At 70.6% G+C, this 114381-nt stretch carries 107 protein-coding genes and 1 tRNA gene (2 of these 108 running past the window's edge); 57 read left to right on the plus strand and 51 right to left on the minus strand.

From position 1 onward, the window contains the following. Positions 1-665: the 5' portion of an MFS transporter gene (locus MTES_RS06775; RefSeq protein WP_043361135.1), read on the minus strand. Its footprint begins 520 nt before the window's first position; the window shows 665 of its 1185 coding nt (coding positions 1-665); it begins with the start codon at positions 663-665; the stop codon falls past the left edge of the window. 137 nt (positions 666-802) lie between these two features. On the opposite strand from MTES_RS06775, the gene MTES_RS06780 reads away from it, so the two are divergent. Next, positions 803-1174 (plus strand): hypothetical protein, encoded by a 372-nt coding sequence (locus MTES_RS06780; protein WP_013584479.1) that lies wholly within the window; start codon positions 803-805, stop codon positions 1172-1174. 21 nt (positions 1175-1195) lie between these two features. Here the strand turns inward: MTES_RS06780 and MTES_RS06785 are convergent, their stop codons facing one another. After that, the gene (locus MTES_RS06785; RefSeq protein WP_013584480.1) at positions 1196-1693 is read right to left on the minus strand and encodes a hypothetical protein; all 498 of its coding nucleotides are present in this window, start codon (positions 1691-1693) and stop codon (positions 1196-1198) included. Positions 1694-1796: 103 nt separating this feature from the next. On the opposite strand from MTES_RS06785, the gene MTES_RS06790 reads away from it, so the two are divergent. Beyond that, positions 1797-2360, plus strand: a complete 564-nt coding sequence (locus MTES_RS06790) for a GNAT family N-acetyltransferase (protein ID WP_013584481.1) — start codon at positions 1797-1799, stop codon at positions 2358-2360. Between the two features lie 230 nt (positions 2361-2590). Here the strand turns inward: MTES_RS06790 and MTES_RS06795 are convergent, their stop codons facing one another. From MTES_RS06795 to MTES_RS06805, 3 genes are all read right to left on the minus strand, one after another. Then, entirely contained in the window at positions 2591-3247 is a 657-nt protein-coding gene (locus MTES_RS06795) for a class F sortase (protein ID WP_013584482.1), read from the minus strand. After that, complete coding sequence (locus MTES_RS06800) at positions 3248-4753, minus strand: tyrosine-protein phosphatase (RefSeq protein WP_013584483.1); 1506 nt, start codon at positions 4751-4753, stop codon at positions 3248-3250. A 154-nt stretch (positions 4754-4907) separates the two neighbouring features. Beyond that, a complete protein-coding gene (locus MTES_RS06805) occupies positions 4908-6005 on the minus strand; it encodes a citrate/2-methylcitrate synthase (protein WP_013584484.1) in 1098 nt (365 codons plus the stop codon). Between the two features lie 52 nt (positions 6006-6057). On the opposite strand from MTES_RS06805, the gene MTES_RS06810 reads away from it, so the two are divergent. From MTES_RS06810 to MTES_RS06820, 3 genes are all read left to right on the plus strand, one after another. Then, positions 6058-7236: a citrate synthase gene (locus MTES_RS06810; protein ID WP_013584485.1), complete on the plus strand. Its 1179-nt coding sequence runs from the start codon at positions 6058-6060 to the stop codon at positions 7234-7236. A 92-nt stretch (positions 7237-7328) separates the two neighbouring features. Beyond that, positions 7329-7580, plus strand: coding sequence for a type II toxin-antitoxin system Phd/YefM family antitoxin (locus tag MTES_RS06815; protein ID WP_013584486.1), 252 nt, complete (start codon positions 7329-7331; stop codon positions 7578-7580). After that, positions 7577-7972, plus strand: a complete 396-nt coding sequence (locus tag MTES_RS06820) for a type II toxin-antitoxin system VapC family toxin (protein ID WP_013584487.1) — start codon at positions 7577-7579, stop codon at positions 7970-7972. The genes MTES_RS06815 and MTES_RS06820 overlap by 4 nt, the downstream gene beginning before the upstream one ends. Positions 7973-7976: 4 nt before the next feature. Here the strand turns inward: MTES_RS06820 and MTES_RS19845 are convergent, their stop codons facing one another. The 3 genes from MTES_RS19845 to MTES_RS06835 form a co-directional block, all read right to left on the minus strand. Continuing rightward, the gene (locus MTES_RS19845) at positions 7977-8843 is read right to left on the minus strand and encodes a DUF6457 domain-containing protein (RefSeq protein ID WP_231848154.1); all 867 of its coding nucleotides are present in this window, start codon (positions 8841-8843) and stop codon (positions 7977-7979) included. A 129-nt stretch (positions 8844-8972) separates the two neighbouring features. Further along, entirely contained in the window at positions 8973-10163 is a 1191-nt protein-coding gene (gene glp / locus MTES_RS06830; RefSeq protein ID WP_013584489.1) for a gephyrin-like molybdotransferase Glp, read from the minus strand. Positions 10164-10212: 49 nt separating this feature from the next. Further along, positions 10213-10671 carry a GNAT family N-acetyltransferase gene (locus tag MTES_RS06835; RefSeq protein WP_043361138.1) on the minus strand — a complete coding sequence of 153 codons (459 nt, stop codon included), beginning with the start codon at positions 10669-10671 and terminating at the stop codon, positions 10213-10215. A 337-nt stretch (positions 10672-11008) separates the two neighbouring features. Here MTES_RS06835 and MTES_RS06840 point away from each other — a divergent pair, with 337 nt between their 5' ends. Next, a complete protein-coding gene (locus MTES_RS06840; RefSeq protein WP_043361140.1) occupies positions 11009-11494 on the plus strand; it encodes a DUF1990 family protein in 486 nt (161 codons plus the stop codon). 62 nt (positions 11495-11556) lie between these two features. On the opposite strand, the gene MTES_RS18430 is transcribed toward MTES_RS06840, so the two are convergent. Genes MTES_RS18430 through MTES_RS06870 form a run of 6 tightly spaced genes read right to left on the minus strand, consistent with a single transcriptional unit; the run spans position 11557 to position 14770 of the window. Then, positions 11557-12531, minus strand: a complete 975-nt coding sequence (locus MTES_RS18430; RefSeq protein ID WP_013584492.1) for an Asp23/Gls24 family envelope stress response protein — start codon at positions 12529-12531, stop codon at positions 11557-11559. Positions 12532-12548: 17 nt separating this feature from the next. Further along, positions 12549-13136 (minus strand): hypothetical protein, encoded by a 588-nt coding sequence (locus MTES_RS06850; RefSeq protein ID WP_013584493.1) that lies wholly within the window; start codon positions 13134-13136, stop codon positions 12549-12551. Next, the gene (locus MTES_RS06855; protein WP_013584494.1) at positions 13136-13714 is read right to left on the minus strand and encodes a DUF6286 domain-containing protein; all 579 of its coding nucleotides are present in this window, start codon (positions 13712-13714) and stop codon (positions 13136-13138) included. Before MTES_RS06855 ends, MTES_RS06850 begins: the two co-directional genes overlap by 1 nt. Beyond that, positions 13714-14106 carry a hypothetical protein gene (locus tag MTES_RS06860; RefSeq protein WP_013584495.1) on the minus strand — a complete coding sequence of 131 codons (393 nt, stop codon included), beginning with the start codon at positions 14104-14106 and terminating at the stop codon, positions 13714-13716. Before MTES_RS06860 ends, MTES_RS06855 begins: the two co-directional genes overlap by 1 nt. Further along, on the minus strand, positions 14103-14291 hold the full coding sequence (locus MTES_RS06865) for a DUF2273 domain-containing protein (RefSeq protein WP_013584496.1): 189 nt from the start codon (positions 14289-14291) through the stop codon (positions 14103-14105). Before MTES_RS06865 ends, MTES_RS06860 begins: the two co-directional genes overlap by 4 nt. Beyond that, entirely contained in the window at positions 14288-14770 is a 483-nt protein-coding gene (locus MTES_RS06870) for an Asp23/Gls24 family envelope stress response protein (RefSeq protein WP_013584497.1), read from the minus strand. The genes MTES_RS06865 and MTES_RS06870 overlap by 4 nt, the downstream gene beginning before the upstream one ends. A 385-nt stretch (positions 14771-15155) precedes the next feature. On the opposite strand from MTES_RS06870, the gene fdhD reads away from it, so the two are divergent. From fdhD to MTES_RS06885, 3 genes are all read left to right on the plus strand, one after another. Beyond that, positions 15156-16046, plus strand: a complete 891-nt coding sequence (gene fdhD / locus MTES_RS06875) for a formate dehydrogenase accessory sulfurtransferase FdhD (protein ID WP_013584498.1) — start codon at positions 15156-15158, stop codon at positions 16044-16046. 60 nt (positions 16047-16106) lie between these two features. Next, on the plus strand, positions 16107-18428 hold the full coding sequence (locus MTES_RS06880) for an FdhF/YdeP family oxidoreductase (RefSeq protein WP_013584499.1): 2322 nt from the start codon (positions 16107-16109) through the stop codon (positions 18426-18428). 69 nt (positions 18429-18497) lie between these two features. After that, complete coding sequence (locus MTES_RS06885; RefSeq protein ID WP_013584500.1) at positions 18498-19343, plus strand: hypothetical protein; 846 nt, start codon at positions 18498-18500, stop codon at positions 19341-19343. Between the two features lie 114 nt (positions 19344-19457). On the opposite strand, the gene MTES_RS06890 is transcribed toward MTES_RS06885, so the two are convergent. The 3 genes from MTES_RS06890 to MTES_RS06900 all read right to left on the minus strand — a co-directional run bounded on the left by MTES_RS06890 (position 19458) and on the right by MTES_RS06900 (position 22142). Next, a complete protein-coding gene (locus MTES_RS06890; protein WP_013584501.1) occupies positions 19458-20720 on the minus strand; it encodes an FAD-dependent oxidoreductase in 1263 nt (420 codons plus the stop codon). A gap of 8 nt (positions 20721-20728) precedes the next feature. Continuing rightward, complete coding sequence (locus tag MTES_RS18435) at positions 20729-21622, minus strand: hypothetical protein (RefSeq protein ID WP_013584502.1); 894 nt, start codon at positions 21620-21622, stop codon at positions 20729-20731. 139 nt (positions 21623-21761) lie between these two features. Then, complete coding sequence (locus tag MTES_RS06900; protein WP_013584503.1) at positions 21762-22142, minus strand: hypothetical protein; 381 nt, start codon at positions 22140-22142, stop codon at positions 21762-21764. Positions 22143-22447: 305 nt separating this feature from the next. Here MTES_RS06900 and purL point away from each other — a divergent pair, with 305 nt between their 5' ends. Both purL and MTES_RS19985 read left to right on the plus strand, forming a co-directional pair. Then, positions 22448-24820, plus strand: coding sequence for a phosphoribosylformylglycinamidine synthase subunit PurL (purL, locus tag MTES_RS06905; RefSeq protein WP_013584504.1), 2373 nt, complete (start codon positions 22448-22450; stop codon positions 24818-24820). Positions 24821-24855: 35 nt separating this feature from the next. Beyond that, positions 24856-24990, plus strand: a complete 135-nt coding sequence (locus MTES_RS19985) for a hypothetical protein (protein WP_013584505.1) — start codon at positions 24856-24858, stop codon at positions 24988-24990. A 54-nt stretch (positions 24991-25044) separates the two neighbouring features. On the opposite strand, the gene MTES_RS06910 is transcribed toward MTES_RS19985, so the two are convergent. Then, positions 25045-26118: an epoxide hydrolase family protein gene (locus tag MTES_RS06910; RefSeq protein WP_013584506.1), complete on the minus strand. Its 1074-nt coding sequence runs from the start codon at positions 26116-26118 to the stop codon at positions 25045-25047. 149 nt (positions 26119-26267) lie between these two features. Between MTES_RS06910 and MTES_RS06915 the strand changes: the two genes are divergently transcribed. Both MTES_RS06915 and MTES_RS06920 read left to right on the plus strand, forming a co-directional pair. Continuing rightward, positions 26268-27194 carry a hypothetical protein gene (locus tag MTES_RS06915; RefSeq protein WP_013584507.1) on the plus strand — a complete coding sequence of 309 codons (927 nt, stop codon included), beginning with the start codon at positions 26268-26270 and terminating at the stop codon, positions 27192-27194. A 41-nt stretch (positions 27195-27235) separates the two neighbouring features. Next, on the plus strand, positions 27236-27952 hold the full coding sequence (locus MTES_RS06920) for a hypothetical protein (protein ID WP_013584508.1): 717 nt from the start codon (positions 27236-27238) through the stop codon (positions 27950-27952). A 251-nt stretch (positions 27953-28203) separates the two neighbouring features. Here MTES_RS06920 and MTES_RS06925 read toward each other — a convergent pair whose 3' ends face one another. Continuing rightward, positions 28204-28464 carry a DUF3253 domain-containing protein gene (locus MTES_RS06925; protein ID WP_013584509.1) on the minus strand — a complete coding sequence of 87 codons (261 nt, stop codon included), beginning with the start codon at positions 28462-28464 and terminating at the stop codon, positions 28204-28206. Between the two features lie 47 nt (positions 28465-28511). Between MTES_RS06925 and MTES_RS06930 the strand changes: the two genes are divergently transcribed. Beyond that, positions 28512-29243 carry a YqjF family protein gene (locus tag MTES_RS06930; protein ID WP_013584510.1) on the plus strand — a complete coding sequence of 244 codons (732 nt, stop codon included), beginning with the start codon at positions 28512-28514 and terminating at the stop codon, positions 29241-29243. Positions 29244-29374: 131 nt separating this feature from the next. Next, positions 29375-29665 carry a hypothetical protein gene (locus MTES_RS06935; RefSeq protein ID WP_013584511.1) on the plus strand — a complete coding sequence of 97 codons (291 nt, stop codon included), beginning with the start codon at positions 29375-29377 and terminating at the stop codon, positions 29663-29665. A 174-nt stretch (positions 29666-29839) separates the two neighbouring features. On the opposite strand, the gene MTES_RS06940 is transcribed toward MTES_RS06935, so the two are convergent. The 4 genes from MTES_RS06940 to MTES_RS06955 all read right to left on the minus strand — a co-directional run bounded on the left by MTES_RS06940 (position 29840) and on the right by MTES_RS06955 (position 33875). Next, positions 29840-30739 carry a glycine betaine ABC transporter substrate-binding protein gene (locus tag MTES_RS06940; protein WP_013584512.1) on the minus strand — a complete coding sequence of 300 codons (900 nt, stop codon included), beginning with the start codon at positions 30737-30739 and terminating at the stop codon, positions 29840-29842. A gap of 102 nt (positions 30740-30841) precedes the next feature. After that, complete coding sequence (locus tag MTES_RS06945) at positions 30842-31822, minus strand: ABC transporter permease (RefSeq protein WP_013584513.1); 981 nt, start codon at positions 31820-31822, stop codon at positions 30842-30844. Then, positions 31822-33141: a quaternary amine ABC transporter ATP-binding protein gene (locus tag MTES_RS06950; RefSeq protein ID WP_013584514.1), complete on the minus strand. Its 1320-nt coding sequence runs from the start codon at positions 33139-33141 to the stop codon at positions 31822-31824. The genes MTES_RS06945 and MTES_RS06950 overlap by 1 nt, the downstream gene beginning before the upstream one ends. Positions 33142-33572: 431 nt before the next feature. After that, positions 33573-33875, minus strand: a complete 303-nt coding sequence (locus tag MTES_RS06955; protein WP_013584515.1) for a chorismate mutase — start codon at positions 33873-33875, stop codon at positions 33573-33575. A gap of 82 nt (positions 33876-33957) precedes the next feature. Here MTES_RS06955 and MTES_RS06960 point away from each other — a divergent pair, with 82 nt between their 5' ends. Then, entirely contained in the window at positions 33958-35082 is a 1125-nt protein-coding gene (locus MTES_RS06960) for an AI-2E family transporter (protein WP_148272829.1), read from the plus strand. A 3-nt stretch (positions 35083-35085) separates the two neighbouring features. Here MTES_RS06960 and MTES_RS06965 read toward each other — a convergent pair whose 3' ends face one another. Next, complete coding sequence (locus MTES_RS06965) at positions 35086-36009, minus strand: N-acetylglucosamine-6-phosphate deacetylase (protein ID WP_013584517.1); 924 nt, start codon at positions 36007-36009, stop codon at positions 35086-35088. Positions 36010-36130: 121 nt separating this feature from the next. On the opposite strand from MTES_RS06965, the gene MTES_RS06970 reads away from it, so the two are divergent. The 9 genes from MTES_RS06970 to MTES_RS07010 all read left to right on the plus strand — a co-directional run bounded on the left by MTES_RS06970 (position 36131) and on the right by MTES_RS07010 (position 45839). Further along, positions 36131-37303, plus strand: a complete 1173-nt coding sequence (locus MTES_RS06970; RefSeq protein WP_013584518.1) for an ROK family protein — start codon at positions 36131-36133, stop codon at positions 37301-37303. Positions 37304-37482: 179 nt separating this feature from the next. Next, the gene (locus tag MTES_RS06975) at positions 37483-38742 is read left to right on the plus strand and encodes an ABC transporter substrate-binding protein (RefSeq protein WP_013584519.1); all 1260 of its coding nucleotides are present in this window, start codon (positions 37483-37485) and stop codon (positions 38740-38742) included. Positions 38743-38805: 63 nt separating this feature from the next. Continuing rightward, positions 38806-40083, plus strand: coding sequence for an alpha-L-fucosidase (locus tag MTES_RS06980; RefSeq protein ID WP_013584520.1), 1278 nt, complete (start codon positions 38806-38808; stop codon positions 40081-40083). 14 nt (positions 40084-40097) lie between these two features. Beyond that, entirely contained in the window at positions 40098-41015 is a 918-nt protein-coding gene (locus MTES_RS06985) for a carbohydrate ABC transporter permease (RefSeq protein WP_013584521.1), read from the plus strand. Then, complete coding sequence (locus MTES_RS06990; RefSeq protein ID WP_013584522.1) at positions 41005-41946, plus strand: carbohydrate ABC transporter permease; 942 nt, start codon at positions 41005-41007, stop codon at positions 41944-41946. Before MTES_RS06985 ends, MTES_RS06990 begins: the two co-directional genes overlap by 11 nt. Further along, positions 41943-43427, plus strand: a complete 1485-nt coding sequence (locus MTES_RS06995) for a M81 family metallopeptidase (RefSeq protein ID WP_013584523.1) — start codon at positions 41943-41945, stop codon at positions 43425-43427. The genes MTES_RS06990 and MTES_RS06995 overlap by 4 nt, the downstream gene beginning before the upstream one ends. Next, positions 43424-44152 (plus strand): copper homeostasis protein CutC, encoded by a 729-nt coding sequence (locus MTES_RS07000; RefSeq protein ID WP_013584524.1) that lies wholly within the window; start codon positions 43424-43426, stop codon positions 44150-44152. The genes MTES_RS06995 and MTES_RS07000 overlap by 4 nt, the downstream gene beginning before the upstream one ends. After that, positions 44149-45054 (plus strand): ROK family protein, encoded by a 906-nt coding sequence (locus tag MTES_RS07005; RefSeq protein ID WP_013584525.1) that lies wholly within the window; start codon positions 44149-44151, stop codon positions 45052-45054. The genes MTES_RS07000 and MTES_RS07005 overlap by 4 nt, the downstream gene beginning before the upstream one ends. Next, positions 45054-45839 (plus strand): glucosamine-6-phosphate deaminase, encoded by a 786-nt coding sequence (locus tag MTES_RS07010; RefSeq protein ID WP_013584526.1) that lies wholly within the window; start codon positions 45054-45056, stop codon positions 45837-45839. Before MTES_RS07005 ends, MTES_RS07010 begins: the two co-directional genes overlap by 1 nt. Positions 45840-45899: 60 nt before the next feature. On the opposite strand, the gene MTES_RS07015 is transcribed toward MTES_RS07010, so the two are convergent. From MTES_RS07015 to MTES_RS07025, 3 genes are all read right to left on the minus strand, one after another. Beyond that, entirely contained in the window at positions 45900-52076 is a 6177-nt protein-coding gene (locus MTES_RS07015) for an OmpL47-type beta-barrel domain-containing protein (RefSeq protein ID WP_013584527.1), read from the minus strand. Positions 52077-52209: 133 nt separating this feature from the next. After that, a complete protein-coding gene (locus MTES_RS07020; protein WP_013584528.1) occupies positions 52210-53229 on the minus strand; it encodes a LacI family DNA-binding transcriptional regulator in 1020 nt (339 codons plus the stop codon). 147 nt (positions 53230-53376) lie between these two features. Then, positions 53377-54441: an IS481 family transposase gene (locus tag MTES_RS07025; RefSeq protein ID WP_043362360.1), complete on the minus strand. Its 1065-nt coding sequence runs from the start codon at positions 54439-54441 to the stop codon at positions 53377-53379. A gap of 125 nt (positions 54442-54566) precedes the next feature. On the opposite strand from MTES_RS07025, the gene MTES_RS07030 reads away from it, so the two are divergent. The 4 genes from MTES_RS07030 to MTES_RS07045 are packed head-to-tail and all read left to right on the plus strand — an operon-like array spanning position 54567 to position 59686. Further along, positions 54567-55862 (plus strand): ABC transporter substrate-binding protein, encoded by a 1296-nt coding sequence (locus tag MTES_RS07030; protein ID WP_013584531.1) that lies wholly within the window; start codon positions 54567-54569, stop codon positions 55860-55862. Between the two features lie 56 nt (positions 55863-55918). Then, positions 55919-56824 carry a carbohydrate ABC transporter permease gene (locus tag MTES_RS07035; protein ID WP_043361151.1) on the plus strand — a complete coding sequence of 302 codons (906 nt, stop codon included), beginning with the start codon at positions 55919-55921 and terminating at the stop codon, positions 56822-56824. Between the two features lies 1 nt (position 56825). Then, complete coding sequence (locus tag MTES_RS07040) at positions 56826-57731, plus strand: carbohydrate ABC transporter permease (protein WP_013584533.1); 906 nt, start codon at positions 56826-56828, stop codon at positions 57729-57731. A 2-nt stretch (positions 57732-57733) separates the two neighbouring features. Continuing rightward, the gene (locus MTES_RS07045; RefSeq protein ID WP_013584534.1) at positions 57734-59686 is read left to right on the plus strand and encodes a glycoside hydrolase family 127 protein; all 1953 of its coding nucleotides are present in this window, start codon (positions 57734-57736) and stop codon (positions 59684-59686) included. Between the two features lie 56 nt (positions 59687-59742). Here the strand turns inward: MTES_RS07045 and MTES_RS07050 are convergent, their stop codons facing one another. Both MTES_RS07050 and MTES_RS07055 read right to left on the minus strand, forming a co-directional pair. Continuing rightward, the gene (locus tag MTES_RS07050) at positions 59743-60972 is read right to left on the minus strand and encodes a lactonase family protein (RefSeq protein WP_013584535.1); all 1230 of its coding nucleotides are present in this window, start codon (positions 60970-60972) and stop codon (positions 59743-59745) included. A gap of 1 nt (position 60973) precedes the next feature. Then, positions 60974-62260, minus strand: coding sequence for an adenylosuccinate synthase (locus tag MTES_RS07055; protein WP_013584536.1), 1287 nt, complete (start codon positions 62258-62260; stop codon positions 60974-60976). Between the two features lie 108 nt (positions 62261-62368). Here MTES_RS07055 and MTES_RS07060 point away from each other — a divergent pair, with 108 nt between their 5' ends. From MTES_RS07060 to argG, 3 genes are all read left to right on the plus strand, one after another. Further along, positions 62369-63097 carry a Pr6Pr family membrane protein gene (locus MTES_RS07060; protein WP_231848156.1) on the plus strand — a complete coding sequence of 243 codons (729 nt, stop codon included), beginning with the start codon at positions 62369-62371 and terminating at the stop codon, positions 63095-63097. A 117-nt stretch (positions 63098-63214) separates the two neighbouring features. Further along, complete coding sequence (locus tag MTES_RS07065) at positions 63215-63880, plus strand: peptidylprolyl isomerase (RefSeq protein ID WP_043361154.1); 666 nt, start codon at positions 63215-63217, stop codon at positions 63878-63880. An 84-nt stretch (positions 63881-63964) separates the two neighbouring features. Then, positions 63965-65407 carry an argininosuccinate synthase gene (gene argG / locus MTES_RS07070; protein WP_013584540.1) on the plus strand — a complete coding sequence of 481 codons (1443 nt, stop codon included), beginning with the start codon at positions 63965-63967 and terminating at the stop codon, positions 65405-65407. Positions 65408-65607: 200 nt separating this feature from the next. Here argG and MTES_RS07075 read toward each other — a convergent pair whose 3' ends face one another. Beyond that, the gene (locus MTES_RS07075; protein ID WP_013584541.1) at positions 65608-66108 is read right to left on the minus strand and encodes a hypothetical protein; all 501 of its coding nucleotides are present in this window, start codon (positions 66106-66108) and stop codon (positions 65608-65610) included. A 73-nt stretch (positions 66109-66181) separates the two neighbouring features. On the opposite strand from MTES_RS07075, the gene MTES_RS07080 reads away from it, so the two are divergent. From MTES_RS07080 to MTES_RS07090, 3 genes are read left to right on the plus strand one after another with little or no spacing between them, the layout of a single operon-like run. Further along, entirely contained in the window at positions 66182-66787 is a 606-nt protein-coding gene (locus tag MTES_RS07080) for a TetR/AcrR family transcriptional regulator (RefSeq protein ID WP_013584542.1), read from the plus strand. Then, a complete protein-coding gene (locus MTES_RS07085; protein ID WP_013584543.1) occupies positions 66784-67413 on the plus strand; it encodes a hypothetical protein in 630 nt (209 codons plus the stop codon). The genes MTES_RS07080 and MTES_RS07085 overlap by 4 nt, the downstream gene beginning before the upstream one ends. Next, the gene (locus MTES_RS07090; RefSeq protein ID WP_013584544.1) at positions 67410-69347 is read left to right on the plus strand and encodes a YhgE/Pip domain-containing protein; all 1938 of its coding nucleotides are present in this window, start codon (positions 67410-67412) and stop codon (positions 69345-69347) included. The genes MTES_RS07085 and MTES_RS07090 overlap by 4 nt, the downstream gene beginning before the upstream one ends. Positions 69348-69525: 178 nt before the next feature. Here the strand turns inward: MTES_RS07090 and MTES_RS07095 are convergent, their stop codons facing one another. The 4 genes from MTES_RS07095 to MTES_RS07110 form a co-directional block, all read right to left on the minus strand. After that, positions 69526-69885, minus strand: coding sequence for a hypothetical protein (locus tag MTES_RS07095; RefSeq protein WP_013584545.1), 360 nt, complete (start codon positions 69883-69885; stop codon positions 69526-69528). Continuing rightward, positions 69882-70964, minus strand: a complete 1083-nt coding sequence (locus tag MTES_RS07100) for a serine hydrolase domain-containing protein (protein ID WP_043362365.1) — start codon at positions 70962-70964, stop codon at positions 69882-69884. The genes MTES_RS07095 and MTES_RS07100 overlap by 4 nt, the downstream gene beginning before the upstream one ends. Positions 70965-71141: 177 nt before the next feature. Then, a complete protein-coding gene (locus MTES_RS07105) occupies positions 71142-72596 on the minus strand; it encodes a sensor histidine kinase (RefSeq protein WP_013584547.1) in 1455 nt (484 codons plus the stop codon). Further along, on the minus strand, positions 72593-73327 hold the full coding sequence (locus MTES_RS07110) for a response regulator transcription factor (RefSeq protein ID WP_013584548.1): 735 nt from the start codon (positions 73325-73327) through the stop codon (positions 72593-72595). The genes MTES_RS07105 and MTES_RS07110 overlap by 4 nt, the downstream gene beginning before the upstream one ends. A 120-nt stretch (positions 73328-73447) precedes the next feature. Between MTES_RS07110 and MTES_RS07115 the strand changes: the two genes are divergently transcribed. The 4 genes from MTES_RS07115 to MTES_RS07130 all read left to right on the plus strand — a co-directional run bounded on the left by MTES_RS07115 (position 73448) and on the right by MTES_RS07130 (position 78088). Next, entirely contained in the window at positions 73448-74908 is a 1461-nt protein-coding gene (locus tag MTES_RS07115) for an ABC transporter permease (protein WP_013584549.1), read from the plus strand. A gap of 25 nt (positions 74909-74933) precedes the next feature. Then, positions 74934-75632, plus strand: coding sequence for an ABC transporter ATP-binding protein (locus MTES_RS07120; RefSeq protein WP_013584550.1), 699 nt, complete (start codon positions 74934-74936; stop codon positions 75630-75632). A gap of 166 nt (positions 75633-75798) precedes the next feature. Further along, entirely contained in the window at positions 75799-76341 is a 543-nt protein-coding gene (locus MTES_RS07125; protein WP_013584551.1) for an SRPBCC family protein, read from the plus strand. A 70-nt stretch (positions 76342-76411) separates the two neighbouring features. Further along, the gene (locus MTES_RS07130) at positions 76412-78088 is read left to right on the plus strand and encodes an FAD-binding dehydrogenase (RefSeq protein WP_013584552.1); all 1677 of its coding nucleotides are present in this window, start codon (positions 76412-76414) and stop codon (positions 78086-78088) included. A gap of 13 nt (positions 78089-78101) precedes the next feature. Here the strand turns inward: MTES_RS07130 and mnhG are convergent, their stop codons facing one another. From mnhG to MTES_RS07165, 7 genes are all read right to left on the minus strand, one after another. Then, on the minus strand, positions 78102-78482 hold the full coding sequence (mnhG, locus tag MTES_RS07135) for a monovalent cation/H(+) antiporter subunit G (RefSeq protein WP_013584553.1): 381 nt from the start codon (positions 78480-78482) through the stop codon (positions 78102-78104). Continuing rightward, a complete protein-coding gene (locus tag MTES_RS07140) occupies positions 78479-78757 on the minus strand; it encodes a monovalent cation/H+ antiporter complex subunit F (protein ID WP_013584554.1) in 279 nt (92 codons plus the stop codon). The genes mnhG and MTES_RS07140 overlap by 4 nt, the downstream gene beginning before the upstream one ends. Beyond that, positions 78754-79362: a Na+/H+ antiporter subunit E gene (locus MTES_RS07145; RefSeq protein ID WP_013584555.1), complete on the minus strand. Its 609-nt coding sequence runs from the start codon at positions 79360-79362 to the stop codon at positions 78754-78756. The genes MTES_RS07140 and MTES_RS07145 overlap by 4 nt, the downstream gene beginning before the upstream one ends. After that, entirely contained in the window at positions 79359-80915 is a 1557-nt protein-coding gene (locus tag MTES_RS07150) for a Na+/H+ antiporter subunit D (protein WP_013584556.1), read from the minus strand. Before MTES_RS07150 ends, MTES_RS07145 begins: the two co-directional genes overlap by 4 nt. Beyond that, the gene (locus tag MTES_RS07155) at positions 80912-81487 is read right to left on the minus strand and encodes a Na(+)/H(+) antiporter subunit C (protein WP_013584557.1); all 576 of its coding nucleotides are present in this window, start codon (positions 81485-81487) and stop codon (positions 80912-80914) included. Before MTES_RS07155 ends, MTES_RS07150 begins: the two co-directional genes overlap by 4 nt. Then, the gene (locus MTES_RS07160) at positions 81484-84411 is read right to left on the minus strand and encodes a Na+/H+ antiporter subunit A (protein WP_013584558.1); all 2928 of its coding nucleotides are present in this window, start codon (positions 84409-84411) and stop codon (positions 81484-81486) included. The genes MTES_RS07155 and MTES_RS07160 overlap by 4 nt, the downstream gene beginning before the upstream one ends. A gap of 98 nt (positions 84412-84509) precedes the next feature. Then, positions 84510-85559, minus strand: coding sequence for a LacI family DNA-binding transcriptional regulator (locus MTES_RS07165; protein ID WP_013584559.1), 1050 nt, complete (start codon positions 85557-85559; stop codon positions 84510-84512). Positions 85560-85637: 78 nt separating this feature from the next. Here MTES_RS07165 and MTES_RS07170 point away from each other — a divergent pair, with 78 nt between their 5' ends. Further along, complete coding sequence (locus MTES_RS07170) at positions 85638-86876, plus strand: MFS transporter (RefSeq protein WP_043362376.1); 1239 nt, start codon at positions 85638-85640, stop codon at positions 86874-86876. Here the strand turns inward: MTES_RS07170 and MTES_RS18440 are convergent. Next, entirely contained in the window at positions 86873-88291 is a 1419-nt protein-coding gene (locus tag MTES_RS18440) for a biotin carboxyl carrier protein (protein WP_013584561.1), read from the minus strand. The two genes, MTES_RS07170 and MTES_RS18440, sit on opposite strands and share 4 nt — an antisense overlap. A gap of 148 nt (positions 88292-88439) precedes the next feature. On the opposite strand from MTES_RS18440, the gene nucS reads away from it, so the two are divergent. From nucS to MTES_RS07205, 5 genes are all read left to right on the plus strand, one after another. Beyond that, positions 88440-89135 (plus strand): endonuclease NucS, encoded by a 696-nt coding sequence (gene nucS, locus MTES_RS07180; RefSeq protein ID WP_013584562.1) that lies wholly within the window; start codon positions 88440-88442, stop codon positions 89133-89135. A gap of 637 nt (positions 89136-89772) precedes the next feature. Continuing rightward, positions 89773-93546, plus strand: a complete 3774-nt coding sequence (locus tag MTES_RS07190) for a carboxypeptidase regulatory-like domain-containing protein (RefSeq protein ID WP_013584564.1) — start codon at positions 89773-89775, stop codon at positions 93544-93546. Positions 93547-93594: 48 nt separating this feature from the next. Further along, positions 93595-94296: an HAD hydrolase-like protein gene (locus MTES_RS07195; protein WP_013584565.1), complete on the plus strand. Its 702-nt coding sequence runs from the start codon at positions 93595-93597 to the stop codon at positions 94294-94296. Further along, positions 94289-95488, plus strand: coding sequence for a hypothetical protein (locus MTES_RS07200; RefSeq protein ID WP_013584566.1), 1200 nt, complete (start codon positions 94289-94291; stop codon positions 95486-95488). Before MTES_RS07195 ends, MTES_RS07200 begins: the two co-directional genes overlap by 8 nt. Before the next feature lie 34 nt (positions 95489-95522). Beyond that, complete coding sequence (locus MTES_RS07205; protein WP_013584567.1) at positions 95523-97586, plus strand: bifunctional lysylphosphatidylglycerol flippase/synthetase MprF; 2064 nt, start codon at positions 95523-95525, stop codon at positions 97584-97586. Between the two features lie 66 nt (positions 97587-97652). On the opposite strand, the gene MTES_RS07210 is transcribed toward MTES_RS07205, so the two are convergent. Continuing rightward, the gene (locus MTES_RS07210) at positions 97653-97859 is read right to left on the minus strand and encodes a cold-shock protein (protein ID WP_043362388.1); all 207 of its coding nucleotides are present in this window, start codon (positions 97857-97859) and stop codon (positions 97653-97655) included. A gap of 309 nt (positions 97860-98168) precedes the next feature. Between MTES_RS07210 and MTES_RS19515 the strand changes: the two genes are divergently transcribed. From MTES_RS19515 to MTES_RS07225, 3 genes are read left to right on the plus strand one after another with little or no spacing between them, the layout of a single operon-like run. Beyond that, positions 98169-98777 carry a GntR family transcriptional regulator gene (locus MTES_RS19515; RefSeq protein ID WP_013584569.1) on the plus strand — a complete coding sequence of 203 codons (609 nt, stop codon included), beginning with the start codon at positions 98169-98171 and terminating at the stop codon, positions 98775-98777. Positions 98778-98826: 49 nt separating this feature from the next. Next, positions 98827-99255 carry a GNAT family N-acetyltransferase gene (locus MTES_RS18445; RefSeq protein WP_013584570.1) on the plus strand — a complete coding sequence of 143 codons (429 nt, stop codon included), beginning with the start codon at positions 98827-98829 and terminating at the stop codon, positions 99253-99255. Between the two features lie 7 nt (positions 99256-99262). Beyond that, complete coding sequence (locus MTES_RS07225) at positions 99263-99601, plus strand: hypothetical protein (protein ID WP_013584571.1); 339 nt, start codon at positions 99263-99265, stop codon at positions 99599-99601. Here MTES_RS07225 and MTES_RS19650 read toward each other — a convergent pair. Then, positions 99598-99735, minus strand: a complete 138-nt coding sequence (locus MTES_RS19650) for a hypothetical protein (protein WP_013584572.1) — start codon at positions 99733-99735, stop codon at positions 99598-99600. The genes MTES_RS07225 and MTES_RS19650 overlap by 4 nt on opposite strands. A gap of 39 nt (positions 99736-99774) precedes the next feature. Then, positions 99775-100773, minus strand: a complete 999-nt coding sequence (locus MTES_RS07230) for an endonuclease/exonuclease/phosphatase family protein (RefSeq protein WP_013584573.1) — start codon at positions 100771-100773, stop codon at positions 99775-99777. A 93-nt stretch (positions 100774-100866) separates the two neighbouring features. On the opposite strand from MTES_RS07230, the gene MTES_RS07235 reads away from it, so the two are divergent. Further along, complete coding sequence (locus MTES_RS07235) at positions 100867-101784, plus strand: DUF368 domain-containing protein (protein ID WP_013584574.1); 918 nt, start codon at positions 100867-100869, stop codon at positions 101782-101784. Positions 101785-101962: 178 nt separating this feature from the next. Here the strand turns inward: MTES_RS07235 and MTES_RS07240 are convergent. Next, a tRNA-Leu gene (locus MTES_RS07240) sits at positions 101963-102046 on the minus strand. Positions 102047-102199: 153 nt separating this feature from the next. Here MTES_RS07240 and MTES_RS07245 point away from each other — a divergent pair. The 7 genes from MTES_RS07245 to pknB all read left to right on the plus strand — a co-directional run bounded on the left by MTES_RS07245 (position 102200) and on the right by pknB (position 111144). Continuing rightward, positions 102200-102937 carry an FhaA domain-containing protein gene (locus MTES_RS07245; protein ID WP_013584575.1) on the plus strand — a complete coding sequence of 246 codons (738 nt, stop codon included), beginning with the start codon at positions 102200-102202 and terminating at the stop codon, positions 102935-102937. After that, entirely contained in the window at positions 102934-103470 is a 537-nt protein-coding gene (locus MTES_RS07250) for an FHA domain-containing protein FhaB/FipA (RefSeq protein WP_013584576.1), read from the plus strand. Before MTES_RS07245 ends, MTES_RS07250 begins: the two co-directional genes overlap by 4 nt. A 9-nt stretch (positions 103471-103479) precedes the next feature. Continuing rightward, the gene (locus MTES_RS07255) at positions 103480-104718 is read left to right on the plus strand and encodes a PP2C family protein-serine/threonine phosphatase (RefSeq protein ID WP_013584577.1); all 1239 of its coding nucleotides are present in this window, start codon (positions 103480-103482) and stop codon (positions 104716-104718) included. After that, positions 104715-106115, plus strand: coding sequence for an FtsW/RodA/SpoVE family cell cycle protein (locus tag MTES_RS07260; RefSeq protein ID WP_013584578.1), 1401 nt, complete (start codon positions 104715-104717; stop codon positions 106113-106115). The genes MTES_RS07255 and MTES_RS07260 overlap by 4 nt, the downstream gene beginning before the upstream one ends. A gap of 61 nt (positions 106116-106176) precedes the next feature. After that, on the plus strand, positions 106177-107634 hold the full coding sequence (locus MTES_RS07265) for a peptidoglycan D,D-transpeptidase FtsI family protein (RefSeq protein ID WP_013584579.1): 1458 nt from the start codon (positions 106177-106179) through the stop codon (positions 107632-107634). Continuing rightward, positions 107631-109376 carry a serine/threonine-protein kinase gene (locus tag MTES_RS07270; protein ID WP_043361159.1) on the plus strand — a complete coding sequence of 582 codons (1746 nt, stop codon included), beginning with the start codon at positions 107631-107633 and terminating at the stop codon, positions 109374-109376. The genes MTES_RS07265 and MTES_RS07270 overlap by 4 nt, the downstream gene beginning before the upstream one ends. Positions 109377-109413: 37 nt before the next feature. Then, positions 109414-111144 (plus strand): Stk1 family PASTA domain-containing Ser/Thr kinase, encoded by a 1731-nt coding sequence (gene pknB, locus MTES_RS07275; protein ID WP_013584581.1) that lies wholly within the window; start codon positions 109414-109416, stop codon positions 111142-111144. Here pknB and MTES_RS07280 read toward each other — a convergent pair. The 3 genes from MTES_RS07280 to MTES_RS07290 are packed head-to-tail and all read right to left on the minus strand — an operon-like array spanning position 111116 to position 112721. Continuing rightward, complete coding sequence (locus MTES_RS07280) at positions 111116-111772, minus strand: anthranilate synthase component II (protein WP_013584582.1); 657 nt, start codon at positions 111770-111772, stop codon at positions 111116-111118. The genes pknB and MTES_RS07280 overlap by 29 nt on opposite strands. Further along, positions 111769-111924 carry a hypothetical protein gene (locus tag MTES_RS19655; RefSeq protein WP_013584583.1) on the minus strand — a complete coding sequence of 52 codons (156 nt, stop codon included), beginning with the start codon at positions 111922-111924 and terminating at the stop codon, positions 111769-111771. Before MTES_RS19655 ends, MTES_RS07280 begins: the two co-directional genes overlap by 4 nt. Further along, entirely contained in the window at positions 111924-112721 is a 798-nt protein-coding gene (locus tag MTES_RS07290; protein WP_013584584.1) for a class E sortase, read from the minus strand. The genes MTES_RS19655 and MTES_RS07290 overlap by 1 nt, the downstream gene beginning before the upstream one ends. Positions 112722-112775: 54 nt before the next feature. Between MTES_RS07290 and MTES_RS07295 the strand changes: the two genes are divergently transcribed. Next, positions 112776-113015 (plus strand): cell division protein CrgA, encoded by a 240-nt coding sequence (locus MTES_RS07295; RefSeq protein WP_013584585.1) that lies wholly within the window; start codon positions 112776-112778, stop codon positions 113013-113015. Positions 113016-113077: 62 nt separating this feature from the next. Here MTES_RS07295 and MTES_RS07300 read toward each other — a convergent pair whose 3' ends face one another. Next, on the minus strand, positions 113078-113854 hold the full coding sequence (locus MTES_RS07300; protein WP_013584586.1) for a rhomboid family intramembrane serine protease: 777 nt from the start codon (positions 113852-113854) through the stop codon (positions 113078-113080). Positions 113855-114025: 171 nt separating this feature from the next. Next, positions 114026-114381 carry the 3' portion of a peptidylprolyl isomerase gene (locus MTES_RS07305; RefSeq protein ID WP_013584587.1) on the minus strand. It continues 202 nt past the right edge of the window, so only the last 356 of its 558 coding nucleotides appear in the window; the start codon falls outside the window, past its right edge; the stop codon is at positions 114026-114028.

A 114381-nucleotide genomic window follows, 5' to 3' on the forward strand; every position in this document is an offset into this window, starting at 1 on the left:
CCGATGAGTCCGAGCGACGCGCCGGGCCGACGGAACGTGTCGACGAGGAGTCGGATGCTGGATGCCGCGGCCGCCGGCACCGGAGGGAGCACGAGGCGGACGGCGACCCCGACGAGGGCCGAAGCGAGACCGACGATGAGGAACGCCAGGCGCCAGTCGAGCGCCTCGCTCAGCAGGACGCCGAGAGGGACACCGGCGACCGTCGCCAGCGAGAGCCCGGCCGAGGTGAACATGACGGCGCGACCGATGCGGTCGGGTGCGGACAGCGACGCGGCCACCGTGATCGACATCGACCAGAACGTGGAGATCGCCGCACCGAGCAGGAAGCGCGCGACGAGGATCGTGAGGAAGTGGGGAGCGACCGCCACCGCGACGCTCGACACCGCGGCCGCCGCCGCGGCGAGCACCAGGAGCGTGCGGCGGTCCAGGCGCGGGAAGATCAGCCCGACCGTGGGCGCCATGAGCAGCCCGGCGAGAGCCGTGACCGTCACGGTCTGACCGGCCTGGCCGGGGGTGATGCCGAGTCCCGCGGCCATCTCGGTGAGCACGCCGTTGGGCAGGAACTCGGCGGTCACGAGCAGGAAGCTCATCAGCATCAGGACGATGAGACCGCCGTATCGCATGCGGGAGACGGGGGCGACGGGAACGGGGGCGGTCATGGTCATGTCTCGATGCTCGCAACGGGGAACCGCGCCCGCCCGACCGATCGTCCGCGGCATCCGACCGTTCGTCCGCGACCGCGGGACGCAACCCCGGACGCAACCGTTCGCCCTCACCCGCTCGGACCTGCGAGGATCACCCCATGGCAGACGACGACCTCCCCGACTCCTTCGAGCCGGGCCTTCGCGTGCCTCCGCGACCGCATCCGCCCGCCCCGCCCGTTCCGAAGGGCGACCTCCGGGTGGCCTCGATCATCGCGATCGCCACGGGGAGCATCGTCATCGCGTGGCACATCTTCCTGGTCTCGGTCAGCGCGATCGCGGACTTCGATCAGTTCGTCTGGATCCAGCTCGGCATCTGGGCGCTCGCGCTCGTGTCGTTGGTCACCGGCATCCTGAGCCTGAACGCCCGCATGGCGCGCGAACTCGCCGCGGCCGGGTTCATCGCGGGCGTCGCGGCGGCGCTGCTGTCGCTGGGCATCGGCGTCTTCAGCGGTGCCGACTTCCTGCCCTGACGGGCGTCCTGCCCCGGGGCGTCAGCCCGCGCACTCCTCGCTGAGCTCGGTCAGAGACCACGCGGTGGCCGTGCGTTCGAGGTGGACCGTTCCGCAGTCGCCGTTCGCGTAGGTGACCTGCAGCGTCGCGTCGGTGGCGGTCTCGGACTCGAGGGCGATCGAGACGTCTGCGGGCAGGCCAGCCGCGGTGTAGAGAGCCGAACTCTGACGGATGAGGGTCGCGCAATCGCCGACCTCGGTGCCGGTCGCGGCGGCGTACTCGGCCATCATGCGCTGTTGCAGGGGCTCGGTCAGGGCTCCGCACGCGGCGACGGTGTCGGCGGAGCGCACCGCCGTCCACCATGCCTGGAAGGCCGCGACCGGACCGTCCGCGGGCACCGGGGTGGCGGTGGCGACGGGGCTTCCCGAGGCCGACGGCGCGGCATCCGACGTCTCGTCGGGAGGCGTGGAACCGGTGCACCCGGTGAGGGCGAGACCGGCGGCGAGCAGAGTGACGACCAGTGCGTGGGGGGATCGCATCACTCCATTGTCGCCGAGGTGGGCGCCGGCTTCACACCCCACGCAGATCACCGCTCTGGCATCCTGCTGGGACCTCCCGCACCCAGACGAAAGGTGACCGACCATGACGTCGCCCGCCCCTGCCCCGCGCATCGACCTCGTTCCGCTCGCGAGCGCCGACCGCGCCGCCTGGCTCGCCCGCATGGAGGCCGCCTTCGCCGCGGGCGTGCGCGATGCCGGACTGCAACCCGGCGAGCAGCCGATCCCGAAGGCCGCCGAGATGCAGGAGGAACTCGACGCGCCCGGCACCGAGGTGCTGCAGATCGTCCGCGACGGGGAGGTCATCGGCGGCGCGGCGATCGGCGCGCTGGATCAGGGACGCCGCAGCCTGGAGCTGCTCTTCATCGACGCGGGCCACCACGGGGGCGGCGCCGGCTCGCGCGCGTGGGAGGCCATCGAGGCCCGCTATCCCGACACGGAGGTGTGGGAGACCGACACCCCGTACTTCGACCAGCGCAACATCCACTTCTACATCAACCGCTGCGGTTTCCACGCCGTCGAGTTCTTCCACCCGGGGCACCGCCGGGAGCACGGCGACGACCGCGGCGGGAAGCCCGGTGGCGAGCACGACGGCGGTCCCGACCGGATGTTCCGCTTCGAGAAGAGGATGCCGAGCGCTCGACACTGAGCAGCGCGTGGGCATACGAGGCCCGGCGCGATCATGGCCGAGCCGTCTCGCGGATTCCGGCCCCGACACGCCGCCCGCGGCCCGCCCGAACCGGCGAGGCATCCGCCGACTCCGCGCGACGGCGCGCACCGACTCCGCAGGACGGCTCGGCCCGCTCCGCCCACCCCGGCCGGACGCCGCGCGTCGCAGCACGGCACCCGCCTGCCGACCTGCACCAGGATCCCCGCGCCTCACACCACCCGCGACGCCTCGATCACCATGTTCTCCGTTGACGGCTTCCCGTCCGGTCGCTGCAGGCACGTGATGACGACGAGACGGCCCGGGGTGTCGGCCCACACGTCGGCGTCGCCCCCGATGGCGGACTTGTCGAGGGCCTCGGTCCGGTCGACGCGGTAGTCGACGCCCGCGACGGTGATGTCGGCGCCGACCGCGATGCGCGCACGACCCCGGTCCACGTCGATGAGCGCGTTCCCCGGACCGACACCTCCTCCCCGCAGGGAGTGCATCACGACGAACACGGTTCCGGATGCCGCGTCGGCGGGCGCGACGCCGAGATTGCGCACCCAGTACGCCGAGGTGAACCCCGGCGGTTCCAGCACGTCATCCACCACGTTCACCGCCCCGAGGGGGACGTCGAGTCCCACCGACGGAGCCGAGACACGGCCGACGCCGTCGGGCGTCGCGGATGCGCTCGGCGCCGGCGTCGAACCGTCGACCTGCACGGGGCGCCCCGCCAGGTCGAGCGGCGCGAACGAGGCCTCAGCCTCGACGGACGGCATCCCGGGCGTCTGCGACAGGATGACGCCGCCGGTGATCAGGCCGAGCGCCACGACCACCGCGGTGGCGGCGAGGATGTCCCCTCGCCGCCACCGCCGCAGAATCCGCATTCAGCGAGCCCGACGTGCCCGGGCCACACGCAGGACGACCACCGCCGCCAGCAGCATGACCCCGAGAGCGCCGAGGGCGATTCCCGGCCAGGGCGCGGGCTGCGCGGGCTGCGCGAGCAGCGTTCCGCCCGTCGCGACCGAGGGGCCGGCCGCCGCGGTCGTGCCGACGGTCGCGGCGCTCACGGTGATCGGCAGCGCCGCGCTGACGGCGTTCCCCTGCGCGTCCGCCAGGAACAGCGTGTGCGCGCCGGTCGCGAGAGAAGCCGGCAGGGTGAGGTCGGCCGCGACCGATCCGTCGGCCGCGGCGGTCACCCGACCGATGACCGTCGGGGTGGAGTGCACAACGACGTCGTACGACGCCCCGGCGGCGAAGCCCGCCCCGCTGAGGTGCACGCTCGAGCCGACCACGAGGTCGGTCCCCCCGGCGAGGGTGAGCGCGGGGGCGGACACGGCGACCGTGTAGACCTTCGTCGTGGTGCCGTCCTGCGCCGTGATGGTGATCGTGGCGGTCTGTCCCGAGACGGTGACCGCCGAGGTGGCGGCGGCGCTCGAGGTCGTCACCTGGACATCGGATGCCGCGAGCGCGGCGATCGGCACCGTCACGGTCGCACCCCCGGCGGTGGCCGCCGTATCGAGGGGAACGTCGACTCCGCCGACGCGGATCGCGGAGGCGGTGGCGTCGTTCGAGACGAGGAACCGGGTGCGGAGAGCGGCCGCTTCGTCGGCGGACACCCCGATGGTCTTCGCGATGTAGGCGTCGAGGCCGCCGTACTTCTTCGCGACGTCCCCCTCGAAGGTGCCCTGCAGCAGGTCGGGCGTCGCCCAGGTGACCCCGAGCTGCGTGTTCGACAGCAGGTAGTCGTGCAGGATGTCGGGGCTGCTTACGCCGAGGATGCGGTACAGCAGGTCCAGCACGGTGCCCGTGCGGTCCATGCCGTGCGAGCAATGGATGAGGACGGTGCCCGAGGTGTGCGTCGAGAGCAGCTCGAGGATCTGCGCGTAGGCGCTGACCATGACACCGGGCGACGACGGGCTCTCGTACCCCTTGTCGACGAGGTCGTGGTACATCGCCGTGTCGTCGTTGTAGTTGCCGTCGCTGCCGAACATCGAGATGTTCACCGTCTGCGCTCCGGGGATCGCGACGTCGGGCTTGGCGGCGACCTGGGCGGGAGTGCGTAGGTCGATGACGAGGTCGACGTGGTATTCGCTGGCGAGGGTCTGGGCCCCGGCGGAGGTGATCTTGTCGAGCGACTCGGTGCGCAGCAGTCGCGACGCGTTCACGGTCTGCCCCGCGGCTCCGGTGAACGAGCCGAGCTCGCGGCCGTTGACGAGCCCGGGCACGTCGGTGATCGCGTGGTCCTGCGCGGTGAGCGCGGGCTGCAGCGCGGGATCGGCGGCGGCGTTCGCGGCGCTGGCGCCGAAACCGAGGGTGCCGAGGGTCGCGGTGGCGACGAGAGCGGCGGAGAGCAAGCGCGCGGATGGCGCGCGGCGGGGGCGGGAGTTCACGGTCGTCCTCAGGGGTGGGGGTTCGGATGTGCGGCGACGCCCGGAGGCGCTCCGAACGTGACGGTCCCACCCCGAGGTGAAGGGTCCGAGAACGGTTCGACCCCGGGACGGAACCGACGCTGAGGAGTTCGATCAGAGAACGCGATGAGTCGGCTCAGAGGCCCGTCCGCGGAGCCGGCGCAGGCCCGACGTACCGCGCCGACGGGCGGATGATCTTCGGGTCGCGCGCCTGCTCCAGCACGTGGGCCGTCCAGCCGATCGTGCGCGCGAGCGCGAAGGTGGGCGTGAACAGGTGACGCGGGATTCCGCACTGCTCCATGACGACGGCCGCGTAGAACTCGACGTTCGCGTGCAGGGGGCGGTCGGGGCGGTACTCCGCCAGTTGCCGCTCGGCCTCCTCCTGGAAGGCCAGCGCCTGCGCGACGCGGTCTCCGCCCAGGCCGCGCGCAACCTCGCGCAGGAGCTCTGAACGCGGATCGGCCGTCCGATACACCGCGTGTCCGAACCCCATCAGCCGGCGTCCCGCCGCGAGTTCCCCGGCGATCCAGCTCTCCGGGTCGGCCCCGGCGCGATCGAGGCTGTCGAGCGCCCGCGCGGGAGCTCCCCCGTGCAGAGGTCCGGACAGAGCGCCGACGGCGCCGGTGAGACAGGATGCCATGTCGGCCCCCGTCGACGCGATGACCCGGGCCGTGAACGTCGAGGCGTTGAAGCCGTGGTCCATCGCCGCGATGAGGTAGGCCGACAGCGCGCGCTCGTGCGCGGCGTCGGGCGCGACCCCGGTGACCCGTTCGAGGTAGTCGGCGACGACGCCACCCCCGGCCCCGGATCCTCCGCCGGCGAGAGCGGCCGGCGCCATCGCGGCGAAGGCGATCGCCTCGCCGAGCCGCTCCTCCTCGCCGAGGTCGTAGAGCGGCGACGACCGGCGGACGGATGCCGCGAGCGTCCACACCGCGCGGAGGCGCGCGAGCGGCTGCGCGGTGTGGTCCGCGACCGCGGCGAGGAGGTCCGGCATCCGGGGGTCCGTCCGAACGTTCGCGAGGCGTTCGGCGAAGGCGGCCGATGCGGCGGCGTCGGGGAGCTCGCGCACGACGAGCAGGTGCCAGACGTCCTCGAACGATCGCTCGCGGGCCAGGTCGGTGGCCGAGTGACCGCGGTAGTGGTAGAAGCCGGCGTCGCCGTTGACATCGCTGATGGCGGTCTCGGCGGCGACGACGCCGTTGAGTCCGCGGGGCACATCGATCAGGTCGCTCATGCGCTCAGTGTGCGAACATGACCGCAACAGCGTCAACGTTGATCGGATCAATATGGCATCCCCGCTCCCCCGCCTCACGGCCGCCCAGGTCGCCGCCCGCCTCGGCGTCAAGCCGCAGACGGTGTACGCGTACGTCTCGCGCGGCCTCCTCCGCCGCGAGCGCGACGCGCACGGCTCGACATTCGACGCGCTCGAGGTCGAGACGTTCGCCGGGGCGCGCCGCCGCGCCGCGCCGGCGGTCGTCCACCCGACCACGGGGATGCCTCTCGCCGTCGTGCACACCGATATCGCCGACATCGAGGACGGCGAGCTGCTGTACCGCGGCCGCCGCGCCCGTGATCTCACCGAGCGCCCGTTCGCCGAGATCGTGGAGTGGCTCTGGGAGTCCGAGCGCGAGAACGCCCCCGATCCCGCGATCGGCAGCGCGAGGGAGATGGTCGCGGCGCTCCCTCCGCACGCGGGCGCCATGGATCGACTGCGCGCGGCCCTGACCGGCTTCGCCGCCGACGATCCCCTCCGCCACGACGCCTCCCCGGCCACCCTGCACCGCATCGGGTGGACCCTGCTCACGGGCCTGCCCGTCGCTCTCGGCGGCGACCCCCATCACGACATCGCCCGATCGCTCGTCAGCGCCTGGCGCGCGCCCGTCGACGACGCCACCGTCGCCGCCGTCAACGCCGCCCTCATCCTGCTCATCGACCACGACCTGGCGGTGTCGACCTTCGCCGCGCGCGTGGCCGCCTCGGCGCGGGCCGACGGGTACGCGGCGGTGAGCGCCGCCCTCGGCGCGGCGGACTCCCCGCTGCACATCTCGGCGGCGGCGCGGACGGCACGCCTGTTCGCGCGCGTACGACGGGGCCTCGAACCCGAGCGGGCCCTGACCGAAGCGCTGCAGGACGGCAACGGCATCCCGGGCTTCGGTCACCCGCTCTACCCCGGGATCGACGACCGGGCCGACGCCCTGTTCTCGTTCGTCGCGCGTCTTCCCGACGGGGAGCCGACGATGGATGCCGTGCGCCGCCTCAGCGACGTCGTCGCCGACCGCACGCGCCTGCGGCCGAACGTGGATCTCGCGCTGGCGGCACTGGCATCCGGAGCCCGGCTTCCCGACGAGGCCGCGAGCACGATCTTCGTCGTGGGACGCCTCGCGGGCTGGATCGCGCACATCCGGGCCGAGTACGCGGAGCGGCCGATGCGCCTGCGCCCCCGGGGCGAGTACGTGGGGCGGTGAGGCGCGCCCTTCGGACGAGCTTCCAGCGGCCGAGAGGTGAAATCGGCACCCGCAGCCCTCGATCTAGCCAGCTGCCTGGCTAGGTTGCCGGCATGATGTACAACGTCCTCGAAGCGCGGAACAACCTGTCGAAGCTCATCGCCGATGCCGAGTCGGGGGCCGAGGTGACGATCGCGCGGCGCGGCGTCCCGGTTGCGCGGCTGGTGCCGATCGATGACGCACGGCCGCGTCCGCGAAACGCCTTCGCGAAGTGGCTTCAGGAACATCCTCTGACGCCCGAACAAGCCAGGCCCGTCAACGAGATCGAGGCGATCGTCGCGGAGAACCGAGCCTCCGGGGCGTGATCTACGTCGACAGTTGCCTGGTGATCTACGCCGTCGAGCGCGACGACCACGTCGGCGAGCGTGCGCGCTCGGCCCTCGCCGAAGCGGAGGAACCGATTGCGACCAGCCCGTTGGCTGTTCTCGAATCGCTCGTCGGGCCGATGCGAGATGCCGATGCCGAGGCACAGCTGCGCATGTGGACCGCCTTCGACGCGTTCGAGCTGCTCCCGGTGGAACCGGATGCCTACCTCGACGCGGCGCTGCTGCGTGCCCGGTATCGGGGTCTGCGAACAGCGGATGCTCTTCATCTCGGGATCGCACGCCAGGCGGGATGCACGGCGTTCTGGACGAACGACGCGCGGCTGCACGCGGCATCCGGCGGTCTCGCGGTCGACGTGATCGGCCGGAGCTAACGACTCAGCGGTTCTCCCACCCACGGGCCATCTCGACCACCGCCGCCACCGCGGCCTGGGTGTCGGAGGGCGAGCCGCCGGCGCGACCGGCGACGAGCCCCGCGACGAACGCGCTCAGCGGAGCGGCCGGGCGGGCCACGCCGTTCGCGACGTCGCGCGCGAGATCGAGGATCAGCGAGATGGGGATGTCGCCCTCGCTCAGGCCGAAGCGCTCGGCGAGGGCGGCGCTCCACTCGTTCAGGGCCTCGGGCGGCAGGGTGCGGGACTCGGTCATGGCTCCTCCTCGGGCTGTTCGAAGATCGTCCCACGTGTCGACGTCGCGCGTCAGGGCCGGGTTGACGGCGACCGGCTCGATGCGCAGCCCGCCGAGCAGCGCACGCATCGCGGCATCCCGTCCTCGATCGGGGAGACCGGATGCCGCCGCCCTCAGCGCCGCAGTCCGGTACCGCCCGATGAGCCACTGACGCCGACCATCGTCGAGGCACGCCCCGTCGACGCCCGTCGGGAGCGGGTCGGGCAGGGCCGCCACGGCCGGGCCGGCTGTCGGCAGGTCGCAGGCGAGGACGAAGACCTCGGCGGCGTCCACGTCGGCGAGAGCCGCGATGAGGGCGGCGACCGGGCCGCCGAAGGGCGGGTCCTCGCGGGTCCACGTGACGGCGAGGTCGTCGTCGAGTCTCGGACCGACGACCACGATCTTCCGCGCGCCGCCCGCGCGGACCGCGTCGAATCCCGCGCGCAGCAGTGTTCGACCGTTGACCTCGAAGAGCGGTTTGGCGGCGCCGTCCACGCGCGACGCGCGGCCCCCGGCGAGCAGGATCGCGTCGACGGTCACCGCCGCGTCTTCCGTCACCGCCCCGTCTTCCGTCACCACCGCGCCACCCGACACCACCGCGCTCCCGTCACCGCCGCGTCACCCGACACCGCCGCGCTCCCGTCACCGCCGCGTCACCCGTCACCACCGGGCCACCCGACGCCGCCACCACCGCGTCCCGTGACGCCCTCACCACCGCGTCACCGTCACGAGGTCGCCGGCTTCGACGTCGCGGTCGCTCGGCGGGATGATCGCGAGACCGTCGGCATCCCCCAGGCCCCGGGTTCCATGGGCGGTCGGCGAGGCCGTCCAGCGAGCGGGATCGGAGCGGTCCAGGCGCACCGGCACATACTGCACGCGCTCGGGTCGGGCCCGACGGTCGGCGGCGAGCGCGACCCGCACGGTCTCACGGCCGAGATCGGCGTCACCCTCGAGGGCACGGAGAGCCGGTCGAACGAACAGCTCGAACGACACCGCGGCGCTCACGGGGTTGCCGGGCAGCCCGAACAACAGGGTGCCCGAGGGGGTGCTCCCGAAGCCCTGGGGCTTGCCCGGTTGCATGCGCACGCGGTCGAAGCGCATGAGATCGCCCAGGGTGTTCTTGACGACCTCATACGCGCCCGCGCTGACCCCTCCCGAGAACACGACGACGTCCGCGCCGGCGGCTTCGGCGGCGGCGATGGCCTCGCGCGGACCGTCACCCTCGTCGCCGACGCTCGTGCGCAGCACGATCTCGGCTCCGGCCTCTTCCGCGAGACCGGCGAGGAGCACGCTGTTCGACTCGGGGATCTGCCCGCGGCGCAGCGGTTCGCCGGCGGGCTGCAACTCCGAGCCCGTCGACACCACGGCCACGCGCGGCGCGCGCGACACCGAAACCGTCCCGACACCCGCTGCCGCGATGGCGCCGAGTCGAGCGGCGGTCAGCCGAACGCCCTCCGCGACGACGAGGTCGCCCTCCCGCACATCCGAACCGCGGCGGCGAATATGGGCTCCCGGACCGCGCGGGGCGGCGAGGACGGTGACGTCGCCGAGGCCCCCGTCGAGCCCGCGCTCGGTGTCTTCGAACGGGACGACCGCGGTGGCGTCGGTCGGCACGGGCGCGCCCGTCATGATGCGGGCGGCTTCGCCGGCATCCATTCTCGGATCATCCCGGGTCCCGGCGGGCAGATCGGCGATGACCCGCAGCGTGGCCGGGAGGGCGCCGAACTCGCGGACCGCGAAGCCGTCCATCGCGGAACTGTCGAATCCCGGCACGTCGACTCTCGCGAGAACAGGATGCCGCAGCACCCGGCCGCGCGCGGACCCCACCGCGCGCGTCTCGGGGACGAGAGGGACGACCCGCTCGAGGACGGCGGCGAGGTGCTCGGCGACGTCGATCATGCGGTCGTTCCGGTACGGGGCGAGGCCATGAAAGCAGCGTAGGCCGGGGTCAGAGGTCGAACCGGTGCGGGATCGCGCCGTCGCCGTCGCGGTAGGGCACGAACCCCATGGCCCGGTAGTAGGCGAGCCCCGGCGCATTGTCGGCGCCGATGGTCGCGTCGATGTGCCGCAGGCCCGCGGCCTCGGCTGCGGCGAGAGATCGCGCGAACAGGCTGCGGCCGATGCCGCTGCGGCCCACCTCGGGATGGATGTGGGTGCCGATGATGCCCCAGCCCTCCTCGACCCCGTACGGGTTGCCCGGCCATGCGCGCTTGAGCGACTGGAAGCCCACCACCCCTCTGTCGCGGTCGGCGACGGTGCAGGAGATGCCGTGCTCGGCGTCGAAGTAGCGCTCCTCGACGAGGGCTGCGTCGACCGGCGACGGCCGGAGCCCCGCGCGATGGATCGCGTTCTGCACCTCGACCATCGCCTCGACGTCGGCGGGTCGCGCTTCGCGGAACTCGATCATGCGCCCATCCTCGCAGCCGCCTCCGACATCGGCGGCGCCCGCGTGCGCCTCTGGTGCGTGCGGAGCCTGCGCCGCGCCGCGAACTGTGGCGAGCGGAGGAGATTCGGCGGGCGGAGGGCCCGGGAGCGATCCCACCTCCTCCCTCCCCCAGATCTCCTCCTCTCGCCACCGCCGCAGCCGCGGGGAACCCCGGCCGCCACCGCCGCAGCCGCGCGGAACCCCGCCCGCGACCCCGCCACACCCCCAGCCGCCCCCGCGGCGTGCCCCGGCCGCAACCCACGCCGGACCCGCCGCAATCCCGCGCGACCCACACCCCCGCCCGACTACCGTGGCCCTCATGGACGACCTGACCTACGACGAGGTCGGCGCGACCGCCGGAGAAATGCCGCCGGGTTACCACCACGTGCGCGCCCGCCGCGTGATCGGCCAGGGTCCTGAGGTGTTCGCGCGCGCCGCCGACGCCCTCCTCGCGGGCGAGGCCCAGCGGCGGGCCGGGGCGCGGGTCGAGATGCCCCACACCCCGCTGCGCGAGGGCGACCGTGTCACGATGCGGTTGGGGCTCGGCATCCTGAGCTTCCGGATTCCGTGCCTCATCGTGTGGGCCGAGCGCACCGCGACGACCGCGGGGTTCGCCTACGGCACGCTGCCCGGACACCCCGAGCGCGGCGAGGAACGCTTCACGCTCACGCTCCTTCCCTCGGGTGAGGTCGTGTTCGAGATCGCCGCGTTCTCGGCCCCGGGTCGCTGGTTCACCCGCGTGGGCGCTCCCCTCGGCCGATTCGTGCAGGCGTGGATGACGCGACGGTATCTCCGCGCGCTGTAGCCCACCGCGCACGAAGAAGGGCGCCTCGGCAATGCCCGGGGCGCCCGTTCTCGCTTTCTGCGTCAGTTCTTCGGACGCTCGTCCTCCACGAGCGACTGCACGCTGTCGGTGGCCGGCGTCTTGTCGTCGGCGCGCACCTCGTCGGCGGCGATCGCGATGTCGATCGCAGCGTCTTCGAGGGCGTCGGCGACCACGTCGCTCACGTCGGCACGGTGGGCGGTGGACGCACCCGCGCTGTCCCCGCTCGGCGCGTCGACGCCGTGAGCGGTCGACGCATCAGCGGAGGGCGCGTCCGAGGCGGCGCGCTGGGGCTCGAGCCCGTCGGTGAGGCGATCCGCAGCGTCGATGTCCGCGTCGACAACGTCCGCGTCGGCAACGTCCGCGTCGGCGTCCGCCGCGACCACCCGCTCGCGCGCCGCCTTCACCGTCTCGTCCACGGCGGCGGCCGCACCGGCGGCGACGTCCTTGCTCCTGGCGACGGCCGCATCGACCGTCTGCGCGGCACGGGCGGCGATGTCCCTCGAAGCGGTCACCCCGTCGTCGACAGCCGCCGAGGCCCGGGCTCGCACGTCGTCGACCGTTTCGGAGGCGCGGGCCACCGTGGCATCCGTCCGCTCCTTCACCCGGTCCGCCGCGTCACGGGCGCCGGCGGCGATGGCATCCGCTTTCTCCTCCGCCTGGTCGACGACGTCGCGGTCGAAGGGGCCGAAGACCCCGGTGACCACCACATCGACGTCGACCGTGCCGCGCCCGAGAGGCTCGAGCGCCGTCTTCACCGCCGAGCGCACGGCGTGCGAGACCTCGTGCAGCTTGTGCGGGTAGTCCACGACGAGCGAGATGGTCGCCGTCACCGAATCGGCGCGGTCGGTGTCGATCTTGACCCCCGGAACCGTGCTCGCGAGGCCGACGCGTTCGCGGACGGCATCCGAGGCCCGCCCCAGGAGGCTGCCGAGGGCGTGCACCCCGTTGACGGTCCCCGCGGCCGTGGCCGCGAGTTCCGCCGCCGCGTCGAGGGTGGGTGTGTCGATGCTGGTCATGACGTCTCCTGGTGGGATCAGTGCACGCGGGTGTTGTCGCGCGCGAGCTTGGCGCGCAGACCCGAGTGGATGGAGATGTAGGCGCGCAGGTTCTGCCCGGTGAGGGCGGCGAGGTTGGTGACGAGCGTGTCGATGTGCTCGGCCACCTGGCGCGGCGAGGTGTTCTGTCGCGGGGTCACCGAGACGTGCAGCACCGACTCGCGCTGGATCTCGCCCGCGCTGATGCGCGACGACAGGATCTCGTCGCGCTCGGCGAGCGCGTTCTTCAGCGCCTCGGCGGCGAAACCGTCGGTGACCGTGATGCGCCCCTCGGCGCTGTCGCTGCCCGTGGACTGGAGAGGTGCCTGACGGCGACCACGGACCGCGGCGGACGCGATCACGACGAGGAGAAGTGCCAGCACGACGAGGGCGGCGACGGCACCCCAGCCCGCGGATTCACGCCCGAGCGACTCGAGCCAGCCCTGGAAGCCGCCCATGACGGACGTCCAGGTGTCGGCGCCGCCGGGGAGCAGCGCCACGGCGAGCGCCAGGGCGCCCGCAGCCAGCAGCACGACACCGACGAGGAAGAGGACGAAGCGGTTCAGACCGCGGCGCGTGGCGTTCATCAGGACTCCTTGGTGTCGGGGCGCTGCACGCGCAGCTGGGTGCGCACGGCGGGCGAGAGCTTGTAGGTCGAGATCTCCTCGTCGACGATGCGGCGCAGCTGCGCCTCGTCGACCGGGATGCCGACAGGGGGGCGCACCGTGACGTCGACGGTGCGGTGGGCGACGCCGACGACGATGTCGTCCCGGGCGATGCCCGACTCGTTGCTCAGGTGCTGAGCGAGGGCGGATGCCACGACGCCGTTGTCGACGACGACGGCTCGGTCGCCCCACGCCATCTCGTGGCGCGACAGGCGCCCGGGCTTGAGGGCGAGGATCAGAACGATCAGGCCCACGAGCGCGAGGACGATGCCGCCGACGATGAAGGCGACGGGCTGGAGCGCGGTCGGAGCCTCGACGACGGCGTTGAGCGCGGCGCCCGGGGAGACGAGCAGCGGCTGCCGGCCGAGAAGGGCCAGGACGATCTCGACCACGGCGTACGCCAGGACGAGCAGCGTCAGCAGGACCACGACGAGCATGGCCACGGTGCGCGGCGAGTGCGTCTCGCGACGCACGACGGTGCGGAGCACGGTATCGGTCATCACAGCACTCGCTTTCGCTGGGGGACGGTGGCGCCCGAGATGGTCAGGTCGACCCGCGAGACGTCGCGGCCGAACAGGTGCGACAGTCGCGACCGCAGCGCGGACTGCGCCGAGCGGGCCGCCTCGAGGACGGGGACGGCCGCGCCGACCGCGGCCGTGTCGTCGAGGCGCGGGACGGGGAACGGCGTGGTGACCCGCACCACGGCGGTGTCGCGCGCCGAGACGATGTCGACGCGGACGTTCTTGGCATCCACCCCGATGATGTCGGCCGCGGCACGCTCCGCCGTCTTCTGCAGAACGCGGTCGGCGACGTTCACGCGACCCGCGGGGAGGCCGGGGCCGGCAACCGTGGTGCGGCTGCCGACCCCGGGGGAAGCGGTGACGGTGGTCACGATGTGCTCCGACCCTTGAAGGCGTTGACGATGTTCCCGAAATCGATCTCGCCCGCGGTGATGCGTGCGACGACGATTCCGATGGCCATGAACAGGGCGACGAGGATGAATCCCCAGAAGCCGAAGATCAGGGCGCTGAGGGCGAGGACGAGCCCGGCGAGAGCGCCCTTCGTGGTGGCGCTCACTGGACGCGCTTTTCGTTGCTGTCGTCGTCGTTGTTGTCGTCGCCCGGGATGTGGACGTCGTTCACGTCGACGTTGACCTCGACGACCTCGAGACCGACGAGGCGGTTGATGGCCCCGGCGACGCGGCCGCGGACCTGGTCGGCGACCTCCTGGATGGGGGCGCCGTATTCCACGACGATCGTGATGTCGGCGGCGGCCTGGGTCTCGCCGACCTCGACCTTGACGCCCTGCGTCAGGTCGGTGGCGTTGATCGCGTCGCGGATGGCACCGAGCGCGCGGGCTCCGCCGCCACCCAGGGCGTACACGCCGGCGACCTCACGGGCCGCGATACCGGCGACCTTCGCGACGACGCCCTCGGCGATCGTGGTCTTGCCCTCGGTCGGGGTCTCCGCGCCACGGGCGCTCAGGGGACGGTTCACGCGCGATGCCGTCTGGGGGACGTTCTGCGCGGCGGGGGTGGTGGGGGCGTCGGTAGCCATGTCGGTGTGCCTTTCACGTGTGCTTCCCGGCGGTGCCGGGGTGGGCGCTTTGGCCTACGTGGATAAGACGTACCCAGGGCAAGAAACGTCACGCGGGGGATGGAAATATCTCTCGAAATCTGCATGCAGACGAATGCAGATGGTCGATTTCCGCGGGATTCCGGGGCTGGACGCGCTCCCAAGGGGTCACGGTGCGGGGCGTGCACTGAGGGGAGGAGATTCGGGGAAAGGAGGATGCCGCGGGCTCGAGCGGTCCTCCCGACGCCGGATCTCCTCCCCTCGCCGCCGGCCCGGCCGCCCGCCGCGGACGCATCGCGGCCTGCCCCCGCAGCCGCGGCGTACGCTCGACCCATGTCCCCCTCCCCCTCCTCGACACGGCCCTGACGTGGGTCGCCTCACCGCCTCCCGCCGGGTCACCCGCATCACCCTCGACGGGATGAATCGGCAGAGACCGGATGCCATCGCCGTCGAGGAGCCGCTCGAGATCCGCGTCGCGGGCTCGCCGTTGGCCGTCACGATGCGCACCCCCGGGCACGATGTCGAACTGGCGGCGGGATTCCTCGTGTCGGAGGGCGTCCTCAGCCGCGGAGATCAGTTCGCCCGCGCGATCCACTGCGGCGGACCGGGGACCGGCGGGGCCGATGGCAACACCTACAACGTGCTCGACCTGACGCTCGCGCCCGGGGTCGCACTCCCCTCCCCCGACATCGCGCGCTCCTTCTATACGACGAGTTCATGCGGTGTGTGCGGAACGGCCTCGATCGAGGCGGTGGAGAAGGTGTCGACGTACGACGTGTCAGCCGACGACGTGCGCGTCGACGCCCGGGACCTCGCGGCGTTCCCGGACCGCCTGCGCGAGGGGCAGAAGGTGTTCGACAAGACGGGCGGCCTGCACGGTGCCGCGCTCTTCGACATCTTCTCCGGCGAGATGCTCGTCGTGCGCGAAGACGTCGGTCGGCACAACGCGGTCGACAAGGTGGTCGGGTGGGCGCTGCTGAACGACCGACTCCCGCTGCGCGGCACGGTGCTCCAGGTGTCGGGCCGCGTGAGCTTCGAGCTCGTGCAGAAGGCCGTGATGGCCGGCATCCCGGTGCTGTCGGCCGTTTCCGCGCCGTCGTCGCTCGCGATCGAGCTGGCCGAGCGCGCGGGGCTCAGCCTCGCCGCCTTCGTACGCGGGGGCAGCATGAACCTGTACTCCCGCGCCGACCGAATCGCGGTTCCCTCCACGGACGCGCCCACAACCCCCTCTGCCGCAGAAGCGTCGAGCGTACGCTGACGAAGAGCGCGGGACGTGTGGATGCCACCGGCCCGGCACCGAAATCCACGGAGGGTGAGCATGGGTGAATCGTTCGGGCTGATGACCGAGGAGCCGCGTCAGGGAGGCCTCGGACCGGCCGTGACGGGCGAGTGGTCGAGCACGGGCGAGTACGAGCACCCCGCCGCCGGGTGGGGAGCCGCCCTCACGGTCGGCAAGGTGCTCCTCGAGCAACGGCAGCCCGTGGCAGGCACACGGGCGATGTTCACGATGAATCACCCGAAGAGCGGTTTCGACTGCCCCGGGTGCGCGTGGCCCGACGACAAGGGCGTCACCCTCGACATCTGCGAGAACGGCATCAAACACGTCACGTGGGAGATGACGCACAAGCGCGTCGGCAAGGAGTTCTTCGCCGAGCACTCGGTGACCGAGCTGTCGCAGTGGAGCGATTTCGCGCTCGAAGATGCCGGTCGACTGGTCGGCCCGATGGTCTACGACGCCGCCGGCGACCACTACGTGCCGATCTCGTGGAACGACGCGTTCCGCCTCATCGCCGAGCAGATCACGGCCCTCGATTCCCCCGACCAGGCCGCGTTCTACACCTCCGGCCGCCTCAGCAACGAGGCGTCGTTCCTCTACCAGCTGTTCGCGCGCGAGCTCGGCACGAACAACCTGCCCGACTGCTCGAACATGTGCCACGAAGGTTCGGGGCGCGGGCTGACGGCATCCCTCGCCACCCCCAAGGGCACCGCCGACCTCGAGGACTGGGAGACCTGCGACGCGCTCTTCGTCCTCGGTGTGAACGCGGCCTCCAATGCCCCCCGCATGCTGACGAGCCTCGCCGAGGCGATCGATCGCGGGGCCCAGGTCGTGCACGTCAACACGCTGCGCGAGGTCGCCGGCACGCGCACGATCGTGCCGCACGAGATCGTCGACATGGCGACCTTCCACTCGACGCCCACCAGCACGATGAACCTCCAGGTGCGTCCCGGCGGCGATCTCGCCCTCGTCCGCGGCATGGCGAAGGTCGTGTTCGAGGCGTCCGAGACCGATCCGACCGCCCTCGACCAGGCCTTCCTCGACGAGTACACGACCGGCCTCGACGAGTATCGCGCCCTGGTCGAGTCCACGCCGTGGGACCAGCTCGTCGAGCAGGCCGGGCTGACCGAAGCCGAGATCCGCGGCGCCGCCGACGTCTACCTGAGCGCCGACCGCACCGTGATCAGCTGGTGCCTCGGCGTCAGCCAGCACCAGCACGGCGTCGACACGGTCCGCGAGATCGTGAACCTTCTTCTGCTGCGTGGCAATGTCGGACGCAAGGGCACCGGCCCGTCACCCGTGCGCGGCCACAGCAACGTGCAGGGCAACCGCACCTGCGGCATCAACCACAAGCCCACCGAGAAGTGGCTCGCGAAGCTCGACGAGGTGTGCGGCATCACCTCACCGCGAGAGCCCGGCCTCGACACCGTGCACACGGTGGCGGCCCTGCATCGCGGCGACCTCAAGGTGTTCCTCGGCATGGGCGGCAACTTCGTCCGGGCTGCTCCCGACACGAAGCTCACCGCCGAAGGCATGAGCCGCTGCGAGCTGACCGTCCACGTCAGCACCAAGCTCAATCGCAGCCACCTCACCCACGGCAAGCGAGCGCTGATCCTCCCCTGCCTCGGCCGCACCGAGCGCGACATCCAGGAGGCCGGCCCCCAGTCGATCTCGACCGAGGATGCCATGAGCTCGGTCATGCTCTCACTCGGCTCACGCAAGCCCGCGTCGCCGCACCTGCTCAGCGAGCCGGAGATCATCGCGCGAATCGCCCGCGCCACCATGCCCGACTCGGCGACCCCGTGGGAGTGGTACGTGGGCGACTACGACCGCATCCGCGACACGATGGCGAAGGTGCTCCCCGGGTTCGAGGGCTTCAACGAGCTCGTGCGTCAGCACTACGGCTTCCGCATCCCCCAGCCCGCGCGCGAGCGCGACTTCCAGACGCCGTCGGGCAAGGCGGAGTTCTCGGATGCCGAGCTGCCGAACGTCATCCCCGAAGAAGCCGACGTGCTGGTGCTGCAGACCATGCGCTCGCACGACCAGTGGAACACCACGATCTACTCGGCCGACGACCGCTACCGCGGCGTCCGCAACATCCGCGAGCTGGTGTTCATGCACCGCCGCGACATGAAGGAGCGCGGCATCGCCGAGGGTGACCTGGTCGACATCGTCGCGACCTCGCGAGACGGCTCGGTGCGTAGCGTCACGGGCTTCCGCGCGCTCGAGTACGACACCCCTCGCGGCAGCGCCGCGGGCTACTTCCCCGAGCTGAACGTGCTCCTCGGCCCCGACGACTACAGCCGCCAGAGCGACCAGCCGCTGATGAAGGACATCCGCGTGCGGATCGCGAAGACGGCGTAGCGGAAACTCTGGCGTGATGACTTCTTGAAGCAATGCCCACGCAGCGTCGTTGCGATCTAGGCTCCAAATATGGTTGATCCGATGGTTGGTGCTGCCGCGGCACACCTCGCGAAGGCTTCTGATGCCTACAACTCAGAGGCCGCAAAAGCCGGCGCATCTTTATGGATGAAATTCCTCGGTCCGCCTGTGGAGGCTATGGGGCGTCACTTGCAGCGCAGAGTCGAGCTTTGGTCGGAGGATGCGCTTGCCAACCGAGTTCTGCGCAAGGCTGCTGACAAAGTAGATCCGAGCGCGGAAGGCTCTGTACCCCCTCGCGTCGCATCGGACATCTTCGATAAGGCACAGTGGGCGGAGGATGAGTTCGTCGCCGAGTATCTGTCTGGTGTGCTGGCGTCGGCCCGTACAACTGACGCCGCAGACGACAGCGCCATTAGCTGGACTGCTCTCGTAGGACGATTGTCGTCGGCACAGTTGCGGCTGCATTACATCCTCTACTCAACCGCGCGTCATCATCTGCTCGGGCGGACGATCGACGCAACAAATGATCTGGACGACCTCCCGATCTTCGCTCCACTGCTACCGATCATCGCGCTCCTGCCGGGGGGCGTAGACGCGTTCAACGACGCTATGGCCAATCTCGAGAGGGAAGGCCTCCTCTCCCCCAGGTTTGATGTCGATACCCAGAGCGGTCGACTCGCCAACATTAAACAAATCCCCGCGGAACCCGTGATTGTTTACCGCATCACGTTGGCGGGAGCTCTACTGTTCTTCCGCGGCGGGGGTTCACGTACGACGGCGCTCAAGCGATTCTCGGATCCTGCGCACGATCTCCGATTCGACGACTGCGCGAGCATCCCGAGCCCAATTGCAGGCTCGGCTCTTTGGAACAGCCTGCCCGACGCCTCGGAAAGCTGACCGCTGCACCCCGTCCTGAATTACGACGCCTTCTGACCACACTGGATGGGTGACGCCGAGCAACGCCACCCGGGCGCACCGCACTCCTCACCTCGACGTGAGGCTGGTCCTTTCCTATCCCCCACCCCGCCGCGCCCACCCCGGCACCCGCTCCGGGCGCGGCCCCACCCCGATCACGAACGCCGGGACCACGCTCAGCCCGCGCATCCGGCGCAACAGGATGCCAGCGGCTCGGGGCACGACGACCTCCTTCCGGCCCGTGATCACGGGCGCGATGACCCGCGCGTGCACGACGCGCTGCAGAGTCTGGATCACGATGGTCGGGAACCGACGGCGGCGCTGGACTCGGGCGAGGATGCGACCGGACCCGACGCCCGCGAGCGCCCCGTCGCGGAGCGGTCCCGCGAGCAGGCGCGCGGTGGCGACGGCATCCTGAACCGCGAGGTTGATCCCCACCCCTCCCGCGGGCGACATCGCGTGCGCGGCGTCGCCGATGCAGAGCACACTGTTCGCGTGCCACCGGCGGAGGCGGTTGAGGTGCACATCGAGGTGCTTCACGTCGTCCATCGAAGAGATCGTGTGCACGTCATCGGCCAGGTCGGGGAGAAGCTCGGCCACCTCGGCGCGGAACGCGTCGATTCCGGCGGCGCGGAGCGCGGCATCCGTCCCCTTCCGCCCGATCCAGGCGACCTGCACGTACCCGCGACGCGGAATCGCGATGCCGATACGGCCCCGCCGAATACGCGGGAGCAGCGCCTCGGGGAGGTGTCGCACGGTCGTGATGCGGAACCACCACACGTCGAACGGGACGCGGAACTCGCGCACCGGGAAGCCGACCGCCCGGCGGACGACGGACCACCGCCCGTCGCACGCGACGGTGAGGTCGGCGCGCACCTCGCCCTCGCCGTGCGGGGATCGGTACATCACGCCGCGGACGCGCCCGCCCCCGCGGAGCACCCCGGTCACCTCGTGCTCGCGCAGCAGGGTGAAGGTCGGCTCCGCCTCGGCGGCCGCGGCGAGCAGGTCGAGGAGGTCCCATTGCGGCACCATCGCGATGTACGGATGCCGCACCGGCAGCCGATCGAGGTCGGCCAGCACCACGTCGGAGCCGTCTGCCATGGGCACCCGGAACTGCCGCACGCGGGACTGAGGAAGGGCGTCGAAGAGCTCGAAGAGTCCGAGGTCGTCGAGCAGCCCGAGGGTCGAGGGGTGGACGGTGTCGCCCCGGAAGTCGCGCAGGAAATCCGCGTGCTTCTCGAGAACGGTGACCCGGATGCCACCCCGCGCGAGCAGAAGCCCGAGCACCAGCCCCGCGGGGCCGCCGCCGACGATGGCGCAGGTCGTGGCATCCGCACCGCTCTCCGCCCCAGGTGCCATGGCGGTGCTCAGCCGTGCGACGCGACCGGGGCGAGGGCCTGGAGGCTCGGATGACGAGTGACGGCCTCGGGGCCGTGTGTCATCAGCACGGTCATCAGGGCCGTTTCGGGGATCGCCGGTCCGCTCAGCAACATCGGCGAGGTCGAATCGAACTGGCACACGAGCGACCACCGGTCGACCTCGGGGAACACCGCCGTCATCGCGGAGTAGAAGAAACTGAGCCACTGCCCGTTGACGTTGCAGACGAGGCGCTGGTTCGACACGAGGAGACGCACGCTCTGCTGCTCGCGCCACTGCGTCTGCGCTGCGGCTTCGGCGGCCGAGCGGCGAGAGGCGTTCCCGGCGGCCGTCATGGCCACCCCGGCCGCGACGAAGAGCGGGTGGCCGAAGAAGAACCCGCCGGAGGTCGTGTACGTCGTGTCTTGACCGTAATAGCGGGCGTACTGGGCCGTGGTGTCGAAGAAGAACGTCTCCCCGGGCTGCGGGACGACGTCCCACACGTCGATCGACGGCGGCACCTGACGGCGCTCGAGGGTGAGCCGGAGTTGGCCGGCACGGTGCCAGGCTTGCGCGTACGCGGCGTCGACCGCCTGCGCCTGCTGTTCTGTCCGCGTGAATCTGCCCTTGGCCCAGCGCCGTCGACGGTGCGCCGCAGCAAGCACGCGGACCACCCCCACGACGAGGAACACCACGGCCACCGCGGCTACCAGGTAGGCCAAGCCCATCAGGGCGAGGCCTGCCACACCGATTCCGACGGCGGACTCGTCTCCCCGCGTCGCGTTGATCATGGCGGATCCCGTGAGGCCCAGCCCGAAGAAACCGCCGACACCGATGACGAGCGGAAGCAGCCAGGGAAGGTGCCTCCGGACGCTCTCCGGAAGCCGAGATCGTCGCTGCCCCATGTCGTCCTCCTCGCTTCGAAGGGCGCCGCTCCATCGGCGCTGCGCTCGAACCTACTCCTGGCCTCCGACACCGTCTCGCCGCCTGTGGACAGCGGTCGGGAGCCCGGCCCCGGAAGCACGGGTGCCTCGGGGCGGAAGCTCAGACCTTGGCGGAAACCAGCACGCCTCGCTGCTGCAGACCCGCCTCGACCTCCGCGATGGCGCTCTTGTACGCGTTGTGCAGCTTCAGCTGCTCCATGCCGTCGTCGCTCCCCCCGGCCGGCTGAAAGATCGGCCGGTGCAGATCGACCTCCACGGTGCCGCCGAGATCGGAGAATTTCACGTCGAGCACTTCCCGGAGGTCGTCATTGGGGGCACGGACGCCGAGGAACATCGTCTTGACGAGATTGCCGTGCGTCGCCTTCCAGTGGTCCCGCTCCTGCTCGACGGTGAAACCCGCGGCCTCGAGGGATGCTCGTGTGGCCTCCTGAGCGGCAGAGAGGTCGCCGCTCACGACGAACGAGAAGTTGAAGAGGGCCATGGCACGCCTTTCGGTCCGGTGCCGCTCAGCCTGTCGTCTTCCCCGGTTCGGCACAACCCGGCGGCTGGAGCCCGGCCGAACCGTCGCGCGGACCTCCCACCAACCACGCCGCCCCGCGGCATCCCGAACCGGTGTGTCGCCGCTCGTCTCCGCGCGACGGCACACCCTGGAGAACGGATGCCGCGCCCCACCCTTCCTCCCCAGCGGGGCCGGGGCCGCGACCTGTCCCGGTCGGCGGCTCGCGATCGGCTGCCCCAACTAGACTGACTCCCGTCCGGCCCCTGCGATTCTTGGAGCTCAGCCGCGTGACCACCCCGAACCCCGCCGCCCCTACGCCCTCCGCCGACTCCGCCGCCGCGCGAGCGGCCGCTGCAGCCGACACGGTCGAGAACGCGATCGCCACGCCCGAGAAGGATCAGCCGTACGGCGCCCTCGGCCTCAAGAGCGACGAGTACGCGCAGATCCGCGAGATCCTGGGCCGCCGCCCCACCAGCGGAGAACTGGCGATGTACTCGGTCATGTGGAGCGAGCACTGCTCCTACAAGTCGAGCAAGATCTACCTCCGTCAGTTCGGCCAGAAGGTCAGCGACGAGATGAAGACGCGTCTGATGGTCGGCATGGGTCAGAACGCCGGCGTCGTCGACGTGGGCGACGGCTGGGCGGTCACCTTCAAGGTCGAGTCGCACAACCACCCCAGCTACATCGAGCCCTTCCAGGGCGCAGCGACCGGCGTCGGCGGCATCGTCCGCGACATCATCTCGATGGGCGCGCGCCCCGTCGCCGTCATGGACCAGCTGCGTTTCGGCGCGATCGACCACCCCGACACCCCGCGCGTCGTGCACGGCGTCACGAGTGGAATCTCGTTCTACGGCAACTGCTTGGGTCTGCCCAACATCGGCGGCGAGACCGTGTTCGACGCCGTCTACCAGGGCAACCCGCTCGTCAACGCCCTCGCGGTCGGCGTCATGCGCCACGAAGACATCAAGCTCGCGAACGCCACGGGCGTGGGCAACAAGGTCGTGCTGTTCGGAGCCCGCACGGGCGGCGACGGCATCGGCGGCGCCAGCATCCTGGCATCCGACACCTTCGCCGACGGCGGCCCCACCAAGCGTCCCGCGGTGCAGGTGGGCGACCCGTTCGCCGAGAAGGTACTCATCGAGTGCTGCCTCGAGCTCTACAAGGACGATCTCGTCGAAGCGATTCAGGACCTCGGGGCCGCGGGAATCTCGTGCGCCACGAGCGAGCTCGCCGCCAACGGCAACAGCGGCATGAAGGTCGAGCTCTCCAAGGTTCTGCTGCGCGACCCGTCGCTGACTCCCGAGGAAATCCTCATGTCGGAGTCGCAGGAGCGCATGATGGCGATCGTCGCCCCCGAGAAGCTCGACGCGTTCCTCGCCGTCGTCGGCAAGTGGGACGTCGAGACGAGCGTCCTCGGCGAAGTCACCGGAGACGGCCGCCTCGTCATCGACTGGTACGGCGAGCGCATCGTCGACGTCGACCCCTCGACCGTCGCGGTCGACGGCCCCGTCTACGAGCGCCCCGTCGCGTACCCCACCTGGATCGACGCCCTGCAGGCCGACTCCGCCGCGAAGCTTCCCCGTGCGACGGATGCCGGCACCCTCCGCGAGCAGTTCACGACCCTGGTCGCGAGCCCCAACCTCGCCGACACCTCGTGGATCACCAACCAGTACGACTACTACGTTCTCGGTAACACCGCCCTGAGCTTCCCCGACGACGCCGGCATGATCCGCGTCGACGAGGAAACGGGCCTCGGCTTCGCCATCGCGACCGACTGCAACGGCCGCTACAACCAGCTCGACCCGTACAACGGCGCGAAGCTCGCCCTCGCCGAGGCGTACCGCAACGTCGCCGTGACCGGTGCCGTGCCCACCGCGGTCACCGACTGCCTCAACTTCGGCAGCCCCGAGAACCCCGAGGTCATGTGGCAGTTCAGCCAGGCCGTCGAGGGCCTCTCCGACGGCTGTCTCGAGCTCGGCATCCCGGTCACGGGCGGCAACGTGTCGTTCTACAACCAGACCGGCGATCAGCCGATCCACCCCACCCCGGTGGTCGGTGTGCTCGGCATCATCGACGACGTCGCCGCGCGCATCCCGAGCGGCTGGCAGGACGCCGGCGAGAACCTCTACCTGCTGGGCACCACCGCCGACGAGCTCGACGGCTCGCAGTGGGCCGGCACCATCCACGACCACCTCGGCGGTCGCCCGCCGAAGGTCGACCTCGCGCAGGAGCGCAAGCTCGCCGAACTGCTGCAGGCCGCGGGCTCGCAGTCGCTCGTCTCGAGCGCGCACGACCTGTCGTCGGGCGGTCTCGCTCAGGCCCTGGCCGAAGGCGTGATGCGCTTCGGCGTCGGCGCCCGCGTCTGGCTCACCGAGCTCATGGAGCGCGACGGCGTGGATGCCACCGCCGCCCTGTTCAGCGAGTCGACGGGCCGCGTGCTGGTCAGTGTCCCCCGCGAGGAGGACGTGAAGTTCCGCGGCCTCTGCGACGGGCGCGGCTACCCGGTGCTGCGCATCGGCGTGACCGACGTCGAGCCGGGCACCGAAGCATCCCTCGAGATCCAGGACGTGTTCACCGTTCCCGTGTCCGAGCTGCGCCGCCTGTCGACCGAGACGCTGCCCGCGGTCTTCGGCCCGACCGTCGCGGAGCCCGTGGCCTGACGCACCCCGCCCGCCCGCAACAGAGAGGAGACGCGGTGACGAACGACGACGACATGTCCGTGTTCGATGAGAAGCGGCAGCGCCGCGTGAAGGTCACCGCGTGGGTGGTCATCGCTGCTCTCGTCCTCACCGGCGGCGGGGCGACGGTCATCACGCTGCTCCTCGGCTGACACCGGCCGCCGACGGGGAGCTTCCGAGGGCACCACTCGGGGGAGAGCGACCTCCTACACGTCGGCGAGGAACGCGCGGAGATCGTCGGCGAGCAGGGCGGGATGCTCCATCGCGCCGAAGTGCCCGCCGGACGGGAACCTCGTGAACCGAACCGTGGGATACCAGCGGCGCGCGAACGACTCGACGCCGTGGTCGATGTCATACGGAAAGAGCCCGAACGCCGTGGGCACGGTGACCCGTCCGCCGACGGGCGGGAAGCGCCGACGGTCGAAGTACACGCGCACGGCGCGCCCCGCAGTCCGCGTGAACCAGTGCAGCGACAGGTTCTCGAGAATCAGGTCGAGGGGGATGCGGTCGAACACATCCCCTTCGCCCCACGCCTGGAACTTCTCCAGGTACCAGCTCGCGAGTCCCGCCGGTGAGTCGGTGAGCCCCGCGGCCAGGGTTTGCGGCTTCGTGCGCTGCTGCGCGCCGTAGGCGCCCTCGCTTCTCTCCCAGGCTTCGGCGGCATCGGCCCAGGCCTGCTCCTCCGCGGAGAGGTGGTCATCGTCGGCGACGCGCCAGAGCGGCACGTCCGTGAGGTGCAGGCCCGTGACGCGGTCCGGGGCGAGAAGCGCCAACTGATCGACGATGGCCGCGCCGAGGTCGCCGCCGTGGACCGCGAACCGCTCAACGCCGATCTCGGTCAGCGCCGTCAGTAAGCGTTCGGCATTCCAGCGCGGTCCGCCCTCGTCAGGGCCGGGTGCGTCGCTGTAGCCGAATCCCGGGATGCTGGGGACGATGACGTCGAGGTCCGCGAGGTGAGTCGCGACCCCACGGAAGCGCAGGAAACTGTCGGGCCATCCGTGGACGAGCACGACCGCCGGCGCGCCGGGCGTCCCCGTGCGCCAGAGGTGCACGCGCGACCCCGGGTCGCCCACGAGCAGGTGCTCCTCCGCGCGGAGACGCGCCTCGGCCGCGGGCCAGTCGAAGGTGGCCCAAGCGTGGAGGACGCGGCGCAATGCCGTGGGGCGCGTTCCGCGCGACCAGTCGTCCCCGACGTCGTCGGGCCACCGTGTCGCTGCGATGCGCCGGCGAAGGTCGGCGATCTCGTCGGGAGCGGTGCGGGGCTGCAGCCGGGTGATCATGCGCCCACCCTGGCACGGGCACGGGCACGGGCGCGCGGCGAGATCGAGCCATCGCGCTCGCACGGTTACGGCCAGCCCGAGGCCGACCGCACTGCGGAATCCGGCCGGACGACAAGCGCCGTGTCGCATGCCCGACGTAGCATGGGAACGTGGAGCCGCTGATGGTCTTGTTGGCCGAGTGGTGGTGGATCGGGCCCGCGGCGGCCGGTGCCGGCACACTCGGCTGGGTCGGCGTGCGCCGCACCCGCCGGCAGAGGGCACTTCCCGCCGGGACGACGACCACGGGCGATCGCGCGGCGCGCGCGTGGGCGTCCCGGCCGATGAGCAAGAACGCCGCCCGTCGACTGGAGCTCGACGCCGCGCAGCTCGACCTCCTCACCGCCCGTCAGGCCATCACGCGTGGTCGCGCCGACGTCAAGATCGCCGACGCCGAAGTGGTCCGCGCGCAGGCCGAGCGGGCGGCATCCCGAGGCTCCTCCGAGGCTGTGTCCGCGGCTCGCTCGCGACTCGTCGCCGCGCAGCACGCGCTGCGCGCCGCCTCGGCCGAGATGCGGGCCCGCCGCGCCGCGGTCAAGGCCGCGCAGGCGCTGCTCCCGGCGATCCGTTCCGGGAGCGCGCCGCTCCCGGTGGAGCGGCTCCTCGCCGAGCACGACGCCGTTCTGGCCCGCTGGATGGCGTACGAGACCGACCCCGCGCTGGCGATCGACTTCCCGGCGATGTCCGATCCGCGCTCTCCGCTGCTCGCCGAGTTCCTCCGTGCGCACGAACGCGCGCAGTGGCTCCGCCCCGCCTCGGCTCAGACGCGCATCGAGCCCGCGGAGTTCCTGGCCTACCGAGACGCGGTACGCCGCACCGTCAACGCCTTCGAGCACGCCGAACGCGTCGCCCGGCACGGCGACAAGACGCCGCCGCTGACGTTCGAGGGGTCCGAGGCGTGGGGCCGCATGGCCTCCGACCTCGCCGAGACGGCGCAACGGGCGCTCGCCCGATCGATGGAGTCGATGGGCCGTGCCGCCGCGCGCAACTGGAACGAGCGCGGGTCGAAGCGCGGCCGGAAGAGTCCCGACCCCGAGTGACCCCGCGAGGTCGTCACCGCCGATCGGCGTAGCATGACGGCGTGCACGACTTCTGGACCTTCGCGGGCAGCTACTGGTGGCTCGCCTTCCCCCTCTTCGGTATGACGATGGGGGCGATCAACGGCGTGAACAGGCGCCGTGAGGTGCAAGCCCGTCGTCGCCACCGCGAGCAGATCGAGCTGATCCGCGCTCAGGGAGGCGCCGTTCCGGCTCCCCTGGCACCCCCCGTCGACGCCGACGAGCAGCAGCGCATCATCGCTGCCCAGGATGCCGTGACGCATCGCTGGCTGGAGTACGAGCTCGACGCCGAGAAGCTCATCAGTTACCCCGCGATGAGCGACGGTCGGCAGCCGCTGACCGCCGCGTTCCTCCGCGCGAAGAAGGTCGCCGACAATCTCCGGCCCCGCGACGGGGAGACGCTCTCCCCCGAGCGGCTCAGGGAGTTCCGCGACGCCGTCACCGACTACGAGGTCGCGTTCGAGGTCGCCGAGCGTGACGCGCGGCGGGTCAAGGATGCGGGATTCTCCCCCGCCGAGCGCAAGCGACTCGACACGGCGAAGCAGTTGCTCACCGTCGCGACCGACCAGGCCGCCACCCCCAACGAACGCCAGCTCGCGTACAAGCGCGTGCGCGAAGAGCTCGACGGCCTGATCTGGTTGTCCGACGACGCGGTCGACGAGCTCGAGAAGAGGGTCGCGCTCGAGCTGCCGCGCGGCACCGATCCCGCCCCGCGGACACCGCCCGAGCCGGCGGTCTGACGCCACCCCAAGCCGCGGGCCACGCCCCCAATGGAATCGGCGCACCCCACCAGAATCGGACCCCAGCCTCATCGGCATCCGATTCCGGTGCGCCGATCCGATTCCGCGGCGCCCGAGCCCGCGGTCTGACGCCGCGGCTGCCGCGGCGCCCGCAACGCGGGAATCGGCCCACAGCACCAGAATCGGATGCCAAGCCCGTCGGCATCCGATTCTGATCCGCGTATCCGATTCTGCGGCGACCTCCGTGTCGCTCAGCGCTTCCGCCGAATGCGGACCGGCCCCCGCGCCGTCGTCACGTCCACGACCTCGCCCCTCTGCGTCACCTCGACCTCGCCGAGACCGACCAGCTCGTGCGCGGCATCGCGCGCGGGCTGCATGAGCTCGCGCCAGTCGTCGCCGCCCACCGCGCGGGCGGCCTCCGACGGACAGATCGTCTTATCGGCATCCCGCGCCGCGAGCAGTTCGCGAATGGATGCCACGAGCCGGGGGTCCGCACCAGATGACGGGGCCATCTGTCCAGTCTCCCTCCGTCCCAAGGGGCCGGGGTCAGAATGAGCCGGTGATCACCGAGCGACACGCCCCCGACCTGCCCGGCCGCGCCGTCATCTCGCAGCGGTGGAATCGCGCGGTGTTCGTGCACTGGCGGATCGACCCGGCCGAGGTCGCCCCGCTGCTGCCGCCCGGAACCCGTCCGGACGTGCACGACGGATCCGCGTGGGTGGGGCTCGTGCCGTTCGTGCTGAGCGAGTTCCGTTTCCTCCCGTTGCCTCCGGTCCCCCTGCTGGGAACGTTCACCGAGATCAACGTCCGCACCTACGCGGTCGACGATGAGGGACGCCGTGGCGTCGTGTTCCGCACGCTCGAGGCCGAGCATCTCGCCCCGGTCCTCGCCGCCCGCGCGCTGTTCGGTCTGCCGTATCGCTGGGCGCGTGCCGGGGTACGCACCGACGGCGCGCGAATCGAGTTCCGGTCGCGGCGCCACGGGGGTCGGCATCCGGGGACCCGCGTGCGAGCCACGCTCGGCACCGAACCGGTCGACACTCCGCTGTCGCGCTTCCTCACCGCGCGCTGGGGCTTCCACGAGCAGCACCTCGGCCGCACCATCTGGGCGGCGAACGCCCACGAGCCGTGGCCGCTCGTCGAGGCCCGGCTCGACACCCTCGACGACGACCTCGTCGCGGATGCGGGGTTCCCCCACCTCGCCGGCCGTGCCCCCGACTCCGTGCTCGCGATGCCCGCCGGACACCCGGGCTTCGTCACGCGGTTCACGGCCGCACGCGCGATCCGCTGAGTCCCGGGTGGCGTACCGCTTCACCCGCGCACCGCCAGACTTCATCTTCACATGTAGACGTGCTCCCGCCTAGGTTGGCCGGGGGAAGCCGTCCGGTTTCCCCTCCGCCGCCAGCCCCGGGAAGCACACTGATGAGTGTCCACACCGCACCAGGGACCTCCACCCTTCACTGGTGGGCGGTTGCCGCCGTCGCCGTCGCGCTGATCGCACCCGTGCCCGAGGGATGGATCTTCGGCTTCCAGCTCGCGACCCTTGCCTTCGCGATCGTGGCGTTGTGCCTCGTGCGGGGGCGCGCGGCCCGTTCGATCGCGGCGGCTGCTGTGATCGTCATCGGTACCGTCGTGTGCGTTCAGATCATCGCCGACATCACCACTCTGCTGTACGAGCAGTCGTTCACCGAAGACGCCGTCATCATCGGCTGAGCAGGGGCGAGAACGCGCCGCGGCGGCGGAAGCGGCCGTGCGACCTTCGCAGAATCACGGCTCTCTCGGAGATTTCCTCGACGAAAGTGCGAGAAAGCGGCGATTCTGCGAGCAGCGACCGCCGAACGCGGACGGCGGCGGCTCCCACCAGAGGAGCCGCCGCCGTCCGTCAGATCAGCGCTGCGTCGAGAACGCGCTCGGGTTCTGCTCGAGCCACGCCTGCACGGCCTCGGGCTCCTTGCCCTCGCCGTACTCGTTGACGACGAGGTCTTCGAGCGAGCCGTACTGCTCGTCGTCGAGCTGGATGCCGGCGATGAGCTCGGCGGCATCCGGGTACTTCTCGGCGAAGCCGGAGGTGCCGAGGAAGTGCAGGGCCTCGGGCTTGCCCATCAGACCCTGCGGGTCCTCGAGGTCCTTCACGTCGTAGGCGTCGTTCGCCCAGAAGGGACGCCACAGCGTCACCGCGATGTCCTTCTGCGCGGCGATGGCGTTGTCGAGCTCGGTGAGCATCGCCGCGGTCGACGAGGTCACGAGCTCGAGGCCGTCGAGGCCGTAGCCGGGCATCGCGACTTCCTGCGTCTGCTTCGTGAGGCCCGCGCCCGGCTCGATGCCGTAGATCTTGCCGTCGAAGCGAGCGGCGTTGTCCTTGAGCTGGTCGATGGAGGTGATGTCGACGTAGCTCGGCACCGCGATCGTCAGCTTGGCGTTGTCGTAGTACGCGCCGAGGTCCTCGATGTTGTCGCCGTACTTGTCCATGTAGTCGGCGTGCGTGAGCTCGGGCCAGGCCGACGGGTAGATGTCGACGTCGCCCTGCGCGAGGCCGGCGTACAGCGGGCCCGCCTCGGTGAGGGTCTGCATCTCGACGGTGTAGCCGAGCTTGCCGAGCTGGTCTTCGAGCAGGTACGCGGTGCTCAGTCCGTCGGTCCACGAGGGCAGGAAGCCGAGCGTGATGGTGCCCTTGCTGTCATCGCCGCCCGAGCCGCCTTCGGCCTGATTGCCGCTGGCGCAGCCGGCCAGAGCGAGGGCGCTGACGGCGCCGAGGGCGAGGGCACTGGTGAGGTGTCGCTTGTTCATTGCTGTGTTCTCTTCCTTTTCGTATGTGATTTCCGTGGGTTTCTTCGCGCATGAAGGGTCGGTGCAGCCGACCCCTCGTGCGGAGAGAGGGATGCCGAGGAGTCAGGCGCCCGTCGAGATCGGCGCTCGGCGCGGCGACGCCTCTTCCCGCTCGGCCTGGGCGGCGGCATCCGTCGCCGGGGCCGGGCGTGAGGGCGTGGCATCCGTGGATCCGGCGCGACGACGACCCAGGATCGCGAGCAGCGACGAGCCGTTGTCGGCGCGGTTGCCGAGAGCCGCGGTGAGCCGGTCGAGGTAGACCGCGAGGATGACCACGCTGAGGCCCGCTTCGACGCCCTTGGGCAGGTTGACGGTCGAGATCGACTGCACGACCTCCTTGCCGAGGCCGTCGGCCCCGACGATGCCGGCCACGACCGCCATCGACAGCGCGAGCATGATGACCTGGTTGACGCCGGCCATGATCGTCGGCATCGCCAGGGGCAATTGGATGCCGCGGAGGATCTGCCCCGGGGTCGCGCCGAACGCGTGACCGGCCTCGACGGTCTCGGAGTCGACTCCGCGGATGCCGAGCTCGGTCAGACGCACGCCCGGAGGCAGCGCGAAGATGACGGTCGAGACGACACCGGGCACGACGCCGATGCTGAAGAAGGTGATGGCGGGGATCAGGTAGACGAACGCGGGCATTGTCTGCATGAAGTCGAGGATCGGCTTCAGGACCGCACGAACGGTCGGGTTGCGGGCCGACCAGATGCCGAGCGGCACCGAGATCGCCACCGCGACGACGGTCGCCACCAGAACGAGGGCGAGCGTCTGCATCGCGGTGACCCACTGCCCCATCGCGAGGATGAGGGCGAAGCCGACGACGGTGCCGAGCGCGAGCTTCCACGAGCGCAGCAGCCACGCCAGCAGCGCGGCGACGACGATGACGACGATGATGGGAGCTGCCAGCAGCACGTCGCTGAGCCCGCCGACGAGGAAGCGGACGGTCACGGCGATGACGTCGAAGAACCCGGAGAGGTTGTCGCGGAGCCAGTCCACGCCGGCGTCGACCCAGGAGCCGACGGGGATACGGAAGCCGTCCATCAGCGCACCGCCTCGCTCTCGCCGGCCGGACCCGCGTCGGCGAGCACCGCGTCGATCTCGGCGGAGGGCAGGGGCTGCGGAAGCACGGTGATCTCCTCCGTGGCGGTGGGGCCGGGGCCGAGGGCCGCGAGCAGGGTGACGCGGGGGATGACGCCGGTCAGGCGCCCCTCGGTGTCGAGCACGGCCAGGGGCAGGGGCGATTCGACCGAGGGGACGAAGAGGTTCATGAGGACGTCGTCCTCATGGACGCTCTGCGGCATCGGCTTGAGCTTGCTGCGCAGCGAGTTCTCTCCCGCGCGGACGAGCTTCATGGCATCCCGGTCCGTGATGATGCCGAGCGGCTTGCGGTCGCGGTCGGTCACGTAGACGGCCGACATGTACGCGTCGCGCATCTGGCGGAGCGCGACGCGCGGACCGGCGGAGGCGTCGACGCGCGGACGCGGACGCTCCATGACGTTGCCGGCGGTGAGCACGCGGGCGCGGTCGACATCCTGCACGAACTGCTCGACGTAGTCGTTGGCGGGATCGGTGAGGATGTCTTCCGGGGTGCCGATCTGGACGATGCGCCCGTCGCGCATGACCGCGATGCGGTCGCCGAGGAACATCGCCTCGTTGAGATCGTGGGTGATGAAGACGATCGTCTTCTTCAGGGTCCGCTGCAGCTCGATGAGCTGCTCCTGCATCTCGCGGCGGATGAGCGGGTCGAGGGCGCTGAACGCCTCGTCCATGAGCAGGATGTCGGTGTCGGCGGCGAGCGCGCGGGCGATGCCGACGCGCTGCTGCATACCGCCGGACAGGGCGGAGGGGAGCTTGTCGCCCCACCCCTCGAGACCCACCAGGGCGAGGATCTCGTCGGCCTTGGCGAGGCGCTCGGCCTTGCCGACGCCGCGGAGCTCGAGGGGATACGCGACATTGGCCGCCACCGTGCGGTGCGGGAGGAGCGCGAAGTGCTGGAACACCATCGCGAGGCGTTCGCGCCGCAGGGAGCGCAGGCGCGCGGGCCCGACACCGGTGAGGGCGTCCCCCTTCACCTCGACGGTTCCCGCGGTCGCCTCGTGCAGACCGTTCAGCATGCGGATGATCGTGGACTTGCCGGAACCGGAGAGACCCATGATGACGAAGATCTCGCCGGGCTGGACCTCGAAACTCGCGTCGATGACGGCGGCGGTCCCGTGCTCGGCGATCTCGTCGCGGCGCGCGCCGGAGCGGAGCTTCTGTACGGCGGCCTGTGGAGAGCGGCCGAACACCTTGAACAGGTTCTTCGCGGCCAGGGCTGGCGTCGCGGGGGTGCGCGGCGCGAGGGCAGGCGGATGTGTCACTGGTGCACCTCGGCGGCCTCGGGTGGCCGCATCGGTCACGCCCGGGTGGCAGTCGCCGGCGCTCCGGGGGGTGGAACGCGTTGGCGCGGAATGTCGGATCCCGTGCCCCGACTGCCGACCGTACGCTCGCGGCGTCGACTCCCCCGAGTCGTCACCACGACCGCGGACTGGTCGAGTGGGCGGCCCAAAACCGGGCCGTCACTACGTTTTCACGCTGATGGATCGACTGGCAAGTTCGCCTACCGGCTTGCGATCCAGGATGCCGCGTGGCACACGCGCGCGCGTGCGTCACCCTCTCAACGGGTGCCCGCGACACCGATGTCGCGTGTCAGCCCGGGCGTGTCGCGCGGCGCTTCCGCCACCCGGGGGCCTGGGTGACGGGCGGTGGGGCGCCGGGGCGCCGGGGCGCCGGGGCGCCGGGGCGCCGAACGTCAGTCGATGGGGTGCGCGGCAGCCGAGCGGTGGTGGCGGATGACCTCGGCCACGACGAAGTTGAACCACTTCTCGGCGAAGGCCGGGTCGAGATCCGCGTCCTCCGCCAGACGCATGAGCCGGGCGATCTGCTGTTCCTCACGAGCGGGGTCGGATGCCGGCATCCCGTGCTTCGCTTTCAGCACGCCCACCTGCTTGGTGCACCGGAAGCGCTCCGCGAGCAGGAAGATGAGCGCAGCGTCGATGTTGTCGATGCTGCCCCGCAGGTTCTGCAGGATCGTCGTGGGGTCGGCGTCCGTCATGTGTCCTCCCGGAATCGCTCCGAGACTATCGCGGCGGGGCAAGAGCGGACACGTCCTCTCAGCGGACCCCTACAGTGTGACCATGAGCCGATCGACGCGCCCCGACCCGACCGCCGAGGGCGCCGACGCCGGTGAGCCCACCTCGCGTGACCGCCCCGTCTGGTCGGCGATCTCACGCCCCTATGCCGCGGGCTTCTTCTTGACCCTCGGCGGGCTCACCGCGATCCTTCTCGGACTCGCGCTCTCGAGCCTGTCGACCGTGCTCATCTACATCGCGATCGCGCTGTTCGTGGCCCTCGCCCTCGACCCCCTGGTGCGCATGCTCGTGCGCCGCGGGATCTCTCGCGCGTGGTCCATCGTCATCGTGTTCGGCGGACTCGCGGTGATCCTCGCCGCGGCGCTCTGGCTGCTGATCCCGCCGGTGGTGCGGCAGGTGGAGCAGTTCGTCGGCGACATCCCCACCTTCGTCAACGACCTCATCGACAGCGACGCCGTGCGCTGGGTCGAGTCGAACTTCGGCGACAGCCTGGCCGGCGTGCTCAAGGAGGTGCAGAGCTTCGTCACCAACCCGACGAACATCGCGGCCATCGGCGGCGGCCTCCTGCAGGTCGGGATCACGATCGGCACCTTCATCTCCGGCGCGATCATCGTCCTCGTGCTGAGCCTGTACTTCCTCGCCGCCCTCCCGAAGATGAAGAACAGCCTCGTTCGCCTGACCCCGGCGCGCAGCCGCGCGACGGTCTCCGACATGACGGGCCAGATCACCGATTCGGTCGGTGGCTATCTCGCCGGCATGGTCGTCCTCGCCCTGTGCAACGCCGTGTTCGCGTTCATCGTGCTGACGATCCTCCAGCAGCCCTTCGCGGCCCTGCTCGCCGCGCTCGCGTTCGGCATCACGCTCATCCCGCTCGTCGGTTCGGTGCTGTTCTGGGCGGTCGCGACGGTCTTCACATTGATCGTGAGCCCGACCTCGGGACTCATCTTCGCGATCGCCTACCTCGTCTACATGCAGATCGAGGCATATCTCCTCACGCCGCGCGTCATGAACCGGACGATCTCGGTCCCGGGCTCTCTCGTCGTGATCGGCGCGCTCGTCGGCGGAACGCTACTCGGCCTTCTCGGCGCCCTCGTCGCGATCCCCGTCACGGCCTCGGTCCTGCTGATCATCAAGCAGATCGTCATCCCGCGACAGGATGCCAAGAAGTAGCGCTCACGCCAGCACTCGGGCCGGGACCGTCGAGGCCGCAGCCCACGCCAACGGCTCCGGCACGCCCGCGGCGATCGCCGTCGCGACGGCCCGGTCCATCGTGAGCGTCGAGCCGGCGAGGGTGTCGGTCCCCACCAGCACGGGTCGCGCATCGCGCACCTCGACGTCCAGCCCGCCCAGCCGGTAGACACCGTCCCCGAGCCCCGTCGCCGACATCGCGTCCGTGACGAGCGCGACGCGGTGCGGAGCCGCGTCGAAGAGCGTCCGCATCACCACCGGGTGCACGTGGACGCCGTCGGCGATGACCTCGAGGACGACATGGTCGCGCGCGAGCGCGGCACCCACGGGCCCGGGTGCGCGGTGCCCGAGTCCCGGCATGGCGTTGAACGCGTGCGTGAGGAGGCTCGCTCCGCGGTCGAACGCGGCGGCGGCGGTGTCGTAGTCGGCCTCCGTGTGGCCCACCGCGACGGCGACCCCCGCCGCGACGAACCGATCGATCGCCTCCGTCGCGCCGGGGAGCTCAGGAGCGATCGTCACCGCGCGCACGATCCCGTTCCCCGCCTCGATCAGACGCTCGGCAGCCTCCGCCGACGGCACGGTCAAGGCCTCGGGGTCGTGCGCGCCGCGACGGCCGTGAGCGAGGAACGGTCCCTCGAGATGCACGCCCGCGACTCCGGGCACCCGAGGGAGCACCCCCGCCAACTCGCCCAGTCGGCGCGCCATGCGGTCGACGGGGGCGCTGACGAGGCTCAGGAGAAGGGTCTCCGTGCCGTGCGCGCGGTGGTGCTCGACGGCGGCACGCACGCCGTCGATGTCCGCGTCGTCGAAGCCGTGTCCGAGCGCTCCGTGGCAGTGGAGGTCGACGAACGCGGGCGCGGCAGGCGGTCCGGAGAGGGTGCTGACGGGCGGGTGGTTGCGCGAGGGCATGGCGCCCACCGTAGTGCAGAGATCTGATCTATCGACCGTTCGCAACCGCGACGGCGGCTCCGCCCGCCGCGGCGAGACGTGCAATGATCTCGTCACCGCGTCCCCCATCGAAAGCAGCGGAATGAGCGCGCCCTACCCCCACCTCACGTCGACGGGCGGCGTCTTCTCGCTCATCCGCGACGGCCTCGCGCGATCGCGTTCAGACCTCTCCCGCCTGACCGGCCTCGCCCCCTCCACGATCACGCTGCGCGTCGACGAGCTTCTCGGCCTGGGCGTCGTCGAGGAGGCCGGAGAAACGGCATCCCGAGGTGGCCGTCGTCCGCGCAAACTCGCCCTCGCCCGCGACGGGCGGGTCATCGCCGGAATCGACCTCGGCGCCGCGCACGCGACGATCATCCTCGAGGATCTCCGGGGTGGGCGGGTGGCCCGTCATCGGATGAGTCTCGACATCGCCCGAGCTCCCGAAGTGGTGCTGCGCGGCATCCATCGAGAAGTGCTCGCCCTGGTGGAGGCCGCCGCGGAGCCGGTCACTCTCGCGGGCATCGGCCTCGCCGTCCCCGGGCCGGTGGGCGTCCCGGACGGGCGGATCATCTCGCCTTCGCGCATGCCGGGGTGGAACGGCATCGACGCCTCCGCGATCCTCGGCGGCATCGCGGGCGTTCCGGTGCGCTGCGAGAACGACGCCAATGCGATGGCCCTGGGAGAGCACATCGCCGACGGGCGCCGCTCGGCGAACATGCTCGTCGTCAAAGCCGGATCGAGCATCGGCGTCGGCATCATCGTCGACGGCACCCTCTACCGCGGGGCCACCGGAGTGGCCGGCGACATCACCCACATCGCGGTCGCCGGGTCGACCGTGGCCTGCGTGTGCGGGCGGGTCGGGTGCCTGGATGCCATCGCCGGCGGCCGCGCGATCGGCGAGGCGATGACAGCGGGCGGAATCCGCGTGGACGACGTGGCGCAGCTGGCCGACCTGGCCCGGGACGGCCATCCGCTCGCGACGCGCCTGCTGCGCGAAGCCGGGCTGCGCACGGGCAGCGTGTTGGCGACCGTCGTCGGGTTCTTCAATCCCGAACGTCTCGTCCTCGGCGGGATCATCGCCACGACAGACGCATTCGTCGCGGGGGTGCGCTCGAGCATCTACGACCTGTGCCTGCCGCTCTCGACCTCGTCGCTCGACGTCGCGGCCTCGGTCGAGGGCTGGGACATCGGGGCCCGAGGGGCGGCTCTCCTCGTGCGCGACGAGCTGTTGTCCGCGGCATCCATCGATGCGCTGACGCGCGCACGGTCGTGACTTCTTTCACCGTTTGAAACCAAAAAGGTGACTTCATCCGATCTGTGTAACAGGTCAGTTACGGAATGAAGCCAAGCTCCTCGGCGCCGTTAGCTTCTCCCCAAGACCCATTCATCCGATGTCTCCAGGGCTGATACGCCGGACCCGACCTCCGCAGCCCGCACCCGAGAGGAAACCTCATGCACAAGAAACGGATCGCCTTCGCGGGCCTCGTCGCCGTCACGGCGATGGGCTTCACCGCCTGCGCCTCCGGAGGCAGCGCAGCCGACGGCGGCAAGACGACCATCGTCTGGAACATGTGGGCCGGTGACACCGCGTCCGAGCAGAAGCTCAAGGACCAGATGGCCGTCGCCCAGAAGCTCGTCGGCGACGACATCACCATCGAGCTCCAGACCGCGCCGTGGGCCGACTACTTCACGAAGCTCAACACGAACATGGCGTCGGGCAAGGTCGCCTGCGTCACCGGCATGAACGGCCAGCGCCTCGCCGGCTACACCGAGGTGTTCGACGAGCTCACCGACGACGACCTGTCCACGATGGGGATCTCGCGCGACGCCTACAACCCGGGTGCGCTGAGCGTCATGGAGAACGGCGGCAAGCTGTACGGCCTCCCCTACGACACCGCTGCGATGCTCCTCTTCTACAACGCCGACCTCTTCGCCAAGGCCGGCGCCCCGCTGCCGACCAACGACTGGACGATCGACGACTTCGAGAAGGCCGCGAGCGAGATCACCGCCAAGGCCGGCGCGAAGGGCTTCGCCGTCTCGGTCGACGAGTTCCAGTGGCTCTCGCTGCCGATGGCCGAGACGGGCCTGCAGCCGGTCGACGACTCGGGCAAGCTCGACCTGACCAACCCGAGCTTCGTCGAGGCGGCCACCCGCTACGGCGACCTCGTCACCAAGCTCGGCGTCTCGGACGCCGTCCCCTCCGCCTCCGACTCGGCGTGGACCACCACCCAGTTCGAGAACGGCAAGGCCGCGATGATCATCGAGGGGACGTGGATGGCATCCACTCTCACCGCACCCGACCTCGGCTTCTCGGCGGGCGCGGTGCGCATCCCGCGCGGTTCCGACGGCGCGTACGGCGTCGCGCTCGGCTCGGGGTACGGCATCGCCGCGAACTGCGAGAACAAGGAAGCCGCCCTCAAGGTGCTCGGTGCCCTCTCGAGCCCCGACGTGCAGTCCGTGATCGCTCAGCAGGGCGGCTACCCCGCGCAGCTCGCCAGCCAGCCGGAGTTCTTCACCGCGCTCCCGGATGCCACGCGCGACAACCTCACCCAGGCCTTCACCGCCGCATTCGAGGGTGCGGTGTCGCAGCGCGTGACCGATCAGTGGACGCAGGTCGCGACCGCGATGCCGAACGAGCTCGTCAGCGTCTACACGGGCCAGGCGACCATGTCGTCGGTGCTCGACGGTCTCGAACAGCGTTTCGGTAAGTAAGCCCCTCGGGGAGGCGGCGCCGCTCGGCGCCGCCTCCCCCCTTCTCCTTCGAGGTACACCGCCATGAACGCGAGCCGCACCGACTGGTTCGTCCACGACCGCTTCGGGATGTTCGTCCACTTCGGGCTCTACAGCGTCGCCGCCCGGCACGAGTGGGTCCAGAACTACGAGCGCATCGAAGCCGCCGACTACGCGCGGTACGCCCGTTTCTTCGACCCCGACCTCTTCGACGCACGCGCCCTCGCGCGTCAGGCCCGTGAGGCCGGCGCCCGCTACGTCGTGCTCACCGCCAAGCACCACGAGGGCTTCTGCCTGTGGAACACGGCGACGACCCCGTTCAACGCCGTCGAAGCCTGCGGCCGCGACCTCGTGCGCGAGTACGTCGACGCCCTGCGCGCCGAGGGACTGCGCGTCGGCCTCTACTTCTCGCTGCTCGACTGGTCGCACCCGCACTACACGATCGACCGGCACCACCCCCAGCGCGGTGCCGCCGACGTCGCCGAGCGCAACGCCGCGCGCGACATGGCCGTGTACCGGGAGTACCTGCATGCCCAGGTGCGTGAGCTGCTGACCGGATACGGCCCTCTCGACTACCTCTTCTTCGACTTCACCGAACCCGCGGAGGAGGACGGCCTCCCCGGCAAGTCCCCCGAGGACTGGGATGCCGAGACCCTCCTGGCGATGTGCCGGGAGCTGCAGCCCGACATGATCGTGAACGATCGCCTCGGCATCCCCGCCGATCTCGTCACCCCCGAGCAGTACCAGCCCGTGCGCCCCTTCGAGCGCGACGGCGTCCCCCTGGTGTGGGAGGCGTGCCAGACGATCAACGGCAGCTGGGGCTACCACCGTGACAACCACGACAGCAAGAGCGCGGCCCTGCTGGTGCGGATGCTCGCCCGCTCGGTGGCCCTGGGCGGAAACCTTCTCCTGAACGTCGGCCCGACCGGACGCGGCGAGATCGCCCCGCGCGACGCCGTACTGCTGTCCGAGGTCGGCGACTGGATGACCCGGCACGCGGATGCCATCCGCGGCGCCGCCGCGTCGAGCTTCACGGCCCCGTCGGGAGTGGTCTACACCCAGCGCGGCGACCGCCTCTACGCGCACCTGTTCGACTGGCCCTTCGGCCTACTCCACCTCCCCGACCTCGCCGACCGCGTCGCCTTCGCGCGCTTCCTCGACGACGGCTCCGAGGTGCTGCTCGAAGAGATCCCCGCAGGCCAAGAGGCGTTCAACCTCCAGCCCGCGGCCCCCGAGCCGGGGACCCTGACGCTCAAGCTCCCCGTCCAGCCTCCGTCGGTCGCGCTGCCGGTGATCGAGCTGTTCCTGCGGGCCTCCTCATGACGAAAGGTCACCGGATGGTCACCGAATCCTCCATCGCCCCGCGGCGACGCAACACGATCGAGCGGAGGGAACGCCGTCAGGCACTCGGCTTCATCACCCCGGCCGTGCTCGGTCTCGCGGTCTTCACCGTGCTGCCCGTGGGACTCGCGATCGTGATGAGCCTGTTCGACTGGCCGATCTTCGGCAAGCGGGCGTTCGTCGGTTTCGACAACTACGTGACGCTCCTCACCTCATCGCCCGACTTCTGGCCGGCGCTGCGCAACTCCGCGGTGTTCACGCTGCTCTACGTGCCGCTGAACCTCATCGTGGCGCTGGGACTGTCGCTGCTGCTCGGCCCCCGCATCCGCGGTCGCGCCGTCTTCCGGGTGCTGTTCTTCATCCCCGTGGTGACGCCGATCGTGGCGAGCGCGCTCATCTGGCGTCTCGTCCTGCAGCCGGATGGTCTGCTCAACGGCATGACCGTCTCGCTCTTCGGCTGGGAACTGCCGAACTTCCTCGTCGACCAGAACTGGGCGATGCTCGCCGTCGTCGCGATGAGCGTGTGGGCGGGCATGGGCTACAACATGCTCGTCCTCACCGCGGCCCTCGAACAGGTGCCCACCTCCGTCGTCGAGGCCGCGCAGATCGACGGGGCCCGTGGCATCCGTCTCATCTGGCAGGTGATCATCCCGCTCATCTCGCCCGCGATCTTCTTCGCCGCGGTGATGACGATCATCTCCTCGATGCAGGTCTTCGCCCAGCCGCAGCTGCTCACCGGCGGCGGGCCCGGCACGTCCACCGTGCCGCTGGTGATGTTCATCTACAACACCGGCTTCAAGTTCCAGGACCTCGGTCTCGCCGCCGCGGGCGCGTGGATCCTGTTCGTCATCATCATCGGCATCACGGCGCTGCAGTTCCGGGCGCAGAAGAGGTGGGTGCACTATGAGCACTGAGACCCTGCGACAGACCCACCGCCCGACTCCGCTGTCGCCCGCGACCGCCGTCGACGGCCCGCGCGGCGGCCGACGCGGCCGGCGGCGCGGCCAGCCGGCCTCCCGCGGCGAGCGCCTCGGGCTGATCGGCGCGTACATCGCCGTGATCGTCGCGGCGGTCATCTTCGCCGCTCCGCTGATCTACGCGTTCTTCTCGGCCCTGAAGCCGTCGAACGAGGTGCTGCTCGCGCCTCCCACGCTGATCGGCAGCGAGGTGCGCTGGCAGAACTTCCTCGAGGTGTTCAGCTTCGCCCCGTTCCCGACCTACATCGCGAACTCGTTCCTCGTCTCGATCGCCGGGGTCCTCGTCGTCCTCGTCGTCTCGTCGACGGCCGGCTACGCCTTCGGGCGTCTGCGCTGGCCCGGGCGCGACATCGTGTTCGTGCTGTTCCTGGGCACCCTGATGGTTCCGCAGGAAGTGCTGGTCATCCCGATGTTCGTCGTCATGCAGTGGTTCGGGTGGGTCGACACGTACCAGTCGCTCATCTTCCCCTGGGCCTTCACCGCCTTCGGCACCTTCCTCATGCGGCAGTTCTTCCGCGGCATCCCGTTCGAACTCGAGGAGGCCGCGCGCATGGACGGCGCCGGTCCCGTCCGCACCTTCCTGCAGGTGATCCTCCCGCTGGCTGGCTCGGCGCTCGCGGTGCTGGCCGTGTTCACCTTCCTCAACTACTGGAACAGCTACCTCTGGCCCCTCGTGACCGTCAACGACTACAACGCCCTCGGAACCCTGCCCATCGGTCTCGCGAGTTTCGCGACGCAGACCGGAACTCGGTGGGACCTGCAGATGGCGGCGACGATCATCTCGATGATCCCCACCACGATCCTCGTGATCGCCCTGCAGAAGCACCTCGTCAAGGGCATCGCGACGTCGGGTCTGGGCGGGCGATGACCGCGCGACCGCCCCGCATCGTCATCGCCGGGATGGCGATCGAGTCCAGCGCGTACGCCGCCCACCGCGCCGGTCACGACGACTTCGTGGTGCTGCGCGGGAGCGAGGTGCTCACGCGGTACCCGTTCCTCGCTCCCGGTACGCCTCTGGGCGACGCCGCCGAGTGGATCGGCGTCTTCTACGCCCGCTCCATCCCCGGCGGACAGGTGCGTCGCGAGGTCTACGACGACTTCCGCTCACGGATCGTCGACGGCCTCGCCGCGGTCGGCGACGTGGATGCCGTGTACCTCGACGTCCACGGGGCGATGGGCGTCGAGGGCATGGACGACGCCGAGGGCGACCTCGTCGAGGCCGTCCGCACGGTCGTCGGAGCGCGGCCGTTGATCGCCGCCCCGATGGACCTGCACGGCAACGTCTCGGAACGCTTCGCCCGCGCCGTCGACCTGCCGACGTGCTTCCGCCTCGCCCCGCACGAAGACGCCGACGACACCCGCGAGCGCGCGGCGCGGACCCTGCTCGAGTGGGTGGGCCGCGACGAGCGCCCGGCGCGCGCCTGGGTGCGAGTGCCGATCCTGCTGCCGGGGGAGAAGACGTCCACGCGCGTCGAGCCCGCGAAGAGCCTCTATGCCCGCCTCGACGAGGTGGAGCGGATGCCGGGCGTCACGGACGCGTCCATCTGGATCGGCTACGCGTGGGCGGACGAACCCCGCTGCCATGCGACGGTGATCGTCAGCGGCGCCGACCCGGCGACCCTCACGACCGAGGCCGAGACGCTCGCCCGCGCGCTGTGGGACGCCCGCGAGGACTTCTCGTTCGTCGGGCCGCCCGGCTCGCTCGCCGAGGGGATCGCCGCGGGACTCGCGCACCGCGCCACCGGCGGGGCGCGGCCGTACCTCGTGAGCGACTCCGGCGACAATCCGGGTGCCGGCGGCTCGGGCGACGTGACCTGGACGCTGCACCAGCTGCTGGCCGACGAGCGTCTCACGGGCGCCACGGATGACCTCACCGTCGCCGTCGCCTCGATCTTCGACCCGGCTGCGGTGGCCACCCTCGACGACACCGACGTGGGAGCGCCGGTGGACGTCGAGGCGGGAGCCCGCGTCGACGACCGTGTCAGCGGACCGGCCCGTATCGCCGGCGTCCTGGTCGGTCGATACGACGACCCGGTCGCCGGCCGCGTCGTCGTCATCCGGGTCGGCGCCCTGCGGGTGATCGTGACCGAGCGCCGCAAAGCGTTCCACGCGGTCGACGACTTCCGCGCGATCGGGATCGACCCGCTCGCCACCGACATCCTCGTGACGAAGATCGGCTACCTGGAGCCCACGCTGTACAACGTCGCCGCGGGCTGGACGCTGGCCCTCACGCCCGGCCCGGTGGACCAGGACCTCGTGCGTCTCGGGCACCACCGCATCGGGCGGCCGATGTTCCCCTTCGACGCGTTCGACACCGACCCCGACCTCACGGTGACGGTGCTGCGATGACGGCCCTCGAGCTGGCGGTACAGGATGCCGCGGGCATCCGCGTCGCGGCCGAACTCGGTGTCGACCGGATCGAGCTGTGCTCCGCCCTGTCTCTCGGCGGCCTGACCCCCTCGGCGGGTCTCATCGCCGCGGCGGCGGACTCCGGCATCCCGACCCACGTGCTCGTGCGACCGCGCGCGGGGGACTTCGAGTACGACGACGCCGAGCGCGCCGTGATCGTGGACGACGTCCGCCGGGCGTGCCTGCACGGCGCGACCGGGGTGGTCGTCGGGGGGCTCCGCGACGGGCGCGTCGACGAGGCGCTGATGTCGCGCATCGTGGCCGCGGCCGACGGCGCTCCGGTCACCTTCCACCGAGCGTTCGACAACCTGTCCGACCTCGACGCCGGCCTCGACCGCCTGACCGCGCTCGGTGTCACCCGCGTGCTCACCTCGGGCGGGGCGGCTCGCGCCGAGGAGGCGCTGCCGGTCCTCGCGCGCCTGGTGAGCCGCGCGGATCACGACATCGAGATCATGGCGGGCAGCGGCGTACGCTCCGACAACGTCGAGCGGATCGCCGCGACCGGCGTCGACGCCGTTCACGCCTCCGCCAAGCGCACCGTCACCGGCCGGCCGGGGGTCGCGCTCGGCTCGGCGGCGACCGACGGCGGTGGGTACGAGACCGTCGATGCCGACGAGGCGCGCCGCCTGCTCGGCATCCTGCGTTCGACCGAGGAGGCGAGATGACGCTTCTTCTGGGAGTGGACAACGGGGGCACGCGGGTCAAGCTGCTGCTCGCGCGCGAGACCGACGGACGGCTCGAGCACGTGCGCACGAGCGACGCGCCGACCCCGCGCGGACCCGCGGCGATGGACGAGCTGGCCACCCTGACGCGGGCGTTCCTCGCCGACGACCGAGCCGACGCGTTCGGTCTCACCGTCGCGGGAATCCTCGACGAGGCATCCGGCGTCGTCTCCACGAGCGCGAACATGCGCTGGCTCGAGGGGCTCGCGCCCGCTCGCGAGCTGTCGGATCGACTCGGCATCCCCGGAGAGGCCGTCCAGGACGGCGTCGCCACGGCGATCGCGGAGGCGGTTCTCGGCGCCGGACGGGGAGCCGAGGACGTGTTCGTGCTGGCCCTCGGCACCGGCATCGCCGGCGCTCACGTCGTCGACGGATCGGTGCGCAAGGGCGCCCACGGCGGCGCGGGAGAGATCGGCCACATCGCCACGGGCGGAGACGAGATGTGCACCTGCGGGCAGTCGGGATGCCTCGAGTCGGTGCTGGGCGGCACGCGCCTCGGCGCCCGCTGGGATCGCGCGCGCGGGGTCGACACGCAGTCGACCGCCCTCGACGTGGTCCTCGCCGCCGAGCGCGGGGACGGCACCGCGCGCGCGATCCTGGACGAGGCCACCACGGCTCTCGCCAACGGGCTGCTGAGCGTGATGGCGATGATCGACCCCGGGGTGATCGTCATCGGCGGCGGGCTGTCGAACTCCCCCGCCTGGATCATCGACCCCGCGATCGAGAAGGCCCATCGCCGCGCGACCTTCCACGCGGTTCCCCCCATCATCCGCGCGCAGCTCGGGTCGTGGGCCGGGGCGTGGGGCGCCGTGCTGACGGCGGGGCACAGAATGGAGCTGGTCTGATGGCCGAAGTGGTGATCACCCGGAGCGCGGACGAGGCGTCTGCGCTGGCCGCCGACCATGTCGCGCGGGCGATCGCGGCGCAGCCGCGTCTCGTCCTGGGCGTGGCGACGGGCTCGACCCCCGAGAGGTTCTACCGGCACCTGGCCCGGCGCATCGCGGAGGACGGCCTCGACACCTCGGGGGTGAGGGCGTTCGCGCTCGACGAGTACGTGGGCCTTCCCGCCGACCACCCGGAGTCGTACGCCGCCGTCATCGAGCGGACCGTGACCACGCCGCTCGGTCTCGACCCGGCGCACGTGCACGTGCCCGACGGCCGCGCGGCCGATCCGTTCGCCGCCGCCGCCGCGTACGATCGCGCGATCGACGAAGCGGGCGGAGTCGACATCCAGATACTCGGCATCGGGCGCAACGGCCACATCGGCTTCAACGAGCCCGGGTCCTCGCTCGGTTCCCGCACGCGCGTGAAGACGCTGGCCGCCTCGACCCGCGAGGCCAACGCGCGCTTCTTCGCCGACCCTGCCGACGTCCCCGTGCACTGCATCACGCAGGGCATCGGCACCATCCGCGAGGCCCGGCACCTCCTCCTGCTGGCGTTCGGCGCCGACAAGAGCACCGCGCTGGCCGGTGCGGTGGAAGGCCCCGTCTCGGCGAGCCTGCCCGGCTCCGCGATCCAGCTGCACGCGCACGTCACGGTGCTGGCCGACGAGGACGCCGCGCAGCAACTGACGCTGGCGGATGCCTATCGCGAGGCGTGGGCGCTCAAGCCCGCCGCGCAGGGGTTCTGACGTCGACGACCAACGCGCGGGAGGACCGGGGCGCATGCGCTCCCGGCCCTCTCGCGTCGGTCAGATCGAGCGCCGGTGGCGCCGACGGGCGATGACCATCGCGACGAGCCCCAGGACGAGCACGCTCACCCCGAGGCCGAGCGCCACGCGGGTCGCCCGGTCGTCCTGACCCGTCACCGCCAGGGGCGGGGTCTGCGGAGACGACACCCCGGGTACGGCCACCGTCACCTGCGCGGTGACCTCTCCGCCCGGGACCATCAGCGCGACGGTGTGCACTCCGGCTTCGGCGTATGCCGGGACCGTGAACACCCCCGAGGCCGTGCCGTCGGCTCCGACCGTGAGCGTCCCGAGACGCGCCGGCGTCGAGCGGAACTCCACCGCGAAGACCGTTCCCGGGTTCGCGCCCGTCACCGAGACCGGCAGCTGTCCGCCCGGAGCGACCTGCGCGACGCCGATGTGCACCACCTCGGATCCGGTGAGCGTCCCCGTCGGGTCGGTTCCAGGGTCCGTACCTGGATCGGTCCCGGGATCCGTCGGCTTCGCGGGCACGGCGACCTCGGCGACGTCGGACACGTTCCCGGCGACGTCCGTCACCCGCACGCGCACCGTCGTCGCGGCATCCCCGACGGAGACGCTGCCGGTCGCGGCCGTCCACGGCCCCTCGCCCAGTCGGTACTCGACGACGGCGACTCCCGATCCTGCGTCGGAACCCGTGGGGGCCACCGTGCGCGACGGCGCGTTCCATCCGACGTCGGCGGTGGGCTTGGTGGCATCCCGTTTCACCTCCACGCCGACAGGGTCGGAGGTGTTGCCGGCGGCATCCCTCGCACGGAAGGAGACGGCGGTGACACCGTCGGCCGCGATCTCCACGGGCGCCGTGTACCCCGCCCAGTCCCCGTCGCCGACACGCACCTCGACGACAGGGGCGTCGTCACGGTCGTCGATGGCGGATGCCGAGACGGCCACCGTGCCGGTGTACCAGCCGCTCGCGGGAACGATCGGGTCGACCGCGGTGGTCACGACGGGCGCCTGCGTGTCGGGAACCGGGGTCTCCGGCTGCTCCCACACCTGCCATTCCTTGATGCCGACGCTGCCCTTGCCCTCGACCGTCCCGACAGGGTCGAGCTTCAGACGCAGACGCGTGGTGGAGACGGGGTCGAAGGTCACCGTGTTGTAGGTGTTCTTCGCCGTTCCGTACGCGCCGGCGTTCTTGACCGGCACCCACGCCTCGGTCGACGCGTCCCAGTACTCCGCGCTCCACGTCGCGGGGACGTCGATGCCGAGGCCCTGCGCGTCGAGGTTCGAGACGAAGTACACCCCCAGCTCGCCGATCCTCACCGGCTCGGTCCAGTCGTACTGCACCCACTGGTCGGTCACGGCGGGCCAGACACCCCACACGTTCGCGTTGTCGTTCGGGGTGACGTCGCCCGACGACGTCGGCTGGACGTTGTCGTTCAGCCCCGTGACCTTGTTCCATCCGGCGGTTCCGGATGCCGTGGGCGAGGCGAGCAGCGCGACGTTGCGCTTCTGCGAGCCGTTCGCTTTCGGGATCGTCCGCTCGACGACCGACGAGACGTTGCCCGCCGCATCGGTCGAGCGCACCTGGACCCTCGTCTCGTCGAGGCCGATGAGGACCGAGCCCGTCAGCGCCTTCCAGTCGCCGGAGTCGCCCAGGCGGTACTCGATCGACGCGACGCCCGATCCGGCATCCGTCGCCGACGCCTTGACCGTGCGGGCGACCGCGTCGGTCACGACCTCGACGGCCGGGGCCGTGGTGTCGATACGCACGGTCTGCTCGGCCACCGGCGAGGTGTTGCCCGCCGCGTCCGTGGCCCGAGCCTGCACGACGTGCGCTCCGTCGCCGGTCACCGAGACGGTACCCGTGTAGGCGGCCCAGGCGCCGGCATCCAGGCGAACCTCGATGCGCGGAGAGGCGTCCTGATCGTCGCGGGCCGTCACGTCGACGGCGACCGCCTGCGTGTACCAGCCCGAGCCGGGGGCCGCGGGCGACACCTGGAAGGCGACCGTGGGCGCCTTCGTGTCGTCCCCGCCGCCGCCCACCGTCACCACGGCCGACGCGGCCTTGGTTCCGGGCAGATCGCTCTGCACGGTCCCGGCGACCGTGAACTGCCCGGGAGCCGCGTACGACGAGGCGTCGACCGCGTCCCACGTGACCGGCAGGTCCTCCCGCGAGCCGTCGTTGAACAGCACGCCCACGGTCTTGGGCAGCGCCGGCGCGACACCCGGCCGGGTGCGGCTGGTCACGGCATCCACCTGGTTGATCTGACCGGGGGCGGTCGCCCGCACCCACACCGTCGCCTTCGCCGACACGGGGGAACCGGGCACGATGCCCGACACCGGGAAGCTGCCCTCACCGGCGACCTGGGCGTCGGTGACCTCGGCCCATGTCACGGGAAGGTCGGCGTGACTGCCGTCCGAGTAGGTGGCATCCACCGTCGCCGGCAGCTCCGGCTTCGTGCCCACCCCGGTGCGGACATCGATCGGCTCGATCGCGGTCGGGGCGTCGGCGAACACCTTGAGCTCGCTCACGGCGACCGCGGCGTACGGGCCCGTGCCGGCCGCCTCGAGCACGACGCGCAGGCGGGTCGTGGTGACGGCGTCGAAGGTCACGGCGTTCGCGGCGTCGCGCTGCACGGTGTACTCGGACGGGTTCGACACGTCGGCCCAGTCCGAACCGGTCCAGTACTGCGCCTTCCAGCCCTTCGGGACGTTGACGCCGTTCGGAGAGGACGGGTCGGTCTGATCGCTCCAGAACGCGATCTCCGCCCCGGCGACGCGCTGCGGCGTCTTCCACTCGTACTGCAACCACCGGGTGGCGGGGTGGTTGCCCGACCAGGTGCCCCAGATGTCGCTCTGGCTACCACCCGTGAACAGCACCTTCCCGTCGTTGACGGCGTTCACGTTGTTCCAGCCCGCGGTGTACTCCGCGGTGGGCGTCGCCTCGGGAGCGACGTTCGTGCCGGCCGTGACCGGCTCCCCCTGCACCGTCACGTCGGTCTGCGACGTCTTCTCGCCGTCATCCGCCGTCAGGCGCAGAACGTACTCGCCCTTGTCCGAGAAGCGCGCGGTCGTCGACGCCGCGGCGGCGTCGTCGAACAGCACCGTCGCCCCCTCCGGCGCGCTCACGACGCTCCAGCGCGACGACACCTCGCCGGAGGGCAGCCCGTCGTCCTTCACGGTGCCGACCAGCGCGGCCGCACCCCCCACGGAGGCCTGGCGATCCTGCCATGCGGTCACGAGCGGAGCCTGATTCGTGGATGCCGGAGCGGCGACGCCCGTGTGGAACACCTGCAGCTCCTTGACCCCGGTCCGCGCGCCCGACGCATGCGTCGCGGTGAGGCGCACGGCGTCGCCCGTGACCTCCGGGAACTGCACGAGGTTGTAGTTCGCCCGCGGGTACGCGGGGGTGCGAGCCTGCGACGGGATAGTGGACCACTGCCCGTTCCGACGGACCTCGAGGGTGTAGACCGCGGGCTCGGCGTAGCCGGGAGCGGTGGCCGACGAGGAGCTGGCGTAGAAGTAGGTGCGGATGTCGTCGAAGGTCTTCTCCCCGCCGAGCTCGACGGTGAGGGAGTCCTTCGCGTTCGGCGACCCCGCGGTTCCCCAGAACGGCTCGTTGACGGTCGTGCCGTCGACGGCGCCCGTCGGTTCGCGGCCGGGCGCCGAGAAGGTCGCGGTGGCCGATGCGGCGAGGTTCGCGCTGCCCGTGCTCGCGCTGCGCACGTCGGCACCCGCCTTGGCGAACAGGTCGACGACGCGGGCGTCGTCCGAGAAACGCACGTCCTGCGGCGCCTGGACGGAGGATGCCGTGGCGGTCGTCACCTTCGCGTCGCCCGTGACGACCTGGACCGTACCCGTCGCCGGGTCGTAGACGACGTGCGAGAGCTTGTCGACCGTGAAGGCCAGCTTGCCGTCGAGGAACACGGAGTAGCCCTCGGGGACGTCGTCGCCGTAGTACCGCGTACCGCCGGGCGCGTCCCACGTGACCGTGAGATCGCGATCGCGGTAACGGATGTTGTTCGCGGTGAAGTGGTCCCAGCCGATGTCGATCGGGTCGAGCTCGATCTTGGCGTCGTCGCGGGTGCGCACGCCCATGGCATCCTCGATCATCGTGAAGTTCGTCGCACCGAGGATCGTGTGGTGGATCCATGAGCGGTAGTCGATCTTCTGCGGGTCCGCCGAGCCGTTCGCCCAGAACTCGTTCTGGTCGGGCAGGCGGTTGTCACCGCCGTTCTGGTAATGCGCCCAGGCGTTCCAGTAGAGGAGCTTCTTGTAGGACTCCGCCGTGATCGCGTCCGTCGGGTAGTCGCGCAGGACCTTCGACATCATCCGGAACATCACGGTGGAGTTGATGACCGAGAAATTGTTGCTGCCCTGCCCGCCGGTGGCGTTGTAGGCCGCCTGATCGGCCTGGTTCGCGGTGTAGAAGGGGAAGATCGGGTACTGCTTGTCGTCGGCGAAGAGGCGGAGCGCCTGGACGTAGTCGTCGTTGTAGTCGGCGTCGCCCGGCTTCGGTACGAGACCGACGGTGAACGGGTAGTAGTTGTTGATCTCCTTCCACGGCACGTGCTCACCGTCACTGGCCATCGCGTGCTCGAGGAGCTTGGTGTCGGGGTTCCAGAGCACCTTCATGACCTGCGTCTTGATGTTCTGCGCGAATGCCTCCATCTCGTCGGCCTTCGCGGTGTCGCCGGCCGTGCGGTACGCCTGGGCGGACGCGAGGGCGTTGGAGTAGAGGTACGCGTTCTCGGCGCGGTCCTGGTAGCCGGGCTTCCAGTGGAACGACACGGCATCCGCGTCGTTCCCGGTCATCGCGCCCCAGTTGTATTCGATGAGGCCGTTCTTGTTGAAGTCGTACGCGTTGACGAGCCCCTTCACGTCGTCCTCCGCGTACGTCGCGAGGTTCTTCGCGATCGCCGTCGGACCGCCGTGCAGCTCGTACGAGCGCCACGCGGCCTCGGAGATGTACTGCGTGTAGCTGTTCGACCAGTTGGCGGGGTCGCCCGGGTTGTCGACGAACTTGTCGCTCTTGCTCGTCTCGCCGGTGGAGACCCAGGGGCCGTACGAGTAGATCGGATCGCGGAAGTACTTCAGGTCGTCGATGAACATGCCCGTGGTGAGCACGATCGAGTTGTTGTACCCGAGAGCGCCCTCCACGGCGACGGGGAACTGATACGTGTTGCCGGGCATGTCGGCGTCGAGGAAGTTGTAGCGCATCAGCCACCAGCGGTAGAAGAGCGTCGTGTCGATGTTGTCCTCGGGGGTGTCGAGGTACGGGACGTTCTCGGCCCACCACCGGTTGTAGGCGGTGACGTGCGCGGTGTACGCCTCGCCGGCCGACTGCGCGCGCGTGGCGTCGTACTCCGTGCGCGAGGCCTCGATCTCATCGGTGACGAGGCCGAGCTGCAGCTTCGCGGTGGCCGAGCCGTCCGCCGGTACCGAGAGCGTCCGCGTCAGAGTCTCGCCGGCGGGCACGAAGCCGTCACCCGAGAAGCGGGGCGAGATCCTCGTGAGGTCGTTGAGCGCCTCGACATGGCCGACGAGCTCGTCGCCGTCGACGGTCGCGGCATAGGGGGAGGATGCCACGAGCTCGACGTCGACCGCGTCGCCCGTCGCGTGCACCTCGAGGTTCGTCACCAGGACGTTCGCGTCGGTGATGAACTTCGTCTGCACGACCTCGAGGCCGCCGCCTCGGTGGACGCTCCGCCAGTAGCTGGGCGTCTGCTTGCGCTGCGCGACGTCTTCGGTGAGAGCGACCTCCGCACCGCCGACGCGGGCGGTGATCGTGTACCCGGAGCGGCCGTCGATCGCCTCCCAGTACGCGAGCTGCCCGCCGAAACCGAGAGCGGACGGGTCGTGCTCCTTCATGAAGGCCGCACGACCGCGCGTGAACAGCCACTGGTTGTTGTCGCCGAAGCTGCCCGCGTCGCCGGTGCGCGCGAGCATCTCGTCCATCCAGAAGTCCTTCGCGGGGCTCGTGCCCGCGCCGGCCGCCACATCGGCGTCGAAGATCCTCCGCAGTTCGTTTCCCGGGGTGTACGTGACGCCGGTGTCGGGGACGGGGTTCGGGCTCCCCGAGAAGGTCGGGTACCCGATGTCGGTGTTGGCGGCGTGCGCCGGCGCGGCCACGAAGGCCGTCGCCAGCAGCGTCGCGATCGCCGTCGCGGCGATCACGGAGCGCCCGACGCGATGGGGGATCGTCGGTGTGCAGTCCACGGTGTCTGTTCCTCTCGGCGCTGCTCGTCGATGAGCAGCGTGTGCGTGGCTGGCACGCTAGCGAGAGCCGGGAGAGTTTCGCAATGGTTTTCGGCAATTTCGAAAGATCAACGAAAACGGCGTGGAAGACCGCTCAGCGGTGCGCGATCGTCGACCCGCGGATGATGAGCTTCACGGGCATCTGATGCGTCCCCGAGCCGACGTCGACGCCGTCGATGGCGTCGAACACGCGCTGCGCGGCCTGACGACCGAGCTGCTGCAGGTTGGCGTTGATGCTCGTCAGCGGCGGCCGGGCGTTCTGCGTCAGCAGCTCCCAATCGTCGTAACCGATGACCGCGAGATCACCCGGCACGTCGCGCCCGAGGTCGCGAGCCGTGTCCAGCACGCCCCGAGCGATCTGGTCCGATCCGCAGAACACGGCGTCGACCTCCGGATGCCGCTCCAGCAGCATCGCGGCGGCGTCACGGCCCCAGTGCTCATTCCACGCGGCGAACATCGGCTCGCCGACGAAGTCGAGCCCGGCGGCGGCCAGGGCCGCACGCGCCCCGGCCAGACGATCCTGCGCGGCCGCATAGGACGGGTCTCCCGAGATGTGGGCGATACGCCGTCGCCCGCACGCGAGGAGATGCTCCACGGCGAGACGACCGCCGGAGTAGTTGTCCGGCGTCAGCGAGAGGTCGCGGGGATCGTCCGACGGCGAATACGCGTAGACGACGGGGACCGGCAGCTCCTGTCCGAGGGACGGCCGCGGGTCGGTCTGCCGCCCCACGACGATGATGCCGTCCACACGACGACTCAGCAGGGCCCGCAGGTGATGCTGCTCGCGGATGGCGTCGCCCCGCGCATCGCACAGGAAGACGTTGATCTGCCCGGCACCGAAGGCATCCTCCGCGCCCATGAGGATGGGGATCACGAAGCGACCCTCGAGGTCGTTCGTCAGCAGGCCCACCGTGCCGGTGCGACCCGCGAGCAGCCCCCTCGCCATCGCGTTGGGGGTGAACGCGAGTTCGGCAGCGGCCTCCATCACACGCTTGCGCGTTCCCGCGGCGACATCGCCGCGACCGTTGAGGGCCTTGGAGGCGGTGGCGATCGAGACGCCGGCGCGACGCGCGACGTCGCTCAGGGTGGCGGCGCGCGTGGCATCGGCGGTCATCGGAATCCGTTTCTCGTTCGTAACCATTTGCCGTCTTGACGAATCGGCGGTACTCACGTTACCGTCCCGAAAGGGATTTCGGTACTTTCGATATCCCGCCCTGTACAGCGGTGCCGACCCCGAATGTCGCATCCGCTCAATGAAGAGCTAGATGTGCTGCCCAGGCAGGTTGGTCAATCTGCTGATGGGTGGGTGGCTTCCGATTGCGGTGTGGGGCCTGTGGTGATTGTAGGAGTGCAGCCAGGCCGGGAGCGCGTTTCGGCGGGCTGATTCGGAGTTGTAGTGCCGGGAGTAGGCCCAGCCCTCGGCGAGGGTGCGGTGGAAGCGTTCGATCTTGCCGTTGGTCTGCGGCCGGTAGGGGCGGGTGCGTTTGGGGTGGATGCTGAGCTCGGCGCAGGCGTCGCGCCAGGCGAAGGACCGGTAGGCCGAGCCGTTGTCGGAGAGGACACGTTCGACGGTGACGCCGCGTGCAGCGAACCAGCCGACGGCTCGGCGTAGAACGGCGATGGCGGTGGCGGCGGTTTCGTCGTCGTGGATCTCGGCGTAAGCGACGCGGGAGTGGTCGTCGATGACGGTGTGGACGAACGCGGTGCCCGTGATCATGTCGCCGGCGATGCCGCGTTTGCCGGTGTGTTTGGCTGTGATGGCGCGGTTGCGGTCGCCCTGGAAGCGGCCGACGTATCGCCAGCCGCCGCCGTCGGGGATGTTGCCGAGCTTTTTGACGTCGACGTGGATCATCGAACCGGGGTGTTCGTGTTCGTAACGGCGGGCGGGTTCGCCGGTGCGGACATCGACGTGGCTGAGCCGACCGGGGTGTTCGTGTTCGTAACGGCGGGCGGGTTCGCCGGTGCGGACATCGACGTGGCTGAGCCGATTGATGTGGCAACGGGTGAGAACGGCGTGAACAGTCGACGCGGGCATCCCGAGCCGGGCGCCGATCCCGACCGGCCCCAGCCGCTGCTTCCATCGCAGGTGCACGACCTTGCGAACCAGCTGCCGCGGGGTCTTGCTCGGACTGCGATGAGGCCTCGAGGAACGATCGTGCATACCCTGTTCGCCCATTTCGACGTACCGGCGAGCCCACCGCTCCGCGGTGCGCCACGACACCCGGAAATGGGCCGCCGCCGCAGCGACAGACCAGCCGTCATCGACGACCTGCCGGGCGAGTCGAAGGCGTTGGCGCGGTGTCAGAGCAGCGTTAGCGTGGGTCACGAGGACCTCCTTGGTCATCGAGTGCGGGAACTAGACAGCTCCACTCTCGACCGGGAGGTCCTCACCCGTCCATCGCGTCACACCTCAACCAACGTCCCTGGGCAGCACAGCTAGAGGAGATTGCAATGACCCCATCCCGGCGCCGCTTCGCCCTTCGGGCAGCGACGGCCATCCTGGCCGCAAGCGCTCTCGTCGGCGGCCTGGCCGCGTGTTCCGGCGGTTCCAGCACCGCCGCTCCCGCCGACATCCCGGCGGAGGGCACCGACGACGGCGCGACCCTGACCCTCTGGACGCGCGCTCCCCTCGAGAAGCAGGCCAAGGACCTCGTGGCCGCGTACAACGCGAGCCACAAGAACCAGGTCGAGCTGACCGTGGTCCCGAACGACGACTACGTCGCGAAGGTCGGGGCGGCGGCGGGCTCGGGCGGATTGCCCGACCTGTTCGCGGCGGACATCGTGTACGTGCCCAACTGGGTGCAGCAGGGTCTGTTCCAGGATGTCTCGGCGCAGATCGACGGCCTGTCGTACAAGTCCTCCATCAACCAGGGACACCTCGACGCGGGCACGCTCGACGGCAAGGAGTACGTGCTCCCGTTCGTGCTCGACCTCTCGGTCATGATGTGGAACAAGGACCTCGTCAAGGAGGCCGGTCTCGACCCCGAGAAGGCCCCCGCCACGATCGACGACTTCGCCAAGACGGCCAAGGCCGTGCAGGCGCTCAACAAGCCCGGTGTCTCGGGAACGTCCACCGGACTCAACTGCGGTGGATGCCTGCTGTTCACCTGGTTCCCCTCCGTCTGGGCATCGGGCGAAGAGGTGCTGAACGCCGACGGCACGCAGTCCCTGCTCGACAACGACGCCGCCAAGAAGGTCTACTCCACGTGGAAGGACCTGAACGCGTCGGGTGCCGTCGCTCCCGGCTCGGCCGACGAGACCGGCGCGACGTGGGTCGCGGGCTTCCAGGAGGGCAAGGTCGGCATCATGCCCTTCCCGGCCACCCTGCTGCCGAGCCTGACCTTCGACGCGGGCGTCTCGGGCATCCCCGGTGTCAAGGGGGGCGAGTCCACGTTCGTGGGTGGTGACGGAATCGGTATCTCCAAGGACTCGAAGCAGTCGCCGCAGGCGTGGAACTTCCTGTCGTGGCTGACGTCCGAGGACGCGCAGGTCGGTGTTCTCGCCAAGGGCGGGAGCACCGTCTCGCGGTCGGACCTCGCCGACAACGAGTACGCGGCGAAGGACCCGCGCCAGGTCGCCATCAACGAGGTCGCCGGCAAGGGCAAGACGCCGGTCGCACTGAACTTCCAGCAGGCGTTCAACGCCCCGGGAAGCCCCTGGCTCACTCTCGTGCGCAACGCCGTCCTCCAGGGAACCAACACCGTCGACGCCGACAACGACGAGATCACCGCGGTCCTGTCGCAGTAACCCCGCGGGGGTGCCGGGCGGCTCACCCGGCACCCCCCTCCCCGGAAGGAACACCCGTGGCTCTCTCCTCCCCCACTCGGCGCTCACGCTACGCGCGCTCGGCGCTCGGCGGACCCGTCCAGGGCTGGCTGTACGCCGCACCGACGGCCCTGTTCGTCGTCGCGCTCTTCGTCATCCCCCTCCTCCTCGTCCTGCAGATGTCGGGCTCGGAGTGGCCCCTGCTCCGGGGCAACATGGGCCCGAACTTCCCCGAGAACTTCGCCGATGCCCTGAACCACCGCCTCTTCTGGGAGTCGGTGCGCTTCACGCTGCTGTACACGGTGATCACCACCGTCCTGCTGATCGGCCTGGGCCTCGGGCTCGCGCTCCTCGTGCAGGAGTCGACCCGGTGGAAGGGCTTCCTCCGCACGGCATTCCTCCTGCCCAGCGCACTCGGACTCGCCTCGGCGTCGCTGCTGTTCTACGTGCTCTACTCCCCCATCGCCGGTCCGTTCGCCGGGCTCATGCAGTCGTGGGGCATCACCTTCCTGGGATCGCCCGACGGGGCGCTCTGGTCGACGGTGTTCCTCATCGTCTGGCGCTTCGCGGGGTTCTACATGCTCCTGCTGCTCGTCGGGCTGCAGGGGATCCCGGAGGACATCTACGAGGCCGCGCGGATCGACGGCGGCTCCCGCTGGCAGATCTTCCGGGACATCACCGTCCCGCTGCTCCGGCCCACCTTCGCCCTCACCACCGTCATGTGCGTGACGGGGTCGCTCCTGGCCTTCGACCAGTTCTACATCCTCACCAAGGGCGGGCCGGACAACAGCACGATGACCGTCGTGCAGCTCATCTACAACATCGCCTTCCAGGGGCAGAACAGCCTCGGCATCGCCGCCGCGCTGTCGGTCATCATCCTGCTCGCCCTGGTCGTCATCAACGTCGTGCAGCTGCGCGCGTTCCGTCGCCCCGAGGAGTCCTGAGATGGCCCTGACCGCCGCTCCCTCACCCGCCGCCACCACGAGCACCCGCACAATCGTCGCCCCCGGCTCGCGCGCGCGCCGCCGTCCGAACGGTCGCCTGCTCGGAGGCATCCCCTCGACCGTGTTCATGGGGGGACTGGCGATCATCTTCCTGTACCCCCTGGTGTGGACCGGGGTCGCCTCGGTGAGCCCGCAGGCCGGCACGAGCCAGTCCGACGGCTGGGGCTTCGGCAACTACGCCACCCTCGCCTCCTTCCAGTCCGGGATCTGGGTATACCTGGGCAACTCGCTGTTCGTGTCGTTGCTCACCGTCACCCTGACGCTGCTCGTGTCGTTCCTCGGGGGCTACGCCTTCGCCCGCTTCTCCTTCCCGGGGAAGAACCTGCTGTTCCTCCTGGTGCTGGCGATCCTGATGGTGCCCTACGCCACGCTGCTGATCCCGCTCTACGTCATCCTCAACGCCGTCGGACTCCAGAACTCGCTCGTCGGTGTGGCTCTCGTGCTGACGATGTTCCAGCTGCCGTTCTCGATGTTCATGATGCGCATCTCGTTCGAGTCGGTGCCCCGCGAGCTCGACGAGGCGGCCCTCGTCGACGGGTGCACGAGCTTCGGCGCCCTGTGGCGCGTGCTGCTCCCGGCGGTCAAGCCGGGCCTCATCACGGTGGGCCTGTTCGCGTTCCTCACCGCCTGGAACGACTTCATCGCCCCGCTGATCCTCATCAACGACCAATCGCGCATCACGCTGCCCCTCGCGGTCGCGAACCTGCGCGGCCAGACCATGGGCGTCATCGACTACGGCGTCACTGAGGCGGGCGTCGTCGTGCTCGCGCTGCCGTGCATCGTCCTGTTCCTGATCCTCCAACGTCACTACGTGCGCGGCTTCATGTCCGGCGCCTTCAAGGGATGACCATGTCGACCACCCTCCCCTCTCGTCCGCTCGACCCGGACACGGCGCGTACCGTCGCCGCTCCCGTCCTCCCGACCCGCTCTCGTCTGCGCCCCCTCGGCCTCGGTGACGTCCGCATCACCGGCGGGTTCTGGGGCGAGCGACAGGGCGTCAACGCCGCCCACACGCTCGACCACATCCTCGGTCGTCTCGAGTCCGAGGGATGGCTGCCGAACTTCGATCGCGCCGCCGCAGGAACCCTCCCGGCGGGTCGCCGGGGACGCGAGTTCAGCGACTCCGAGGTGTACAAGTACCTCGAAGCCACCGCGTGGGAGATCGGTCGCAGCGACGATCCCGCGCTCGAACGCACCTTCCGCGACATCGTGGCGCGGGTGGCGGCGGCGCAGGAGACCGACGGCTACCTCAACACCGAGTTCGGGCGCCCCGGGCAGCAGCCGCGGTGGTCCGACCTGGAGTGGGGGCACGAGCTCTACTGCCTCGGCCATCTCTTCCAGGCGGCCGTCGCCCGCGAGCGGACGAGACCGGGTGCCGACGACGGGCTGCTCGCGATCGCACGACGCGCGGCGGATCTCGTCTGCGACGTCTTCGGACCCGACGGCATCCCCGCTTTCTGCGGCCATCCCGAGATCGAGGCGGCCCTCGTCGAGCTCGCCCGGGTCACGGGTGACACGCGCTACGCCGCCCAGGCCGCGCTCTTCGTCGAGCGACGCGGGCACGACACGCTCGCCGACATCGAGTGGGGTCGCCGGTACTTCCAGGACGACATTCCGGTGCGCGAAACGCGAGCCCTCGGCGGGCACGCCGTGCGTGCCAACTACCTCGCCGCGGGCGCGGTCGATGTCGCCGTGGAGAACGACGACGACGCGCTGCTCGCCGCCCTCCGTGGCCAGTGGGCCCGCACGCGGGGACGCCGCACGTACATCACCGGCGGCCAGGGCTCGCACCACCAGGACGAGGCGTTCGGCGACGACTGGGAGCTCCCGCCGGACCGCGCCTACTCCGAGACGTGCGCGGGCATCGCGTCGGTGATGTTCTCGTGGCGCCTTCTCCTGTCGGAAGGGGATGCCACGTACGCCGACCTGATCGAGCGCACGCTCTTCAACGTCGTCGCCACCTCCCCCGCCGCGGACGGGCGCAGCTTCTTCTACGCCAACACGCTGCACCAGCGGGTCCCCGGCGTGGTTCCGGATCCTGACGCGACCTCCCCGCGCGCGTCGTCCTCGCTCCGGGCGCCGTGGTTCGAGGTGTCGTGCTGTCCGCCGAACGTGGCCCGCACGCTCGCCAGTCTCGACGCCTACGTCGCCACGGCCGACGCCGACGGCATCCAGATCCATCAGTACGCCCCGGCCGAGATCCGGACGACTCTCGAGGACGGCCGCGAGATCGCGTTCGACGTGGCGACGCACTACCCCGCCGACGGCGTCGTTCGCGTCCGGATCGCCGCCGACGCCGACGAGGCCTGGACCCTGTCCCTGCGCGTGCCGGGATGGGCGACGGGCGCGCTCCTACGGGTCGACGGCGCGGACGGGCGCAGCGAGTCGCTGCCCGCCGAGCCCGGCTGGGCGCGGGTGCGCCGGGCCTTCCGTACGGGAGACGTGGTGCAGCTCGACCTGCCGATGGCGCCGCGCGTCGTCGTTCCCGACCCGCGCATCGACGCGGTCCGCGGCTGCGTCGCCGTCGAGCGGGGGCCGGAGGTGTGGGCGCTGGAGTCGGTCGACCTCGCCGAGGGGGCCGACGTCGGCGACGTCGCCCTCGCCTCCGACGCGTCCGTGGTCGAGAAGGACGGCCGCGTGTGGGTGCAGCTCGCGCACCGCGCGCCCGTCGACGAGGGCTGGCCGTACGCGCCCCCGACCCCCGCGGCCACCGGCGACGCGGAAGCAGTGGCCCTCGTGCCCTACCACGACTGGGGCAACCGCGGCCCGTCCACGATGAGGGTCTGGATCCCGACCGCGTGACCACGGGACGGAGCTCGCTCCCCGAGGAGCGGGCTCCGTCTTCGCGTTCGGGGGTCTCAGCGCATCGGCAGCAACCGCGTCGGCGAGGGCGACGCCGTGCGGTGACGCACGCGACCCGGCACGCCCGTGCGGGCATCGAGCGGGAGCGAGACGATCTCGTCGGCCAGCTGGCCCGCGACGAGCAGCGTGTCGTTGACCACGACGTGGTGCCGCGGCCAGTGCGTGCCGGCGTCCGCGAGAGCGGTGAACTGCAGCGCCTCGCCCGCCCCGCGTACCGCGAGCACGCCGATCGTGTCGCTGCCGCGCACTCCCGCGTAGAGCGTGGAGCCGTCGCGGCTCGCGCACAGCTCGGCCGCGGTGTCGGTGTCGAGACTGCCGACGAGCGGCTGCCCGGAGATGATGTGCCACCGGCCCTCGGCATCCGGAGCCAGGACGAACACCTCGCGACTGAGCTCGGTCACGACGTAGAGGTGGCCGGACGGATGCCACAACCCGTGCCGCGGACCGCTGCCCTTCGGCAGCACGACCTGCTGCACGAAACGCAGCCCGCTCTGGCCGGGGCGCCAGAAGCGCACCAGATCGAGGCCCATGTCGGTGGTGGCGACGAGACCGCTGGGGAGGAATATCGCCTGGTGCGAGCGCGAGACGCGGGGGCCGATCGCGGCCTCCTCCGACTCGGCGTCGGTCTCGGGCACGGCGTCGTACGCGGGAACGTCGTACGCGGGAACGTCGTACGCGGGAACGAGGTCGCCGTACTCATCGCCCGCGGCTTCGCGCAGGGCCCGCGCGGCCGCGGCGAGATCGGGGACGACGGCGCCCGAGACGCGAGCGCCGGTCGAGACGCCGCTCTCCGCGGAGTCGGAGCCCCAGGGATCGGTGGCCTCCGCGGCGATCACGGGACGCGACGGGCGGCCCGCGGCATCCAGGTCGATCCGGACGACTCGTCCGTCGCTCCAGCAGCTCGCCACGAGGAAGGTCGCGTCCGGCGACACCGCGACATGGCAGACCGACTCGCCCGCCTCGATCGCGGGGCCGACCGGGGTCAGGCGCGTCTCGCTCGTGCGGCGGTAGGCCTGCACCGTCCCGTCGGATTCGAGCGCCGCGTAGAGCAGATCGTGCGTCGGGTGGGCGGCGAGCCACGATGCCGAACCGGGGGCGGCCACGGCCGTGCCGACCATTCCGAGCGGGCCCGAGGCCCAGACCGAATCGGCGTCTCCGGCTTGCAGGATGCCGATGCCTTCGGCCGATCCCGCGTCCCCCGCGTAGGCCCCCACCCAGAAGCGCATGTCAGTCGATCAGGTTGTGTCGCACGATCACCTGGTCGCGCGCCGGGCCGACGCCGATGACCGAGATGCGCGTTCCGCTCATCTTCTCGAGTGCGAGGACGTAGTCCTGCGCGTTCTGCGGCAGGTCGTCGAACGTGCGGGCGGTGGAGATGTCTTCGCTCCAGCCGGGGTAGTACTCGAGGATCGGCTTCGCGTGGTGGAAGTCGGTCTGGTTCACCGGGAGGTCTTCGAAACGCACGCCGTCGACGTCGTACGCGACGCAGACCGGGATCTGCTCGAGACCGCCGAGGATGTCGAGCTTGGTCAGCACGAGGTCGGTGATGCCGTTGATGCGCGTCGCGTAGCGCGTGATGGGGGCGTCGTACCAGCCGACCCGGCGGGGGCGGCCCGTGGTGGTGCCGAACTCGAAACCGCGCGAGCGCAGCCAGTCGCCGCTCTCATCGAACAGCTCGGTCGGGAACGGGCCCGAGCCGACGCGCGTCGTGTACGCCTTCACGATGCCCACGATGCGGTCGAGGCGGTTCGGGCCCACGCCCGAGCCGGTCGAGGCGCCGCCGGCCGTCGCGGACGACGACGTGACGAAGGGGTAGGTGCCGTGGTCGACGTCGAGCATCGTGGCCTGGCCGCCCTCGAAGACGACGACGTCGCCGGCATCCAGAGCCTCGTTCAGCAGCAGCGAGGTGTCGGCGACCATCGGCCGCACGCGCTCGGCGTAGGCGAGCAGGTCTTCGACGACCTCGTCGACGGTGATGGAGCGGCGGTTGAAGACCTTGACCAGCAGGTGGTTCTTCTGGTCGAGGGCTCCCTCGACCTTCTGGCGCAGGATGTTCTCGTCGAAGAGGTCTTGCACGCGGATGCCGACGCGGTTGATCTTGTCGGCGTACGCGGGGCCGATCCCACGGCCGGTCGTGCCGATCTGACGCTTGCCGAGGAAGCGCTCCGTGACCTTGTCGAGCGTGCGGTGGTACTGCGTGATGATGTGCGCGTTGGCGCTGATCTTCAAGCGGCTCGTGTCGAGGCCGCGCGCGTTCAGCGCCTCGAGCTCGGCGAACAGCACCTCGAGGTCGACGACGACGCCGTTGCCGATCACGGGAGTCACCCCGGGCGAGAGGATGCCGCTGGGCAGGAGGTGCAGCGCGTACTTCTCGTCGCCGATGACGACGGTGTGGCCGGCGTTGTTGCCGCCGTTGAACTTCACCACCCAGTCGGTGCGCTCACCGAGCAGATCGGTGGCCTTGCCCTTGCCCTCGTCGCCCCACTGGACGCCGACGATCACGATTCCGGGCATGAGTGCTCCTCGCATGTTGTCCGGCGGTACACCCCATCCTATCGAGAGGGTCCGACACCGCCCCCGCAAGCCCCGCCTCGGCGGAGGCCGGCTCGCTAGCGTGCCCCCATGGCACGATTCTCGGCGTCGACGACGGCGCAGACCGCGGGGCGCGCCCCGGGGTGGGCGGCGGGGTGGAACCTCGCGCGGGTGGCGATGGCGGTGCTCGTCGCGGTGGCGGTGGCCGCCCAGTTCGTCTCGACGGTGAGCTTCTCCGCCGCGATGGGCCGCGACCTCCTCACCGTCGTGGCGAACTTCTTCAGCTTCTTCACGAATCTGTCCAACCTCTCGGCGGTCGTCGTGCTCGCTCTCGCGGGAGCGAGGTTCTTCGTCCGCGGCCGCCGTCTCGAGGCCGATCCCCCCGCCCTGGCCACCGCTCTGGCGTGGGTGTCGACCTACATGATCATCACCGGCATCGTCTACAACCTGCTGTTGCGAGGGCTCCCGCCGCAGCCCGAGTCGGTGGGCTGGTCGAACGAGATCGTGCACGTGTGGGCCCCGCTGTTCTTCCTGCTCGATCTCCTCGTCGGTCCGGGTCGACGTCGGCTCCCGTGGAAGGCGGCCCTCGGCGCGGCGATCTTCCCGATCGTCTGGATCGTCTACACCCTCGCGCGCGCCCCCTTCATCACGAACCAGACGACGGGCGCGCCGTACTGGTATCCGTATCCGTTCTTCGACCCGCACACGAACGGCTGGGGCAGCGTCGCGGTCTACATCGTCGTCATCGCGGTGGCGGTCGTGGGTCTGGCGTGCGGGGCCGTCGCGATCGGGCGGGTGCGCGGCATCCGTTCGTCCTGAGGCGCCGCTCGCAGAATCTCGTCGTCCTCGCGGAAATCGGCGCGAACTCTCCGAGTTCGACGCCTTTCTCCGAGCGGGGGACGGATGCCACGCCCCGGGCGCTCTACCCTGGAGCGCGTGCGCACGCGACTGATCTCGGCGGTTCTCGCCGCCTCCGCCCTGCTCCTGATCGCCGGATGCGCGGGGCCCACCCCCGCCACCCCGCCCGCGAGCGAACCGAGCGCGGCCGGCGCGTGCGCCTACCCGACGTCGGGGAAGCCGTCGGTCGACGTCACCCCTCCCGCGGAGGGGACGGAGCGGCCGGCCGGGGACGTCCCGGTGACGCTCGATACTTCCGCCGGGCAGATCTCGATGACCCTCACCGGCGCGCGCACGCCGTGCACGGTCGAGAGCTTCGTGTCGCTCGCACAGCAGCAGTACTTCACCAACACGCAGTGCCACCGCCTCACGACGCAGGGCATCTTCGTGCTGCAGTGCGGCGATCCCACCGGGACGGGTCGCGGCGGGCCGGGCTACACGTTCGCCGACGAGCTCGACGGTAGCGAGACCTACCCGGCCGGGACGGTCGCGATGGCCAACACCGGCCAGCCCGGGACGAACGGCTCGCAGTTCTTCCTCGTCTACGCCGACTCGAAGCTGCCCCCGAGCTACACGGTCTTCGGCACTCTCTCACCGGAGGGCCTCGCGGTGGTCGAGAAGATCGGCCAGGCCGGCGTCGCCGGCGGGGGTGCCGACGGCGCGCCCGCGACTCCGGTGGAGATCACCGCCGTCACGGTCGGCTGACACTCCTCCTCCCCAACGCGGAGGGGGGACGGAACCCCTCCACACGAGTCGGGGAGCGGCATCCGCCCCCGATAGAATCGGCGTATGTCCAAGGTCCTGCAGTCCCTTCCCGTCGGCGAGCGCGTCGGCATCGCCTTCTCGGGTGGTCTCGACACCTCGGTGGCCGTCGCGTGGATGCGCGACAAGGGGGCGATCCCCTGCACCTACACCGGTGACCTCGGGCAGTACGACGAAGACGACATCGCGTCGATCCCCGGCCGCGCGACGCAGTACGGCGCCGAGGTCTCGCGCCTCGTCGACTGCAAGACGGCGCTCGTCGAAGAGGGCTTCGTGGCGCTGGCGTGCGGCGCGTTCCACATCCGCTCGGGCGGACGCACGTACTTCAACACCACACCGCTCGGCCGCGCCGTCACCGGCACGCTGCTCGTGCGCGCGATGAAAGAAGACGGCGTCGACATCTGGGGCGACGGCTCGACCTACAAGGGCAACGACATCGAGCGGTTCTACCGCTACGGCCTGCTCGCCAACCCCGCCCTGCGCATCTACAAGCCGTGGCTCGACGCCGACTTCGTCACCGAGCTCGGCGGCCGCAAAGAGATGAGCGAGTGGCTCGTCGCCCACGACTTCCCCTACCGCGACAGCGCCGAGAAGGCGTACTCGACGGATGCCAACATCTGGGGCGCGACACACGAAGCCAAGACCCTCGAGCACCTCGACGTGTCGCTCGAGATCGTCGAGCCGATCATGGGCGTGCGCTTCTGGGACCCCGCGGTCGAGATCGAGACCGAGGACGTCACGGTCGAATTCGAGGGCGGCCGCCCCGTCGCGATCAACGGCACGCGCTTCGACGACCCGGTCGCCCTGGTGCGCGAGGCCAACACGATCGGCGGACGCCACGGCCTCGGCATGAGCGACCAGATCGAGAACCGCATCATCGAGGCCAAGTCGCGCGGCATCTACGAGGCCCCGGGCATGGCGCTGCTGTTCCTGACCTACGAGCGCCTGGTCAACAGCATCCTGAACGAAGACACCCTCGCCACGTACCACGAGCAGGGTCGCCGCCTCGGTCGCCTGATGTACGAGGGCCGCTGGCTCGAGCCGCAGTCGCTCATGCTGCGCGAGTCGATCCAGAAGTGGGTCGGGTCGACCATCACCGGGTCGGTCACCGTGCGCCTGCGCCGCGGTGAGGACTACACGATCCTCGACACCGTGGCATCCGGAATGTCGTACTCGCCCGAGAAGCTCTCGATGGAGCGCGTCGGCGACGCCGCGTTCGGCCCCGTCGACCGCATCGGGCAGCTCACCATGCGCAACCTCGACATCGCCGACTCGCGCGCGCGTCTCGAGCAGTACGCGAGCCTCGGTCTCATCGGCGGCCCGACCGGCGAGCTCGTCGGCGACGTCGCCGCGGGCGGCGCGCAGGAGATCATCGAGTCGGCGGCCCCCCTGTCTGCCGAGGGCGAGCGCCTGGCCGAGGCGACGGATGCCGCGGGTGAGTCCGCCGCGTTCGACTCCGGCACCGACTGACGAGACGACCTCGACGAGAGCCCGCGGCGCCCGGCGTCGCGGGCTCTCGCGCGTTGCGGGCCCACGCGCAGCGCTGGCTCCCGCGCATCGCAGGCTCCCGCGCATCGCCAGCTCCCGCGCATCGCCGGCTCCCGCGCGCGGCTGGCCCCCGAGCATCGCGGGCTCTCGCGCATCGCGGGCCCCTCCGGGAGCGCCGGTCGCTAGCTCAGCACACCGCACGCGCTGAAAACGGTGATCGTGACGATCCCCTCCGCACCCGTCTGCGACTGCAGGAGATACGACCCGGTGTCATTCCGGATCAGCGTGTAGGGGGAGGTCGCGATCACGCTCCGGCCGGGGGCGACCTCGACATCGCCCGGGGTGTCGGAGGTCGTGACGTCACTCGCGTAGGTCTCGCGGATCTCGGCGATCGTCGAGGCGGGATCGGTGGCGCCGAAGACCCGGATCCAGTTCCACCGCGCGATCCCCGGGTCCTCGTCCGCGCAGGCCTCCACATCGTCGTTGTGGGGCTGGTCGAACTTCACCTCTCCGAACGCCGCGACCAGGGCGTCGCTCACCGCGCGCGCGTCGGAGCGCACCTCGTTCATCGACTTCGTGAAGGTCCGCGTCGGCACGTCGGTCGGCGCGTCCGCCGTGCACCCCGCAAAGCCCATCGCGAGGAGGGGAACGGCCAGCAGGGACAGGGAGGGATGACGGCGCACGATCCCATCCTCCCGCGACACCTCAAGAATAAGTTGCACACACCCGTGCACTTTCGGCGTACACTGATCCCTCGTGAGCATTCCCACCCGCCGCGACGCCGTCGAGAACCGCGCCGGCATCCTCGACGCAGCGACCGCCGCGATCGGCCACGACCCGCGCGCGTCGATCGACGCGATCGCCCGCCGCGCCGGACTCTCACGCCGCGCCCTGTACGGCCACTTCGACGACCGCAACGCCATCATCCGCGAGGTCATCGCCGCGGGGGCGGTCCGCTTCAACGCCATCGCCGACCGCGTCGACGACGCCGACTCGCGCGTGGCGCTCGCGCGCCTGGCATCCGAGCTCTGGGCGGAAGCCGCTCACGTGCAGGCCGCCGCCGCGCTCGCCCTCGACGACGCGCACCTGCCCGAGACCTCCGCCGCGCTCGCCCCGCTGCGTCGCCGGATCGACGCGATCGTCCGCCGCGGGCAGGAAGCCGGCGAGCTGCGCACCGACCTGCCCGCCCCGACCCTGTCGCGCCTGCTCGAAGAGACGGGCCGCACGGTCGTCAGCCGCGTCGACGCCGGCGCGTCGACGGCGCGCTCGATCGCCGTCCGCGCCGTCCTGGGCATCGCCGGCCTGTCGTGGACCGAGGCCCAGACCCTCCTCGCGGAGTACCCCGAACTGGAGAAGCAGTGAGAATCGTCCTCTCCGAGGTCGCGAAGGGCCGCGCTGAGCGCGCCCTCCCCCCGACCTCCGCCGCGTTCGAGACGGGCCGGGCCACCCTGGCCCTCGCCGAGACGGAGCAGCGTCCCACGGTGCTGGGCCTGGTGGCATCCGGTCGCATGAAGATCGACAGCGGCGAGGTCACGATCGACGGACGAACGGATGCCAAGGCCATCCGCCGCCGGGTCGCCCTGGTCGACGCCCCCGTCGTGTCGGAGCCCGAGCCGAACGTCACCGTCACGGGCGTCGTCGCCGAGGAACTGATGTTCGCCGGGCACGCGCCCACGCCCTTCGCCGCCGCGCGCTGGCTCGAGGACATCGGCCTCGACGCGCTCGCGAGTCTGCCGATCGGCAACGTCGATCCGGCCGCCCGGGTCCGCCTGCTCCTCGAGCTCGCGGCGCTGCGCAAAGACGTCGAGGGACTCGTCCTCGTCGCGCCCGACCGCCACGGCGGCGAGCCCGCCGCCTGGTGGCGCATCGCCGGCGAGTTCGCGGAGCGCGGGTACGCCGTGCTCGTGATCGCGGGCCAGGCGTCGCAGACGGCCCTGGACGCCGCCGGTGCGCTCAACACCACACCTGCCGAGGAGGACGCGCGATGAAGGTCCCGCAGATGATCACCGCGGAGCTCCGCCGCCTCACCTCGACGCGCATGTCGGTGATCGCCCTGATCGCCCTCCTCGCGGTTCCGATCCTGTACGGAGGTCTCTACCTCTGGGCGAACCAGGATCCGTACGGAAACCTCTCCAACGTGCCGGTCGCCCTCGTCGTCGACGACACGGGTGCCGATGTCAACGGCCAGCAGCGCAACCTCGGCGACGAAGCCGCCGAGCAGTTGCTCGACAGCGACACGTTCGAGTGGCACCGCGTCTCCTCCGACGCCGCGGATGCCGGACTCGAGCGCGGCGACTTCGACTTCATCGTGACGCTCCCGGCGGACTTCACCGAGTCCGTGGCATCCCTGTCGAGTTCGTTCCCGCGACAGGCCGACATCGAGCTGCGCACGAACGATGCGAACAACTACCTCGCCTCGACGATCGGCACGCAGGCGGTCGCGCGTATCCAGGCCTCCGTCGCGAAGAAGGTCGTCGATGAAGCGGGACTCTCGCTGCTCGACGCCCTTCACACGATCCGGGTGAGTCTCGTGGATGCCACGAACGGGGCGACGCAGCTCGTCGACGGCCTCGACACGGCGAAGAACGGCTCGTCGCAGCTCGCTACCGGGTCGGCGACCCTCGCCGACGGGTCGTCGCAGCTGGCGGACGGCACGGCGCTGCTGTCGAGCGGCGCGAACCAGCTGCGCGACGGGACGGCGCAGCTGCGCGACGGGTCGGCGCAGGTCGCCGATGGTGCACGTCAGGTCGCCGGGGGCGTGGACCGCATCGACGACGCGGCCCGCCAGGTCGGCACGATCGCCCAGGAGGCGGCGGCACGACTGCCCGAAGCGCGGACGGACATCGCCAAGGCCCTCGCCGACGCGGGGCTGAGCCAGGCCAAGATCGACGAGATCCTGTCGCGGCTGGACCCCGTCGGCGAGCGCCTCAGCGCCGCGAACGCCAAGGTGCAGAGCACGGTCGACCAGATCAACCAGCTCGACGATGGTGCGAACCAGGTCGCCGACGGCAGCGCCTCCCTGGCCACCGGAGCCGCCTCCGCGGCCGACGGAGCCTCGACCCTGGCCGATGGCGCCGGGACCGCGGCATCCGGAGCCGCCCAACTGCGCGACGGCGCGGCCCAGCTCCGCGACGGCGCGAGCCAGCTCGACAGCGGCATCGGCCAGCTCTCGACCGGCGCGACACAGCTGCGCGACGGGCTGGCCTCGGGCGTGCAGCAGATCCCCGACTCCGACGACGCGACCCGCAAGGCTCAGGCCCAGGCCATCTCCGACCCGGTGAGCGTCGGCACGAGCGCGGTCACCAAAGCGCAGAACTACGGCGCGGGCCTCGCCCCGTTCTTCGCGGCGCTCGCGGGCTGGATCGGCATCTACGCGCTGTTCCTGATCGTGAAGCCCGTGTCGAAGCGCGCGATCACGGCGCTGCGCTCCCCCGTCCGCGTGACCCTCGCGGGCTGGCTCACGCCCGCGGGCCTCGGTGCTCTGCAGATGGTCGGGCTCTTCACCGTCCTCGCCATCGCCCTGCAGTTCTCGTTCGCGAATCCGTGGGCTGCCCTCGGCATCCTGTTGTTCGCCTCCGCGACCTACGCGGCGATCGTGCTGGCCCTGAACGTCTGGCTCGGATCGGTGGGGCAGTTCCTCGGACTCGTCCTCATGGTGCTGCAGCTCGTGACGGCCGGCGGAACCTTCCCCTGGCAGACGCTCCCCGCACCTCTCGCGGCACTGCACCACGTGCTGCCGATGGGATACGTGGTGGATGCCATGCGCCAGGTCATGTACGGCGGAGACGTCTCACGCGTCGGGCCCGATCTGCTGGTGCTGGGCGCGTGGATGCTCGGCGGAGTGGCCCTGGCAGCGCTGGGAGTGACGCGCATGACGCACCACCGCACCCTGCGCGACCTGCAGCCGAGCCTGATCGGCTGAGGACGCGCTCCGGGCCGGGTTCCGCGTGAAGAGCGGAGGATGAGGGACAACCGGAGGGGGAACCCGCGGCATCCGTCCTCCGCTCGCCCCCGCCCCTCCGCTCTTCACCGCGGCCCCCGGCCCCGCATCCCCTTGAACGGGCCGACCTCGTCCGCCGCCGCCCCAGGACCCTTCCCGGCTACGCCGCGATCACCGCAGCGAGCGCCACGACACCCGAGCCCAGGATGCCGCTGAGCCCCAGCCGCACGACCCGCAGCGGCCAGCGGCGCCGCGTGCGCCGCCACGGCAGGGCCGCGAAGCGGCGAACGGCTCCGACGGATCCCGCGGCCGCGACGACGACCGCCACGACCCAGAGGGCGGGCGATGCCTGCGTCCAGTCCACGAGCAGCGACGCGGCCGCGAACGCGACCACGACCCCGAAGGCCTCGGCCAGGACCATCACGCGGTCGCGGTGCGAGAACCTTCCGCCGAGCCAGGCCCGGACGGCGAAGAGGACGGCGACGGCCACGAGGAGCGCGGCGAGGACGACGGCGCTCATCGTGCCGCTCCCTTCGTCAGAATGGCGTAGGCGACCTCGTCGACGTTCGTCGCGGTGTCGTCCAGCACGAACCCGGCTCGCCCGGCCGCCCGATCGAGCATGATCGCGGAGGTGAATCCGCCGGTCTGCCCGTTGTGGAAGGTGATCGCGGTGCCGTCGACGTCGAGCGTGAACCAGAACCACCCGATCGGACCGGATGCCGTCTCCCGGCGCGGATCCATCGCGGAGGCGCCCGGAGCGGTGCCGTCCAGGAGCGCCCGGACGAAGAGCGTCATGTCGTGCGCGGTGGAGCGCACGCCGCCCGCGGGGGCGTGCCCGCCGATGGCCCACTGGTCCTGCGCGACGCCCTGCGCGTTGTAACCGCGCGTGTCGATCGGACGCAAGTCGGCGGCGGTCACGGGCACCGTCGACTCGGTCATCCCGAGCGGCTCGAACAGGCGGGTCGAGAGGAGGGTCGGATAGTCCATCCCGGCGCACCGCGCGATCGCCTGCCCGAGAAGGGCCGTGCCGAGGTTCGAGTACTCGAACGTCCCCGGCTCTCCGACCCGCTCGGCGCGGGTGAGGGCGAGCATCTCGTCGACGGTGAGCGTGTAGGGATTCTGCCCGAGGAGACTGCGGCCGAGCGTGTCGGCCTGAAAGCCCGGATCGCTGAGGAGACGCGGCATCCCGGATGTGTGCGTGGCGAGATCGTCGAGACGGACCGCTCCCGCCGCAGTGCCGGCCAGCTCGGGCAGACACCCCTCGAGGCGGTCCTCGGCGGCCAGCTCGCCGCGCTCGATGGCGTCCTGGAACAGGAGCCCGGTCATGGTCTTGGTCGCCGATCCGATCTCGAACGGCGTGTGCTCGTCGGCCCCGAAGCCTGCGAACCGCGTGCGATCGCCGTCGATGGACACGACGACCGCTTCGTGACGTTGGCCCGCGGCGAGGAGGTCGCCGCGCACGGCCGCGGCGAGCGCGGCATCGCCGGTGACCTGCTCGGAGAGCGCGGGCGGACGCGGCATCGCGAGAAGACCGATCGCGAGCGTCATCGCGGGCGCCGCCACCATCGCCGCGGTCGTGAGCAGTCGTCGTCGTGTCATGGTTCCAGCCTCGGGCGCGGCGCCGTTCTCGGCCAGGGTCGCGGTGTCACGAGGTGGCATGACATGTGTCACGTTCCGGCGGCTTCGACAGGCTCAGCCACCTCCGCCGCCCTCAGCCGATGGCTCAGCCGCCTCCTGGCCCAGGTCCCTGAGCCCGTCGAAGGGACCGGAACCCCCTCAGACCGGCAGCCGCACCTCGAACACCGTCCGCCCCGGCGCACTCTCCACCGAGATCGTGCCCCCGTGCGCCGCCGTGATCGCCTCGGCGATCGAGAGCCCCAACCCCGTGCTCCCGGCATCCCGATTCCGCGCGTCGTCGGCGCGGGCGAAGCGGTCGAAGAGCCGGCCCGCCACCCCCGGGTCGATTCCCGGGCCGGTGTCGGTCACGCGCAGCACGGCCTCGCTCCCCTCGCGACCGAGCGACAGCGTGACCGTCGTTCCCGCCGGCGTGTGCGTGGAGGCGTTGCGGAGCAGGTTCGCCACCACCTGCCGCAGGCGGTTCTCGTCCCCGGTGACCGAGATGAGGTCGTCGGTCACGTCGAGACGCCACTCGTGCGTGGCATCCGCCGCGTGCGCGTCGCTCACGGCGTCGACGGCGAGCAGCGTGAGCTCGACCTCGTCGCGACGCAACGGTTGTCCGGCATCCAATCGGGCCAGCAACAGCAGATCGTCGACGAGGGATGCCATGCGCTGGGCCTCCGACTCGATCCGGTCGAACGAGCGCGCCTGGGTCGGCGTCATCGGGGCGTCCTCGCCCAGCGACAGCTGCGCGTAGCCGCGGATGCTCGCGAGCGGCGTGCGCAGCTCGTGGCTGGCGTCCGCGATGAAGCGCCGGAGCTGTTCCTCGCTGTGGTGCCGCGCGGCGAGGGAGGACTGCACGTGCCCGAGGAGGTCGTTGAGCGAGGAGCCCACGCGACCCACCTCGGTCGACGGGTCGGTGTCGGTCGGGGCCACCCGGTCGGGGATGTCGACGCTTCCCTGGCTGAGCGACAGCGTGGACACGCGCTGGGCGACGTCGGCCACCCTGTCGAGCGGGCGCAGGCTCCGGCGGACGAAGAACGAGAGCCCGAACACGGCGATCAGCAGGGTCGCCGCGCTCACCGCCAGCAGGATCACCGTGAGCGCGCTCGTCGTCGCCGACACGTCGGCCTGCGAGCTGCCGGCGAACACCGTCGTCCCGTCGACGTCGGCGGCCGCGACCCGGAAGGACCCCAGGTCACCGCCGAGGTCGATCGAGGTGGGTGTCCGGTCGGTGGACACGTCCGCGCGCAAGCGGGCCACCTGATCCTCGGTGAGCTGCACCTGGGTGCCATCGCTGCGCGTGTAGCTCGAGGTGCGCACGGTCCCGTCGGAGGTGACCACCGCCTGCAGCGATCCGATCCGCGGCGCCGGGCGTTCGGCATCCTGGCCCTGGTTCTGCCCCTCCCGCTGGTCCGGGGCGGGGCGCGGCTCGGACGACCCGCGCCCGACGGCGAACGACAGTCCCTCGACCACCTGCTGGTCGAGACGGTCGAGGGCGAAGGAACGCAACGCCACGATCGTGGCCAGGCTCATCACGACGAACGCGATCGCCACGAGCACGCTCGTCCCGACGACGAGGGTGCGACGCAGCGTCCACCGGGAACGGGTCATGACGCCTTGATCGTGTAGCCGACGCCGCGGACGGTGTGGATGAGGGGCTCGCCGAGGCTGTCGATCTTCTTCCGCAGGTAAGAGATGTAGATCTCGACCACGCTGCCGTTGCCGCCGAAGTCGTAGCTCCAGACCTGATCGAGGATCTGCGCCTTGCTCAGCACCCGGCGCGGATTCTGCATGAGGTAGCGGAGGAGCTCGAACTCCTTCGCGGTGAGTTTGATCGGGATGCCGCCCCGCTCGACCTCGTACGACTCCTCGTCGAGCGACAGGTCGCCCACGCGCAGTCGCGGGTCGGCGTCGGCGATGGCCGCGACGTGCCGGCGCGCCATCCCCCGCAGGCGGACGACGACCTCCTCGAGGTTGAACGGCTTCGTGACGTAGTCGTCGGCTCCGGCCGAGATGCCCGCGATGCGGTCCTCCACGGCATCCTTCGCCGTGAGGAAGAGCACGGGGGCGTCGTTTCCGGCCGCCCGGATGCGGGTCAGCAGCTCCATGCCGTCGAGCCCGGGCATCATGATGTCGAGCACGAGGAGGTCGGGGCCGAACTCGCGGATGACGTTCAGCGCCTCCTGCCCGTTGGCGGCGGTGCGCGCGTCCCAGCCCTCGTTCTGCAGCGCCATGCGCAACAGGTCGCTGAGGTTGGCCTCGTCGTCGACGACGAGGACTCGGATCGGCGACCCGTCGGGACGGGTGAGGGGGGCGGGGCGGAAGGTCACGAGAGCCAGCATGCCCGCTCTCCGACCCCGCTGTCACCGGACATACGCGCTTCATAGGAACGGTGAGGGAGCGGTGAGGGTGCCGTTCCTACCTTCGGGGCACGGCCGCATCCCGCGTCCGAAAGGAGAAGCATGTACGGCACCTACCTGCGGCGCGAACTCGCCGGCCGCGTCAAACAGACCGTGATCGTCGCGGTCGGGCTCGCGATCGCCATCGCGCTCGTCATCGTCGTGAACGCCCTGTCGGCGGGGGTGCGCGACGCGCAGTCCCAGGCCCTGTCGTCGGTCTACGGCGTCGGCACCGACCTGACCGTGACCGGCGCGCAGACCGAACCCGGACAGGGCGGCGGCGCGCGCTTCGACTTCGGCGCGGAAGACGGAGCGACCCAGGACGGCACGACCTCGCTCAGCCAGTCGCGCCTGATGACCGACATGCGACGCGGCACGCTCGACGCGTCGACCGTCTCGACGGTCGCGGGCCTCGACGGGGTGACCGCCGCGACCGGCGCGCTGTCGCTGACGAACACGACCTTCTCGGGCGAGGTCCCGGATCGCAGCGCTCAGTCCGGCACGGGCGAGGGCGGGCAGATGGGAGAGCCGCCGGCCGGCGGCGGTCCCGGCGGAGACGGCGGCAGTGCCTTCGGCGTCGACTCGTTCACCGTCCTCGGCGTCGACCCCTCGGCATCCGTCGGTCCCCTCTCGTCCGTCACCGTCAGCGAGGGCCGCGCCCTCACCGCGTCCGACGCCGGCACGGATGTCGCCGTCATCGACGCGACCTACGCGACGAGCGCCTCCCTCGCGGTCGGGGGCACGCTCGACGTGGGCGGCACCGCGATGCAGATCGTCGGGATCGTCGCCTCGACGTCGTCCGACGCCGACACCGCCGCGAACGTCTACCTCCCCCTCGATACCGCTCAGGCCCTCGCGGGAGTGGGCAGCGTGGTCTCCACGGTCTACGTGCAGGCCGATTCCGCGGATGCCATCGGCTCCGTGCAGAGCGAGATCACGGCCGCGCTTCCCGACGCCACCGTCAGCTCGCAGTCCGAGCTCGCCTCGACCGTCTCGGGTTCGCTCTCGAGCGCCTCGGCGTTGATCTCGAACCTCGGGACCTGGCTCTCGGCGGTCGTGCTGCTGGTGGCCCTCTCGCTCGCCGTCCTCTTCACGATCTCGGGCGTCGCACGCCGCACCCGCGAGTTCGGCACCCTCAAGGCCATCGGCTGGTCGAACGGTCGCATCGTGCGGCAGGTCGCGGGCGAGTCGCTGACGCAGGGGCTTCTCGGCGGGGTCGCGGGGCTGATCCTCGGGCTCGGCGGCATCCTGCTCGTCAACGTCATCTCGCCGACGATCTCGGTCAGCAGCCAGGCCTCGGGCCGTGGCGACGGCGGTCCCGGCGGGGGTGGCATGGGCGGCCCGGGCGGATTCGGCCAGGCCGCCGCCCAGGCCACCGACATCGTCCTTTACGCACCGGTGACCCCGGTGATCATCGTGGCCGCGGTCGGGATCGCCGTCCTCGGCGGCGTCCTCGCCGGTGCCTTCGGCGGATGGCGCGCTGCGCGCCTCAGCCCCGCCGCCGCCCTCCGCTCGGTCGCGTGACCGGCATCCCCTCGAAGGAGACATCATGACCCTCACCGCCACAGCGACCGCGTACCGTCTGCAGGGCGTCACCCGTACCTATCGTCAGCGCGAACGGACCGTGCAGGCCCTCGCCGGAATCGATCTCGAGATCGACGCGGGCGACTTCGTCACCATCCAGGGGCCGACCGGCGGCGGCAAGTCGACGCTGCTGCAGATGCTCGGCGCCCTCGACCGCCCCTCGAACGGCTCGGTGATGCTCGGCGACGTCGACATCGCGCAGGCCTCGAACGCGCAGCTGAGTCGCCTGCGCGCGGAGGAGATCGGCTTCGTCTTCCAGGGCTTCAACCTCATCCCCACGCTCACCGCCGCGGAGAACGTCGACATGGGCCTGGAACCCCTGAAGCTGGACCGCCCCGAACGGCTGCGCCGCATCGCCGACGCCCTCACCCGGGTGGGCCTCGCCGACCGCCACGACCACCGCCCCGGCGAGCTGTCGGGCGGGCAGCAGCAGCGCGTGGCGATCGCCCGCGCGATCGCGAAGCAGCCCCGGGTCCTCCTGGCCGACGAGCCGACCGGCAACCTCGACGAGAGCATGCGCGACGAGATCCTCGACGTGCTCGAGACGCTGAACCTCGAGGGGCTGACCCTCGTGGTCGTGACGCACGACTCCGCCGTGGCGCGGCGCGCACGCCGGCGCCTGCGCCTCGCGGGCGGCCGGGTCAGCGACATCACGCGCGGCTGAGGCGCCCGGTGGCTTCGACGGGCTCAGCCACCTCCTCGTAGGTCCCTGAGCCCGTCGAGGTCCCTGAGCCTGTCGAAGGGACCGGACCCCCACCCAGCCCGTCAAGTCCCGCCGCCTTCCCGGCACCCTCCCCCTACAGTCGAAACACGCCGACCGGAGGGATGCCATGGCCGCCCGCAACACCCGCCTCATGCGCTGCACGCCCGACGACCTCTTCGCGGTGCTGTCCGACGGCTGGCTCTACCCCGTGTGGGTCGTCGGCGCGGCGCGGATGCGCGACGTCGACGAGGAGTGGCCGAAGGAGGGCACGCGGATCCACCACTCGCTCGGAGTCTGGCCCGTGATGATCCACGACCAGACGGAAATGGTCGAGTGGGACCCGCCCCGACGCCTGCGGCTGCGCCCGGAGGCCGGCATCCTGGGCCGCGGAGTCATCCGCATCGACGTCCGGCCGCACGAGGAGGGCATCGCGGTCACCATCGCCGAGGAGCCCGTGACGGGTGCGGCGTCGATCCTGCCCGGGGTGCTGTGGAAGCCCCTCCTCGTCGCGCGCAATCACGAGTGCCTCAACCGCCTGGCGTTCCTGGCCGAGGGGCGGCGCGAGGAGCGCGAAGCGCGCGAGCTCGACCACCGCACGGAGACGCCCGATCCGGAGGAGGGCACTCCTTCTCCCCAGGCCCAGGAGGACGTGCGGGAAGCCGACATCTGACCCGGATGCACCCGGCCTGAGAGAGAATCTCCCCGGACGTGTCGCCGACGACGCGGGGAAGGGGGATCGAATGGATGCCGACGTCATCGTCATCGGCGGAGGGCTCGCCGGTCTCGTCGCGAGCAGCGAACTCGTGCGCGCGGGAAAGCGCGTCGTCATCGTGGATCAGGAGAACGCCGCCAACCTCGGTGGCCAGGCGTTCTGGTCGTTCGGCGGCATCTTCCTGGTCGACTCCCCGATGCAGCGCCGACTGGGTGTGAAGGACTCGTTCGACCTCGCGTGGCAGGACTGGCAGGGCTCGGCCGGATGGGATCGCCTCGACGGCGAGCACCCGGAGGACGAGTGGGCGCAGCGCTGGGGCCGCGCCTACGTCGAGTTCGCCGCCGACGAGAAGCGCGCCTGGCTGCAGGAGCACGGCGTGCGATTCACCCCGGTGGTCGGCTGGGCGGAACGCGGATCGCTGTCGGCGCGCGGCCACGGCAACTCCGTCCCCCGGTTCCACGTGCCGTGGGGCACCGGAACGGGGATCTCGGAGCCCTTCGCCGACCGGGCGCGGGCGGCCGCCGAAACGGGACAGGTCGTCTTCCGCTTCCGTCATCGCGTCGACGGCCTGACCTTCACCGACGGCCGGGTCACCGGCATCCACGGGTCGGTCCTCGCGCCGGACGACTCTCCGCGGGGTGTCTCGTCGTCGCGCGAGGTCGTGTCGACGTTCGAGCTGTCGGCGCAGGCGGTCGTGATCGCGACGGGTGGCATCGGCGGGGATCACGAACGCGTCCGCCGGTGGTGGCCGGAGCGTCTGGGAACGCCCCCGAAGAAGATGGTCACCGGTGTTCCGGCCCACGTCGACGGGCGCATGCTCGACATCGCCGCCGACCAGGGCGTGCGCCTCGTGAACCGCGACCGCATGTGGCACTACACCGAGGGCGTGCAGAACTGGGATCCCATCTGGCCCGGGCACGCGATCCGCATCCTGCCGGGGCCGTCGTCGCTCTGGCTCGACGCGCGGGGCCGTCGCCTTCCGGCGCCCGGACTCCCGGGGTACGACACGCTCGGAACCCTGCGGCTCCTGCGGACGACTCCCGACATCGCGGATTACGACTACTCGTGGTTCGTCCTCGACCAGTCGATCATCAAGAAGGAGTTCGCCCTCTCCGGCTCCGAGCAGAATCCCGACATCACGAACCGCGACCGCGCGCTGCTGCTGCGGAGCCGGCTCGGGCGGACGGCCCCGGGACCCGTGGAGGCGTTCAAGAGCAAGGGGGCCGACTTCGTCGTCGCCGACACCCTCGAAGACCTCGTGCGCGGCATGAACGACCTGACGGGCGACGACCTCCTGGATCCGGATGCCGTGCGCGAACAGGTCGTGGCACGCGACCGCGAGCTCGTGAACCCGTATTCCAAGGACGTGCAGGCGATGGGGATCCGCAACAGCCGACGCTTCCTCGGCGACCGCATCTTCCGGACGGCCAAGCCCCACGCGCTGCTCGACCCCGACCACGGTCCGCTGATCGCCGTGCGGTTGTGGGTGGTCACGCGCAAGTCGCTCGGCGGCATCCAGACCGATCTGCGGGGCCGCGCGCTCGACGACCAGGGCCGCCCGATCGAGGGCCTCTACGCCGCGGGCGAGGCGGCCGGGTTCGGCGGCGGCGGCGCACACGGCTACAACGCGCTCGAGGGGACCTTCCTCGGCGGCTGCCTCTTCACGGGCCGCACGGTCGGCCGCTCCCTCGCCGCGACGCTCTGAGCGGCGGATCCGCTCAGCTCTCGGGCCGTGACTCCGTGTGCGTGCCGCCCGGCTGCTCCGTGCTGTGGTTCAGCTCGTCGACGTAGAGGTTCTCCTCATCGGTCGTGCGGTTGCGGTACGCCGCCCGGCCGACCATGTGCGCCGCGAGCGGCGCCGTGGCGAACTGGATGAGCACGATCGGGATGCCGAAGGCCAGCGCCTCCCACGAGCGCAGAGCGAGCTCGACCGCCACGACGATGAGCAGCACGCCCAGCACCTGCGGCTTCGTCGCCGCGTGCAGACGGGTCGGCACGTCCTTCCACCGCAGCAGACCGATGGTCGCGGTGAGGCAGAGGATCGCGCCGATGAGGACGAGGATCAGCGCGAGGATGTCGAGCACGTTCTCGAGGGTCATCGCGGATTCTCCTTCCGCGCGACGAACCGGGCGACGGCGATCGACCCGAACACACCCACCGCAGCGATGATGAGCATCGCCGGCAGCGACCGCGTGTGATGGTTGATCACCATGTCGGCACCCAGGATGCAGACCACCTCGGTCAGCAGCACGTCGGCCGCGACCGCGCGGTCGAGGATCGATGGGCCGATCACGAGGCGGATGAGCGCCAGAACGGCCGCCACGGCGAAGACGAGAAGGATGACGACGACGAGGACGGTGGTCACGGGGGTCACAGGGGGGTCCTCCCCTCTCGGGGCGAATCGGTCGCGTGGTGCGCGGAGCTGTCCGCGATCCGCGCGCGCAGCTCCTGCAGCTCTTCCTTCGAACCGACGGCGCGCGTGATGCGCGCCTCCCACCCGAGCACGACACGGCGCTGGTGCTCGGCATCCTCATCGCTCCGCACGCCGATGGTGTGCAGGTAGAGCGTGCGGTTCTCGCGGTCGACATCGACGATGAGGGAGCCCGGGATGAGGGATGCCGTGACCGCCGTGTGCGCCATGATCACGTCGTCGTCCACGCGGAGCGGGACGGCGATGATCGCCGCTCCCGGCTGCCGACGGACGTCGAGCACCTGCCACGCGACGATGAGCGAACCACGGATGACGGCACCGAGGAAGGTGACGACGAAGATCAGGCCGTACCAGAGGTTGATGCGCCCCGACAGCTCCACCGGCGGCAGACGGAAGACGCGCGTCACGAAGATCGCCGCGGCGAGACCCGTGAGGAAGGCGAGCCAGGTGAACTGCCCCCACAGCATCATCCAGAGGGCGACGAGCCACACCAGGAACGGCAGCTGATGCAGGAAGAGGGATATCTGCGACCGACGCGACGGGCTCATTGCTGCCCCGCCTGTTCCTGCAGCTGCACGAGACTCACGCCATCGGTGATGGTGACGCCCGCCCGCAGGCACATGTCGAGCAGCGGACCCGCGAAGACGGTCAGCGAGACGGTCACGGCGACCATTCCCACCGTCGCGAGCGTCATGATCCGCGGGATGGTGCGGCGCTCGGTCGAGATCGCCGCGGCGGGCGCATTGCCGAGGTACGCGATGCGCTCGAGCGTCTCGGTGGAGTCGTCGTTCTCGCGCCAGAACGAGAGGTTCCACGCCCGCATGAGGGCGTACAGCGTGAGGATCGACGTCGCAATGCCGCCCACGATCAGCACCATCATCACGGGGGTGCCCACCTGCGCAGCGGCGTCGAAGAGGGCGTACTTGCCGATGAAGCCCGAGAACGGCGGCAGGCCGCCCAGGTTGATCGCCGGGATGAAGTAGAGCACCGCGAGCAGGGGGGCCGCGCGCATGAGGCCCTTCACCTTGAGGATCGACGTGCTTCCCGCGCGGCGCTCGATGAGGCCGACGGCGAGGAACAGGGTCGTCTGCACGATGATGTGGTGGACGATGTAGTAGATCGTCGCTCCCACCGCGAGCGGGGTGTTGATCGCCAGTCCGAAGATCATGTAGCCGATGTGGCTGACCAGCGTGAACGACAGGATGCGCTTGAGCTCGGCCTGCGCGACGGCGCCCAGGATGCCGACGATCATCGTCGACAGCGCGACCATCATCAGCAGGAAGTTCAGGTCGTTGTCGACGAACAGCTGCGTCTCGGTGCGGATGATCGCGTACACGCCGACCTTGGTGAGCAGGCCCGCGAACACCGCCGTCACGGGAGCGGGAGCCGTCGGGTACGAGTCGGGCAGCCAGAACGACAGCGGGAACACCGCGGCCTTGATCGCGAACGCGAGAAGCAGCATGAGGTGCAGGATCGTCTGCGTGTCCTGGGGCAGCAGCGCCATGCGCTCGCTGATCTGCACCATGTTGACGGTGCCGAGCGCGCCGTAGACCATCGCGATCGCGGCGAGGAAGAGGATCGACGACACCAGCGACACGACGATGTAGACCACGCCCGTGCGGATGCGCGACTCCGTGCCGCCGAGCGTGATCAGCACGTACGAGGCGACGAGCAGGATCTCGAAGCCGACGTAGAGGTTGAACAGGTCGCCCGCGATGAACGCGTTGAAGATGCCCGCGCCGAGGATCAGATACGCCGGGTAGAAGATCGAGACCGGGGTGTCCTCGTCGTTGTCGGCCGCGCCCTGGCCGATCGAGAAGAGCAGAACCGCGAGCAGCACGATGCTCGTCACGACCACGAGGAGCGCCGCGAGGACGTCGACGTACAGCACGATGCCGAAGGGGATGTCCCACCCGGCGATCGCGACGGCGAGCGGGCCGTTCGTGTCGACCTCGACGAGCAGGATCGCTCCGAGGACGAGCACCGCGGTCAGCGCCGCGACCGACACCACGATCTGCGTCTTCTTGCGACGGCCGAAGATGAGGTTGATCGCGGCCCCGATGAGCGGGATGCCGACGAGCAAGGGGACGAGGGCGCTCACGGGCGATCACCATCCTGGGTATCGCGGGAGTCGTCTTCGTCGTCGGGACGGCGCACGGCCACCCGATCGACCGGGGCGTCGTCGACGAGCTGCGACAGATCCCCCTGGTGCAGGACGCGGATCGGCGAGGCCACATCGCCCACGAAGTCGGTGGTGACGTCCTCGTCGTCGGACCGGGACTCCTCGTCCATCGCGTCTTCGGGCTCGTCGGCCGTGCGCGTGCGCAGGGCCACGTCGTCGGCATCGTCGATGACGGTGTCGGCCTGTCCGAGCTGCCACGAACGGTAGATCAGAGCGAGCAGGAACGCGGAGATGCCGAACGTGATGACGATCGCGGTGAGCGTGAGCGCCTGCGGGAGCGCGTCCGACATGTCGGCGGCATCCGTCTCTCCCCCGTCGTAGAACGGGGCGACGCCCGGCGCGCCCATGACGACGAGCAGCAGCAGATTCGCCGCGTTGCCGAGAAGGAGGAAGCCGATGAGCACGCGGGTCAGACTGCGCTCGAGCATCGCGTACACGCCGCACGCGAAGAGCACCGCCATGACGATGACGAGGACGAGCGAGATGGTCACGAGGGCACCACCTCCGCGTCTTCGGGGTGGAGCGACTGCCGGTCGACCTCGGCCCCGAGGCTGCGCAGCACGTCGAGCACGAGACCGATCACGACGAGGTACACCCCGACGTCGAAGATCGTGCTGGTGACGAACTCCCAGTGCCCGATGAGCGGGAGCTCGCCCTCGAACGTGAAGCTCTGCAGCGGAGCGAAACCGAAGAACATCGGCACGAGCGCGCACAGCACGGCGATCGCCATGCCCGCCCCCAGGAGTCGCCCGGCGTCGGTGGGCGCTGCCGCCCCCAATTCCCAACGGCCGCCCGCGATGTACCGCATGACCAGGCCCATGCCCGCGACGAGACCACCGGCGAAGCCACCGCCGGGCAGGTTGTGCCCGGCGAAGAGCAGGTACAGCGACACGATCATGATCGAGTGGAAGAGCACTCGGACGATGATCTCGAGCAGGATCGACCGGTTCTCGGGCTGCACCTTCGCGCCCGAGATGAGCCACGCGCGCGGCGCGCCCGTCTCCCCGACGCGCTGCGCCCGGACGCCGTCCTCGGTCTCGACCAGGGGGCGGCGGCGACCGAAGCCCACGCGAGCGCGAGCGGTTCCCGAGCGACGGGCGAGGTTGTCGCTGCGATCGGTGATGAAGACGAGGGATGCCACACCCGTGGCGGCCAGGACGAGCACCGACAGCTCCCCCATCGTGTCCCACCCGCGCAGGTCGACCAGCGCGACGTTGACGACGTTGCGTCCGTGGCCGATCTCGTACGCCAGCGGCGGCCACTCGAGCGAGATGGGGAGGTCCTGACGGGCTCCGGTCGCGACGATCGCGACGAGGGCCATCGTGAGGCCGACGCCGGCACCGAGGACGGCACGGGCGATCGGGGCGACGGACGCGTTCTGCTCGCCCATGCGAGCCGGGAGCCGTCGCAGGACGAGGGCGAACACCACGAGGGTCACCGTCTCGATGAGCACCTGGGTGAGGGCGAGGTCGGGAGCGCCGCTCGTCGCGAACAGCACGACCATGCCGAGACCGGTCACCGACACGAGCGCCACGCCCGTGAAGCGCTTGCGGGCCCGCACGGCGAGGATGCCGGCGGCGATCATGAGCGGCGCCGCGATCAGCTGCGCGGGCGACTGCCACGCGTCCAGCTGTGCGCGCCACTCTTTCGAGGCGAGCAGCGCTGTTCCCTCGGCGACGACGAGCACGACGAAGATCGTGCCGACGTAGAACGGCAGCGACCCCCGCTGGAATCGCGCCGTGACCCACTCGGACGAGTGGTCGATGCCCCGCAGCACGCCGTTGTAGAGGTCGTTCGCGGTGAACGGAAGCACCCGCCGCCGCTTGTGCAGCTGCGTCTTGCGGACGACCCAGAAGATCGCCGCGCCCAGGGCGAGCGTGCCGAGCGAGATGAACAGCGCGGGCTCGAGACCGTGCCAGAGCGCGAGGTGATATGGGTAGTCCGGCGCGGCGATGCCGGGCGTGGCCTCGGGCAGACCGTCGGCATACGGCGCGAGCCAGTGGTCGACGATCGGGGCGAGGAATCCGAGGACGAGCGACGCCGCGGCCAGCAGCACGGGTGCCGCGAGGAAGCCCATCGGGGGATCGGGCCAATCGGTCTTCTCGACGTCGCGCTTGGTCCAGTACGCCCCCCAGAGGAAACGGATGCCGTACGCCGCCGTCAACGCCGACCCCAGCACGATCCCGGCCAGGGCGACGATGCCCCATCCGGCCCCGGCCTCCGCCTCGTGCAGCAGCGCGGTGAGCGCCGTCTCCTTCGCGACGAATCCGAGCGTCGGGACGACACCGGCCATCGACGCGATGGCGATGAAGGACGCGGTCGCCATGACCGGCGCCTGTCGGCCGAGGCCCGAGAGCTCGCCGATGTCACGCGTGGAGAGCTGCCGGTCGATCACGCCGACGACGAGGAAGAGGCATGACTTGAACAGCGCGTGGCTGAGCAGGAGCGCGACGCCGGCGAGGGCGGCATCCCTCGTTCCATAGCCGAGCATGACGGTGAGGAAGCCGAGCTGGCTGACCGTGCCGAAGGCGAGGATGCGCTTGAGGTCGCGTTCGCGCAGCGCCTGGAACCCGCCCAGCAGCATGGTGAACACGCCGAGGGTGATGAGCGTGGGGCGCCAGAACGGCGTCTCGGCGAACGCGGGCGAGAGCCGCGCGATGAGGTAGATGCCGGCCTTCACCATCGCCGCGGCGTGAAGGTACGCGCTCACGGGGGTGGGAGCGGCCATGGCGCCGGGGAGCCAGAAGTGGAAGGGGAAGATCGCCGACTTGCTCAGCGCGCCGACGAGGAGTAGGAGCACGGCGATGTCGACGACGGTGCCGGTGGGCGGATCGGCGAGGATCGTCGAGAGGCTCGCGGTGCCCGACTGCACGACGATCAGGACGACGCCGATCAGCATGACGAGCCCGCCGAGGGTCGTCACGAGCAGGGCCTGCAGTGCCGCTCGGCGACTGGCCGCACGGCCGTGGTAGTACCCGATGAGCAGGTACGAGAGGACGCTCGTGACCTCCCACAGCATGATCAGCACGACGATGTCGTCGGTGAGCACGAGGCCGTACATCGCCCCGGCGAAGGCGAGCAGCACCGCAGAGAACTGCCCCACTCCCTGCGTCTTGCCGCGGAAGTACCAGCGGCAATAGAGCATGACCAGCGCACCGACACCCGTCACCACGAGCGTGAGGAGCCAGCTCAGGACGTCCATCCGCATCGACAGCGAGACCCCGAGCGCGGGGATCCACTGGTATTCCTCGAAGGGAATGTCGCCGGCGAACACGGCCGGAGCCGCCACGATCGCCTGCGCGAAGGCGATCGCCGGCAGGAGCGCCGCGACGTAGAACGCGCGGGCTCCGATGCGACTCACGAGCCAGGGGAGGACGAGAGGGACCAAAGTGAACGCGCTGAGGAGTGCCAACAAGGTGGGGCCTCCTCGGGGTCGACGGGCGCAGGGCCTCGGCTCTCGGGGTGTCTCTTCTTATTCTATGCGGAGCATGAGAGTCCGCGTACCGGCGAGGGTCATGTGGTAGGCGGGGCGGCGGTCGTCGTGCCGACGCGGAAGGTGCAGGCGAGATCGAGGCCCGAGGGCGGCTCGTCCTCGAGCATCGCGGCCACCGCCTCGCCCGCCGCACGACCCTTGGCGGTCGCCGGCTGGACGAGCGTCGTGAGCACGTGGGGGGCGAGCCCGTCGACCACGACACCGTCGAAGCCGGTCACGCTGACGTCCTGCGGCACCCGCAATCCGGCTTCCTCGGCCGCGCGGATCACCCCGGCGGCGATCATGTCGCTCTGCGCGATCACGGCGGTCGGGCGATGCTCGGGGTCGGAGAAGATGGTCCGGCCCGCGATCATGCCCTCGTCGATCGAGCTCATCGCCGCGGCGAGCGCGGGCGCCTCGGGGAAGATCTCCCGAGCCCCCGCGAGCCGATCGGCCGTGACGTCGACACGGACCTCCGCGTCATCGGTGATCCATCCGCGGTGGCGGGCGGCATCCGTCGGCAGCGTGACGATGGCGACGTCGCGGTGCCCCAGATCGGCGAGGTGGCGCGCGGCCTCGCGCTGGGCCTCGACGTTGTCGAGGAGCACGCGGGGGACGCCGTCTCCCGCGTCGCCCTCGATCACGACGACCGGGATGCCGCGGGCTCGCACGATCTCGAGAGAGTCGCGCATGCGCGGGCTGCACCCGATCAGCACGGCGGCGTCGATCGGTGCGGTGTGGAGGGAGGGTTCGCTCACCGTCTCGCCGTCATCTCGGAGCAGCAGCAGGGCCGCCCCCAGACGGGAGACGCCGTCGGCGAGGCCGTCCATCATGTGGGTGGTGACCGGGTCGAGGAACGCGGTGCGGAGGTGCTCGTCGAAGACCACGCCGACGATGCCGGACCTCCCGCGACGCAGGGAGGCGGCGCGAGGATCCGGGCCGGTGTACCCCAGCTCCGCCGCCGCCGCGAGGACGCGAGCGCGCGTCGACTCGGACGTGGGGGTCTTGCCACTGAAGACGACCGACGCGGTCGACGCCGAGACGCCCGCTGCCCGGGCGACGTCGCTGATGGTCGCTCGGCGCGTGCTCACGGGGCGATCGTACCCGCGACACGCCCTGTTTCCGAATCGATTCGATTCACGTCGAATCGATTCGGTACAGTGATGCGCATGGACACCGCCCTCACCCGCTCCCAGCTCGTGCGCTGGCACATCGCGATCTGCGCGATCTTCCTGGCGAGCGGACTGAGCATCGCGACCTGGGCGTCACGCGTCCCCGCGATCCGCGCCTCGCTCGACATCGAGAACTCCGGCGTGGGTCTGCTGCTGCTCGGCATGGGGGTGGCATCCATCATCGGACTCTCGGTCGCCCCCGCCGTCCTCGCGCGCCTCGGCGCCCGCGCAGGCATGCTCACGGCTCTCGTGCTGGTCGGCGTGGGTCTGGCGATCATCGGCTTCGGCGCCGACGCGCTGCAGGTGTTCGGGGTCGCCCTCGTGGGTCTCGCCCTGTTCGGTCTGGGCAACGGCGCGGTCGACGTGATGATGAACGTCGAGGGAGCCGCGCTCGAGAAGGCCACCGGCCGCACGATCATGCCACTCCTGCACGCCTTCTTCAGCTTCGGCACCGTCATCGGCGCCGGCCTCGGGTTCGTGGCCGTGAGCATGGGGATCCCCGTCCTGGCGCACTGCGTCGCCATGGCGGTCGTGATCCTCGTGGTGGCCTTCGTCTCGATCGCGAACGTCCCCCGCCGCGAGGTCGCGATGGACGCGCCCGTGGAGGAGGAGCGCGCCCACTGGCGCGAGCGTCTCGCCACCTCGCTGCAGGCGTGGAAGGAGCCGCGCACCTACACGCTCGGCGTCATCATGCTCGGCATGGCCTTCGCCGAGGGCAGCGCGAACGACTGGCTCCCCTCGGCCGTGGTCTTCGGCCACGGCGCCCCCGAAGAGGCCGGTCCCGCTGTCCTCGCGGTCTTCTCGGTGGCCATGACGGTCGGTCGCATCGCGGGAGGGCCGGTGGTCGACCGGCTCGGCCGGGTGGTCGTCCTGCGCGTGCTCGCCGCGACCGCCGCCGCGGGCCTCCTGCTGTTCATCGTCGCGCCCTTCGGCCCGCTCGTCTTCATCGGCGCCGCCCTCTGGGGCCTCGGCGCGTCGCTCGGCTTCCCGATCGGCATGTCGGCCGCCGCCGACGACCCCGCGAAGGCCGCCTCACGCGTCGCGGCCGCGGCGACGATCGGCTACATCGCCTTCCTCTGCGGTCCCCCGATCCTCGGCTGGATCGGAGACCACATCGGGCTGCTGCCGACGCTGTTCATCGTGGTCGGGCTGATCGTGGCATCCGGGCTCTTCTCGGGGGCGGCCAAGCCGCTTCCCGCGACCAGCGACGAGCCGGAGAAGGCTCGGCGGGGCTAACGTGCGACCGCGGTCGTGGCTTTCGACGTCGCGGTCTTCGAGGCGTATCCGGCCTTCGTCCCGGTCACCGCGACGGTGAGCTTCGCGCCGCGCTGCGCGGTGGTCGGCGTGAACGACACGGACGTCGCCCCGCGGATCTTCGTCCCGTTCGCGAACCACTGATAGCTGAGGGTCGTCCCGCTCGTCCACGTCCCGGGGACCGCGGTCAGCGTCGTCCCGACCCGCGCGGTCCCGCGGATCGTCGGGGTGGGAGCGGTCAGGATGCCGGCGGCCACCGCCGACGTCGGCTTCGACGTCCTCGACACCGACGTGTAGCCCGCGAGCTTCCCGGTGACCGTCACGGTGATGGCCTTGCCCTTCTGTGCGGCACCCGGGGTGAACGACGTGGCGGTGGCCCCCCGCACCGCCACGCCGTCGGCGGACCACTGATACGTCAGCGTCGCGCCTCTCGCCCACACCCCCGTGGTGGCCGTCAACGCGCGTCCGACGCGGGCGGTGCCCGAGACGGTCGGCGTCGACGAGGCGAGTTTCGGAGCCGCGGCTGCGGCCCAGTCGAAGGTCAGACGGGTGAACGACCACATGCCGATCGAGACGGCGACCGCACGAGCGGGATCACTCGTCCCCTTCGCGGTCCCGTCGTAGTAGACGACACGGCCGTCGGTGTATTGAGCGCGCACGGTGACCTTCGTGCCGGTGGGGAGGATGGTCTCGTTGTAGACCCCGCCGAGTCCACCCCCGATGAGGTCGAGCTCGGTCTCCGCCTTCGTGGAGACATCGGTCGCCACGACGCGCAGCTTCCTCACGAGCACGGACTCGTCGAACATGAGCAGCTCCGTCGCGAGGCCCCCGCGCGCGGCGCTGTAGTCGATCGTGACGTCCGAGACGTTCTTGGTCGTCGCGTCCACGACGATCTCGTAGGGCGTGGGCGCGAACCACCCGTCCGCCAGCTCCATTCGGCTGAAGACGCTGTACGTCCCGCGCGGAACGTCCGAGATGCGGAACGTGCCCGCCTTCGCGTCGTACTTCACCTTGGCATCCGGAACCGGCACGCCTCCGGCCGGGGTGGCGGAGACGACGACCGCCGCCCGCTGCGCCGTCGTCGTGCGCTTGTCGAAGACCACACGGCCCGAGATCGTGACGGTCTTCGCCGCCGCTGCATCGCCCGTCGGGAGGGGGGCGGAGGTCGGGAGAGGCTCGGAGGTCGGGGCGGGTGACGAAGAGGGGGTGGCGGACGGCGCGACGGTCACCGGTGCCACCGCACCGGTGGCGGTGGGGACGGGAGTCGCCGTCGAGGGAGGGGGTGTCGAGACATCGGCCGTCGCGGGAGCGGCGGCGACGACCCCCGCCACGAGAACGGCGGAAACGCCGAGACCGACCGCCACGCCGGCGCGCGACAGTCTCGAGAAGAGCGACATGGGCATCCTTGTGATCCGGAGCCGCCGGATCCGGGCCCCCCTGCTCGTCACGCTAGACAGTCCGCGGGCGCGGATTGGGGCCGAACGGCATTCCCGAACGATCCCGAACAGCCCGGCGGCTCCCGCGCGGGGCGATTAGGCTCGACGGGTGCGTCTCGTCATCGCCCGTTGCTCCGTCGATTACACCGGCCGTCTCAACGCGCATCTCCCCCTCGCCACCCGTCTGCTCGTGCACAAGGGGGATGGATCGCTGCTGGTCCACTCCGACGGCGGCTCGTACAAGCCGCTGAACTGGATGAGCCCGCCCTGCTCGCTCACCCTGGAGCAACCCGACGAGGCCGACGTCGAGGACGGCGTGATCGAGCGCTGGCGCGTCACGCACGCGAAGACCGGAGACGCTCTCCTCGTGCGGATCCACGAGGTCATCCACGACACGTCCCACGACCTGGGCATCGACCCCGGCCTCATCAAGGACGGCGTCGAGGCGGACCTCCAGCGCCTGCTCGCCGAGCAGGTGTCCGTCGTCGGCGAGGGGCTCACCCTCGTCCGACGCGAGTACCCCACCGCGATCGGCCCGGTCGACCTGCTGCTGCGCGACGACAACGGCGGCACCGTCGCGATCGAGGTCAAGCGCCGCGGCGACATCGACGGCGTCGAGCAGCTCACGCGCTACCTCGAGCTGCTGAACCGCGACCCCCTGCTCGCCCCCGTGACCGGTGTGTATGCCGCTCAGGAGATCAAGCCGCAAGCCCGCGTGCTCGCGACGGACCGCGGCATCCGGTGCCTCACCCTCGACTACGACGAGATGAAGGGCATCGATTCGGGGGCTCCGCGCCTGTTCTGAGCGGCGCGCAGACAGCCAAGCTTGCAGCCGACTCCCAGGTTGCGATATGACTTAGCCAGCGGGAGGCGCTTCCGCGCTGAACCGCGGGTCCCGAAACCCGCGCTGCCGGCCGCGAGGCCGCCCGGGGGGGAACATGCGCGCACCTGCGCGGTCATTGCTGCGTGCCTTGATCACAACCGTGGTCGGGTTCACTCTCGTGGGCTCGATGCTCGCGGCGCCCGCGGCCTCCGCCGAGACGCCCGACTCGGCGGGAGCAACGGCCACGGCCGCGCCCCCTTCGCCCACCAGGTCCGCCTCCCCGAGTCCGACGGTCGAGCCCACTCGCGTCCCGTCCGCTGCGCCGACGCGAACGCCGAGTCCCTCCGCCAGCTCGGCACCGGTCCCGACCCGCTCCGCGACGCCGACGCCGACGCCGACGCCGACGCCGACAGCCACGCCGACACCTACACCAACGCGGACAGCGACACCCGCCCCGAGTGCGACGCCGACGCGCACCCCCAAACCGACGCCCACGACCCGCCCGACGGCGACTCCCACCACGGCGCCTGCCGCTCCTGCTCCGGACTCCGGTACCGCGAGCATCTCGGGCCGCGTCTCCCTTCCCGCCGGAACATCGCCCGACCAGTCCACGATCGGCGTGCAGGTCTACTCCGAGACCGGTTACACCATGGTGGGATCGACCGTCGTCCTCTCGGACGGCAGCTACAGCGTGACGGGCCTCGCGGCAGGCGGCTACAAGCTCAACTTCTCGCCGTCGGGCACGCTGGTGCCGGAGTGGTGGAACGACAAGCCGGACTACTCCTCAGCGACGGTCGTCACCGTCGCCGCGGGGGAGAAGCGGGTCGGCGTCAATGCCTCCCTGGCGAACGGCGCGACGATCTCGGGCCGCGTCAGCCTCCCGGACGGCGTCGCCGCGCCCCTCGGTTCCCTCATGGTCACGGTCGCCCCGACCACGTCGGAGTATTCATCCGTCGGCGCCGTCCGACTCGGGGCGGACGGCACGTATTCCGTGACCAACGTCCCCGCCGGCACCTACAAGGTCAAGTTCTCCGCGTACGGCATCCCGGCGTTGAGCGAGTGGTGGAACGATGCCCCCGATTTCGCATCGGCGACGCCGCTCACGGTGAAGGCCGGCGAGGTTCGGACCGGGGTCGATGCGCGTCTCGCCGCTTCGGCCACCATCTCCGGCACGGTGACCCTTCCCCAGGGAGTGCCCGCGGGTCAGGGACACGTGTGGGTGACCGCGTCCACTCCGAGTGAGCCGTGGCGCAACGCTGCCAGCGCGGCGGCCGACCAGAACGGGGCTTACACGCTGACCGGCCTTCCTGCCGGCTCGTACATCGTGAAATTCACGTCCTTCGACCTCCCGGTGATTCCCGAATGGTGGGACGACGCAAGGGATGCCGCATCCGCGAAGCCCGTAACGGTCGCCGCGGGCGAGAAACGGGCGGGCGTGAACGCGGCACTTGCCCTGTCGCACACGATCTCGGGCACTGTGACTCTCCCCGCCGGGGTCACGGGGTCCAGCATGGACGTCTCCGTGTCGGCGTACACCCTGGATCAGCCATGGTCGCCGAAAGCGAGCACGATGGCATCGCCCGGCGGTACGTACGTGCTGAATGGATTGGAGCCGGGCACGTACAAGCTCCGCTTCTCGGCGGACAGGCTCAACGTCCTCACCCAGTGGTGGAAGGAAAAGCCCGACTTCGACTCCGCCACGGCGATGGTGCTCGGGTCTCGGAACATCACCGGAGTCGACGTGAAGCTGCGAAAGTCCGCGTCGATCTCGGGCACGATCACCGTGCCGGAGGGAGTGCGCGCGGATCAGATCGCCGTCTCGGCGGTGCCCACCTCGAACGAATGGGGTACGTCGTTCCAGGGGCAGGTCGGCTCCGATGGACGGTACATCGTGACCGGGCTTCCGGCTGGATCGTTCAAGGTCAGGTTCAGCTCGTGGCAAGCCCCCGTCCTCGATGAGTGGTGGAAGGACGCGACCGACTTCGCGCGTGCCCAGTCCGTGACACTCGCGAGCGGGCAGGATCAATCCGGGATCGATGCGAGCCTCGCACGCTCGAGCTCCCTCTCGGGCACCATCGGGCGATCGGGTGGTGCACCTGTCGCCGGCGTGACGATCGAGGTCTACCGCCGCAGCGACGACGGGTCGTGGCAGTGGACGCAGCAGACGACCACCGCGTCGACCGGCACCTATTCTTTCCCGCGACTGTCCCCGGGAACGTACACGCTGCACGCGAAGCCCCCCACGGGTGACCTGCTGCCCGAGTACTACAACGACAAGCCGTCGTTGGCCACCGCGAGCGCCCTCACCGTCGACTCCGGCTCCCGGCGCGACGTGACGGCGAACATGACGCTGGCGGCCGGGGCCACCGTGTCAGGAACCGTGCGGTACGCCGACGGCTCCCCGATGGCCGGGGCACCCGTGACGCTGTACTCGCGGACCGCCACCCGTGTCGGCTCGGCGACGACCGACGCAGCAGGTGGATACACCGTCGTGGGCGTCTCGGGCGATGTCACGGCGGGCGTGGGAGCGGGCGGCGGAATGATCTATGCGGGTTCGACGAGCATTCTCGCCGGAGCGACGTTCGTCACGGTCGCCAAGACCGCGAAGATCGACGTCAAGGTTCCCGGGGTGACCGTCTCGGGGTCGGTCACCGTGGACGGGACCCGTGCACCGGCCTCCGGGGGCACAGTTCGACTCAGCTCGCCGCAGGGCGGGTACTCGGCAGCGGCGACCGTCGGAGCCGACGGGCGCTACCGCCTGCGCGGGGTGATCGCGGGGTCCTACACCGCGCAGTTCACCCCGGCCGACGGCAGCGGACTGACGTCGACCTGGTCGGGTGGAGGCGCCGATTCAGGCACAGCCGTCGCGTTCGATGTGGCCTCGACCGCGGTCACGAAGAACCTCGTGGCGCTCTCCGGGGGAACGGTCGTCGCCGCCCTTCCCTCGGGACCCGGTTCCTCCACGTATCGCGGCCTTCAGCTCTATCGCTGGGTCGACGGAACCGCGCAGTACACGGCGAGCGCGGGTGGCACCCCGGGTTCGTCCGTGCGGATCGACGCGCTCGCACCGGGGACGTACACGGCATCCGTCGACGGGGTCTATCTCGGGGGCGCGGTCACGACCGACACGGCTCAGCGGTTCACCGTGGCCGGCGGCAAGGTCATCGACCTGGGCACCTTCGACGCCACGCCGAGAGGCACCGCGGGGGCGCTGACCGTCACCGCGACCGGCGCGTCTTACTCCGCGCGGATCGTCCTCGTGAGCTCCGGCGGGCGCGTGTACGACCCCTCACGCAGCAGCACCGGTTCGAACTCGATGACGAGCTCGTTCGCCGTCCCCGTCGGCACCTATCGCGTGTTCGGATCATCGACCTCCGCCGGTGTCGTCGACACCTGGTACGGCGGCACCTCGAACCTGACGGCGAAGAAGATCACCGTGCGCGCGGGTGAGACGTCCTCCGTGTCGTTCGCTCTCGCCGTGGGCGACGCCTCGGTCACGGGGAAGGTCCTGGATGCCATCGACCGAACGGCGGTCGCCTCGGCGATCATTCAGCTCACTCCCCTCGATCGTGTCCCCGCCGTGCAGGACCGCGGGAGCGCTGTGACGATCCGCACCGACTCGCTCGGCGCGTTCTCCTTCGCGTCCAGCCTGCGCGCCGGCACGTCGTATCGCATCGACGTGCGGCTCCCCAGCGGAGCGGTCCTCGCGACGCGGACCTTCACCGCGAAGGCGGGTACCCAGGCAATGACTTTCACGACGCCGCGGACGGGAGTCCTCCAGGGGAAGGTGGCCAACGCGTCGAGCGGGATCGCGGTGGTGCTGTGGCGCGACGGTGACACCGAATCGATGGGCGGGCGATGGACGGACGAGACCGGCTCGTATCGCTTCGAGGGTCTTCCCGCGGGCTCGTATCGCGTGCAGTTCACGCGAGCGGACCTCGACTCGGCGTCCTCCTACGCGCCCGGGTGGGCATCGACCGGTCGCACCCGCGAGGAGGCCGCCGTGATCAAGGTCGCCGCGGGCGCCACCGTCTCGGCTCCCCTCACCGAACTCGGGCGGGCGGGCATCATCAGCGGTCGCGTCGCTGCCGCGCCGACGAAGGGTGCCACGACGTGGGTCTCCACTCTGGTCACGGTGAAGGACGGGGCCGGTCGCACCGTCACGACCGGCAGGTCGGATGGGGGCTCACCCGGTGGCTACGCCATCGAGGCCCCTCCCGGCAGCTACACCGTCTGCGCGCGCCCCGTCGGGTCGCCCGCGACGTTCGTCGAAGCCTGTCGTTCCGGGGTGACCGTCACCGCAGGCAAACAGACGCAGCGCATCGACCTGACGATGCGGCCCGCTCCCTCCCGGACCTCCGCGGTCGCCACGGGGCCGATCGCCCCGTGGTGACCGTCGTGCCCTGACACCGACGCTCGATCGCGCCGGTAGCGTGGACACATGCCTGTGCGTTCCCCCTTCTCGTGTGTCCTGTGGGACGTCGACGGCACTCTCGTCGACGCGTCCGAGGGGATCCTCCGCCGACTGACCATCACGCTCGAGCACTTCGGGCGCACTCCTCCGACCCGCGGCGAGCTCTCGCGCTGGATCGGTCCGCCCATGTTCGAGTCGTTCCAGGTGAACGTCGGCATGACCCCCGAGCAGTCGACCGAGGCCGTCGCCTTCTACCGCGGCCTCAACAAGAGCGAGGGATACACCGTCAGCGCGCGGCTCTACCCCGGTGTCGCCGAGCTCGTGCACGACCTCCACGCCGCGGGCGTCCCGCAGTCGACCGCGAGCTCGAAGCCCGAGGTGCAGGTCGTCGCCCTCATGGACCACTTCGGCCTCGCCCCCGACCTCGAGGCGATCGTCGGCGCCTCGCTCGATGAGCGCAGCCTGAGCGCGAAGTCCGACATCGTGCGCGAGGCGCTGCGTCGCCTCGAAGCCAACGGGGTCGACACCTCGCGTCCCGTCCTCATCGGCGATCGGCACCACGACGTCGAGGGCGGAGCGGATGCCGGAGTGCCCGTCATCTTCGTCCGGTGGGGCTTCAGCTGGCCCTACGAGGCCGACGGCGCCCAGGCCGCGGTCGACGACATCGATCAGCTGCGCGCCCTGCTCCTCGTCCCCGACGAGGAGGAAGCCGTCGTGCCCCGTGTCTGACGTCTCGTGGGCGGTCCCGACGGCGCTGGCCATCGTGGCGGCCCTCGTCGTGGCCCTCGTCATCGTCCTGGTGGTGCGCGCGCGCCGCCGCTCCCCTCGCGCCCACGCCGCCGCCGATGCGGCCCGGATCGCCGCCGCGGAAGCCCTCCTTCGTCTGGACGACGCGGCAACCGACCTCGACATCGCGTTCGAGGCATCCGAGGCTCTGACGGACGGCGATTCGACGAGCGCTCTGCGTCGCGCCCGCGCGGCGGCCCTGCGCGCACGCGATCGCGGTTTCGCCGAGCTCGCCGCGCTCTCGGTCTCGACGGCGGTCCCCGCCCGACGACGCGCGGTGACCGAGGCCCTGCGCGCGCAGTTCGAGACCCAGCTCGAGACGATCGCCCGCACGCGCATCGACCTCGCCGAGTGGACGCGGACGCACGGTACCGCCGCGGGTCGCGTGACGGCGGCGCGGGCGCGGCGCGACGAGGTCGTCCGCACCGCCGGCGACCCGGCCCCCCTCATCGCCACGCTGCGCGACCGGTTCGCCGAAGACGACTGGCGCAACGCGGCCGACTCCGCCGACGCCGCGGCCGCTGCCCTCGCGGAGGCCGACGCCGCCCTCGACGCGGCCGAGGCCACGCCCGACACGAGCGAGACCGATCTTCTGGTCCACCGGGCGACGGATGCCGTGCGCCGCGCGGCCCGGCACCTGCGAGCCGTCGAGGACGCCCACCGCATCGCCCTCCAAGCCGCCGACAACGCCGGGACCGAGCTCGCGGCCGCGCGGGAGGAGCTCGTCGCGGCGGTCGAGATCGCCGAGGCGCGACCGGCGGAGTGCGCACCCGACGCCGCCGAGCGGCTCCGCGCCGCGAGGCGCGACCTCGATGCGGCCGCAGACGAGGCCGACCGACGTCCGCACACGGCGATCGAGACGGTGGCCCGTATCCGCGAACTGCGCGACGAGGTGCTCCTCGACGCTCCGAGCCCGCGACGACGCCTCGAGGCAGCCCGCGCCGCCCTTCCCGGCACGCTGGCGTGTGCGCGCGCTGCCCTCGCGGCCGCGGAGGCCCGCGACGACCGATCGATCGAGGCGCGCCTGCGACGCGACCGCGCGCGACGGGAGTTGGCGGCCGCGCGGGCCGCCACGGACGCGGGCGTGGCCCTCGAGAACGCCCGAACCGCCTGGCGAGCGACTTCCGCGCGCTGACGGCCATCCGCCCCGGTGCCCTATCGTGAGCGGCATGGGGGAGAACACCACGGTCCGCCGCTCGCTTCACGTGCTGCGCCGCGTGCCCGCCACGCTCGCACTGGCCGGCATCCTGATCGTCGTCGGTGTCGTCGGGGCGGGTCTGTGGCATCCCTTCTCCACCTCCGACCTGTTCCCGACGGTGGCGTACGGTCTGCCGGCCCTTGAGGAGGGCCGTTGGTGGACGCCGATCACCGGCACGTTCTTCCTCGACGCGCCGTGGGTCTACGCGCCGATCCTGGTCGGTCTCGTGGGCATGGGCTATGTCGAGTTCCGCCGCGGTTCGCTCGTGGCAGCGGGATACTTCACCGCGGGCCAGCTCGTCTCGGTACTGGCCTCGGCGCTCTTCCTCTGGGCGGCCGCCCTGCTCCCCTGGCCGTGGGCCCAGCAGCAGGCCACCGTCCTCGACGTCGGTCCCTCCGGGGGCGTCGTCGCGACGATCGCCGCAGCCGTCTCGCTCCTCCCCTCGCCGTGGCGCCTGCGCGCCTGGACGGTCCTGGTCGCCGGCCTGTCCGTGACCCTGCTCTACTGGGGCACGCTGCCCGATCTCGAGCACGCCTTCGCGGTGGCGTTCGTGCTCGTGCTCGACCGCTCTCTTCGTCCGCAGCGCGTGTCCGTGCGCGAGCAGCGTCTCATCGCGTTCGTCGTGGTCTGCGCGCTCGGCGCCATCGAGATCCTCACGTTCCTCAGCCCCACGACGGGTCCCTTCGGAACCTCCGAACCCGTCTCGGGCTCGTGGGTCGACGTCGCGGTGAACACGGTGCTCGTTCTCGTCGTGGCCACCGGCATCCGACGCGGCCGCCGCTGGGCATGGGTGCTCCTCATCGCGTACGCCGCGCTGAACGCCGTGATCGTGCTGTTCCTCGCGCTGATCGTGCTGCTCGGCGGAGCCGCCGGTTTCGAGACCCTGCTCGGGGCCGACCTCACGATCACACTGGCCTCCTCGCTGCTGTGGACCATCGTGTTCGTCTACCTGGTGCTCGTCCGCGCCGCATTCCGCGCCCGTCCGCGGGCCGCGCTCGGCGACACTCCCGCGCCGAGCGTCGACGAGGTGAAGGCGGAGTTGCACCGCTCCGGCGGCGGCACCCTGTCGTGGATGACCACGTGGGAGGGGATGTCGTACGCGCGCTTCGGTCGCGGCATCGTCGCGTTCCAGCGTCGAACGGGTGTGGCGCTCGCCCTGGGCGACGCGCTCGGTCCCGCGGAGGTGCGCGCCGCGACCGTGCGCGCGTTCATCGACCGCGCCGAGGCAGCCGGTCTCGCGCCCTGCTTCTTCAGCGCCGGAGAAGAGACACGCGCGGCCGTGCCCGAGGGGTGGCGCAGCATCGTCGTCGCCGACGACACCATCGTCGACCTGCCCGGCCTCGCGTTCACCGGCAAGGCGTGGGGCGCCGTCCGCACCTCGCTCAACCGCGGCGAGCGCGAGGGTATGACCTTCCGTCTCTCCCGTCTCGCCGACGAGACCTGGGGCGTACGACAGCAGCTGCGGGCCATCTCCGACAGCTGGGTCGGCGAGAAGGGCCTCCCCGAGATGGGCTTCACCCTGGGAACGCTCCACGAGGCGAACGACCCCGAGGTGCGTGTCGCCCTCGCGATCTCACCCGCCGGCGACGTCGACGGGTTCCTGTCGTGGCTGCCCGTGTACGGCGAGGGCCGCGTACGCGGCTGGACCCTCGATCTCATGCGCCGACGCGACGGAGGCTTCGGCCCCGTGATGGAGTACCTCATCGGCTCGTCCGCGCTGCAGTTCTCGAGCGAAGGAGCCGAGGTCATGTCGCTCTCCGGGGCCCCGCTCGCGCACGAGTACCCCGCGGATGCCGGACCCATCGCCGACCTGCAGCAGCGCATGGCCACGATGCTCGAGCCGGTCTACGGCTTCGCGTCGCTGCACCGGTTCAAGCAGAAGTTCCAGCCTCGCTACGAGACGATGTACCTGCTCTACCGCGACGAGGCCGACCTCACGCGCATCGGCACCGCTCTGACCCGAGCATTCCTGCCGCACGCGACGATCCGGCAGTTCGCCGCCGCCGGTCTCGACCTCGTGCGCCACGAACACTGATCGGCCGGACACGAGGGATGCCGTCGTGCCCGGCCGAGGTCACCCCGGGGCTGCCGGGGTGAGAGGTCAGATGGGGCGGATGTCTTCCGCCTGCAGGCCCTTCGGGCCCTGCGCGATCTCGAACTCGACGCGCTGGTTCTCTTCGAGCGAGCGATAGCCGCCCGACTGGATCGCGCTGTAGTGCGCGAAGACGTCCTGCCCGCCGTCATCGGGGGCGATGAAGCCGAAGCCCTTCTCCGAGTTGAACCATTTGACCGTGCCCTGCGTGCTCATCGACATGCCGTTTTCCGCTTGAGCCGGCACCGTGCGCGCCGGACTTGCCCCCAAAGTAACGCCCGGGTGGAAACAGCGCACGAACCCGTGACACAAACGTTGCACGTCGAGAAAACGGCCGAAGCCCATACGACGCCCGGGCTGAGCAGAGCTCGAAGCCCGGGCGTCGACGGATCCCCCCGGATATGTCACGCGAGGCGTGACGGAGATGACATTACAGCCGCGGAAGGCCTCTGCGCGACACGAAAGCTGTGAATACGTAACGCAAAGTCGAAGACTGTGATACTCGCGCGACGTAAACTCCGCGTGATGAGCGCTCCCCCGTCCCGGTTCGCCCTCGTCGACGAGGCCTACGCGGCCCTCGGCGAGGCGATCGTCGACGGCCGCCTCCGGCCCGGGGATCGCTTGCGCGACGTGGAGCTGGCCGCCCACATGGGCATCTCGCGGACCCCCGTGCGCGAAGCGCTGCAGAAGCTGCAGCGCATCGGCCTGGTCGAGGTCGCCGCGAACCGCTACACGCGGGTCGCCGCGCTGACGGACCGCGCGCGCAACGACATGCGCGAGTACGCCGCGCACACGATCGCTTCGGCGATGCGCGTCGCTCTCCCGCGCTGCACACCCGAAGAACTCGACACCGCCCTGCGCCACGTCGACGCGATGCGCGACGCCGAGTCCTCGAAGGACTACGTCGCCGCCGTCCTGGATCTGTACGCGCTCGTCGTGGCGTGCTCGCACAACATCCCCTTCCAGAGGACGCTCGAGCAGACCGACCTCGTCCTCCGGCGCAACCTCGAGGGATGGCAGAGCGTCACGGACGAGACGCGGCCCGTGCTCTTCGCGCACCTTCGCACCCAGCTCGCCGCGCGCGACGCGAACGGCGCGACCTGGACGTTCCTCGCCCTGCACGGCTTCGCCTGAGCGCGCAACCACTCGGCATCCCGCACCACGCCCCCGGTAGCGTGGCGCCATGGCCCACATCGACCTGCGCGAGCTGAACGACGACGATCGGGATGCCGCCTTCGCCGTCGTCCGTGACAGTTCCTCCTCGTGGCCCCGCGCCACGGTCGACACCCGCGAGGCGTTCGACGCCTGGGTCGCCGAGGACCGCGTGTCCGCCCGCGCAGTGGTCTCCGACGATGCCGTCGTCGGCCTCGCCGCCACGCTCGACGTCGACGGCGACCGCGAGATCCTCCTCGCCGTGGCCCCCGACGCGGTCGAGGGCGTGGCCACCGAGGCTCTGCGCCTGCTCACGTTCCTCGAGCCGGAACGCCCCCTCTACGCCTGCCTCGCCGCCGACGACGACCCCTCGCATGCCGTGCTCGCCGGTCTGGGCTTCGTCGAGGACTCGCGCGACGGCGACGACATCGTCTACGTGCTGCCCCCGACGCTGGAGTGAGATCGACATGGGTGAGATGACGTGGCAGGGCATCGTTCCGAGCGTGGTCCTGATCATCGCCGGCGGAGCGCTGTGGTGGTGGTCGATCGCCCTGACCGTGCGTGCGTACCGCGGCGAGCGCGTCCCGGTGTGGCGCAACCCGCCGAAGGCCCCGGGCCGGGCTATCGCCGCCCGCGCGTTCGGAGCGGCCGTGCTCACCCTCGGCGTCGGGATCGCGCCCTGGGGCCAGCTCGACGGGCCGTCCTGGCTCGGACCCCTGCTGGCGGGCTCGGTGGCCGCGGTGGTCCTGCTCGTGCCGTACTTCGCCGCCGTGGCGATCCACAACCGGCGCGTCGACGAGGCCTAGTTCGGCTCTTCGCTCTCCTCGAGCGGCTCGTCGGCGTCGACCGACGTGTCGTCCGTGGCGCTGTCCTCCTCCGCCGCCGCGGCCTGCTGGGCGGCGAGGGCGTACGCCTCTTCTTCTCTGCGCTTCTCCGACATGACGCCCAACCTAGGCGCGTGCCGACGGGCGCGTAAAGGTCAGCGGCGCGAGAGGGTCGCGACGATCGGCCGGTGGTCGCTGCCGGCGTCGTCGAAGTCGGTGCGCACCTCGAACCCGCGCACCTCCCACGCCGACCCGACGAGCACGTGGTCGATGGGCGCCGCAAGCCCCGGGGGAAGGCGCACCGGCCAGGTTCCCACCGCGGCCGCTCCCGCCTCGGCGGCGGCATCCCGGCACTCTCCCACCGTTCCGCCGTTCCGCCCCAGACCCGCGAGGTGATCGAGCGTGGAGTTGAGGTCGCCGGCGAGGATGACGTCGGGACTCGAGCACTGCGCCGCCACCCAGTCCATCCCCTCGGTCCAGTCGGTCATGATCAGCGGCAACGGGGGCAGCGGGTGCGCGGCGACGAGCGTCGGTCCCCCGCCCTGAGCCGGTCGGAAGACGCCGCTGGGCACGCCGGGTGTCGAACCGGCCGCGAGATCGAGAACATAGGGCCCCATCGACTCCGCGACGAGAAGCGTCGTGGGCACCGGGTCGTCCCCCGGGGCGGCGACGAGCGTCGAGGGTGTCATGCGGATCCCCTCGCGGGACAGGATGCCGACGACCTCCGCCGCCGCGTCCGCGTCGGTCTCGGGCAGGCTCACGACGTCCGCCCCGGTCTCGCGGACGAGTCGGGCGATGCTCTCGGGTGAGGCTCCGCCCCCGTAGGTGTTCCACGCCACCACGACCAGCTCGCCCCCGGGAGCCGACCCGCCCCCACCGCGCACGACGAGCACGGCACCGTTTCCGAGCGACGCCGCGGCGAGCACCATCGCCAGCCCCGCCGCCACACCCCACCGCCGCCGGAGCAGGGCGATGACGCCCGCGACCACGGCGAGCGCGGCGAAACCGAGGGCCAGGATGCCGCGGAAGGGGATCAGCTGCGCCACGCCCTGCAGCCGCTGCGCGCCGACCACCTGCGGCCACACCGCCACGACGGCGAGGACACCGCCGAGGACGAGCGTCACGATCAGGCCGGTGCGTCGGGTCTTCGGCATCCGACCAGTAAACCCGACTGCCCGCGCGGAGCAGAGAGCGCCGATGCCGAGAGCGGTTTGGCCACCACGTGACCCTCGCCTAACGTGGACCGAATGGCCGACACCCTTGCCGACCGACGTTCGCCCCTCCGCCCCGCTCTCGATGTGGTCCGCGGCGCCCTGATCGGGGCGGTGGAAGTCATCCCGGGGGTCAGCGGGGGCACGGTCGCGTTGATCGTGGGGGTGTACGCGACGCTGATCGATGCGGCGAGTCACATCGTGCGCGGCACGGTCGCGGCGACAGACGTCGTGCGCGGGCGCGGACTCGCACGCAGCGCCCGACACTTCCGGGCGGTCCGGTGGCGCGTGGTCGCGCCGGTGCTCATCGGCATGGTGCTCGCGGTCGTGCTGGGTGCGCGCATCCTCGCTCCCCTGGTGCAGGAGTACCCGACCGAGACGCGCGCGGTCTTCGGAGGAATGATCGCGGCATCCCTGCTCATCCCCATCCGCCTGCTGGGCCGCGGGTGGACGTGGCGGCTGGGCCTTCTCGCGCTCGTCGCCGCCGTGGCCGCCTTCATCCTCACCGGCCTGCCCTCGGGCTCGATCGAAGACCCACCGCTCGTCGTCGTCGCGCTGGCGGCCTCGGTCGCGGTCTGCGCCCTCGTGCTGCCGGGGCTCTCGGGAGCATTCCTGCTGCTCGTGTTCGGCCTCTACGAGACGACGCTGGTCGCGCTGAACGAGCGCGACCTGCCCTACATCCTGGCGTTCGCCGTCGGCGCGGTCGTCGGGCTGAGCCTCTTCGTCAACGTCCTGCGCGTGCTCCTCGCGCGGTTCCACGCCGGAATGCTCGCCCTGATGACGGGGTTGATGCTCGGCTCGCTCCGCGCCCTCTGGCCCTGGCAGGACGACGCCGGGCAGTCCCTCGCCCCGTCGGGGGACATCGCCGTCACGGTGCTGCTCGCCGCGGCCGGTGCCGCAGTCGTGCTGTTCGTGGTGTGGATGCAGGCGCGCCTGACGACGAAACCTTCCTGACTCGAGCGGCACCCGACAGATCCGGAGGAGTGCAACGAGATCGGATGCCAGAGGGCTTGGCATCCGATTCTGTTCGCCGTGTCCGATTCCGGTGCCCCCCTCGCGCGGGTCTCAAATTCTCCCACTCCCGCAGACAACGAAGAGGGCCCCGGGAAACCCCGGGGCCCTCTTCGTTGTGTGCGCGAGGGGGGACTTGAACCCCCACGCCCGTGAAGGCACTGGCACCTGAAGCCAGCGCGTCTACCTATTCCGCCACTCGCGCGTGCGCGGCATCCAGGATGCCACGCGACCAACTTCCCGAGAATATCACGGCCGCGACGGCGCAGCGAAACGCGGCGTCGGAAGCGGCATCCATGACCTGCACAGCCGCCCTGACTACGATGTGCCTACTGGTCTGCCTGCCCGAAGGAGTCTCGTGGGACTACTCGACAGTTTCGAGAAGGGTCTCGAACGCGCCGTCAATGGTGCGTTCGCGAAGACCTTCCGCAGTGGCATCCAGCCGGTGGAGATCGCCTCGGCACTGCGCAGTGAGCTCGACAAGAAGGCCGTCGTGGTCACCCGCGACCGCATCCTCGCGCCCAACACGTTCGCGGTGCGCCTCTCGCCCGCCGACGACGAGAAGATGGGCGCGCTGGGGTCGACCCTGGTGACCGAACTCACCACGCTCGTCAAGAAGCACGCGAGTACGCAGGGCTACTCGTTCGCCGGTCCGCTCTCGATCTCGATCGAGCGGGACCCGTCCCTGTCGACCGGAACGCTCCGCGTCGACTCGCAGACGAGCGAAGGCCAGGTGGCCTGGCGCGGCGTCGTCGACATCGACGGCACCCGTCACGAACTCACGCGGGCCCGCACGGTCATCGGGCGCGGCAGCGACGCCGACATCACGATCCCCGACGCGGGCACCAGCCGCAAGCACGTCGAGATCCTGTGGGACGGCGAGCGAGCCATGGTCCGCGACCTGGGGTCGACGAACGGCACCACCCTCAACGGCCGTAAGGTGTCAGAAGCCGCACTGCCGCCTGACTCGACCATCTCCATCGGTCGCACCACGATCGTGTTCCGTGTGGTGGCGCAGGCACAGCCGGCCCGACGCGCGGCGGTTTCCGACGCCACACGTATGTTCGACGTTCGGGAGCGGGGGCCCCTGTCATGAGTCCGTTGACTCTTCTGCTGCTGCAGGGCGGCTTCCTCGTCCTCATGTGGTTCTTCGTGTTCGGAGTGGTCTACTCCCTGCGCGCCGACCTGTTCGGCGTGAAGGTGCGCAAGCTGCCCGAGCCGGCGGCATCCGCCCCCGTAGCTCCGGCGCCCGTCGCCTCTCCCGACGCGGTGACCACGCAGGTCAAGCGGCCGGCGCCCCCGGCGCCCGCTCCCGCGGGCGGCCTCGCGACCACCGACACCGTGTCGCGCATCGTCATCACGAGCGGCCCCAAGGTCGGCCTCGAGCTCCCGCTGGGCACCGAGCCGCTCACGATCGGTCGCTCGAGCGAGTCCGGTCTCGTCGTGCGCGACGACTACACCTCGAGCCACCACGCACGCCTCGTGCTGTGGGGCAACCAGTGGATGCTGCAGGACCTCGACTCGACCAACGGCACCACGCACGACGGGGTGCGCGTGGCATCCCCCGTGCAGGTGAAGGTCGGCGCCCCGATCAAGGTGGGCGCGACGACCTTCGAGCTGAGGAAGTAACCCTCCTCCATGGTCTTCCAGGGCTCGAGCGCCGCCATCTCCCACACGGGCAAGGTGCGCTCCAACAATCAGGATTCGGGCTATTCCGGCTCGAATCTCTTCGTGGTCGCCGACGGCATGGGCGGTCACGCGGGCGGTGATGTCGCGTCGAGCCTCGCGATCCACCGTCTGACCGAGCTCGACCAGCCCTTCCCGACCCCCTCCGACGCCGAGCACGCTCTGCGCGACGCGCTCTCCGACACCGCGGCCGAACTGATCGACACGGTCGCCCGCCGGCCCGAGCTCGCGGGCATGGGAACCACCGTCAGCGCGCTCATCATGGTCGACGACTACGCGGTCATCGGGCACATCGGCGACTCGCGCATCTACCTGTACCGCGACGGCGAGCTCACGCAGATCACGACCGACCACACGTTCGTGCAGCGGCTCGTCGACTCCGGCCGCATCACCCCCGAAGAGGCGCGGTATCACCCGCGGCGCTCGGTCCTCATGCGCGTCCTCGGCGACATGGATCCCGATCCCGAGATCGACACGTTCATCATGCCGACCCAGGACGGCGACCGCTGGCTGCTGTGCTCGGACGGGCTCTCGGGCGTCGTCGACGACACGCACACCGACCGCACGCTGGCCCTCGGGATGCCGCCCGCGCGCACCGCCGACGCGCTCCTGAAGCAGGCGCTCGACGGAGGAGCACCCGACAACGTCACGGTCGTCATCGTCGATGTGGGCGGTCAACACCCGCTGTTCACCGGTACCCCGACGATCGTCGGCTCCGCCCTGAACCCGGCCGGCGTGGTCGTCCCCGCGGGTCGACCGGCCCGCTCGAACTGGCTGCACCCCGTCCGCCAGGCGGCGAACGAGCCGACGCACTTCGAGCCCGCCGCGGAGTTCCTCGAGGAGCTCATCGAGGAGGACCGTCGCCGGGCGCGCCGTCGTCGTCTCGGCTGGTTGGCGGCGCTGGTGCTCGTCCTCGCCGGCATCGGCCTCAGCCTCTTCGCCGGGTACAACTGGACGCAGACGCGGTACTACGTCGGCGCCGACGACGACTCGGTCGTCATCTACCGCGGCATCCAGCAGTCCATCGGACCGATCTCCCTGTCATCGGTGTACGAAGACACGAACATCGTCCTCGCCGACCTCACCGACTTCGACCGCCAGACCGTCGAAGCCACGATCTCCGCGCGCTCCCTCTCGGATGCCGAGCAGATCGTGCAGCGCCTGCGTCCCGCCCAGGAGGCCAGCGGATGACCGATCAGAAGCTGACCCGCGATAACGCCGTGTCGACCGACACGGCCGTCATGCGCGCGCTGAAGAAGATCCGCGTCCCCGCCACGCAGCGCAATCGCGAGCTGGGCCTGCTGCTCTTCGCGATCGTCGTCTACGGCGCCGCGCTCGTGCTCGTCCAGCTGGGCGTGAACGGTACCGTCGAATCGGGCTTCCTCACGCTCGCGAGCATCCCGGCCGTCCTCGCGTTGATCATGCACATCGTCCTGCGCCTGCGCGCGCGGGATGCGGACCCCTTCGTCCTCCCGATCGCCACGGTGCTCACGGGCATCGGCATCGCGATGATCTACCGGATCGACCTCGCGGTGCGTCTCCAGGGCTGGGATGCCACCTCCAACCGCCAGATCGCCTGGGCGGCCATCGCTCTGGTAGCCGCCCTCGCCGTGGTGATCTTCGTGCGCAACTACCGCGTGCTGTTCCGCTACACCTATCTCTCGGGCCTCATCGGCATCCTGCTCCTCCTCCTGCCGTTCGTCCCGGGCCTGGGAACGGAGCAGAACGCCGACGTGTGGGTCTCGCTCGGTTTCGTGTCGTTCCAGCCGGGCGAGCTCGCGAAGATCTGCCTCGCGATCTTCTTCGCCGGATACCTGGTGCGCACGCGCGAGAGCCTCACCTCCACCGGGACGCGCTTCCTCTTCATGACGTGGCCGCGTGCCCGCGAGCTCGGCCCTCTCCTGATCATCTGGCTCGTCTCGCTCGGCATCATCGTCCTCCAGCGCGACCTCGGTACGGGTCTGCTCATCTTCGGCATGTTCGTCGCGATGCTCTACGTCGCGACCGGCAAGACGAGCTGGGTGCTGATCGGCGTGGTCCTGGCCGCGACCGGGGCGTTCCTGGCATCCCGGGTCCTCCCCTACGTCAACGGCCGCTTCGCCAACTGGCTCGACGCCTTCAACCCGGAGATCGTGAACCGCGACGGCGGCAGCTACCAGCTCGTGCAGGGCATCTTCGGCCTCTCGCACGGCGGGCTGTTCGGCACCGGTCTGGGCCAGGGGCGCCCCTACATCACGCCCCTCTCCCAGAGCGACTACATCGTCCCCAGCCTCGGCGAAGAGCTGGGCCTCGTCGGCCTCTTCGCGATCCTCGCGCTGTACATGGTGTTCGCGAGCCGCGGCATCCGCATCGGTCTGGCCGGCCAGGACGATTTCGGCAAGCTCCTCGCCACCGGCTTCTCGTTCACCATCGCACTGCAGGTGTTCATCATGGTCGGCGGTGTCACACGCGTCATTCCGCTGACCGGCCTCACGACCCCGTTCCTCGCCGCCGGCGGCTCCTCGCTCGTGGCCAACTGGATCATCGTCGCGTTCCTGCTGCGGATCTCGGATGCCGTGCGCAGCCGCCCCCGGGTGGTGATCGGTTGATGACGCCCACGACCGCACCGACGACCGCGCTCGCGCGCGCTCCCCGACCGGAGGAGGCACCGTGACCAAAGAACTCCGACGCCTCAGCATCGTGATGCTGGCGATGTTCGTCGCCCTGTTCGCCTCGACGAGCGTCATCCAGGTCGCCCAAGCGGGGAACCTCACGAACACTCCGGGCAACACACGTGCCCTGTACGACTCGTACGAGATCCAGCGCGGCTCGATCATCGCGAGCGGCACTCCCATCGCCCAGTCGGTGCCCGCCGACGACGTCTACAGCTGGCAGCGCCAGTACACGGACGCGCAGATGTGGGCTCCGGTCACCGGGTACGTCAACGCGGTGCTCGACTCGCGGACGCAGATCGAAGACGCCGAGAACACCGTCTTGAGCGGCTCGGGCGAGAACGAGTTCTTCTCGCGCATCAACCGCGCGATCACGGGTCAGGCTCCTCGCGGAGCGAACGTGGAGCTGTCGCTCGACGCGAACGTCCAGCGCGCCGCGTGGGACGCCCTCGGCGGCCTGCAGGGCGCCGTCGTCGCCATCGAGCCGTCGACCGGTCGCATCCTGGCCATGGTGTCCACCCCGAGCTTCGACACCAACGCCCTCGCCTCGCACGACACGGATGCCGTCAACTCCACGTACGACCAGCTGATGTCGGACCCCTCGCAGCCGATGGACAACCGCGCCATCGCGGGCAACCTCAACCCTCCGGGATCGACGTTCAAGCTCGTCGTGGCATCGGCGGCCCTGGCATCCGGGAAGTACACGCCCGACTCGTCCTTCCCCAACGTGGCCCAGTACACGCTTCCGCAGTCGACGAGCGTCGTGCAGAACGCGGGCGGCGGAACGTGCGGCGGAGGCGACACCGTGACGATCGCCACGGCGCTCCGGCTGAGCTGCAACATCCCGATGGCCGAGCTGGCCGTCGAGCTCGGCGACGACGCGATCCGCGCCGAGGCGGAGAAGTACGGCTTCAACAAGCAGTTCTCGATGCCGCTCACCTCGACCGCGTCCAACTACCCGTCGGGTCTCGACGCCGCGCAGACCGCGCTCAGCGGTTTCGGACAGGGCCAGGTCACGGCGACACCGCTGCAGATGGCGATGGTGTCCGCCGGGATCGCCAACGGTGGCGTGGTCATGAACCCGCGGATGATCGATCGGGTCATCGAGTCGGACCTGTCGGTGACCGACGAGCGCTCCGACAGCGAGTTCGGCCGCGCACTCGATGCGAATCTCGACGCGCAGATGGTTTCGATGATGACGGCGAACGTCCAGGACGGCGCCGCGTCGAATGCAAGAATAGACGGGGTCCAGGTCGCGGGTAAGACCGGGACCGCCGAGAACGGGGCGTCCCGACCGTTCTCGCTCTGGTTCACGGGGTTCGCTCCGGCCGACGACCCCAAGGTCGCCGTCGCCGTGGTGGTCGAGAACGGCGGGGGCCAGGGGCAGAGCGGGAGCGGCAACGACATCGCCGCCCCGATAGCGAAGAAGGTCATGGAGGCGGTGCTGGGTAAATGAGACCGACGCAGGGAGTGACCTTCGGAGGACGCTACGAGCTCGATTCGCGTATTGCGATCGGCGGCATGGGCGAGGTGTGGGAGGCGACGGATCACGTCATCGGACGCACCGTCGCCATCAAGATCCTCAAAGACGAGTACATGGGCGACCCCGGGTTCCTCGAGCGCTTCCGCGCCGAGGCCCGTCACGCCGCCCTGGTGAACCACGAGGGCATCGCCAGCGTGTTCGACTACGGCGAGGAAGACGGGAGCGCCTTCCTCGTGATGGAGCTCGTCCCCGGCGAGGCCCTGTCGACGATCATCGAGCGCGAGGGTTCGCTCTCGACCGACAAGACGCTCGACATCGTGGCGCAGACGGCGGCGGCCCTTCAGGCCGCGCACGCGGCCGGTCTCGTCCACCGCGATATCAAGCCGGGCAACCTGCTCATCACGCCCGACGGTCGCGTCAAGATCACCGACTTCGGCATCGCCCGTATCGCCGACCAGGTGCCCCTGACGGCCACCGGCCAGGTCATGGGCACCGTGCAGTACCTCTCGCCCGAGCAGGCATCCGGTCACCCGGCGTCCCCGGCGACCGACATCTACTCGCTCGGCATCGTCGCGTACGAATGCCTCGCCGGCAAGCGTCCGTTCACGGGCGAGTCGCAGGTCGCCATCGCGATGGCGCAGATCAACGAGCAGCCCGCCCCGCTTCCCCCCACGGTCGCGGTACCGGTGCAGAACCTCGTGATGGCGATGATCGCGAAGAAGCCCGACGAGCGTCCCGCCTCCGCGGCCGCCGTCTCGCGCGCCGCGACGGCTCTGCGCCGTGGTGACCTCGCGGCCGCAGCCGCGGCCGTCCCCGCGATCGCCGCCGGCGCAGCCGTCGCCGACGACGTCACCCAGCTCCTCTCGCCCGGGCAGACGAGCGCGGCGACGCGCCTGATGCCGACGCCGGCCGCGACGTCGCTCCTCACCGAGGAGCACACCGAAGAGACCGTGCCGCCGAAGAAGAAGCGGAGCCGCCTCACGTGGCCGCTCATCGCTCTCATCGTCCTGCTCGTGCTCGTGCTCGGCGGGACCCTCGCCGCCCTGCTCACCAACCAGAACGAGCCGGATGCCGCTCCCTCGAGCAGCACGTCGACGGTGCCCACGCCGGCTCCGAGTCAGTCGACGCCGACCCCGTCCGCGACGCCGTCGCAGAGCCTCATCGATGTCGACGCGCTCGAGCTCGTGGGTCGTACCTGCGACGAGGCGCGCGCGATCCTCCGCGAGAACAACCTCGCGGCGACGTGCGCCACCGGAAACGCGGCGACCACCGCCGACGAGGTCGGCAAGGTGTACACCGTCGACCCGACCGGCCGTAACCCCGCCGGCACCAACATCACGGTGACCACGTACGGCGAAGAGACGCCGCTGACCCAGCCGGGCGCCCCCACGCTCCCGACGACGGTTCCGGCCGGTGCCACCGAGCAGGTCTCGTGGCAGCAGTACACCTGCCCCGCGGGCACGGGCAACGTCACGTCGTACAACTTCACGGCCACCGGCGGAACCTTCGTCACCAACGGCTCCTCCACCGCGTCGTTCTCCCCCGACGAGCGCAACGCCCAGCTGATGGTGAGCAACTCCCCCGGGTCGACCCTCAAGGTGACCTACACGGTGAGCTGCTCGAGCACCGACCGCACCGCCGGCCCCTCGGCCGAGGCATCCGCCACGATCACCGGTGGCTCGACGCCCAGCCCGAGCGCAAGCCCGAAGAACTGACCTCTCTCGCACAACGCACCACGCCTGGAGTTTTTTCGTGACCACTGAGACGCGCGTCCTGTCGGGGCGCTACCGCGTTGACGACCTCATCGGTCGTGGCGGCATGGCGAGCGTCTACCGCGGCTACGACCAGACCCTCGGGCGCACCGTGGCGATCAAGATCCTCAAGGCCGATCTCGCCGGCGACGCGGCGTTCCGCACGCGTTTCCGTCTCGAGGCGCAGGCCGCGTCGCGCATGGCGCACCCCACGATCGTGCGGGTGTTCGACGCCGGCGAAGACGTGGAGACGGGTCCGGACGGGCAGGAACGCCCCGTTCCGTACATCGTCATGGAGCTCGTGCACGGGCGGCTGCTGAAGGACATCATCGCGGCTGGCCCGGTGCCCACCGACGACGCCCTGCGGTACGCCGACGGCATCCTGGAGGCGTTGGAGTACTCGCACCGCGCCGGTGTCGTGCACCGCGACATCAAGCCCGGCAACGTGATGATCACCGAGGCCGGCGGGGTGAAGGTCATGGACTTCGGCATCGCCCGCGCGGTGTCGGACTCCTCCTCCACCGTCGCCGAGACCACGGCGATCGTCGGTACCGCCGCCTACTTCTCTCCCGAGCAGGCGAAGGGCGAGTCGGTCGACGCTCGCGCCGACCTGTACTCGACAGGCGTCGTCCTCTACGAGCTGCTCACCGGCCGCCCGCCCTTCCGCGGCGAGACCCCCGTCGCGGTGGCGTACCAGCACGTCAGCGAAGCCCCCGTCCCGCCGAGCGAGGTCAGCGAGACGGTGTCGACGGCTCTGGATGCCATCGTGCTCCGCGCCCTCGCGAAGGATCCGTTCCAGCGCCCGCAGGATGCCGCGAGCTTCCGCGAAGCTCTGGATGCCACCGTCGACGGCAAGGGCCCCACGAAGCGCCAGATGTCGGCGCTGTCGAACGAGCTGTACGGCCCCAACCCGCGTCAGGCGGCGGAGACGGCGCGTTCGCTGCGCCAGCTGAGCACCGATACGACCATGCGTCGCACGCAGCCCGGTCCTCCCGTCGCGTGGATCTGGGCCGGGGTCACGGTGCTCGCCGTTCTTCTGGTCGCCGTCCTGTTCTGGGTGATGCAGATCCAGCCGTCCAACGACGTCCCGTCCGCGGGCCGGGCGGTGCCGAACGTCGTGGACATGTCCTACGACCGCGCCGTCGAGACCCTCCAGGAGCAGGATCTCGTCGCCAAGCGCGTCGACGAGCCGAGTGACAAGATCGCCGCCGGCAACGTGACCCGGACGACGCCCACCGCCGACACGTCTGTCGCCGAGGGCCAGGAGATCGTCCTGTACGTCTCCAGCGGGCCCGATCTGGCCACGGTGCCCACCCTCGAGGGGATGAGCGAGGAAGCCGCGCGCACGGCGCTGCAGCAGGCGGGACTCTCCGTCGGATCCATCCGGCGCCAGAACGATCCCTCGCTCGCGGCCAACACCGTCATCTCCGCCAACGTCACGAACGGCGGGTCGTCGGCCAACGTCGAGGCGGGCTCCCCGCTCGCGAAGAACACGACGGTCAACCTCGTGGTCGCCAGTGGCCAGGTCGTGATCGTCGACTACACGGGATACACCGTGGATGCCGCGAAGCGCCAGCTCGAGTCCGACGCGATGCAGTTGACGGTCAAGACGCAGGAGGATCCCAGCTGCCCCGCGTCGAAGCCGTCGCCGACGGTCAAGACGCAGTCGCTGGCTCCCGGCGAGGTGCCGGTGCACAGCGAGATCACGCTGATCTCCTGCTCCGGCTCCTGATCCCCCGGGGGTGAAGAGCGGCGGCTCTCTCGATGGCGCCCGCGCACCCGGCATCCTGCATCCACCGTCCGAGCAGCTGATGCCCGCCCTCGGTGAGCACGCTCTCGGGGTGGAACTGCACGCCGACGAGGGGTGAGGAGCGGTGCCGAAGGCCCATGATGACACCGCTGTCGGTGCGGGCCGTCACCTCGAGCTCCGCCGGCAGGGTTTCCTCCGACACGGCCAGGGAGTGGTATCGGGTCGCCTCGAACCCATCGGGCAGGTCGGCGAAGACCCCGCGTCCGGAATGGCGGATCCGGCTCGTGATGCCGTGGAGGAGCTCGGGCGCGTGGCCCACCCGAGCACCGAAAGCGACCGCGATCGCCTGATGACCGAGGCACACACCGAGAAGCGGGATGCCGCCCGCGTGCGCGGCACGAACCACCTCGATCGACCGACCCGCGGCATCCGGATGCCCGGGGCCGGGCGAGATGACCACGGCATCCGCCCGATCCCCGAGCGAGTCCGCCACCGTGGGATCGTCGGCCGACACCGTCTCCACCGTGGCGCCGAGATCGCTCAGGTACCCGGCGAGCGTGTGGACGAAGCTGTCGCGATTGTCGACGACGACCACGCGCCATCGGCTCACTCGACCGTGACCTCCTGCGGGTACACGATGTCGCTCACCCAGGGGAAGACGTAGAAGAAGAGTCCGTAGAGCACCGCGGCCGCGAGGACGAGGAGAATGAGCACGCGCACCCACCAGGGTCCGGGCAGCACACGCCAGAGGGCTCCGTACATCAGGCGGCTCCAGAGGTCAGCGAGGCGGGGGCACCGTTGGCGCGAGGGGTGAACGACTCGAACACCCCGTAGCCGATGGCTCGTTCCGAGAACCCGTAACGGGGGCTGCACGTCGTCATCGTGATCAGGCGATCCGTCGCCTCGACCTGGTCCGCCTGCGGCACGGGCAGGAGCACGCCGACGCCGTCGGGCTGCACGTACTCGAGATTGCGGTAACGGTACGTGTACCAGCCGTCCGGGGTCTCGACCACGATCGCGTCTCCGATCCGCAGAGACGGGAGGTCGGCGAACGGCGCTCCGTGGCTGCCGCGGTGCCCCGCGACGGCGAAGTTGCCCACCTGTCCCGGCATCGCGTTGTCGGGATAGTGGCCGATGCCGATCGGGTCGAGCGTGACCGAGGAACTCACTCCGCCGGCGAGTTTGAACTGCCAGTCCGCACCGAGACGGGGGATGCGCATGACCCCGAACACCTCGCCGTTACCCGGCTGCGGGAGCGCCGGCGGATCGGCGGTCGCCGGCGCCGTCGGAGCGGGCGAAGCCGTGGGTGACCCGGAGGGAGAAGGGAGAGGCGGGGGCGGGTCGGTCGCCCACTGCTCGGTGAGGGAGTTCGCCTCGTTCTTGTACTGCGCGCCGATGATGGCGTCGCCGATCCACAGCTGCCACGCCACGAACAGCAGTACGAGAACTCCCGCGGTCAGCAGGAGATCGCCGATGACGCCGATCACCGATACGCCGCGCCGGCGCGCGGGACGCCGACGGGCATCGCGACGGGTCTGCGGCGAGGAGGCGGTGGACACCAGGCGATTCTAGTTCCGTGGGTCGCACAGCACCTGAGCATTAGACTGGGCCGCATGGCTCGAACTGGTAACGGCGACGACCCGATCGCGGAGCGCAACGAAGGCGCATCGGCACCGAACCCTGTGTGGTTCCTGCCCATCATGATCGGCCTCATGCTCATCGGCCTGGTCTGGGTCCTGGTGTTCTACCTGAGCAACTCGCAGTTCCCCATCCCGGGCATCGGCCCGTGGAACCTCGTCATCGGCTTCGGAATCGCCTTCGTCGGCTTCCTGATGACGACGCGCTGGCGCTGAATTCCTCGCGACTTACACCCGTGTAATTCATCCCCACCTGTGGATGAGCCTGTGGATAACTCTCAGTAGTACACGACGACCGGGACCACGAGCAGCCCGAGCAGAACGAGGGTCACCGCGACCAGCGATCCGATCTGCAGCGCCTTCTGGCGCGCGAGGCGCGTCCGCGCGTAGATGAAGCCCACGGCCGCGCCGGTGACCAGACCGCCCAGATGCGCCTGCCAGGAGACGCCGACGTCGTTCAGCGCCGCGACGAAATCTCCCGTGGTGATCGAGCTGATCAGGGCCACCACGAACGGCCAGGCGAAGTTGATGCCGATCAGCACCGCGATCACGCGGATGTCGGCTCCGATGTGACGCCCGATCACGAGCAGAGCACCGAAGAGTGCGAAGATCGCGCCGGAGGCGCCGACCACCGGCGTCAGCGGGGCGATCAATGCCACCGCGACCGAACCGCCGAGCGTCCCCAGAACGTACAGGGCGACGAACCGCCACCGACCGAGCAGCGGTTCGAGGTTCCGACCGATGAACCACAGGGCCAGCATGTTCAGGCCGATATGGAAGAAGCCGGAGTGCACGAGCGACACCGTGAGGAGGCGCCACGGTTCGAACGCCCCGAACTGCGGCACCAGGTAGGGGCCGTAGAACAGCAGCGCGTTGCTCAGCAGGGGTTCGAGACCCGGGACCAGGCCGATGATGTACACCAGACCGGTGATCGCGATGATCGCCAGCGTGGCGACCGGGCGTCCGGACGAAACCGCGACGACCGGCCGCGACGACGCCCAGCGGCGCTCGGCCTTCTTCTGCGCCGGGGTCTCGGTGGCGCGCTGTTGCGCCATGCACTCCGGGCAGATCACGCCGACGGCGGCGGGGGTGCGACACTCCGAACAGACCGTTCGCAGGCACCGCTGGCAGAGGACGAAGCTCTGCCGATCTGGATGCCGGTAACAGAAGTTGTCGCTGTTTCGACGGAAATCGTCGGTTGTGGACACCCGCCGCCGCCTTGAAGGTCAGACCGAGACGATGTCGACCGAGTGCAGGACGACGTCGGCCTTCGGGCGGTCCTGGGCACCGGTGGGCACCGCGGCGATGGCGTCGACGACGGCCTTCGACGCGTCATCGGCCACCTCGCCGAAGATCGTGTGCTTGCCCTGCAGCCACGGGGTGGGGTCGGTCGTGATGAAGAACTGCGAGCCGTTCGTGCCCTCCGGCTGGCCGGTGATGGCGTTGCGACGCAGACCGGCGTTCGCCATCGCGAGCTTGTACGGCGCGGTGAAGTCCAGCTCGGGGTGGATCTCGTCGTTGAAGTTGTAGCCGGGACCCCCGATGCCCTGACCGAGGGGGTCTCCGCCCTGAATCATGAAGT

The organism is Microbacterium testaceum StLB037 (genome assembly GCF_000202635.1).
GTDB classification, from domain to species: domain Bacteria; phylum Actinomycetota; class Actinomycetes; order Actinomycetales; family Microbacteriaceae; genus Microbacterium; species Microbacterium testaceum_F.

Bases quoted from the DNA above. Each gene is read 5' to 3' on its own strand.
- MTES_RS06780 (WP_013584479.1), top strand. From the start codon at position 803: ATGGCAGACGACGACCTCCCCGACTCCTTCGAGCCGGGCCTTCGCGTG.
- MTES_RS06785 (WP_013584480.1), bottom strand. From the start codon at position 1,693: ATGCGATCCCCCCACGCACTGGTCGTCACTCTGCTCGCCGCCGGTCTC.
- MTES_RS06790 (WP_013584481.1), top strand. From the start codon at position 1,797: ATGACGTCGCCCGCCCCTGCCCCGCGCATCGACCTCGTTCCGCTCGCG.
- MTES_RS06795 (WP_013584482.1), bottom strand. From the start codon at position 3,247: ATGCGGATTCTGCGGCGGTGGCGGCGAGGGGACATCCTCGCCGCCACC.
- MTES_RS06805 (WP_013584484.1), bottom strand. From the start codon at position 6,005: ATGAGCGACCTGATCGATGTGCCCCGCGGACTCAACGGCGTCGTCGCC.
- MTES_RS06810 (WP_013584485.1), top strand. From the start codon at position 6,058: ATGGCATCCCCGCTCCCCCGCCTCACGGCCGCCCAGGTCGCCGCCCGC.
- MTES_RS06815 (WP_013584486.1), top strand. From the start codon at position 7,329: ATGATGTACAACGTCCTCGAAGCGCGGAACAACCTGTCGAAGCTCATC.
- glp (WP_013584489.1), bottom strand. From the start codon at position 10,163: ATGATCGACGTCGCCGAGCACCTCGCCGCCGTCCTCGAGCGGGTCGTC.
- MTES_RS06835 (WP_043361138.1), bottom strand. From the start codon at position 10,671: ATGATCGAGTTCCGCGAAGCGCGACCCGCCGACGTCGAGGCGATGGTC.
- MTES_RS06840 (WP_043361140.1), top strand. From the start codon at position 11,009: ATGGACGACCTGACCTACGACGAGGTCGGCGCGACCGCCGGAGAAATG.
- MTES_RS18430 (WP_013584492.1), bottom strand. From the start codon at position 12,531: ATGACCAGCATCGACACACCCACCCTCGACGCGGCGGCGGAACTCGCG.
- MTES_RS06850 (WP_013584493.1), bottom strand. From the start codon at position 13,136: ATGAACGCCACGCGCCGCGGTCTGAACCGCTTCGTCCTCTTCCTCGTC.
- MTES_RS06855 (WP_013584494.1), bottom strand. From the start codon at position 13,714: ATGACCGATACCGTGCTCCGCACCGTCGTGCGTCGCGAGACGCACTCG.
- MTES_RS06870 (WP_013584497.1), bottom strand. From the start codon at position 14,770: ATGGCTACCGACGCCCCCACCACCCCCGCCGCGCAGAACGTCCCCCAG.
- MTES_RS06880 (WP_013584499.1), top strand. From the start codon at position 16,107: ATGGGTGAATCGTTCGGGCTGATGACCGAGGAGCCGCGTCAGGGAGGC.
- MTES_RS06885 (WP_013584500.1), top strand. From the start codon at position 18,498: ATGGTTGATCCGATGGTTGGTGCTGCCGCGGCACACCTCGCGAAGGCT.
- MTES_RS06890 (WP_013584501.1), bottom strand. From the start codon at position 20,720: ATGGCACCTGGGGCGGAGAGCGGTGCGGATGCCACGACCTGCGCCATC.
- MTES_RS18435 (WP_013584502.1), bottom strand. From the start codon at position 21,622: ATGGGGCAGCGACGATCTCGGCTTCCGGAGAGCGTCCGGAGGCACCTT.
- MTES_RS06900 (WP_013584503.1), bottom strand. From the start codon at position 22,142: ATGGCCCTCTTCAACTTCTCGTTCGTCGTGAGCGGCGACCTCTCTGCC.
- MTES_RS06910 (WP_013584506.1), bottom strand. From the start codon at position 26,118: ATGATCACCCGGCTGCAGCCCCGCACCGCTCCCGACGAGATCGCCGAC.
- MTES_RS06925 (WP_013584509.1), bottom strand. From the start codon at position 28,464: ATGGCCCCGTCATCTGGTGCGGACCCCCGGCTCGTGGCATCCATTCGC.
- MTES_RS06935 (WP_013584511.1), top strand. From the start codon at position 29,375: ATGAGTGTCCACACCGCACCAGGGACCTCCACCCTTCACTGGTGGGCG.
- MTES_RS06940 (WP_013584512.1), bottom strand. From the start codon at position 30,739: ATGAACAAGCGACACCTCACCAGTGCCCTCGCCCTCGGCGCCGTCAGC.
- MTES_RS06945 (WP_013584513.1), bottom strand. From the start codon at position 31,822: ATGGACGGCTTCCGTATCCCCGTCGGCTCCTGGGTCGACGCCGGCGTG.
- MTES_RS06955 (WP_013584515.1), bottom strand. From the start codon at position 33,875: ATGACGGACGCCGACCCCACGACGATCCTGCAGAACCTGCGGGGCAGC.
- MTES_RS06960 (WP_148272829.1), top strand. From the start codon at position 33,958: ATGAGCCGATCGACGCGCCCCGACCCGACCGCCGAGGGCGCCGACGCC.
- MTES_RS06965 (WP_013584517.1), bottom strand. From the start codon at position 36,009: ATGCCCTCGCGCAACCACCCGCCCGTCAGCACCCTCTCCGGACCGCCT.
- MTES_RS06970 (WP_013584518.1), top strand. From the start codon at position 36,131: ATGAGCGCGCCCTACCCCCACCTCACGTCGACGGGCGGCGTCTTCTCG.
- MTES_RS06975 (WP_013584519.1), top strand. From the start codon at position 37,483: ATGCACAAGAAACGGATCGCCTTCGCGGGCCTCGTCGCCGTCACGGCG.
- MTES_RS06980 (WP_013584520.1), top strand. From the start codon at position 38,806: ATGAACGCGAGCCGCACCGACTGGTTCGTCCACGACCGCTTCGGGATG.
- MTES_RS06985 (WP_013584521.1), top strand. From the start codon at position 40,098: ATGGTCACCGAATCCTCCATCGCCCCGCGGCGACGCAACACGATCGAG.
- MTES_RS06990 (WP_013584522.1), top strand. From the start codon at position 41,005: ATGAGCACTGAGACCCTGCGACAGACCCACCGCCCGACTCCGCTGTCG.
- MTES_RS06995 (WP_013584523.1), top strand. From the start codon at position 41,943: ATGACCGCGCGACCGCCCCGCATCGTCATCGCCGGGATGGCGATCGAG.
- MTES_RS07000 (WP_013584524.1), top strand. From the start codon at position 43,424: ATGACGGCCCTCGAGCTGGCGGTACAGGATGCCGCGGGCATCCGCGTC.
- MTES_RS07005 (WP_013584525.1), top strand. From the start codon at position 44,149: ATGACGCTTCTTCTGGGAGTGGACAACGGGGGCACGCGGGTCAAGCTG.
- MTES_RS07010 (WP_013584526.1), top strand. From the start codon at position 45,054: ATGGCCGAAGTGGTGATCACCCGGAGCGCGGACGAGGCGTCTGCGCTG.
- MTES_RS07020 (WP_013584528.1), bottom strand. From the start codon at position 53,229: ATGACCGCCGATGCCACGCGCGCCGCCACCCTGAGCGACGTCGCGCGT.
- MTES_RS07030 (WP_013584531.1), top strand. From the start codon at position 54,567: ATGACCCCATCCCGGCGCCGCTTCGCCCTTCGGGCAGCGACGGCCATC.
- MTES_RS07040 (WP_013584533.1), top strand. From the start codon at position 56,826: ATGGCCCTGACCGCCGCTCCCTCACCCGCCGCCACCACGAGCACCCGC.
- MTES_RS07045 (WP_013584534.1), top strand. From the start codon at position 57,734: ATGTCGACCACCCTCCCCTCTCGTCCGCTCGACCCGGACACGGCGCGT.
- MTES_RS07050 (WP_013584535.1), bottom strand. From the start codon at position 60,972: ATGCGCTTCTGGGTGGGGGCCTACGCGGGGGACGCGGGATCGGCCGAA.
- MTES_RS07055 (WP_013584536.1), bottom strand. From the start codon at position 62,260: ATGCCCGGAATCGTGATCGTCGGCGTCCAGTGGGGCGACGAGGGCAAG.
- MTES_RS07060 (WP_231848156.1), top strand. From the start codon at position 62,369: ATGGCACGATTCTCGGCGTCGACGACGGCGCAGACCGCGGGGCGCGCC.
- argG (WP_013584540.1), top strand. From the start codon at position 63,965: ATGTCCAAGGTCCTGCAGTCCCTTCCCGTCGGCGAGCGCGTCGGCATC.
- MTES_RS07090 (WP_013584544.1), top strand. From the start codon at position 67,410: ATGAAGGTCCCGCAGATGATCACCGCGGAGCTCCGCCGCCTCACCTCG.
- MTES_RS07095 (WP_013584545.1), bottom strand. From the start codon at position 69,885: ATGAGCGCCGTCGTCCTCGCCGCGCTCCTCGTGGCCGTCGCCGTCCTC.
- MTES_RS07100 (WP_043362365.1), bottom strand. From the start codon at position 70,964: ATGACACGACGACGACTGCTCACGACCGCGGCGATGGTGGCGGCGCCC.
- MTES_RS07105 (WP_013584547.1), bottom strand. From the start codon at position 72,596: ATGACCCGTTCCCGGTGGACGCTGCGTCGCACCCTCGTCGTCGGGACG.
- MTES_RS07110 (WP_013584548.1), bottom strand. From the start codon at position 73,327: ATGCTGGCTCTCGTGACCTTCCGCCCCGCCCCCCTCACCCGTCCCGAC.
- MTES_RS07115 (WP_013584549.1), top strand. From the start codon at position 73,448: ATGTACGGCACCTACCTGCGGCGCGAACTCGCCGGCCGCGTCAAACAG.
- MTES_RS07120 (WP_013584550.1), top strand. From the start codon at position 74,934: ATGACCCTCACCGCCACAGCGACCGCGTACCGTCTGCAGGGCGTCACC.
- MTES_RS07125 (WP_013584551.1), top strand. From the start codon at position 75,799: ATGGCCGCCCGCAACACCCGCCTCATGCGCTGCACGCCCGACGACCTC.
- MTES_RS07130 (WP_013584552.1), top strand. From the start codon at position 76,412: ATGGATGCCGACGTCATCGTCATCGGCGGAGGGCTCGCCGGTCTCGTC.
- mnhG (WP_013584553.1), bottom strand. From the start codon at position 78,482: ATGACCCTCGAGAACGTGCTCGACATCCTCGCGCTGATCCTCGTCCTC.
- MTES_RS07145 (WP_013584555.1), bottom strand. From the start codon at position 79,362: ATGAGCCCGTCGCGTCGGTCGCAGATATCCCTCTTCCTGCATCAGCTG.
- MTES_RS07170 (WP_043362376.1), top strand. From the start codon at position 85,638: ATGGACACCGCCCTCACCCGCTCCCAGCTCGTGCGCTGGCACATCGCG.
- MTES_RS18440 (WP_013584561.1), bottom strand. From the start codon at position 88,291: ATGTCGCTCTTCTCGAGACTGTCGCGCGCCGGCGTGGCGGTCGGTCTC.
- MTES_RS07195 (WP_013584565.1), top strand. From the start codon at position 93,595: ATGCCTGTGCGTTCCCCCTTCTCGTGTGTCCTGTGGGACGTCGACGGC.
- MTES_RS07205 (WP_013584567.1), top strand. From the start codon at position 95,523: ATGGGGGAGAACACCACGGTCCGCCGCTCGCTTCACGTGCTGCGCCGC.
- MTES_RS07210 (WP_043362388.1), bottom strand. From the start codon at position 97,859: ATGAGCACGCAGGGCACGGTCAAATGGTTCAACTCGGAGAAGGGCTTC.
- MTES_RS19515 (WP_013584569.1), top strand. From the start codon at position 98,169: ATGAGCGCTCCCCCGTCCCGGTTCGCCCTCGTCGACGAGGCCTACGCG.
- MTES_RS18445 (WP_013584570.1), top strand. From the start codon at position 98,827: ATGGCCCACATCGACCTGCGCGAGCTGAACGACGACGATCGGGATGCC.
- MTES_RS07225 (WP_013584571.1), top strand. From the start codon at position 99,263: ATGGGTGAGATGACGTGGCAGGGCATCGTTCCGAGCGTGGTCCTGATC.
- MTES_RS19650 (WP_013584572.1), bottom strand. From the start codon at position 99,735: ATGTCGGAGAAGCGCAGAGAAGAAGAGGCGTACGCCCTCGCCGCCCAG.
- MTES_RS07230 (WP_013584573.1), bottom strand. From the start codon at position 100,773: ATGCCGAAGACCCGACGCACCGGCCTGATCGTGACGCTCGTCCTCGGC.
- MTES_RS07235 (WP_013584574.1), top strand. From the start codon at position 100,867: ATGGCCGACACCCTTGCCGACCGACGTTCGCCCCTCCGCCCCGCTCTC.
- MTES_RS07250 (WP_013584576.1), top strand. From the start codon at position 102,934: ATGAGTCCGTTGACTCTTCTGCTGCTGCAGGGCGGCTTCCTCGTCCTC.
- MTES_RS07255 (WP_013584577.1), top strand. From the start codon at position 103,480: ATGGTCTTCCAGGGCTCGAGCGCCGCCATCTCCCACACGGGCAAGGTG.
- MTES_RS07260 (WP_013584578.1), top strand. From the start codon at position 104,715: ATGACCGATCAGAAGCTGACCCGCGATAACGCCGTGTCGACCGACACG.
- MTES_RS07270 (WP_043361159.1), top strand. From the start codon at position 107,631: ATGAGACCGACGCAGGGAGTGACCTTCGGAGGACGCTACGAGCTCGAT.
- MTES_RS19655 (WP_013584583.1), bottom strand. From the start codon at position 111,924: ATGTACGGAGCCCTCTGGCGTGTGCTGCCCGGACCCTGGTGGGTGCGC.
- MTES_RS07295 (WP_013584585.1), top strand. From the start codon at position 112,776: ATGGCTCGAACTGGTAACGGCGACGACCCGATCGCGGAGCGCAACGAA.
- MTES_RS07300 (WP_013584586.1), bottom strand. From the start codon at position 113,854: ATGGCGCAACAGCGCGCCACCGAGACCCCGGCGCAGAAGAAGGCCGAG.